We start from the raw sequence: 115,343 nt of genomic DNA, 5'->3' as shown, positions 1-115,343 counted from the left end.
AATTAGCAGAAGAAAAAATGCTATAAATCCTAAAATTTCAGACATTTTTCGAATTTAAAGGATTTATTTTTGTCTTTGTCTTCAATATCGAATAAAATAGTAAGGGAAGATGCGAAGGAGGGTTACATATGTCTGAAGAAATGAACTATGCAGAACAAACGTTTAACGAGGGTGATATCGTCAAAGGTATTGCAGAGCAAGTTGATGAAAAAGCAGTATCTGTATCAATTCCGGGTGCACCATTTGATGGTATTATCCCAATCAGCGAATTATCAAGCTTACACATTGAGAAAGCTTCTGATGTCATCTCTGTTGGGGATGAGTTAGAATTGATGATTACAAAGGTTGAGGAAGAAAATTTTGTCCTATCAAAACGTAAAGTGGATGCTTTAAAAGCATGGGATACACTCGAGCAACAATTTACCGCAGGAGAAATTTTTGAAGCGGAAGTAAAGGATATTGTTAAAGGTGGTCTTGTCGTAGATTTAGGTGTACGTGGCTTTGTACCAGCATCACTTGTAGAAGACTACTTTGTCGATGATTTTGAGGGCTACAAAGGCAAATCATTAAGCTTCAAAATTGTTGAGCTTGATAAAGAAAAGAATCGTCTTATTTTATCTCATCGCGCAGTGGTTGAATCAGAAAAGGCATCACAAAAGAAAGACGTTATAAATCAAATCAAGGCTGGCGACGTTTTAGATGGTAAAGTACAGCGTTTAGCATCATTTGGGGCATTTATTGACCTTGGTGGTATCGATGGTCTTGTCCACATTTCACAAGTGTCTCACGAGCATGTGAGTGATGTAAGTGAAGTTTTATCAGAAGGACAAGGTGTAACTGTAAAAGTTCTATCTGTTGATCCAGAAAATGAACGCATTTCATTATCTATTAAAGAAACGATTCCTGGACCGTGGTCTAATATCGAAGAACGTGCAGCTAAAGGTACGATTTTAGAAGGTAAAGTGAAGCGTCTTACATCATTCGGCGCATTTGTGGAAGTTTTCCCTGGTGTTGAAGGATTAGTGCACATTTCGCAAATTGCTCACAAACACATTAATACACCACATGAGGCATTAAAAGAAGGACAAGAAGTACAAGTAAAAGTCCTTGATGTCAATGCTGAGGACGGTAGATTAGCGCTAAGCATTAAAGAATTACTTGAAAATCCAGAAGCAGAAGAAGTGATCGATTACGAATTACCTGAAGAAAACACAGGCTTCTCATTCGGAGACGTAATTGGCGATCAATTAAAAAATTTTAAATAAGAAGAACGCGAGGATACAAGATTGTATCCTCGCTTTTTTGTTGGAGTAATGGAATTCGAAAGTGACGGATAGAACCTTTGGATTAAATAGTAGATAGGATTCAAAAAGCAAAGGATTTATCCTCAAAAAGCCTTCACACATGCTCTCAAAATACATGAAAAAACCGGGAAAATAAATCGTTTGGATTGTTAAAGCCATACATAGCGTTCTACTTTATGGATATGATATGATATAATGGCATTTTTCGTGTATAATAGCGAAAGACAAGAAGTTGGAAGGATGAAGTACAGATGACGAAACCAGTAGTAGCCATCGTAGGTCGTCCGAACGTAGGTAAGTCGACGATTTTTAACCGTATCGTTGGAGAGCGTGTGTCTATTGTGGAGGATATTCCAGGCGTAACACGTGATCGTATTTATAGTTCGGCAGAGTGGTTAACACATGATTTTAATATTATTGATACAGGTGGGATTGAAATTGGGGACGAGCCGTTTTTAGAGCAAATTCGTCAACAAGCCGAAATCGCCATTGAAGAAGCAGACGTTATTATTTTTATGACAAATGGTCGTGAAGGGGTAACCGCAGCCGATGAGCAAGTAGCTAAAATTTTATACAAAACTAAGAAACCAGTTGTTTTAGCAGTCAATAAGATTGATAATCCTGATATGCGTGAAATGATTTATGATTTTTATGCATTGGGCTTCGGTGAGCCTTGGCCAATTTCTGGCTCTCACGGCTTAGGGTTAGGGGATTTATTAGACGAATGTGCGAAACATTTCCCAAAAGAAGATGAAGAGCAGTACGGAGATGATGTGATTAAATTCTCATTAATCGGTCGTCCAAATGTAGGGAAATCATCTTTAGTGAATGCTTTCTTAGGTCAAGATCGAGTGATTGTAAGTAATATTGCAGGGACAACACGTGATGCAATTGACACACCTTATGCGTATGAAGATCAGGAATATGTCATTATTGATACTGCAGGTATGCGTAAAAAAGGTAAAATTTATGAGACGACAGAGAAATATTCAGTTTTGCGTGCGTTACGTGCGATTGAACGTTCAGACGTTGTGTTAGTGGTACTGAATGCGGAAGAGGGTATTCAGGAGCAAGATAAGAAAATTGCTGGGTATGCACATGAAGCTGGAAAAGCAGTGGTGATTGTTGTCAATAAATGGGATGCTATCGAGAAAGACGAAAAAACGATGAATGTTTTTACGCAGCAAATTCGTGAGCATTTCCTATTTTTAGACTATGCACCGATTATTTTCGTATCGGCGAATACAAAACAGCGTGTTCATCAGATTTTACCAATTATCCAACGTGTCAGTGAGAATCATGCGATGCGTATTCAATCTTCTATTTTAAACGAAGTCATAGAGGATTCTGTAGCACGTAATCCTGCGCCAACCGATAAAGGTCGTCGTTTACGTATTTACTATGCTACGCAGGTTGCGATTAAACCACCAACATTTGTGGTATTTGTCAATGAACCTGAGCTTATGCACTTCTCCTATGAACGTTTCTTAGAAAATCGTATTCGTGAAACATTCGATTTTGAAGGAACACCGATTCGTTTAATTACACGAGCACGAGCTTAAAGTTATAGTCATACACATACAATACGCCAACCCGACATATTTGTTGGGTGGCGTCTTTTTACAAGAAAAAATTAGTGTAGACAACCCACTATAAGGGAGGATTTTTTATGGAAAAAGTTTGTGTGTTAGGAGCAGGCTCTTGGGGGTCTGCGCTGGCAATGGTACTAGCGGAAAATGGCCATGATACGCTTGTATGGACACATCGAGCTGAACAGGCAGAAGAAATCAACCGTATGCATACTAATAAAAAATATTTACCTGAAACGGTATTGCCAACAAATTTACATGCTACGAGTGATATTGCAAAGGCAGCAACACATGCTGAAACAATCGTTGTGGCTGTGCCGACAAAAGCAATTCGTGAGGTTTGTGAAAAATTGACGGCTGAATTAACAAAAAAAGTTTTATTTGTACATGTTTCAAAAGGAATTGAACCAGATTCTTTAAAGCGAATTTCTGAAATATTAGCAGATAGCCTACCTGCTGAAAAAGTGGATGAAATTGTAGTGCTTTCAGGGCCGAGTCATGCGGAGGAAGTAGTTCTTCATCATCCTACAACAGTTACAGCTGCATGTGCAGACATAGACGCTGCTGAAAAAGTACAGGATCTATTTATGAACCAATTCTTCCGTGTTTATACAAATGACGATGTGATCGGTGTAGAAATTGGTGGGGCACTGAAAAATGTTATCGCTTTAGCTGCAGGCATTACAGATGGCTTGAATTATGGTGATAACGCGAAAGCGGCATTAATTACGAGGGGGCTTGCGGAGATTACTCGTTTAGGTGTAAAAATGGGTGGTAATCCATTTACGTTCTCAGGCCTTACGGGCATGGGAGATTTGATTGTAACGTGTACAAGCGTTCACTCAAGGAACTGGCGAGCAGGGAATATGTTAGGGCAGGGCATGAAGTTACAAGAGGTTCTTGATCAAATGGGAATGGTTGTAGAGGGAGTCCGGACTACAAAGGCCGCCTATCAATTAGCAGAGAAGTATGGTGTGGCAATGCCTATTTCTACGGAGCTTTATAGCGTACTCTTTAATGATGTAGAGCCGAAAGTGGCTGTTGATGCACTTATGATGCGCATGAAAAAACGTGAAATTGACGAGATGAAGCATTAATATTATTTTTATGATTAAATTTGTCATGAAACGGACATAAATAAGGTGTCTTAGTGAATCTACTGAGACACCTTATTATGTGCTATTAGTTGAATAGTGAAAGCATTTTAAAAGGTTGTCCATTTCTTGATAGTTATGGGACAACTATTTCTTTTTAACAAAGGCACATAGTATAATATAATTTGATTGTGTCTTGACATAGAAAGAAAGGTGGTTATTTGAAATGGGCCCGTTAGCTCATATGCCTGCTTTAGATGTAATGTGGGTATCGTTTTATTGTATAGGTTTTATGATTATATCAGTCGGCTTAATTTATTTAGCTCGTAACAAGATTTCAAATGTATTTTTACGAACAATCGTAAATTTATGTGCATACATACTGTTTGGACTTGGCACATTTTTAATGGTACTTATAGTTGCCACTTGGCCAGCATAATAAATAACGAGGTGTCAGTAACATGAAAAAACTAAGTGCTTTTCTGTTGGTAATTGCAACCGCCATATTGTTAGTCGGGTGTGCGTACCCAGAAGACGAGAAAAGGGCGAAGGTTACGCCTGATGTGGACCAACTAGCAGCTGTTCAGCGTGCTGTTAATGAATACCGGGAAGCAACTGGTGGGCTAGTACCCATTAAAAATAGCGAATTAGATACAGATTTATATATCAAATATTTAATCGATTTTGAAAAGCTTATGCCGAAGTATTTGTCGACGATCCCTGGAAACGCCTATGAAAAAGGCGGTATATATCAGTATATTATTTGGGATCCAGAACATGATGCGACCGTTAAACTAGTAGATTTAAATGCTGCAGAGCGTATTCGTGAAATAGGTATTCGGAAACTATCTACACAATACTTACCAATAACAGGTTCAACATCTGATAATGTGTACCAAATTAATTATAAGGATTTGGGCTATAAAACAGAGGTTACTGTGAAAAGTCCCTATTCTGGCGTCGAATTGCCGCTCTTTATGACTGGAGACGGTGAATTGCATGTAGATTATTCCATTGATTTAGGGCAACTTCTAAAAGAAGACAAGCCAGATGTCAAACCAGGTGATGATATTCGCCAATTACTTGTCGATAAATTTCCTGTAGTACCTGCCTACTCTGTTCCGTATACAGTGGATGAGAAAGGTGAGCCAGTTTATGATATGGACACTTATAAGGCAGATGTTAAGAAGGCCCAAGAACGACAAAAACAAGAGGCCGAAGCCGCCAAGAAAAAAGAAGAATAATAAAACAAGCTCCTTACATTTGTGAGGGGCTTTTTCATATTTGTCTACAAGCTCGCATATAGTGAAAAAGCGTAGATAAAGGAGGCAGAAACCTTGAGTGAAGCAGTATTTAGAGAAATTGCAGAGCGAACAAATGGCGATGTTTATATTGGTGTTGTCGGTCCAGTACGTGTAGGTAAATCAACATTTGTAAAAAAGGTAATGGAATCCGTCGTGTTACCAAACATTGTGGATGAAACAGAAAGAATGCGAGCACAGGATGAGTTGCCACAAAGTTCTCCAGGGCCAGTCATTATGACCGCTGAGCCGAAGTTTGTGCCTGCTCAAGCAACCCGTATTGTGGTCGGTGATGATGAAATGCCATTTCAAATTCGTTTAGCAGATTGTGTGGGTTATATTATCGAAGGAACAAAAGGCTATGAAGATGAAAATGGTCCGAAATTTGTTCATACTCCTTGGCATACAGAGCCTATTCCGTTCCAGGAAGCAGCGAAAATAGGTACGGATAAAGTAATTCGCGATCATGCGAATATTGGAATAGTAGTGACGACTGATGGAACAGTTAACGGTATTAGTCGTCGAGCTGCAGAGAAGGCAGAAGAAGAGATTGTTGAGCAATTAAAAGAAATTGGCAAGCCTTTTGTCATATTACTTAATTGCCAAATGCCTGCTAGAGAAGAAACTGTTCAACTGCGTAATGAGTTGTTTGAACGTTATAATGTTCCTGTTATCGCCATTTCAATTGATCAAATGAGAGAAGCGGATATTCAGTATATTTTACAAGAGGCACTATTTGAATTCCCAATCCGGACAATTGAAGTGGAGAAGCCAGATTGGTTAGACGTGCTAGATGCCTCACATCCATTAAATGTTGCACTGATTGATTCGATGGAAGAGGTACTTTCTTCTGTTATGAAAATTAGGGATGTGCAACAAGCATCTGACGCTTTTAAAGCTATTGATTTTATAGATCAAAGTGAAGTAGTTCATGTAGATGCGGGTATTGGAACAGCTGTAATTCGTGTGTCCTTACAGGGTGAACTATATAAATCGGTTTGTAATGAATGGTTAGAGGAACCGATTGAAACGAAAAAAGATTGGCTACTATTTATTAAGGAAGCCGCTGAGGCAAAAGAAGCTCAAAAACGCTTTAAAAGTGCCATACATGATGCGGATATGACAGGTTATGGTGTTACATTACCAATGATGCAGGAATTTGAGCCAACAGCTCCAGAATTAATTAAGCAAAATAATTTCTTTGGTGTACGAATGAAAGCGAAGGCGCCATCTTATCATATTATTCGTGTCGATATGGATTCAGAATTTGCCCCATTAATCGGCTCTGAGTTCCATAGTCAGCAACTTTTAAAAGATTTGAACCATGCTTATTTACATGATCGTGATGCACTATGGAATACACAGCTATTTGGAACACCATTACATGAAGTATTAAAAGAAGGTATTCGCTATAAAATGGATGCAGTTCCACCTACTGCCAAAAAACGTATGCGTCAAACGATCGAACGTATGGTAAATGAAGGGGATCGTGGGTTAGTTACCTTTATTTTATAGTGATAAAAATTAAAAAGAAGTGTAAAAAAATAGGTAAAGGGCTTTTCGTTTTTATGCGAAAAGTCCTTTTTTTTGATTTTTTGGGTGAAAAACTGATTTTTTGGTTATAATCATGAATGAATACAGTTGCGTAGCGGTTTTCTATGTGTTACTCTTTTTACAGAATTGGTTCATGACCCTTTGAGAGGAGGTGAATGGTGTGAATAAAACAGAATTAGTAAACTCTGTTGCTGAAGCTGCAGGTCTTTCTAAAAAAGACGCTTCTAAAGCAGTTGAAGCTGTATTTGATACAATTCAAGATGCTCTTGCAAAGGGTGACAAAGTACAATTAATTGGTTTTGGTAACTTCGAAGTACGTGAACGTGCGGCTCGTAAAGGTCGTAACCCACAAACTGGTAAAGAAATCGAAATCGCTGCTAGCAAGGTGCCTGCTTTCAAACCAGGTAAAGCGCTTAAAGACGCGGTAAAATAATACACGTCTAGTAGTTACATAGAGCAGTCTTCATGTTAACGAACATGGAGACTGCTCTTTTTAACGTCAAGTATTAATACATAATCATATAAAAGCTAGATTTGCTAACTTGCAACAAATTTTTTGTGAAACAAGTAAGTCATTTTGCGCTTACCTTTTGGATGTGCTACGATGCATAGGGAAATGTGTAATGTTTTGATATGCAGGAGGTTTTTTTGAATGTCGAATATAGATTTATTAAAAATAGAAGAAGCCGTTAAAATGATTTTAGAGGCGGTAGGTGAAGACGTAAATCGAGAAGGTTTATTAGATACACCAAAACGTGTTGCCAAAATGTATGCTGAGATGTTTAGTGGCTTACATGAGGATGCTAAAGACTATTTTAGAACAGTGTTCCACGAGGATCATGAAGAGTTGGTTCTTGTCAAAGATATTCCTTTTTATTCGATGTGTGAGCATCATCTAGTTCCGTTTTATGGAAAAGCACATGTCGCTTACATACCGAATGACGGCATTGTGGCAGGGCTAAGCAAATTAGGTCGTGCAGTAGAAACAATTGCTCGTCGACCACAGTTGCAAGAGCGTATTACGTCTTCAGTCGCTGATACAATAATGGAAATGCTAGCACCAAAAGGGGTTTATGTGGTGATTGAAGCTGAGCACATGTGTATGACCATGCGCGGGCTGAAAAAACCAGGCTCCAAAACCGTAACATCTGTAGCAAGAGGTGTTTACGAGGAAGATGAAGTGAAACGTAGAGAAGTTCTATCATTTATTCAAATGTCTTAAATTGCTTGTCTAATTATGTTATGATGAACTAAGAATTTGTCGGATTTAAGGAGTGTACAAGAATGTCACAAGATTATATTGTTATTCAAGCTGAAGAAGATGGTGTACATGTCATTGGTTTAACGCGTGGAACAGATACAAAGTTCCATCATTCTGAAAAGTTAGATGCCGGCGAAGTTATGATTGCTCAATTTACAGAACACACTTCTGCGATGAAGATTCGAGGGAAAGCACAGATTCATACAGCACATGGTGTGATTAATAGTGAAGCAAAAAAATAATAAATAGACAAGATATGGTTTCATAATAGTTTTTATCCGTGCCATTTAGGCACATATAAATGAGTTAGATGTGAAAAACTAATTATATGGGCAGTAGCATTCCCACCTCATGGGAAAGCTTTACTGCCTATCCTCTTGAAGTAAGCAAAATTTTTTTATTCCGCATCGTTGCGTATGCTATAATGACTCAGTAAGCAAACGTTAAGACTAAGATAGGATTAACGTATTTGAAAGTGAAATGGAGTAAGGTCTATGAATGCAACATACATTCAAAATTCAATTGCCCAGTTAAAAACAGAGATTTTCATGGATGTTCGTCATAGAACTTTGCAAAAATACACAGGAATGCCTGTGCTAGATGAAAATCAATTGTTTTATTTGTTAGTCCCATTTTTGAATGGTGAAGTGTGGCAACAGGAGCAACAAGAGGCTGCCATTACTGTTGGCATTGTGTATGCGGCATTGGCGGCACACGATCATATAAAAGAATTAGATGCTACTTCTAAAGAACAGCAGCTAACGGTATTAGCTGGGGATTTTTATAGTGGTCGTTATTACGAAATATTAGCAATGTCTGGAAATGTCGAATTGATACGAAAATTGTCACAAGGAATTGTGACACGATGTGAAAACCAGATAAAGGTTTATGAGGCTGAACAAAGAACGATCGAGCAATGGTATGCTTCGATGTGCAATATTGAATCAGGATTAATTGCTCAATTTTTCGAGCTTTATTCTTTTAGTGAATATATACCGTTAATGGAAAAAAGTTTATTGATTTTACGTTTAGAAAAAGAAATGACAGCTTATCAACGTGGACAATCGTCTTTAATAGGTAAGGCACTTGAAGAAAGTGTTCAACGTCATGGTACAACTTTTCATAGCGTCATCAAGCAGAAAATAGTGCATTTAAAAATAGAGCTGTCAAAGATGGTGGAGAGTGCATCATTTTTACAAAATGATGTGAAACGAGCTTTACATGCACATGTAGAGGCTTCTATTGCTTCTACTAACGGATAAGAGAGGTTTTCAAAATGGCTAAAACGAAAGCAGAGCATGTTCATGAAGTATTTGAGAGTATCTCGGATAATTATGACAAAATGAACGGTGTTATTAGTTTCCAAATGCATATTGGTTGGCGTAACGATACCATGAAACACATGGCTGTCAAACCGGGATCAAAGGCATTGGATGTTTGCTGTGGTACAGCAGATTGGACGATCGCATTGGCTGAGGCAGTTGGAGAAAGTGGAGAAGTTAAAGGACTCGACTTTAGTCAAAACATGCTTAAAGTTGGCGAAAAAAAAGTACAACCATATCCGCAAATTGAATTGATTCATGGAAATGCTATGGAATTACCTTTTCCAGATGATACGTTTGATTATGTGACGATTGGTTTTGGTCTACGCAATGTACCAGATTATTTGCAAGTATTAAAGGAAATGCACCGTGTCGTAAAACCAGGTGGTATGGTTGTATGTTTAGAAACATCTCAATCTGAAATTCCTGGTTACCGTCAATTATTCCGTTTTTATTTTAAATATATAATGCCGATATTTGGTAAAATATTTGCGAAAAGTTACAAGGAGTATTCTTGGCTTCAAGAATCTGCGAATGATTTCCCAGGTATGAAAAAGTTAGCGGCATTGTTTGAGCAGGCAGGATTAGAAAAAGTAACGTACAAAGCATACAGTGGCGGGGCTGCGGCAATGCATATAGGCTTTAAAAAGATACGTTAATGGGGGAAGGTTTTCACACGTGGAAAAGATGAAGTTAAAACTACTCTATTCCGATTTGAAATCAGATATCGATATCATTGAACGAGAGTTAGAAAATGCGGTGGACTCATCTTCATATTTGATCAACGATGCTTCTCTCCATTTATTACAAGCTGGTGGCAAACGTATACGACCAATTTTTGTATTACTAGGTGCAAAATTTGGTGAATATGACATTGAGAAGATGAAGGATGTTGCAGTCCCTTTAGAACTCATTCATATGGCATCACTTGTCCATGATGATGTTATTGATGATTCCAATATGCGAAGAGGACGCCCAACTGTCAAAGCGCAATGGAATAACCGAGTAGCAATGTACACGGGCGATTTTATTTTTGCACGTGCTCTCGAATATATTACAAAATTAGAAGACCCACTAGTTCATCAAATTTTAGCACGTACCATGGTTGAGATTTGTAACGGTGAAGTTATTCAAATTGAAGATAAATTTAGACTAGATCAAGGTTTAAAAGATTATTTTAGAAGAATCAAACGCAAAACAGCTTTACTCATTTCCTCAAGTTGTGAGTTAGGGGCTGTGGCGGCAGGCGTTGATGCTAAAACTGTACGTCATTTAAAGCGCTTCGGCTACTTTGTGGGCATGAGCTTCCAAATTATCGACGATGTTTTAGATATAATGGCAACAGATAAGGAGCTAGGAAAGCCAGCGGGTAGTGATTTACTACAAGGCAATATTACCTTACCGATTCTCTTGTTAAAGGATGATCCGGAGATGCAGCCTTATTTAGTAAAAGTATTTGCCGGTACATTAACAGAAGTCGAACGTCAAAATATGTTGCACTATGTGCGTAAATCTCATGCAATTGAGCAAGCTAATCGTATGAGTGATAAATACTTGAAAAAAGCTTTACAAGAAATAGATGCCTTACCAAAACATCCCGTAAAGAAAAAGCTACGTGATGTCGCATTGTTTATGGGTAAGCGCAAATTCTAGCTTTTTGTTGTACAAAGTCGCGTTTTTTGTTAATATTTATCGGTAGGTGTAAAACCTGTTAGAAGAACTTAAGGAGTGTTTTAAACATGGCAATTGAACAAACTTTTTTAATGGTTAAGCCAGATGGCGTTGAGCGTCAAGTAGTTGGAGACATCGTTGATCGTTTTGAACGTCGCGGTTTTGTAATGAAAGGTGCTAAATTAATGGTAATTCCAAAAGAATTAGCAGAAAAGCACTATGCTGAACATGCTGAGCGTCCATTCTTTGGGGAACTAGTTGATTTCATCACTTCTGGTCCTGTATTCGCTATGGTATGGGAAGGCGAAAACGTAATTAAGCTTGCTCGTACAATGATGGGAGCAACTAAACCTGAGGAATCTAACCCAGGTACAATCCGTGGTGACTATGCAACAACGGTTTCTCACAACATCATCCACGGTTCTGACTCTCTTGCTTCTGCAGAGCGCGAAATCGCTTTATTCTTCGGTGAAGATTTAGTTTAATTTCGAATAGATTAGGCAATCTCAATATAATTGGGGTTGCTTTTTTTATTGCTTAAAAAATGGAGATGGATAGTATCGTGGAAATACGATAGTGGTAAAATGCATGCTCCTTCTTATTAGCTAAAATATTAATTTATTTCTAGAACCGTCTAGAATTGTTAAAAACTACTTACTCATGTACAATAAAAGATGTAATATTCTGATAATTAAATTAGGTATATATTAATAGTCTTGTCAATAAACTGTGAAGGATGACGAAGAAAAGGGGTAATGGAGATGAGAGAAGTGGTGATTGTTGCAGCTGTGCGAACGGCTGTGGGGCGAAGGAAGGGAGCATTAAGTCATGTTCGAGCGGATGATCTGGCAGCTGATGTGTTACAGGAGGCTGTACAAAGAGCAGGCATAACTAAAGAACAGGTGGATGATGTTATTTTAGGTTGCGTAACACAAACAGCAGAGCAAGGGGGAAATATTGCACGGACGGCCCTGTTAATGGCTGGATTTCCTGATAGTGTGCCAGGGGTGACCATCGATCGTCAATGTGGTTCGAGCCAGCAAGCTGTGCATTTCGCAGCACAAGCCATTTTAGCAGGAGATATGGATGTAGTTATTGCTGGCGGTGTGGAAAGTATGTCTAGGGTTTCTATGGGGACTAACATGCAAAATGCTCATTTAGGTAATCGCTTACAGGAAAATTATAATATTATACATCAGGGGCTATCAGCAGAAAAAATAGCCGAAAAATGGTCATTATCAAAAGAGCAGCTCAATAGTTATGCCTATGAGAGTCATCAACGCGCACTAGCAGCCATTGAAGCTGGGTATTTCAAAGATGAAATCCTACCAATTGAAGTAATCCAAGAAGATGATACTGTAACAACCGTTGGTAGGGATGAGGGTCCTCGGGCTGAAACTACTGTTGATATTTTAAATAGTTTAAAAACTGTTTTTCAAGAGGATGGCGTGATTACGGCTGGTAATGCGAGTCAGATGAGTGATGGGGCATCAGCAGTAGTGGTTATGGCTTTGGATAGAGCGCAGGAACTCGGTATTCAGCCACTCGCTAAAATTATTACAAGAGTTGTTGTGGGCTCTGACCCGACATTGATGTTAACAGGGCCAATCGAAGCGACTCGAAAGGCGTTAGAACGTTCTGGCCTGAAGATAGAGGATATTGATACCTATGAGGTCAATGAAGCCTTTGCACCTGTGCCACTTGTTTGGTTGCAGGAAATTGGTGGGGACCCAAAGAAACTCAATCCAGATGGAGGAGCGATTGCACTAGGACATCCATTAGGTGCTACCGGAACAAAATTGTTAACGACTTTGCTCTACCGCATGGAGCGAGAGAATTACCGATACGGCTTACTAGCTATTTGTGAAGGTATGGGGATGGCTAATGCTACGATTATTGAAAAAATGTAAGGGGGGATATGGGCAATGAGGAAGCATGATGTAGTAGCAGTAGTAACAGGTGGTGCATCGGGTTTAGGAGAGGCGACTGTTCGCCAAATCGTCGAACAAGGTGGCAAATCCATCATCTTTGATGTGAATGATGAACGTGGACAAGCTATAGTAGAGGAATTAGGGCAACATGCACTCTATGTACGAGTAGATGTTACAAAGGAAGAGGATGTAGCAACAGGTCTTGAGCAAGCCATAGCAGCATTTGGCCCTATTAATGTTGCAGTGAATTGTGCAGGAATTGCGGATGCGAGCAAAATAATTTCCAAGCGAGGTGTTCATGCACTTGGTTTATTCGAAAAAATAATAATGGTTAATTTAATTGGTACATTCAATGTCATCCGTCTAGTTGCTGAGAAAATGCAGCTAAATGAGCCAAATGACGATGGTCAGCGCGGCGTTATCATTAATACGGCATCCGTAGCAGCATTTGATGGCCAAATTGGACAGGCTGCCTATAGTGCATCAAAGGGTGGCGTAGCAGCGATGACACTACCAATTGCACGTGAGCTCGCCGCGTTTGGTGTGCGTGTGATGACTATTGCTCCTGGTTTAATTGAAACACCGATGTTTGCTTCTTTACCAGAACCTGCAAGGATGGCTCTTGCGCAAATGACACCATTCCCTAAACGGCTTGGCAAGCCGTCAGAATATGCACTTCTTGTAGAAAGCATTATCCAAAATGGTTTGTTAAATGGTGAGGTCATTCGCTTGGATGGAGCCATTCGTATGCAGCCTAAGTAAATCTTTTTATCTGTAGTGGCAGTCAGCCTCGGTTGTTTCAAAAATTTGTCAGCGAAGGGGAGCGGTAACATGCATATGATGGATACGCCTTTATTATTAACAAGTTTTTTGAATCGAGCAGAACGATTTTTTCAGTCAAAGAAAATATATTCGCGAACAAGTGCTACGACAATTCATGAATTTACGTATAAAGAATATGTCAAACGAACTCGTCAATTAGCGGATGCTCTCACAAAATTAGGTATGCAGCAGGGCACGAAGGTTGGGACATTTGCTTGGAATCATCATCGTCATTTAGAAGCCTATTTTGCTGTACCTTGTGCAGGAGCAGTTCTTCATATGATCAATATTCGGTTGGCACCTGAGCACATTATCTATGTCATTAATCATGCAGAGGATGAAATATTATTAATTGACGACAATTTAGTACCCCTTATTGCACCATTTGTTTCACAGCTGAAAACGGTTAAACACATTATCATTATGGGTGATGCTGTGGCACTGGAATCTATCCCCATTCCAAATGCTTTGTCCTATGAGGCATTAATTGCAGATGCTAATGAGCATTTCTCATTTCCAGATGATTTAGATGAGAATACACCTGCAGGTATGTGCTATACAAGTGCAACGACTGGTATGCCGAAAGGAGTAGTTTATACACATCGCAGTATTGTCCTTCACAGTTTAACTGCTGGGCTTGCAGATAGTATTGCTATTTGTGAATCAGATGTTGTACTACCTGTTGTACCAATGTTTCATGCTAATGCATGGGGATTCCCCTTTGCTAGTGTAGCCTTTGGTGCCACACAGGTATTACCTGGTCCAATGTTTACGCCACAGCTTTTACTTGAGCTTTTTGATGTGTACAAAGTAACCTTGACGGCAGGTGTACCCACTATTTGGCTGGGCGTTTTACAGGAGCAACGTCTAAACCCTCGTGACCTATCGTCTATGCGGTTAATTGTTTGTGGAGGTTCCGCCTCACCTATTGGTCTTGTAAAGGGCTTTGAGGAAGAGTTGAAGATTCCTTATATGACTGGGTACGGCATGACAGAAACCTCTCCACTTGTAAGCTTATCAACGTATTTAACCCATATGCAGGACTATACGGCTGATGAAAAAATGCATGTTCGCATTACCCAAGGGATGACAATGCCACTTCTTGAGACTCGTGTTGTTAATGAAAATGGAGAGGTGCCATGGGATGGTAAAACGATGGGAGAACTAACGATACGAGGTCCGTGGATTGCAAATGAGTACTATCAGGATGAGCGTACCGATGAAGCTTTTAAGGATGGTTGGCTTTATACAGGGGATATTGCGGTAATGACGCCGGATGGTTATATAAAAATTACGGATCGTACAAAGGATTTAATTAAGAGTGGCGGTGAATGGATTTCGTCAGTTGAGTTAGAAAATGCCTTGATGTCCCATCCAAAAGTCTTTGAAGCCGCTGTTATTGCCATCCCACATGAGAAATGGCTGGAACGCCCTTTGGCGTGCGTAGTGCCAAAGCCAGAATACAAAAATTCTATTTCTAAAGAGGAACTAATCGAAAACTTACAAGCGCAATTCCATAAAACATGGATACCAGATGATATTGTTTTCATTCAGGAGGTACCAAAAACATCTGTAGGTAAGTTTTTGAAGGCGAAATTGCGAGAAGATTTAAAACATTACCGTATACAAGTTTAGTCCTGTAGCTAGAATGAAGGTAGTGAAAAACTACCTTCATTTTTTAAATTGAAATAAATTTCTGGAAAGTGAAACTATTTTTTCTATTTTGCCGTATAATTTTAGAAACGAAAGGATGTGGATATATTGTCAATTGCCATTGTAGCGATTATTGGTGGGGTTATTATTTCTTTAGCAGGAATTTTTACAGATTCCCGTACAAGACAGCAAAAAATAAAATTAAAGGCTATCGAAAAAGAAGTAGAATTAGAAAAGCTGCGATTAGAAACCTATACAATTGAAACGGAAAAAATGCGCCTTGAATTAGAACAGTCGAAGGTGCTACTATTAGAGGAAAAACAAAACTCAAACAAGTAGACGAGTATACATGAGAAAGACTATTTCAGGATTGTCTCTTTTCAGCTATAATGGAACTACGACGCTAGAGGGGAAGATGACCATATGTCTGATTATGAACAGTTTATAGAAGGTATCAAGCGCAAAACAGGAATAGATTTAGCGTTATATAAAGAAGCGCAAATGAAAAGACGATTAACCTCACTTTATGAAAAAAAAGGTTATCGAAATTTTGTTGACTTTCTAAGGGCACTTGAACAAAATCGTGATTTAATGAATGAGTTTTTAGATCGTATGACGATTAATGTTTCTGAATTTTATCGTAATGGCAAGCGTTGGGAAGTATTGCAAAAGAAAATATTACCTAAGCTATTACAAACTAATAAGCGTTTAAAAATTTGGAGTGCTGCTTGTTCAACAGGAGAAGAGCCGTATTCATTAGTAATGGTCTTATCTCAATTAGTGCCTTTATCTCAAATTCAAATTATTGCTACTGATTTAGATGAAAATGTCATTCAAAAAGCGAAATTGGGTGTCTACCCAGAGCGCTCCTTAGCTGAAGTGCCAAATGACATTAAAGCTAAATGTTTTGAACAAGAAGGATCCTTCTACCGCGTGAAAGATGAGATTAAGCGTTGTGTGACCTTTAAAAAACAAAATTTGCTAAATGATACCTATGACAGCAATTATGATTTAATAGTTTGCCGCAATGTAATGATCTATTTTACGGAAGAAGCCAAAGATCAAATTTATAACGATTTTAGTAAAGCATTACGCAAGGATGGCATATTATTTGTAGGATCGACAGAGCAAATTTTTAATCCATCTCGTTACCAATTTGAAGTAGAGGACACATTCTTCTATCGGAAAAACAGTTTATAATATGAATGAAAAGCTTGTACAAATGACTGGTTTCATCATGTACATATAGTAACTAAAGCATTAACATAGATAATTCGTACGCTTTTCGCTTATCCTAAGCAAAGGCGTATTTTTTATAAATTTTAGCACTTCACTTCAGTAGTGTAGTAATGTTTTATGCAAGTCGTTCAGAATATTCGCATATAGGTTGTGTAAATAGTATGAACTTAAAAGACATTTGCAAAAGGACTGTTTTTTTAAAGAATATATGTTATAGTGAAAAATACATACTTTAGCGAGTTGAAGGGAGAAAGCGTTTATGCGTTACTTAACAGCGGGTGAGTCACACGGCCCCCAACTAACAACAATTATTGAAGGTTTACCATCACTCTTACCTATTACTGCAGAAAAAATTAATCACGATTTAAAGCGACGTCAAGGAGGTCATGGACGTGGACGACGCATGCAAATTGAAACAGATACAGTAGAGATTGTCGCAGGCGTTCGTCATGGACAAACACTTGGATCACCTGTCGCTCTAGTTGTAGCCAATGATGATTGGAAGCATTGGACGAAAATTATGGGTGCTGAGCCATTAGCAGAAGATGTAAATCCTGAGGATATCAAACGGCAAATTTCACGACCTCGTCCGGGCCATGCGGATTTAGTTGGAGGCATGAAATACGGACACCGTGATTTGCGAAATGTATTAGAGCGTTCTTCAGCTCGTGAAACAACTGTACGTGTAGCAGTCGGCTCTGTGGCAAAGGCTTTATTAAATGAATTAGGTATTTCTATTGTGGCGCATGTTACGGAGATTGTCGGAATTAAGGCTGATACCTCCTTAGTGGAAGGGAAAACAGTCGATGAAATTCGTGCCATTGTGGAAGCGGACCCTTGCTATTGTGTAGATCCAGTGGCATCTGCAAAGATGGTAGATGCGATTGATGAAGCAAAAAAAGCTGGGGATTCTATCGGTGGAGTTGTTGAAGTCATCGTAGAAGGTATGCCAGCAGGTATAGGGTCTTATGTACACTATGATCGTAAGCTCGATGCTAAGTTAGCGGCGGCAATGCTTTCTATTAATGCATTTAAAGGGGTAGAATTTGGGCTTGGTTTTGAGATGGCTCGTCGCAAAGGCTCTGAAGTTCATGATGAAATTATTTGGACGGAAGAAGAAGGCTATACTCGTGCGACCAATCGACTTGGTGGCTTAGAGGGTGGTATGTCTACGGGCATGCCAATTGTTGTACGAGGTGTAATGAAACCAATTCCAACATTATATAAACCATTACAAAGTGTGGATATTGAAACAAAAGAGCCGTTTAAAGCAAGTGTAGAGCGTTCGGACAGCTGTGCGGTACCAGCTGCATCAGTTGTAGCGGAGCATGTTATTGCCTGGGAAATAGCGACTGTTATTTTGGAACAATTCCATAGTGACCAATTACCACAATTAAAAGCTCAAATTGATGAACATCGTCAATATACGAAGGGGTTCTGATATATGCGTGTTCCAGTTGCAACAAAATCACATCATTATGAGGTTCTACTTGGCCATCGTTTTCTAACTGAAGCTATTCAAACATATGCGGATCAGCTAAATAAAGCAGATAAGTTTTTTGTCTTTACAGATGCTCATGTATGGGAGGCTCAGGGAGACTATTTCAAGGCAAATTTCCCATATGATTTTGAAGTATTTATCTTGCCTGGTGGCGAAGCATGCAAAACCTTTGAGCAATATTATGCAGCTCAAACTTTTTTACTTGAGCAAAAATGTTCTCGGAAATCATTTGTTTTTGCTTTTGGTGGAGGGGCTGTTGGTGATTTAACGGGATTTGTTGCAGCAACCTATATGCGCGGAATTCCGTTTATTCAAATTCCAACAACTATTTTGGCGCATGATTCAGCCGTAGGTGGTAAGACGGCTATTAACCATCCATTAGGAAAAAATATGATTGGCGCATTTTATCAGCCGGAAGGTGTTATTTACGATACAGTTTTTTCTGAAACCCTACCTGTACGCGAAATTCGTTCAGGAACAGCTGAGTTAATCAAACATGCGATGATTTCTGATTCAGCATGGTTAGAGGAATTAATGGCAGCAGATTCCGTGATGCATTTTAATCAGCAGGAATTAGCGATGCAGCTAAAAAAGGGAATTGAGGTTAAAGCAAAAATTGTCGCAGAGGATGAAACAGAGCAATCTGTTCGAAAGTTTTTAAATTTGGGCCATACATATGGACATGCGATTGAAGCGGCTGCAGGCTACGGCAAAGTCGCTCATGGTGAGGCAGTCATGATTGGTCTTGTGTATTGCTTATTATTGAGTGAACGTTATGGGGAGCTCAATCGTCCATTTACTAAAGCATTTTTACAATTTGCAGTTAAAAATGGCTATCCTTTTGAGGCAGTAAATGACTATACATTCGAACAATTAACAAGTTATTTAATGAAAGATAAAAAGACAGAGTATGGAATTTTGCAATTTGTTTTGTTAGAAAAAATCGGTAAACCGTTTGTGCGGGCAATTGATTTAAAAGAATGCAAAGAAGTAGATGCCGAATATAGAGAGTTATTAGCGGAGGTGCTTGTATGATTCGTGGACTTAGAGGAGCAATTACAATTGAATCTGACAAGCCAGAGCTTGTATGGGATGAGACAGCAAGATTAGTGCGTGAGGTTGTGGCAGCAAATAATGTAGAAATAGATGATATTGCTTCCATTTTGATTTCTACTACGCCTGATATTACCTCAGCATTTCCTGCTCGGGCAGTCCGATTGATGGAAGGGTGGCAATATGTTCCAGTGATGTGTACACATGAAATGGATGTACCGAATGCCCTACCATTATGTATTCGAGTATTAATTCATGCGAATATAGAGGTAGCCCAAAAAGATGTTAAGCACTTGTATCTCAATGATGCAGTGAAATTAAGACCAGATTTAGCACAAGCTAAATAAGTAGAGGAGATGTTTTAGATGAAGTGGAAACAACAATTGGACGGTATGCAAGCGTATAAACCAGGAAAACCAATTGAAGAAGTGCAACGTGAATATGGCTTAAAAGAAGTTATTAAATTGGCATCTAATGAAAATCCATTTGGATGCTCACCTAAGGTGACAGCTTATTTACAAAATAATGCAGTGAATCATGCTCTTTATCCAGATGGCTATGCACAAAATTTACGTACAGCTGTTGCAAATCATCTAGGTGTTCAAGAGACACAGCTTCTATTTGGTAACGGCTCTGACGATATCATTGCTATTATTACTCGTGCTTCGTTGTATCCAGGGGTAAATACCATTATGGCTGACCTATCCTTCTCCCAATACTGGCATAATGCTGAAATTGAAGGTGCTGAAATCCGTAAAATTCCTTGTGTGGAGGGTGCACATGATTTAGAGGCGATGGCTGCTGCGATTGATGATCAAACAGCCGTTATATGGGTATGTAGTCCGAATAATCCTACTGGTGTGGTCATTCCAGATACGGCTTTACGTGCCTTCCTTGCCAAAGTACCAAACGATGTACTTGTCGTACTTGATGAAGCGTACATTGAATACGTGACACATCCTGAACATAAGGATACTCTACCAATCATCGACCAATATCCAAATGTTCTTTTATTACGTACATTCTCTAAGGCATATGGTTTAGCATCGTTCCGAGTTGGCTATGCGATTGGCCAACCAACTATTATTGAAAAGCTTGATCCGGTCAGAGGTCCATTTAATAATACAAGTCTAAGCCAAGCCGTAGCTGCTATTGCACTTAGTGATCAGGAATATATAGAAGCATGTCGTGAAGCGAATGAACATGGTAAAAAACAATATGTTGAATTCTGTGAAAAACATAATCTAAAATACTTCCCATCTGATACGAACTTTATTTTCTTTGATACAAAGGCTGATAGTGATGTCATTTTCCAAGAGCTTATGAAAAAGGGCTTTATTGTGCGCAGTGGTAATGCTTTAGGATTACCAGGATTTATCCGTGTCACAATCGGTACCGAAGCCCAAAATGCAGCATTGCTAGTTCAACTTGACAATGTATTAAAAGAGCAAGGAGTATTTGCATGACACGCAATGTGCTCGTTATTGGGCTAGGATTAATCGGTGGTTCTATCGCCCTTGCTTTACAGAAGGCACCAGATACAAAGATTATTGGTTATGACATGGATGCTCAAACACGTGAGCATGCACAAGCATTAAATATTGTACATGACACTGTGACGGATCCACAGGCAATTGCAGCGGATGTCGATATTATTATTTTCGGTACACCAGTTAATGCAACGCTTGAATGGATGGAGCAATTAAAATCATGGCCATTAAAAAATAAAGTCATTGTAACAGATACAGGAAGTACAAAAAAATTAATTATGCAAAAAGCTGGTGAATTACGTGAACTGGGCATTACGTTTATTGGTGGACATCCAATGGCAGGTTCACACAAAAGTGGCGTATTAGCTGCAAAGGCGCATCTTTTTGAAAATGCCTACTATATGCTTACACCGCTCGCTGGTGAAGAAATTGTTCATATGGCACAGCTAGAAAGTCTATTAAAATTTACGCATGCAAAGGTGGTAAGTGTTTCTGCAAGTGAGCATGACCATATGACAGCTGTGGTGAGCCATTTCCCTCATGTTATTGCAGCTTCTCTTGTGCATCAATTAGGAGGAGAGAATGGGGAATATCCTATGACTCGCTCTCTTGCAGCAGGAGGCTTCCGTGATGTGACGCGTATAGCCTCTTCCAACCCGGTTTTATGGCGAGACATCACTTTACAAAATCGTGATGAGTTACTTACTCAGCTAGAAGGCTGGGAAAAAGAAATGGGCCGTATTAAGGATTTGCTGACGAATGGTACCTCTCGAGATATTGAAGACTATTTTTCTATTGCCAAAGAACTGAGAGATGAATTACCAATTAGCGCAGGAGCAATGTATACAGCGTTTGACTTATACGTAGATGTTCCAGACTATCCAGGTGTCATTTCCGAGGTAACAGGTTTGCTAGCTGATGAGGCAATAAGTATTACGAATTTAAGAATTGTCGAATCGAGGGAGGATGTTTTCGGTATTTTGGTCATTAGTTTCCAAAGTGAAAATGACCGCGAACGTGCAGCAGCGTGTATACAAAAACGTGCGAAATTTGAAACATATATTTCATAAAAAAAGAAAGCGTCGGGATTACGGCGCTTTCTGTCTTCATATTGGAGGGAGTAAATTAATGAGTGAAAAAGTTTTACAATACAATAAGCCATCTTTACAGGGATCACTAACTGTTCCAGGCGATAAATCGGTCTCTCACCGTTCTGTGATGTTTGGTTCCATTGCGACTGGAACAACAACAGTAGAAGGTTTTTTACTTGGGGAAGATTGTTTAAGTACCATTGATTGCTTCCAGAAGCTTGGTGTGCATATTGAGGTGGAAGGAACGAGTGTAAAGATAGAGAGTCCAGGGATGGATAGTTGGCAGGAGCCTACAGAGGTGTTGTACACAGGTAACTCTGGTACAACAACGCGCTTAATGCTCGGAATTTTAGCAGGATCTTCAGTTCATTCAGTCATGACGGGGGATGCCTCTATTGGCAAGCGACCAATGCGACGTGTTATTGATCCACTGCGTCAAATGGGAGCCCATATTACGGGACGTGCAGACGGTCAATATACACCATTAGCCATTCAAGGTACAAAACTCCAGGCCATTGAATACAACATGCCAGTAGCTAGTGCACAAGTTAAATCTGCTATATTACTTGCAGGCTTGCGTGCTGAGGGAACAACGATAGTTAGAGAAACAGAAGTGTCAAGAGATCACACTGAACGAATGCTCCGTCAGTTTGGTGCCGATGTCGAAGTGAAGGATGGGGTTGTTTCATTAGAGGGTGGACAAGCTTTAAGTGGGACTCATGTTTCTGTACCAGGGGACATCTCATCTGCAGCCTTTTTCTTAGTGGCGGGGGCAATCTGTCATAATAGTCAATTAACACTTGAAAATGTTGGCGTTAATCCAACACGTGATGGAATTATCGAGGTCCTTTCTAAAATGGGTGCAACCATGACAGTGATGCCAAATGACGATAGTCAAGCTGAACCAACAGCAACTATTCAAATCCAAACATCTACTTTATCTGGTACAACAATCGAGGGAGACATGATTCCTCGTTTAATTGATGAAATACCAATCCTTGCTTTACTTGCTACACAGGCACATGGTCAAACCATTATTAAAGATGCCGAGGAGTTAAAAGTAAAGGAAACAGACCGTATTACAGCGGTTGTAGCTGAATTAAAAAAGCTGGGTGCTAACATCGAAGCAACAAATGATGGTATGATTATTGAAGGGCCAACACCATTAAAGGGTGCAAGTCTCAAAACATATGGCGATCATCGAATTGGAATGATGGGTGCTGTGGCTGCTTTAATGACCGAAGGACCAGTCACTTTAGATGATGCACAGTGTATCGCTGTATCCTATCCATCATTCTTTGAACATATTGAGGCAGTAAGGTAACAATTGAAGATTGACTCTCCAAGCTTTTGGGGAGTTTTTTCTTGTTTCGGTGGTAAATGTTTTGTAGCATAAAGGTATCAAAGAAAGAATAGGTGAATGACTGTGAACAATGCGATGACTGAAATGATGCAAGCACTTGAACAGGGAGACTTAGCATTAATAGATCAGCTACTTGAAACATTTTTAGTGAAGGAGCTACCCGAGGAAATTTACGCACTTTCAGAAATTTTTATGCAATATGGGTACATGAAAGAAGCTGACCGCGTACTGGAGCATTTACAATTCTTATTCCCAGAAGAGGCACAGTTAAAAATAGATCGTGCAAATGTATTAATGGAGCTTGGTGATGAAGATGAGGCATTAAATTTATTGCTTGAAATCGAAGAAGGCTCACCAGAATATCCACAAGCATTATTAGTTTTAGCGGATTATTATCAAATGCAGGGGTTATTTGAGGTAGCAGAAAAACGTATAAATGAAGCACTAGCAATTTTGCCAGACGAGCCATTACTTCATTTTGCCAAAGCCGAACTGTTATTTGAAACAGGTCGTTTTTTGGAAGCCGCAAGATTGTATGAAGAATTAAATGAGCAACAAGAAGAATTTGCTGGTATTCATCTTGTGGAACGATTAGCGGAGGTTTATCGTGCCGGGGCTGCCTACGAAACAGCATTGGATTATTATTTAAAGGCACTTGAAGATGAGGTGAAACCAGATATTTTATTTGGTGCTGCGTATTCAGCCTTCCAATCCCAAAAATACGAGATGGCTATTAAACAATTAGAGGAATTGAAAGAGTTAGATCCTGATTACTTCTCGGCTTACTTATTGCTGGCAGAAAGCTATGCGATGACAGAGGAAAATCAAAAAGCCTATACGGCGATCCAAGAGGGATTAAAACGCGATGAATATGATAAAACGCTCTATTTATTTGCTGGAAAAATGGCCTTGAAAAATAGTTTACCAGTAGAAGCTGAGCAATATTTACGAGAAGCAATAGCATTAGACCCTGAGTATATGGAAGCCGTGTTAGCACTTATTTCTGTTTTAGGACAACAGGAACGGAATGAAGATGTTATCGAATTATTTGAGACTCTACAGCAAAATGATTTTGAATGGAGCACGTTATATCCATTTGCTGCAGAGGCATATGAAAATTTAGAATTGTACGACCGTGCATACGAATTTTACCGTTTGGCATATAATGATTTTAAGGAAGACGCAACATTTTTAGAAAAATATGTGTACTTTTTATTAGAGGAAGGTAAACGTTCAGAAGCGAAAGTGGTTCTTGAACAATTAATTAACATTCAACCAGGTGAACCAGAATGGCAAGAGAAGTTAGAAGCCTTAGAATTTGAGTAAAGGAGGGAGTGGGTATGACTGCTTCTGTATCAGTTGTTGATAAAAAAGCATTTGTTCGATGGTTTTTAAAAAATTATCAATTGAAACGTCGTGAGTGTGTGTGGATTTTAAATTACTTACTTAGTAATGATGACTTATTAAAACGAATCCGATTTGTGGAAGAAGCTCACTATTGTCCTAGAGCAATGGTGATGTCTACGGTTGATTCAACAGGTGTGCCTTTTCGTTTCTATAAAGGCAATGTAATGACAGCAGACGCTGAAAAGTCTTTCCATGATTTACGCTTACACGAGCAAGAAGATATGTATATACAATTGAATTTTCCAAATATACCACCAAGTGCACAATACTTAGCAGTTTTAGAAGAAAACCCTTATATGCCAGAGACACTGTTAGTTAGTGAAAAAGATCGTTTACTGGCAGAAGAACTGCTTTCCAATAGCTTACTCGTATTCCAAGAAGAAAAATTACTTGCACAAATTGATGATGCCCTCGATCAGGGAGATGAAGAACGTTTTTATGAATTGTCTAATTTGTTACAAGCATTAAAGGAAACGGCTAATTTACCTTAGTTATAGGTAAAAATTGAATGTCCTTTACCCACTTCAATATGGTAACATTACTAGTGAATGATTGTTTTCACTTTTAATTGGGTATCCTATTTGAAGAGTGGAAAAGGGCATTTTTATTATGTGATAAAGGAGGTTTGTTGAATGTACTTTAATGCAAACGATGTGACATCATTTTTGGGACAGAAGGATTTCATCGATACTGCGATTGTTCCGCTCATATCCATCGATTTAGCTTCTGAGAAAATGAAACAAAGTGGCGCTGAGGTAGATTTTCTAATGTCTTTAACTTCTTTCATAGAACAACAGTTTAAAGGCCGTTTACTAGTCATGCCACCTTTTTCTTATATGGCTTCTTTAAAAAACGAAGAATTACCGAAGCAATTTGAAACACAATTACATAATGCTGGCTTTAAGCATGTGTTCTTCATTACTTGTGATCACTCTTGGACAAATATTGGAGATATAGTAAATATTATTTGGTTACCAGCAATTCCATTAGAAAGCATGGACGCAGGTGTGAAAAAATCAATTCTCGAAGATCAATTACGGCAAGTGGTTCCGATGCTTTCGACCAAATGGGCACAGATTTAACAATTAGTTTCAATAAATGTTCACATTCTCCAGCTTTCCACAGAATGCTATATTGACCAAGCTATGGACTTGATATATCATATATATGTCCTAGTATTACTATTTGTAAAAGTATGTCCGTTGGACTGACCTTTAAGTTAGAGGGGGGAAAATAATGAGTAATAATCGAGTTTCACGTCGTCAATTTCTAAGTTATACTCTTACTGGTGTAGGTGGATTTATGGCGGCAGGTATGCTAATGCCAATGCTTCGCTTTGCAATTGATCCTGTGCTACAAAAGCATGAGGGTGGAGATTTTGTAAAAACAGAGCATAAAATCGCTGACTTGACTGAAGAGCCTGTAAAAGTTGACTTTTCATATGAACAAGTGGATGCATGGTACAAATCACAGGTTACAGATGTAGCTTGGGTTTATAAAAGTGGCGATCAAATCATTGCCCTTTCACCTGTTTGTAAGCATTTAGGATGTATGGTTGACTGGAATGGAGATTCTGCACACCCAGGTCAATTCTTCTGTCCATGTCACGCAGGACGTTATGAGAAAAACGGGAAAAACGTTGCAGGTACACCGCCTCTAGGTCCGTTGGATGAATTTGAAGTACAAGAACAAGATGGCTATTTAATGATTGGTCCAGCTAAAGCAAATACTCTAGTTAAATAAGTAAGGGGGTACGACAACAGTGCTAAATAAAATTTATGATTGGGTCGATGAACGCCTAGATATTACACCTATTTGGCGTGATATTGCCGACCACGAAGTGCCAGAGCACGTTAACCCTGCACATCATTTTTCAGCATTCGTTTACTGCTTCGGTGGATTAACATTCTTCATCACAGTAATTCAAATTCTATCTGGTATGTTCCTAACAATGTACTATGTACCAGACGTTGTGAATGCCTGGAAATCAGTTTATTATTTACAAAACGAAGTAGCATTTGGTGAAATCGTGCGCGGTATGCACCACTGGGGAGCTTCATTAGTTATCGTAATGATGTTCTTACATACACTTCGTGTGTTCTTCACAGGTTCTTATAAGAAACCTCGTGAGCTAAACTGGATGGTTGGTGTAGGTATTTTTGGTGTAATGATGGGTCTTGGCTTTACAGGATACCTATTACCATGGGATATGAAAGCATTATTCGCTACTAAAGTAGGTATCGAAATTGCAGCATCTGTACCGTTTATCGGTTCGATGATTAAAGTATTATTAGCGGGTGACACTACTATTCTTGGTGCTCAAACGTTAACTCGATTCTTTGCGATTCATGTATTCTTCTTGCCTGCAGTATTGTTTGGGTTACTTGCAGCACACTTTATCATGATTCGTCGTCAAGGAATTTCAGGGCCGTTGTAATTGTCTTGACGGTTCGATGATCTTTAAAAGGAGGGGACACTATGCATCGCGGAAAAGGAATGAAATTTGTCGGCGATTCTCGTATTAAAGCGAATCACAGAATGCCGAATGTTCCAAAGGATTATTCCGAATATCCAGGTAAGACGGAAGCTTTCTGGCCGAACTTCTTACTGAAGGAATGGATGGTAGGTGCTGTATTTTTAATTGGATACTTATTATTAACTGTCGCTCACCCGTCACCACTTGAAGGGCCGGCAGATCCAACTAGAGCATATACACCGCTACCGGACTGGTACTTCTTATTCATGTATCAACTTTTAAAATACTCATTTGCTTCTGGTCCATACAATGTAATCGGAGCAATTGTAATTCCAGGTCTTGCATTTGGAGCGCTATTATTAATGCCATTTTTAGACAAGGGTCCAGAACGTCGTCCATCTAAACGTCCATTACCGACAGCGTTTATGTTATTAACTCTAGCTGCTATGTTCTACCTAACTTGGGAGTCAGTTGTTAACCACGACTGGGAAGCTCAAAAAGCTATGGGTGCAATCGTAGAAACAGTTGAATTCGATAAAGAATCAGAAGGTTATAAACTATACGCTGGTTCAGCATGTATTACATGTCACGGTGAAGGCTTAGAAGGTGGAGCTGGTGCACCATCTCTAATGAACACTGGATTAACAGCTGATGAAATTAAGGACATTGCTCATAATGGTCGTGGTAACATGCCACCAGGATTATGGACAGGTTCAGATGAAGATCTTCAGAAACTTGCTGAATTTATCGAAAGTTTAAAAGCTGAGTAATAGTAAAAGAGTCAGGAAACTGGCTCTTTTTTTTCGACCTTGTTATATATTGGGACTGAAAGCTAGTAGAAAAGGTTCCCTTACCCTCGATTTTTTAGCGAAAAATGTCGAAAAGTAGATAAAAGCGAATGAATTCTATCCATTAGCACATATTGAAGTTGTGAAAATAATTTCACCTACAAAAATCTATACTGTACATAAACAAAGAATTTTAGCAAAGCGCAAGGAGTTGTAATCATGCAGATAACACGTGCAAATCTTTGGTATCTTCTTAACCATAAGTCATTCTTAATAGCGCTGCTTATTATTAATCTATTAGGCACAGTATATGGCTATTATTGGTATGGATGGCAGCTTGCAATCACTAAGCCTATTTTTTATATTTTTGTTCCTGATAGTCCAACAGCTAGCTTATTCTTTTGCTTTGTGTTAATTGCTTGGATTATGGGAAAAAGATGGCCGTTAATGGAAGTATTAGCGCTTGTAACATTAGTGAAATATGGTCTGTGGGCTGATGTCATGAATATTTGGACATTAATTGAAACAGGGTCAATCGGTTGGCAAGGCTGGATGCTAGTTGGCTCACATTTTGCAATGGCCGTTCAAGCAATCTTATATATGAAGAAATATGTATTCACTTACTGGCATGTATTTATAGCGGCTGTCTGGACGCTCCATAATGATGTCATTGACTATGTGTTTGGTCAAATGCCTATGTATGGGGATTTAGTCAAGTACACAAGCTATATTGGCTACTTTACGTTTTGGTTATCAATTGCATGTATTCTTCTTGCGATTTTCTCAATTAGGTGGCGCAAATATTTGCCGAATTAGGGTATAAATTATAGAATTATAGTATAGAGGTAGAAAGGGGTTAGAATATTGTCAACAAGCATGTATATAGTTTATTTTATTATTATTATGCTGCTACCACTTTATGCACAAATGAAAGTAAAAGGCACGTATAATAAATTTGCGAAACAACGTACAATGAAAGGCCAAACAGGTGCAGAGGTAGCGCGTGCGATTTTAGATGCGAACGGCTTATATGATGTACGAGTTGTGCCAACACAAGGTGTGTTGTCTGATCATTATAATCCGGCAACTAAAACAGTTGCTTTATCAGAAAGTAACTTTTATGAAGCGAGTGTTGCAGGTGCTGCGGTAGCTGCCCATGAGGTAGGTCACGCCATCCAACATAAAGAAGCTTACTCTATGCTTACATTACGTAGTAAGCTAGTCCCAGTGGCAAATATTTCTTCGAATGCATCTTGGATTTTTGTAATGATTGGTATTTTTGCAAGTAGTACGAATTTCTTGCTTTTAGGTATCATATTATTAGCAGCAGGTGTTGTTTTCCAATTAGTGACACTTCCAGTGGAGTTTGATGCTTCAAAGCGGGCATTAGTTCAAATGAATTCGCTTGGCATTATTACAAATGAAGAAGAACGACCAGCACGAAAAGTATTAAGTGCTGCAGCATTAACATATGTAGCAGCAGCAGCGGTAGCGGTACTAGAATTATTACGTCTAATTCTAATTTTTACGAATATGCGTAGCGATGACTAAGAAAAAAACTTGTTATGGTGGAACACCACTATAACAAGTTTTTTATCTTCAAACACTTAATGAAGCGGTTGTTTTTGATCATCAAGAGTGAAGCCTTCTCCTGCTACATCGCGTACTTCTATAATAGAAACGAAAGCGTGTGGATCCACTTCATGAACAATGGATTTTAGGCGTACAACTTCGTTGCGACCGATCACACAATAAATAACTTCCTTAGGCTGCTTAGTAAAGTGGCCATGTCCTTCTAAAATAGTGATCCCGCGTTCCATTCGTAAGGCGATTGTTTCGGCAATAACACCGGACTTCTCAGATATAATGAGAGCACCACGCGCTGCATAGGCTCCTTCCTGTACAAAGTCAATAACACGAGCGCCAACAAATACAGCGACTAATGTGTACATCATGGAACGAGCATCTAAAAATGTAAGCCATGAAAGGATGATGACAATGGCGTCGAAGACAAACATCGTTTTACCCATACTCCAGCCAAAATATTTATGTCCAAGTCGTGCCAAAATATCAACGCCGCCGGTAGTGCCACCAAAGCGGAAGACAATTCCTAGGCCAAGTCCGACGAATATACCCGCGAAAAGAGCAACGAGTAACATGTCATCTTCTAAATGAATGGTAAACTGATATTTCTGGAAAATCTTTAGAAAAAGAGAAACAGATAAAGTGCCAACAAGCGTATAAACAAAAGATTTCTTTCCAAGTAATCGATAACCAATTATAAACATGGGAATATTTAATAATAGGTTCATTAAGGCGGGGTCCCATCCTAATGTAAAGTATAGTATGAGTGTAATTCCACTTAGTCCACCTTCACCTAGCTGATTTTGAATATTGAAGTGAACAAACCCGAAGCTAAAAATGGCTGCTCCGAGCATTATTGCGATAATATTACGAATTTTAATCTGTTTTAACATTTGGCCTCCTGTAGTTCCAAACAAATGAAGTAGTGATATCTATTATCTGACATTTTATTGGTTTTGACAACAACGGTGTAAATTATATAGGATGGTAAATAGGAGTGTGATGTAAATGACAGAACAACTAACAATGCAAGCATTACAACAGCGTGTTGATAATTATATAGGACAATTTAAAGAAGGATATTTCCCACCATTCGAACTGCTAGCCCGTTTAACAGAGGAATTAGGAGAGCTATCTCGTGAGGTTCAGGATGTATATGGACAAAAAAAGAAAAAGAATACTGAGGAAATAAACAGTATTGAAGAAGAACTTGGTGACTTTTTCTTTGTTTTAGTATGCTTTGCCAATGCTCAGGGTATTAAATTAGATGAAGCTCTATTAAGAGTCATACATAAATTTGAAACAAGGGATAAGGATCGTTGGACGAGAAAGGATGAAGAATGATGTCGATTCGTGTAGCTATTGCAGGAGCAAGAGGAAAAATGGGGGCTGAGGCTGTACATACGGTCATGAAACATGACAAAATGGAATTAGTAGCTGTACTAGATTATAAGGAAGTAGGAAAAACATTAGCTGATTTAGACATGTTCCCAGCGAGCTATACAGTACCTATATTTACGGAAATGCATGATCTTGTAGAAGCAACTTCTCCAGACGTATTAGTGGATTTAACGAACCCACATTCTGTATACAATCATACTAAAGAAGCGTTGAATTTAAATGTACGACCTGTAATTGGTACAACAGGATTTACTGATGCACAACTAGAGGAATTATCAACCATTGCCAAAGAAAAAGAGTTAGGCTGCATTATTGCACCAAACTTTGCGATTGGCGCTATCCTGATGATGAAATTTGCGAAAGAAGCGGCCAAATACTTACCAGATGTAGAAATTATTGAAATGCATCATGATCAAAAACTTGATGCACCCTCTGGAACAGCTGTGAAAACAGCTCAATTAATAAAAGAGGCACGTACGCAAAAGACTCAGGGGCATCCAGAAGAAAAAGAAACCATTGAAGGTGCAAGAGGTGGAGACTTTGATGGCATGCGCATCCACTCTGTTCGCTTACCTGGTTTAGTGGCACACCAGCAAGTATTATTTGGTGGAGATGGGCAGCTTTTAACAATTCGCCATGATTCATTAAATCGAAATTCATTTATGTCGGGCATTGCCTTTTGTGTAGAAGAGGTTATGAAAATGGATCAACTTGTTTATGGTTTAGAAAACATCATCTAAAGATTGGGATGGAAGCTATATGAAAATCGCATTGATTGCACATGATCGTAAAAAAGATAATTTAGTACAGTTTGCTATTGCTTACAAAGAAATTTTACTTGAACATTCACTTTATGCTACCGGTACAACAGGACAGCGTGTCATTGAAGCCACTGGTTTAGAGGTAACACGATTTCGTTCAGGTCCACTTGGTGGCGACCAACAAATTGGCGCAATGATTGCCAACAATGATATGGATATGGTTATTTTTTTCCGAGATCCATTAACAGCACAGCCACATGAGCCAGATGTTTCTGCACTTATCCGTCTTTGTGATGTTTACCAAGTGCCACTGGCGACAAATATGGGGACAGCAGAAATATTATTAAAAGGCCTACAAGAAGGCTTTGTGGATTGGAGACTGATACAAGAAAGACGTAACTAATAAAAGACGTGATTTAGAAAGGATGATCATCGAATGAAAAAGCTAAAAATCGGCATTACCTGTTATCCAACAGTTGGAGGCTCTGGTGTAATTGCAACAGAATTAGGCAAAATGCTTGCAGAAAGAGGGCATGAAATTCATTTCATTACCTCAAGCGTACCATTTCGATTGAATAAAATTTATCCAACCGTCTTTTTCCATGAAGTCGAAGTTAATAATTATTCAGTGTTTCAATATTCACCATACGATATTGCATTAGCGAGTAAAATGGCAGACGTCATCAAGGATGAAGAGTTGGATGTGTTGCATGTGCATTACGCAATTCCACATGCAGTATGTGCTGTGTTAGCACGTGAAATGAGTGGGCGAGATATTGGCATCGTTACAACACTTCATGGCACAGATATATCAGTGCTTGGGCAGGATTCTACGCTTTCACAGGCCATTAAGTATGGAATTGATAAATCTGATATTGTGACGACCGTGTCACACGCATTAAAAGAACAAACTTATGAATTAATTGATACAGTTAAGCCCATTGAAACCATTTATAACTTTGTGGATGAACGTGAGTACTTCCCTCGTAATTCCAGAAACCTAAAAGAGCAATTTGGTATTCAAGAAGATGAAAAAGTTCTCATCCATGTATCTAACTTCCGCAAAATCAAGAATCTTCCACATATTATTGAAGCCTTTATGAAAATACGTGCTAATGTGAAGGCAAAGCTCTTATTAGTGGGTGATGGGCCCGAAAAGCATCGTGTAATGGACCAAGTAAAGGAAAGTCCATATATGAAGGATGTTCTATTTTTAGGAAAACAAGAAAATTTAGCTGAGCTATATGCTATTAGTGACCTAAAATTGTTACTTTCTCAACAGGAATCGTTTGGACTGGTTTTATTAGAGGCAATGGCTTGTGGAGTACCTTGTATTGGAACAAATGTAGGGGGTATCCCGGAAGTCATTGAACATGGTGTGGATGGCTTTATTGTGGACTTAGGAGATACTGAAACGGTAGCTGAATATGCTGTTCAGTTGTTGCAAGATGAGGAAAAACTGCTGCGTTTCAGAGAGGCAGCCATTCGAGCAGTCGGCGACAAATTCCACTCGTCCAAAATTGTAGAACAATACGAAAATCTGTACGAGAAGGTTGCGGAAAGAAATCATGCAAAACAATAAAGAATGGCAAACAGCCTATTCAGTAATTGAACAATTAGAACAAGCAGGCTTTGAGGCAGTTATTGTAGGTGGAGCTGTTAGGGATGCTTTACTGAATCGCCCTGCGCATGATGTCGATGTTGCGACAAACGCGCTGCCTGAAGAGGTAAAGTCAGTTTTTCAACGGACTGTAGATATTGGAATTCAGCATGGGACGGTACTTGTTATCGTACCTGCTGGGCCAGTTGAGGTAACAACTTATCGTACAGATGGGGAATATACAGACCATCGAAGACCCGATAAAGTGCAATTCGTTCGCTCTCTGCAAGACGATTTACAACGCCGTGATTTTACAATGAATGCCATCGCTATGCGTCAAGATGGCACTTTTGTTGATTATTACGGGGGTCGTCAAGATATTGAACTTCGTGTTATTCGAGCTGTTGGAGATGCTGACAAACGTTTTGCTGAGGATGCCTTGCGCATGTTACGAGCAATTCGTTTTTCAGCACAGCTTGATTTCACAATAGCGAAAGATACTATGACTGCGATACAAAATAGAGCGCCCGATATCGCTTTTATTGCAAAAGAACGAATTAAAGCAGAGCTAGATAAGCTATGGCTTGGAACGTCCGTTTTTAGTGGCCTTCAAAAATTAGAGGAAAGTGGCTTGGCAGCTTATTTACATGGGAATTTTCAGGCTCATCGCTGGTATGATTTTCGGACTGAGGACAAGCATGTAGGCTGGGCTTATTTTGCTTTACTTCAAGGTGCAAATTGGCGAGAGATTCTACGGGATTATCGATTGTCCAATAAAGAAATGGCGTTCGTTAAAGCTGTATTGACAGCCTATGAAGCGTTAAATAGTGGCTGGACAAACATTCATTATTTTACCTACAAAGAACAGGAGTTAGAAGCAGCCATATATTTCGCAAAACTACTCCAACTGGACGTTTGTTTACCTAGCCAGCCTATTCGTGTATTACAGGACCAGCTACCCATTCAACAGAAGCAAGAAGTTGTGGTGAATGGAGCGGATTTACTTAAATGGTCTGGAAAAAAGGGAGGCCCTTGGGTAAAAGAAGTATTAGGTGACATACTGGAAGCCATAATTCATAATGAACTTGAAAATGACCAGGAGCGTATAAAAAATTGGCTAGATTGCCACTACTTCCATGAAGCGTAAGCATATATATTGACAACAAGCCGTCTCAGGAAAATGTGGGACGGCTTGTCATTTTATATCACTGATGGTCATTTCAGTTGATTTACAGTATGATGAAGTATAGTTACATAAAAAGCGGAGTTTACAAAAGGATTGATGTGAACATGACAATTTCCATAAAAGACGAAATTTTAAAAAGAATACTGGCTGCCAATGGAGAAGCAGTTTCAGGTCAAGAATTAGCGGATTCCCTTGGTGTCTCAAGGACGGCTGTCTGGAAACATATGCAGACATTACAAGAAGAAGGCTACACGTTTGAAACGATAAAGAAAAAAGGCTATGTATTAACAGGTGTACCAAATAGTTTAAGTCCCACACAAATTGACCTTTTTTTAAAAACAGAGCATTTTGGAAGAAAAATTCATTATTTCGATGTTGTAGATTCCACACAAACGATTGCCCATAAACTTGCACAAGAGGGTGCACCACATGGCACAGTCATTATTGGTGAAGAGCAAACAGCAGGTCGAGGTCGGATGGCTCGTCCGTGGGAATCAGTGCATGGTAGCGGTATTTGGATGACGATTATCGTTCGACCTGATGTCACACCTCAACAGGCATCCTCTTATACGCTTGTTGTCGCAGTGGCTGTCACAATGGCCATTACAACACTCTATAAAGATATTGAGCCAGCTATCAAATGGCCCAATGATTTATTAATTAATGGAAAAAAATGTACAGGTATTTTGACGGAGATGCAGGCAGAGGCAGATCTGGTACAGGCATTACTAGTTGGCATTGGAATAAACGCTAACCAGGAGGCAGCCGATTTCTCATCAAATATTGCGGAGATTGCTACTTCACTACGATTAGAAGCAGGTGAGGAAATTAATCGTGCAGCACTTGTAGCATTAATTTTACAGTACCTTGAGCAATTTACAGAGCTATATGTCGAAGAAGGATTTGCAAGTATTAAAACCCTATGGGAGCAGCTGTCTTGTACGATTGGTCAGCGTATTGAGGTGACGACAATACGAGAACGCTTTGAAGGGATAGCTAGTGGAATTACAGATGATGGGGTGCTACAGCTTACACAAGATGATGGTTTGGTCCGCACCATTTATGCAGGAGATATCAAAATACTATAAAAAAAGAAGCTGCAAGGTGTGTACCTGCAGCTTTTTTGATGACTTCAATTATTATTATTTGAGTGAAACATTGACATCACCGTGCGATAAAGAAACGTTCAGCTGGTCATCACCCTTGTAAAGCTGAGTGACCTTGCCATTTTCTTCTGTGCCATTAACCGTTATATCCCCAAAACTTGTTTTTACTTCATAACCAAGATCACTTTGTTTATTTTGTAAGTGAAGCGTTGCATCTCCAAAGCTAGATGTAATGGTTGATGTCCCATTTAAAGTTCCAGCAATATGAATATCACCATGCTCACTTTCGATGTTTACACCATTACTAGAATATTGCTTGAACGTTAAATCCCCAAAGTCCTGTGTAATCTCTGTTTTCTCTCCAGTTATGTTGTTGAAGGTAATATCTCCGTAATTTTGCATTAAATTTAGCTGTTGATAATGCAACCCTCGAAGTGTTGTATCCCCGAATTCACTATCTATTACAATCGCCTCTATGCTAGTATTTGCTGGAACATAGATTTTGATAGAGGGAGAAGAAAAGCTAGAGAAGCCAAATGCAAACCCATTTTTTTTCTTTGCCTTTGTTTCAATCTGTAAAGTTCCATCTTCAACATGATACGAGACGTCTTGTTGTTCGAGTACATTCGTTTCCAGTTTATAATTGTCTTCAGTTGAGACAATGGTAATATCCCCATAATCATTCACGATATTTATACTAGTAAACTTATCTAGGTTATATGATTCATGAATTAGTTTATGGCTACCTGGCACGTGAAGGCCATCCCCATCTTTGATAATGAACCATCGACCTCCTGAAAAATAGCCGACCAATGTCAGTAAAATACCTAATGCAATTATGGTTATGGCAACAAGGGAGTTTTTAGAAGTCATTTACAGGCCTCCTTTCTTTGTTTTCGTTATTTTATGGAACAATCTGCCCAATGTTTCTACAGAGACCAGGACGGTTTTCTTAATAAAACGCGCAACGAATGGAAAGAGTAAGACACCCAACCCTGTAATGATTAAGCCAACCCCCATAAATAATAATGCGGTTGGCCAATGCTCCGTTAAAATAAAGAATCCTGAAATAAGGGCAGCCATTCCGCCGATAAAAATACTTAAAATGCCAGCTCCAATCGCAAAAATCAAACTAATAATGACAGCACCAAATGATACAATAAGGGCGATAGCTGTTGCCAGAAGTGGTAAAGAAAGCGGTGCAGAAAGGATAGCTAGAATAATAAGCCATATAGCTGTCATATTCTTTTTAGTCGATTTCTCCGAAGTGTTTTCTAAATCTTTCAAGGCAAAATCTGCCAATATTTGCGAGGCAACATGAGAGGGGGAGCCTAGCTCTGAAATAACCTGTTGCTCATTTTCCTCTCCTGCTTCTTCAAAGTATTCTTCATAATAGGCAAGAGCCGTGTCTAACTCATGCGCAGGAAGTCGCCGTAATTTCCCTCGTAGCTTTTTCAAATAGCTATCTCTATCCATCTATATTCCCTCCTAAAAGTACACAATCAACCTTTTCCTTATACACTCGCCATTCTTTTAAAAGCTCTAATAATCGTATACGGCCATCCTCTGTAATTTGATAATAGCGTCTATTTCTACCTTGATAGGGCTGATCGTAGGTTGTTAAATAATCCGCTTTTTGTAAGCGACGTAATACGGGGTACAGTGTAGACTCTGAAATATCCATGACGGATTGTACTTGCTGAGTTAAGGAATAGCCGTATGCATCTTCTTTGTCCACAATGGCCAATACACAAGCATCTAGTAAAGCTGAGCCAAGCTGAAATGTCATCTTTCCACCTCACATTCATTACTTATACTTCATTTTATATTATATGCCATATAGTATGAGGATAGTATATGACGTATAGCATTGATTGTCAAATTTTATAAATGAAAGTTGTTATTATTAGAAAATAATATTTGAAGATTACAAGTTTTATTGTTATAGTATGTGCTGAAGGGCAGTATCCATTGTGAACGGCACCTTCTAAACGCAAGATCCAATACGAACAAATATCTGCCTTGATCTTTATGACAGGGACGGAAGAAAACAATACGTTCAACAAGTAGCTCACTTTCAAAGTGAAGCTAGCACCTCTTGCCGAGTTATGCAGGGGGCTTTTTGCTAACGAACGAAACACAACCCTTCTGTCCATTTTGGAACCGAGGGGTTTTTCTGTTTTCTTCCCTTAAAAAGGAGGACTACAAAATGAAAACGACAACAGATTTTTTAAAGATGAAAGCGGCAGGCGAGAAAATCGTGATGGTGACTGCCTACGATTATCCAGCCGCTAAATTTGCAGAGGCTGCTAATGTTGACATGATTCTAGTAGGAGATTCACTTGGAATGGTTGTCCTTGGCTACGATTCTACAATGCCAGTGACTGTAGCAGACATGATTCATCATGCAAAAGCAACTCGACGTGGGGCGAAGGATACTTTTGTGGTAGTTGATATGCCATTTGGTTCCTATCATGGTGATGTCAATGAAACATTGAAAACGGCCATTTATATGATGCAAGAAACAGGTGCTGACGCCTTAAAAGTAGAAGGGGCAGGAGATATCATTCCGGTCATTCAAAAACTTACAACTGCAGGTATTCCAGTGGTTGCTCATTTAGGCTTACTGCCACAATCAGCAGGCGTACTTGGTGGATATAAGGTGCAGGGGAAAACGGCTGAACAGGCAACAAAACTTATTGAGGATGCCAAGCAGTGTGAAGAGGCTGGTGCATGTGCAGTCGTCTTGGAATGTATTCCACATCAGCTAACAGAAATTGTGTCAGCTCATCTTATCATTCCTACCATAGGTATTGGTGCAGGTGTAGAAGCAGATGGCCAAGTGTTGGTTTATCATGACATGTTAAGCTATGGCTCACATCATGTGCCAAAGTTTGTTCAACAATTTGCCAATATGGGGAAAGAGGCAAGTGAAGGAATGGTTCGCTATGTGGAAGCTGTCAAAGCAGGTACTTTCCCAGCACAGAAGCATTTCTTCACAATGAAAGAGGATGCATTAGACCAGCTATATGGAGGCGTCCAATCATGAAGGTCATGACAACGATACAAGCATTAACCGCTGAAATTCAAGCAGCTAAACAAGCTCATAAAACGATTGGCCTTGTTCCGACTATGGGATATTTACATGAAGGCCACTTAACATTGGCTCAAACAGCACGTGCAGAAAATGATTTAGTTGTCATGAGTATATTCGTCAACCCAACACAATTTGGACCAAATGAAGATTTTGAAAGTTACCCACGGGATTTGCCAAGAGATATTGCGTTAGCAGAGTCTGTCGGCGTAGACCTTGTATTCGCACCAAGTGTTGAAGAAATGTATCCGCAGGATGGTGGAATTCGTATTCATGCGGGTGAACAGGCAACGATTCTTTGCGGAGCAAGTCGTCCTGGCCATTTTGATGGTGTGCTACAAGTTGTAGCAAAATTATTCCATCTTACACTTCCCACTAGAGCATATTTCGGCCAAAAAGATGCCCAGCAGGTTGCCATTATTACAACAATGGTCCGTGATTTTAATTTTCCTTTAGACATGCGCGTCGTACCTATTGTCCGAGAGGAAGATGGATTAGCAAAGTCTTCTCGCAACATTTATCTAAGCGAATCGGAAAGAGAAGAGGCTCCTGCCATTCATGAAGCACTACAATTGGCTCGGGATAGCTTTTTAGCAACGGGAGATGTTAGGGAAGCATTAGCAAAGGCCAAAGCTCATATTCAAATACAAACTCATGGCCGAATTGACTATATTGAATTATTAGCCTACCCAGATTTAACACCAGTGACTGAAACGACACAACAAGTATTGTTGGCAGCTGCTGTGTATATTGGGAAGACACGCTTAATTGATAATAGTATCTTTACTGTGAAAGAGGGACTATAAATATGTTACGAATGATGATGAATAGTAAAATCCACCGTGCAACAGTGACACAGGCAGATTTAAATTATGTCGGCTCTATAACAATTGATGAGGACATACTAGAGGCAGTTGGTATGCTCCCAAATGAAAAGGTACATGTTGTTAATAATAATAATGGCGCTCGTTTTGAAACGTATATTATTGCTGGTGAGCGTGGTTCAGGTGTAATTTGTGTGAATGGGGCGGCAGCCCGACTCGTACAGCGTGGCGATATTGTCATTATTATTTCCTATGTATATGTGGATAATCATGAGGCTAAGGATCATAAACCGACTGTTGCCATTATGGGAGAAGATAATTCGATTAAAGAAATGATTTCTTATGAACCAGAAGCAACAGTGATGTAAGACAAGAGAACGTTTTAACATGATTCCAGAAACAAATGAGTAAAGTGGCTGGAAATCGATATCAAAAAGGAGGATGGCAAGGCTCATGACTGTAGCCGATTAGCCCATCCTCCTTTTTATGTAATCAAAACCGCTACAAAAGTACTGGTAAAATTTTGTTTTTCTAACTATTAAACTAGTTTGTGAAATTAAAATTTTACAAATGTTCTAGTATTTTATGAGATATTTATGTAGAATTTAGTTGTTAGTACATCATTTTACTAGTGGAGGTATCATTTGTAATGGAAAATAAACGTAACAAATTTTTAACAGCTACTGCAGCAGCATTGGCTATCACAGCGGTAGCAGCAGCACCAGCATCAGCAGCTAGCCCATTTTCGGATGTAAAGGAAAGTCATGCAGATTATAAGGGCATTTCGACACTTTATGCGGCAGGTATTATTAGCGGATTCCCAGATGGTACATTCAAACCTGATACAAATGTCACGCGTGGACAGGCTGCAAAAATGATTGCAGGCGCATTAAAGCTAGACACGAAAGAAGTTGTGAATCCAAACTTTAAGGATATTGATGCAGCTAATCCTTATTACGGCCCAATCGCTGCATTAGTAGGATTAAAAGTTGTTTCAGGCTATGGAGATAATACATTCCGTCCAAACCAAACGATTACACATGGTGATTTGGCAAAAATCTTGTCATCTATTCCTAATTTACCAGAATTAGAGAGTGCTAAAAATCATGAAGCTAGTAAAAGTGTAACACGTGGACAACTCGCAACATTGATTGCAGAAGCTCTAACTAAATTAAACCCAGAAACGCCTGAAAAACCAGAAGATGCATTTACATTATCCATTTTACATGTTAATGATACACATGCTCGTGCAAATGAACTACCGAAATTAGCAACAGCTGTAAAAGAGCAACGTGAAACAAAGAAAAATGTTTTAACTTTACATGCGGGTGATGCATTTAGTGGTACATTATACTTCAATGAGTTCCATGGGCAAGCAGATTTAGCGCTATTAAATGAAATTGGCTTTGACGCTATGGTATTTGGTAACCATGAATTTGATTTAGGTTCATCACCTGAAGGACATCAAGCACTTGCAGACTTTGTTAAAGGTGCTAAATTCCCATTTGTGGATGCCAATACAGACTTTTCAGCAGATGCTAAATTTACAGGTTTATTTACAGATCTTATTTCAAGTGAACCTGAAAACGGTAAAATCTATTCAGGTATTGTAAAAGAAATTGATGGAGAAAAAGTTGGTATCTTTGGTTTAACAACAGAAGAAACTTTGGATATTGCTTCTCCAGGTAAAGTGAAATTCACTAACTATATTGAAGAAGCGAAAAAAGCAGTAGCTGCTTTTGAGGGAATGGGCGTTAATAAAATTATTGCTTTAACACATATTGGCTATAATGATAATCCAAATGTGGATAATGATATTTTACTAGCGAAAAACGTACCAGGCATCGATGTAATTGTTGGTGGACATGACCATACTAAATTAGACGAGCCATTTGTTGTAGATACAAACACTGTAGGCGAAGCAAAAGATGCAACATTAATCGTACAAGCTAATGAGTATGTCAAATTTTTAGGAACATTGGATGTCACATTTGATGGCAAAGGTGTTGTCACTGAGTACGGTGGCGAATTAATCGACCTTGGTAAAGTAGCTGAAGATAAAGCATTAGTAAAATTACTAGCGCCATATAAAGCAAAAATTGATGAAGTTAACAACAAGGAAATCGGTGTGAAAATTTCTGAGGAGTTAGCAAATCCACGTGCAACTGAAACAAACTTAGAAAGTGTACGTAGCAATGAAACAGCGTTAGGTAATATTATTACAGATGGTATGTTGGCAAAAGCACAAAAATATACAGATAAAACAGTTGTCATGGCACTACAAAATGGTGGCGGTATTCGTGCAGCAATTCCAGCAGGCAATATTACGGTTGGACAAGTGATTACAGTATTACCATTTGGTAACACATTAGCATTAATGGATACTACTGGAGCTGAGCTAAAAGCAGCATTTGAAGTTTCCTTAAAAAATGCACCTAAAGAAAATGGTGGTTTCCTACACATTGGTGGAGCGAAATTACAATATGACTCATCAAAAGAAGCTGGCTCACGTGTTGTTTCAATCGAATATTTAGATAAAGCAACTGGCAAGTATGTTGCTTTAGAAGATAATAAAACATATACAGTAGCAACGAATGCCTTCACTGCTAAAGGTGGAGACGGCTTTGATATGTTTGCTAAAGCATATGAAGAAGGTCGAGTAACAGATTTAGGTTTATCTGATTGGGAGAACCTACAAGAGCAATTATTATCATTAAAAGAAGTGAAAACAACTGCTGAAGGTCGTATTGTTGATGTTGCAAAAAAGAAATAATACTTTCTAAAAAATAGCTTGAAAACAACATCATCTTTTAAATTATGTCACAAGGCTATTTCCGCAACCTTAAAGGATTCCCTGAGGTTGCGGTTTTTTAATTTATATGGAGCAAAAGGGATTGCCTATTAGAAGACGTGTAGGGGAGAAAGGATGCTGCTGAACCAAATATATGATAAAATTCTTCTTATCTAATGTGAACTGTGAGTTGAGATGTATGATGGAAAGTCAAAAATATGCCATTGTGGATTTGGAGACAACGGGTCATTCACCAGCGAATGGGGACCGGATGATTCAAATTGCCATTGTTATTATGAAGGATTGGGAAATTGAGCGTACCTATACGAAATTTATTAACCCAGGCAAAGCCATTCCTACTTTTATTCAAGATTTAACGCATATAACAAATGAGGATGTAAAGGATTCATACCCTTTTGAGGAACATGCGGATTACATATATGAGCTACTGGCTGATTGTGTGTTTGTAGCCCATAATGCCGATTTTGACTTATCATTTTTACAGGCGGAGTTTAAACGGGCAGGCCTTCCAAAGTGGCAAGGTAAAAAAATGGATACAGTAGAGCTAGCAAAAATTTTGTTTCCGATGTCACTCGGCTTTAAGCTAGGAGACTTGGCGGCGGATTTAAATATAGAGTTGGCCAATGCACATCGAGCGGATGATGATGCTCGTGCTACAGCAGAGCTGTTCAAATGTTGTTGGAAAGAGCTACTAAGTCTGCCTCAACTAACATTAGAACAAATGCATAAGCGTTCTTTTCGCTTAAAATCGAATATTTCACAGCTTTTTTTCGAGGCACTGCAAATAAAACGTCAGCATAAAACAGGCAATGAAAATGTGCACTATTACCGGAATTTTGCGATTTGTAATGGTCGTAATAAACATGACAATGCGTCAGAGACGATTGATTATCCGCAAACAGTGGCAGATAAAACGGCCTTAATGACAAAGGCTCTACCCAATTTTGAAGAACGTCCAGCACAATTTAAGATGATGGATACGATTTGGCAAGCACTACATGAGCAAAAGGAATGTGTAATTGAAGCTTCCACGGGTATTGGCAAAACGGCAGGTTATTTACTGCCAGCCATTGTATATGCTCGTACTGTCCATAAGAAAATCGCGATTAGTACCTATACATCCTATCTACAAGAACAGCTTGTAGAGGAGGAGCTACCAAAGATAGAGAAAATCCTTGGTACAAAAGTAAACATATGCGTACTAAAGGGGATGCAGCATTATATTGATCTAGATCGTTTTGAACAATGTATGGCATATGGTGACGAATCCTATGATGATACTTTTTCTATTTTACAGATTCTCGTTTGGCTGACGAAAACAGAGACGGGTGTGCTAAGTGAGCTGAATGTATCAGGTGGCGGACAACTGTTTTTAGAGAAAATCCGCAAAATACCAAATGACAAACCATCTAAAGGCTTTGATTTCTATGAACAAGCTCTAAAGAACAGTGCATTTGCTGACTGCATTGTGACAAATCATGCTATGGTTTTAAGCGATTTGGTTCGTCAAACGCCGATATTTACACAAGTAGATGGATGGGTAATTGATGAAGCACATCAATTTATTCAGGCTGCGATGCAACAGGATGAAATAGTCTTCTCCTATACGCAATGGAAATATATTTTCGGTCAAATTGGCACAATGGAGGACACAGCACTATATCACCTTTTTTGTGAAGCGGCAAAGAAAAAACAACGCGTATCGATGCAAAGTTTACAGCGACTGGATGCTCAGTTTATCCGGTTACAGCGTGCATTTGATGAGACCATTCAACGAACAGTTCAAAGCATGCAGCAGCATATGAAAGGGAAGCGAGCTAGCAGCAAATGTACCTTGTTTATAGAGGATGTTACTCTTGCCAAAGAGTCATTTTTACATGTAAGCAAACTAACTCAGCAATGGCTTGATCTTGCGACTGAAGCAGCCCAAGGATTTGAAAATAATATTGAGCAATTAGATAAAAATGATCTTTATGTTGTATCCGAATGGCATTATTGGATTCGAGAAGTAAAAATAAAAATTGCGGAATGGGAAGACATATTCCTGTCACCACAGGACGGAAGTTCAGTTTGGCTAGAATTTGATGTTCGAAGTGTTCCTGGCAGTTTACATGTTTTTAAAAAACCAGCCAATGTAACACCCATTATTGAACAAGTATTAGCACCTCTTCGCAAGCAAGCGAGCATTATATGGACATCAGGCACATTAACGGTACCAGGCAATGAGCGTTTTGTTACACGACAATTAGGAATTTCTGATAGCGTTGAAGTAATAAAATTACAAGCACCGCCAGCCTATTATGCGGGTGCAAAGGCATATATTGTCACTGATATGCCAGACATTCAGCATGTTAGTCAGGAAGAATATATTGAGGCAGTTGCTCATGCGATTACGAGAACTGTTAGAATGACAGAAGGTCGTTGTTTTGTGCTTTTCACAGCCCAGGATATGCTACGGAAAACAGTCGAGCTCATTCAAGATAGTGAACTTTTAGATGATTATATGCTTTTTGCGCAAGGTGTTACAGGTGGTAGCCGTATGCGTATTCTGAAATCATTTCAAAAATTTAGCCATGCTGTTCTTTTTGGAACAAACAGTTTTTGGGAAGGTGTAGATGTTCCTGGAGATGCCCTTGCCTCTGTTATTGTCGTGCGGCTGCCATTTTCTTCACCAGAAGAGCCTATCTTTAAGGCAAGAGCTCAGCATCTTACAGCGCAAGGACGCAATTCCTTCACGGAGTTGTCATTGCCTGAGGCTATTATGCGCTTTAAGCAAGGCTTTGGTCGCTTAATTCGTTCCTCTCAAGATAAAGGTGCTTTTATTGTCCTCGACCGTCGAATAACAAGCAAATCCTATGGCAAAGAATTTATAAAAGCACTACCGCCAATCGACGTAAAGAAATTGCAGCTACCCGAATTATTAAAAGAACTGAACCATTGGCAAAAATAGAATGAACCCCTTTTAGCATGAGCTAGAAGGGGTTTTTAAATGGCTTAGACGTTTCATCCTATTGTAAGGGTTGTTTGTTGTTAGTTTGACCCTCAAAAAGGTTAGCGTTTTGAACAATTTTAGTAATATAGCTCATAACGATTTCCGTTGCTTGTTGAGCATCATAGCTTTTTCGATTATTTAAAAGGTTGGTAAACATACCTTGCCAAATTAAGAGTGTGATTTCATTAATAGCATCCACGTTACCCTCTGTTAAGTAGCCCTCCTTTAAAGCAATTTCTAACATAGAACGACCTCGTTTTGTCAGGCTGTGCTGAAACAATATAGTCTTTAAATCATCTGGAATATTAATTAAATCATTGGGGTAAAAGTTATAATAATTTTCCAATAATTTTTCTGGTGTTTCTCCTAAATCCATAATAAAGACGGCATGAAAAATCTGTGGCTGTTTGAAGGAGTATTGGCAAAAACATTCCCAAGCTAATAAATATTTATCAATAGGATCTTTGCCTCTTTCTATGTAACGCGCAACTTCGTTCGTATAGTCTTGCATACATCTCATTGATGCAAAAAAGAGGAGATGAGAGATTTCTGAAAAATAATTGTAAATGGTTGCACTGTTATAACCAGCCTTATCGGCAACCTTTCTAATCGTCACATTCTCCAATCCTTCTTCTTCTATAATTTCTGCTGTGGCGTCTACAAAGTATTTCCACATACGACTCCTTTGTATTTCCTTTTTTTTCATAGTAATGTCCCCCCGACGTACACTGTCCATGTAAAATTATTAGTTAAATTCATATATTTACCATTTATTAGTTAAATTCATATATTTACCATTTATAAGTTAATTTAAACTTATTATAGCATAACAATTTTGCTTTACATCTTCCATTATAGCATCAGCTTTTAGCATTTTCAGTGTTGTACATTGGAATTTCAGATGATATACTAATCACAATTATTTTATAATCATGATTAGTAAATAATTAAGATTCTGAATAATTAGATAAAAAGGGATGCTAGAGCAATGAGTTTAAACACAAGAGGAGGATTTATTCAATGAGTAAAAAAATTGTGACACAATTTGAGTGTACATATGAAACAATCGAAAACACATGGATTGAATTAGCAGACGGCACAAAACTTTCTAGTCGAATTTGGTTACCGACAGTAGAAGCAGGACAAAAAGTACCAGCTATTCTGGAGTATATTCCTTATCGCAAAACAGATGGTACAAGAGCAAGAGATGAGCCAATGCACGGGTATTTTGCGGGACATGGATACGCCGTTGTTCGAGTAGATATGCGAGGGTCAGGTGAGTCAGATGGCTTATTAAAAGATGAGTATTTAAAGCAAGAGCAGGATGATGCACTTGAAGTAATTGAATGGATGGCTAGCCAAAGCTGGTGTAATGGCAATATTGGGATGATGGGGAAATCATGGGGTGGATTTAATTCTCTGCAAGTAGCTGCTAGAAGACCAAAAGCGTTAAAGGCGATTATTACAGTAGGCTTCACGGATGATCGCTATAACAATGACATTCACTATAAGGGTGGTTGTTTGTTAAATGATAACTTCTGGTGGGGCGCCATTATGTTAGCGTACCAGCTACGTCCGATTGATCCTCATATTGTTGGCGATAGCTGGCGTGAAAAATGGATCCAACGTTTAGAAAATATGCCTTTATGGATGGCACAGTGGATGGAGCATCAAACAAGAGATGACTACTGGAAGCATGGTTCAGTTTGTGAGAATTATGATGACATCGAAATTCCTGTTTTTGCACTTGATGGTTGGGAAGATTCCTATACGAACACAGTTTTAAGTTTAATGGAAGGGCTTTCTGTTCCTAGAAAGGGCATTATTGGCCCATGGGCACATGTTTACCCACATGATGGAGTTCCAGGTCCAGCAATGGGCTTTTTACAAGAGGCCGTGAAATGGTGGGATCATTGGTTAAAAGGAATTGACAATGATGTAATGGACGGACCAATGGTGAATGTTTGGGTTGAAGAAAGCATGGAACCATCTGTTAAGAAACCAGTCAGCCATGGCTATTGGGTTGGACTCGAATCATGGCCAACAGTGGCAGAGGTACAAACGAAGGCGTATCAACTGACACATGGAAAATTAGTAGAGCATCGTAGTGATCACCAAGAACAGGTACAATTAAAAACACCACAAAATCATGGTCTATTATCGGGAGAATGGATGGGTGCTGGAGTACTAGGCGAAAGTCCAGCAGATCAACGAGTTGATGACGGAATGGCCATGATATTTGAAACAGACATGCTAGAGAACCCACTAGAGATTGTGGGTTATCCGAAGTTTGAAGTGGAATTAATGAGTGATAAACCACATGCGATGCTGTTTGCGCAGTTGTCAGACGTTGCACCAAATGGAGCTGTTACTCGTGTGTCCTATGGCGTGATGAATTTAACACATTTGAATGGTCATGATCATGTAGAATTATTAATTCCTGGTAAAAAAGTGAAAGCCTTTGTGCAATTAGATTGCTGTGGACATCAATTTAAAGCGGGGCACCGTTTACGCTTATCATTAGCAACAACGTTTTGGCCAATGTTTTGGCCGATGCCAGAAGACGCTACATTGACATTAAATCTTGAAACAGCTACTTTCACATTGCCAACCTTCCATGGACATCAAATAGCTGGACCAAATATGAATCCTGAAAGTGCAACATTAACACCTATAACAACGCTCCAAGAAGGAAGAGTGGATCGTTCTATTTCATACGACATTTTAACAGATACATGGACATGTATTACTGATGGGGTTGGAGGCGTTTTTGGTGAAGGGATATATCGCTTTGATGATATTGATATCACGGTTGAACATAATTTGAAACGAGAATTAACCTTATCGAATGCTGATCCATTGTCAGCTCACTATACAATCTATCAAAAAATGAAAATAGGTCGTGAGGGTTGGTGGATAGATGCTGATATTACGGTTACTAAAACATCTACTCTAGAAAACTTCCAAATTATTGGGGAGATGGCGATCAAAGAAAATGACAAACAGGTCTTCCATAAGGAATGGGATCAAAAAATTAAACGTCATGGCTTGTAAATAACATATAAGGGGTAAACATATGGAAGCTAAGTTAAAAAAGAATACAGCTACTTTAGTTATTTTAGCTGTTTCAGGTGCATTAATTTATGCATTACCTTATTTTAGAAATTACTATTATGATGTCTTTCTCGATGCATTTCATTTGACGAATACTCAAATGGGGACTCTTGGTAGTGCGTATGGTGTTTGTTGTTTAATTTCCTATATATTTGGAGGTTTTTGTGCAGATCGTTGGAAAACGAAATATTTATTAACCATTTCTCTAGTTGCCACAGGGTTATTAGGTTTTACATTATTACTGTATCCACCATATCCAGTGCTTCTCCTCATACATGCTGCTTGGGGAATCACATCCATCATGACGTTTTGGGGAGCATTAGTAAAAGCAGTACGTTCTTTAGGTTCTGAAAATGAGCAAGGAAAAGCTTTTGGTTTTTTTGAGGGTGGTCGTGGTGTAACCAATATCATTCAATCTGCTGTGATTTTAGGGATATTTGCTTTTTTTGCGAAGCATATGAGTGATAAAATGGCACTCTCAGCGGTTATTACGGTATATTCGGTTATTTGTCTTTTGTTGGGATTCATGATTATGATGCTTTATAAAGACCCTGATCAAGGAACCATCAGTCGTGAGGACAGGGATGGGAGTAAATCATTTGACTGGGCAGTCCTATGGAAAGTGTTAAAGATGCCAACTACTTGGCTTGCGACTATTCTTATTTTTACGTCTTATGCGATGATTATTAGTTACTATTACATCACACCTTATGCAACAGCTGCATTTGGTGCATCTACGTTAATCGCTGCGGCTTTGGGCTACTTCTCTCAGTATTGTAGACCAATTGGCAGTTTTAGTGCAGGCATTATCGGTGACCGGATAGGTGTGTCTAATATGGTGTTAATTGGCTATATATTATTAGTACTAGGCTTAGTAGGGCTCATTTTACTGCCCGGCAAGGCTTCCTTTATCCTTATGCTTTTAATATTTATAGGGATTATTTATACATCAATGTATGCTTTACAGGCAATGCATTTTGCTATTTTAGTAGAAGGAGATTATCCTGTAGAATCAACAGGTACAGTGTCCATGCCGCTAATGATTATTGGCTATAGTGGGGAAATCTTCATGCCGATTATTGCAGGGGCTTGTTTAGATTATTGGGGTGGCACAGCAGGCTATAAAGTATTTTTTGGTATTTTATTAGGTTTAGCTATTGTTGGCTTCGTTACAGTAGTCATTTGGCAACGTGTGACGAAAGAAAAACGCAAGGAAATTGCATTGCAACGAAAGCTTGCAAAGGACCAGGTGCTTACCTAGTTTAGCCAAAAATAAATAATAGAATGGCTCCATTGAGGCAAAAAGATGACTTTGGTAAAAACCGAAGTCATCTTTGTCGTTTAGAGGAGGCTATGCAGTACTTACAGAAGGAAAAGAGCCATCATAATAGGGGGGATGCCTCTTGGTTAGTCTCCCAATTTATATCGTCTTGAAAATATTCTACACGGTTTCTACCATGTTCCTTTGCTTTATATAATGCTTTATCACATCTTGATAATAAAGAATGAATGGTATCGCCCATGACAAAGCTTGTCACACCAAAGCTACTCGTTTTGTGATGAACAACTGGAAATGAATGTTGTTCTAGTTGCTGTCTTAGATTTTCTGAGAGATGCACAGCATCCTTTAAGGGAGTGCGTGGACAAACAACTAAAAACTCCTCGCCACCCCATCTACCAACCGTGTCTTCTACTCGTACATAATTTTTCAAAAGGTCTGCTGCATGACGTAACACAAGATCACCCACTTGATGTCCGAATTCATCGTTCACAGCTTTAAAATGATCAATATCTAACAAAATAATCGAAAGTGGTGTGCCACTTCCTGTAGCTTGCTCAAATTCTTTTTCTAATACGTCATCTAAGCGGACACGATTTGGTATTTGAGTGAGACGGTCCGTATTTGCCAATGCTTCAAGCTCAAGCTTGGCTGATTCAAGCTCTTTTGTGCGTTCCTGAACTTTATATTCTAATGTTTCATTTAATGTTTCTTGCATGATTTGATGTTCTTTCTTAATGATGTTGATTTTATCACCCAATGCTAATGATAAAAAAATGGATTCGAAAATAGCTCCAATAGCTGGTACTTCCTCAAAAATTCGTGGATGGAATGGGATAATACTTAAAAAGGCCAGCGCTTGAACAATGATAGAGCTTAGTAAAACTGTCCAACCAATGATATAGTATCGAGCCATCTTTTGACCTTTTCTGAAAACAAAAATGCCAGACAGCCATAGAAAGATAAAGACTACTACTGCAAAGGTAGTTGTGAAATTATTGATGAGTGCGACGTCTGGGAGAATAAATGACGCCATTAAAGAACTAATTGTTATCCACAATAGTAATTTTCCGATTTTATGGAAAGACGGTAGAAATGTCTTTAACTCCAGAAACTGAAGACAAAATAGAAGCATAAATAAAAGCAGCAAATTGCCACTAATTGTTAATGATTTAATAAAAAATTCCTTCGACACCCATGTGCCCAATAACTCAATGTCTAGCGAATTTAAAGTTGCTTGATAGAAAATAAAGCTCAGCATATATAAAACATAGAAAAAGTAAGCTTTTTCCTTCAATGAAAAAAATAAAAATAAGTTATAAATTAATAGAGCAGATAAAAAACCATAGAAAATGCCAGTTAAAAATTTATAGTCACTGATTTTATTCGTAAAACTTAATTCCGTATATAAATAGGAGGTAATACTTAGGGGTAATGCTCCATCTAACTTGATAAAAATTTCTTGAGTAGAAGGGTCTTGGATGTGAAATAAATTAGACCTAGATGGAAGAGATTGTTCCCCTAGATTATCAATTCCCCTACGTTGCACATCATAGGATCCATCCGCTTTGACCAAGAACAACTCAATACTATCTAATTTATCGGTCACCTCTAGCCAATAGGGTTCCTCTTTATCCAATAAAATATCTTCCATAGATAAGCGCAACCAAATGGTATCTTTAGTATGCCAAAAGAAGGGATAGGGTTGATTGCTCGCAACAAAGAGATGATCATAATTGCCGTTTAATATTTCTTCAATAGAGACCTTTTTAGATGTATCTCGAAAAATTTTATAATGTTCTCCTAATATTATAGGGTCTACTAGCTCATCTGTTGGACTCATTGCACTAACAGGTGGTATAAGGATGACCAAAGATAGGGTAAAACAAATCAATAACATGATTTTTCTAATCATTTTGTTTTTCATCAAAAATTCATTGCTCCCATTCTATAGTTACTAGGTGAAATTGACTAGCTGCAATATTTGTTTAATTTTCTCTTTTTAGAAATTTAAGTTAATTCATACCTCCTTATTATAGACCATAACAGCAAGATTGAGGACGAAATAATGGGGACTTCCTGATAATATGAGGCCTAGTAAACGATATGGAAGCTTTTCATATGTCAAAAATACAGATTTTTAATGATTTACATTTCTTACAGGAGCTTTTATTTTTAGGGAGCGCTTGGGATGGTTTATCGGCACTCCTATTAGAAAAAGCAGGTTTTCAGGCGATTGGCACTACTAGCAGGGGGGATTGCGAATTTACTTGGCTATGCAGATGGTGAACGGATTGATTATCAGCGTCATTAAGCTATTATTCAAGCTATCGCAGAGCGAGTAAACATCCCAGTAACAGGGGATATTGAAGCGGGATATGGACATGATGAACAAAGCATTATTAACAATGTATGAAGGACAGCAGATGTCGGAGTAGCCGGAATTAATATTAAAGATTCATTCAAACATCAAGCAAAATTAAGAAGTCTGACTGATTACTGTCATTTATTCACAAATATGAGGGCCATATTAGATAATCGTGGTTATCCAAATTTTTTTATGAATGCTAGAACAGATACGTATTTCAGTTAGAGCAGCCATTTCACGAAACGATGACTTGAGCCATCGCTTATGTAGAGAGTGGAGCAAGTGGTATCTTTATCCCAGGCTTAACAAATGGCCAAACTTTAAAAGAATTAGGGGTAAGGCGGATAGTTTTGGCAATGCATTTTCAGATAAAATCATTGCCTATTTAACACAGCATGCTGCACAATAAGTAAAAAATCAAGATACATCTTCTTTAGTATGTATAATCTATGAAAATGAGGGGAGCTATTCGTGGACAATCCAATTAATTTCTCCTTTGAGGAGAAGTGGGAGAAGATTATAGCTTGTGATCAAACTTATGATGGGCTATTTTATACGGCGGTTAAAACGACTAAAATTTATTGCCGTCCTTCCTGTAAATCAAGAAAACCCAAAAAGATGAATGTTGAATTTTTTCAATCTATTCAAGAAGTCGAGGCGGCAGGCTATCGAGCATGTAAACGATGTCAGCCTGAAATTGAATGTTCACCGCAAACACAATTGATTCAACAGGTAACGTCTTTTATCATCAATGCGTATAAGCAAAAGGTAACCTTGCAGGATATGGCAGACCATGTTGGTATTAGTCCATTTTATCTTGAACGGCTATTTAAACAAGTGAAGGCGGAAACTCCTCGAGCTTATCTTGAAAAAATAAGAATTGATAAGGCGGCTCACCTATTAAAGCATACAGACTATACAAGTTTGGAAATTTGCTATGAAGCTGGATTTCAAAGTCCCTCTAATTTTTATAAAGTGTTTCGACGATTAAAAAATTGCTCGCCCACAGAATATCGAAATCTTTGAAGGAGATAGACTATGAACTGGATAAATCACACTGATTATTTAGAAATCGAACTTCCGGCGGAATTTAGTTTTACAGAGTGTTTGATTTTTTTAAAGCGATCCAATCAAGAAATTCTCCATCAAATAAAAGAAGGTGTCCTCTTAAAAGTATTAAAGATAGAGGATCAGCTCATTTTATGTAGAATAAGTGAGCAAGCTTATAAAATGAAAGTAGAATTTCCGATGATTCAGCCATCGGTTAATGAAAGAGAAAGAGTGGTCCACTATCTTAAAGAATGGTTTGATTTAAATACTGACTTGGCTTGTTTTTATCAGATGGCTAACAAGAATAACATTTTACAGCCCTTGATAGAAAAATATAGCGGATTACGCTTATTAGGAATACCTGACTTATTCGAGGCACTTGTGTGGGCCATTATTGGACAGCAAATTAATTTAACGTTTGCCTATACACTTAAAAAGCGATTTGTTGAACATTTTGGAGAAAACGTACACTTTGAAGAGGAGAATCACTGGTTATTTCCAACACCGGAAAAAATAGCGTGTATTCAGGTGGAGGAATTGAGAATGCTCCAGTTTACGCAGAAAAAATCAGAGTACATCATTGATATTGCGAAAATTATAGCGAATGGTCAATTGGCAAAAGAAAGGCTACATCAAAAAAAAGATTATGAGGACAAGAAAAAAAGTTTAATGGCTATTCGAGGCATTGGGGCCTGGACAGCCGATTATGTGCTAATGAAATCTTTACAAGAGCTATCTGCATTTCCTATAGCAGATGTGGGTCTACATAATGCACTAAAAATGCAATTAGGTTTGGAACGAAAACCTTCAATGGAGGAAATTTTCCATTATTCACAACATTGGCTAGGATGGCAGGCTTATGCCACCTTTTACTTATGGAGGTCACTATATGAAACGGTTTAAGTTAGATTATCAATCACCGATTGGCATGATTGAAATTGAAGGAAATACAGAAGCAATTGAGGGCATTAATTTTGCAGAACGAGAAGAGCTCATCCATGCTCCTCAACAAGACACACCTACAGTGTTGCTGGAATGTTTAAAGCAAATACATGAATATTTTATCGGTGAACGTCGTGAATTTTCTTTTTCTTATGTTTTTAAAGGAACGGACTTCCAACAAGCTGTTTGGCATGCATTACCTAATATAGGCTACGGTGAAACAGCCTCTTATAAAGATATTGCAGTGGCTATTCACAATGAAAAAGCGGTGAGAGCTGTTGGTAGTGCCAATGGTAAAAATACTATTAGTATCGTTGTTCCATGTCATCGAATTATTGGCTCTAATGGATCTTTGACTGGATATGGTGGTGGGATTTGGCGTAAAAAATGGCTTCTTCAACATGAACAATCCCATCATTTAACGAGCAATACTAAATAAGGTTAAATGCTCTTAGTCCAATTGGACACCTCGCCACTTCTGCCTGTATAAAAAAGTGGTTATTGCAAAAAATAAGACCGTCAAAACGGCGGTTTTAATGACTAGTCTTTATCATTTTATCGCTTCTTATGACACCTCTCTGCTAAAAAAATTAGCGTGGAGTAAAAATGATAAAGGAGGTGTACTCATGAGCGTGCTCTATAGAATCGCATTAGTGTTAGTCATTATTGGTGCAATCAACTGGGGACTCATTGGATTCTTTAGATTTGATTTAGTGGCTTATTTGTTTGGCGGCCAAACAGCGGTTTTATCGCGATGGATTTACGCACTAGTCGGCATCGCTGGTTTAATTACCTTACCAATTCTGGTGAAGCGATTTGAAGACGAAGAAGACGTAGATACTTATACACGTATCGATAGAAATCCTAGCTATGGCATGGAGGCTGGGGAAGAAGCGGATTTCACTGAAGTGAAGAAGACAACAGAAGTGAAAAAAGTGGAGAAAAAAGATAATAAGTAAGCTTATGACAAAAACTGGTGGCCATTATTGGTTCGTCAGTTTTTTTCAAATAGGGAAAAACTCGCGTAGTCTGTTCAACGACTACGCAAGTTTTCATTATTCTTGATTGCTTGGAAAGGCAAAGGAGGATGTAGTGTCACCACCCTGTGCAATCCATTTCTCTGAAATGGTCTTTGTTTTCGTAAAGAAGCGTACTTGATCGGGTCCAAACATATGCCCCTCACCAAATCTTGAGCGTTTCCAGCCACCAAAATTATGATAGCCTACTGGAATGGGAATAGGTACGTTCACGCCAACCATCCCTACTTCAATTTCAGTAGTGAATTTACGAGCAGCTGCTCCATCATTCGTAAAGATTGTCACGCCATTACCCAATTCATGTGCATTTATTAAGGCAATCGCTTCATCTAATGAACCTACACGGACAATATTACGGGCTGGTCCAAAAACCTCCTGCTCATAAATTTCCATACCTGGTTTAACATGATCGAGGAGCGTAGGACCGAGATAAAACCCTTGTGATTGCTTGGAAATTTCCGGATGTCGTCCATCACAAACGATGGTTGCGCCTTCCTCTAAGCTACGATCAATATAACCAATAATCGTTTCCTTCGAATGCTGTGTAATAACTGGACCAAAATCAACGTCGGAATCTGTATAAGGCCCCACTTTAAATTTGGCAATTTTTTCAGCCAGGATCGTGACTAATTTATTCGCTGTATCCTCTCCTACAGGAATAATGGTAGAAATAGCCATGCAACGCTGAGAAGCCGCACCATAGGCTGCACCTAAAAAGGCATTTGCGACATGCTCTAAATCCGCATCTGGCATGACAACCATATTATTTTTCCCACCGCCTAGCGCAGTCACCCGTTTCCCAAATTTAGAAGCCGTCGCGTATATAGTTTCTGCAACTGGAGTCGACCCTACAAAGGATACAGCTTCAACTTTTGGGTTTGATAAGAGCTCATTGACGGCATCTTTATCACCGTTAATGACAGTCCATACGCCATCCGGTAAACCTGCCTTTGTCCATAGCTCTGATAAATATAATACAGAACAGGGGACGCGTTCAGACGGTTTTAAAATGACGCAGTTTCCAACGGCTACAGCCATACTTGTGATGGCTAGTGGGACCATAACAGGGAAATTAAATGGTGAAATGGCAGCCACTACGCCTAATGGAGCTTTGGAAGAATAAGCGTTGATTTGACCACCTACATTAACCGAATACTCACCCTTTAGTAAGTGTGGGGCATTGATGGCTAAATCAACCGATTCTAAACCACGTGCAATTTCACCTTTCGCATCTTCTTTGGTTTTGCCACTTTCCTTACAGATTATATCGATGAGCTCATCCATATTGTCTGTCAATAATTGGCGAAACCTGAGCATGATTTCTGCACGTTTTCCAACGGATAATGCGCGCCATGCTGGGAAGGCTTTTTTGGCAGCAGTGATTGCTTCTTTTACCTCATCTTGTGTTGCTAGAGAAACCCGCGCAATGACGGAACCCGTACTTGGATTGTATACATCAGAAAAATATCCGCTTTTTCCCAAAACAGTTTGTCCATTGATAAAATGGCCTAATTCTTGAATATCTGTATTTGTTACCATTGAGCTGTCCTCCTACAATTTTATAGAATGTAAGGCTTGAGTGAATTTTTCCACAAGGAAGTCGATCTCCTCTGAGGAGACAATTAGTGGAGGAGAAAGCGTTAAAACATTATTGTAACCTGCCACAGTTACACCGTTTTTTCCAATAATTAGCCCATGTTCTTTACAGTGCGCAATGACTTTATTAACAAGTGTGACATCTAGTGGAATTTTGCTCTTTTTGTCTTGTACAAGCTCTATACCTATCAAAAGTCCTTTTCCACGAATATCCCCAACAAACGGGTTCTCCTTTAATTCCTCTCGTAAAGTTTTCAGGAGAGTATCACCTAACGTAGCCGAATAGTTAAATAAATTTTCCTCTTCCATAATTTCAATGTTTTTCAATGCCACGGCACAAGCGGCTGGCGAGCCACCAAATGTGTTAACATGGCGGAAGAAATCGTAATCGTCATTCCCTGCAAAAGCCTCATAAATTTCACGTCGAACAGCAGTAGCAGATAGTGGCATATAAGCGCTTGTTAAGCCCTTTGCCATTGTCACAATATCAGGCTGGACACCATAGTTTTGGAAACCAAAAGCTTTACCCGTACGCCCAAAGCCACAAATCACTTCATCCACAATTAATAATGCACCATGTTTTTCACAAACTGCTTGCACCCCTTGTAAGTAATTCTCATGGGGCATGATCACACCGCCGCCCGTAATGATAGGCTCCATGATGACAGCAGCAATGGACTCTGACATTTCCCATGTCATCACATGGTCGATCGCTTGCACAGATGGCAATGCACATGGATCCTTACTTTGAATATGGTCTTCATTGGCGCGATATGAGTCAGGTGGCGTGACATGGATAAAACCAGGTGCTAATGGCTCATATTTGTATTTTCGCTGAGCTTGTCCAGTTGCCGCTAAGGCTCCCATCGAGCTACCATGATAGGCACGATAGCGGGAAATAATCTTCGTTCGATTGAGCTGTCCTTTTTGTTGGTGATATTGTCGAGCAATTTTGAAGGCAGCTTCGTTTGCTTCAGAGCCACTGTTCGAGAAAAAGACGACATAATCATCTCCTAAAAGCTCACTAATCTTTTCACTTAATTGAATAGCTGGGATATGTCCGACAGATAACGGTGTATACGTATTTTCTAGTAATTGATCATAGGCAACTTTAGCAATTGCCTCTCGACCATAGCCAACATTTACACACCATAAGCCCGCCATAGCATCTAAATAGCGTTTTCCTTCTATATCGGTAATCCATGCGCCCTTAGAAGATTGGACAATCAACGTTGCTTTAGGGTTATATGGCTTCATGGCGTGCCAAACAAATTGTTCGTCTTTGACTTGCCAATTCGGTCTTGTTACATTGGTCACTACACTCACTCCTTCTATACAGGTAATGGCTGAGCATGCATACGTTTTGAGTCTAATGTGGACAACAAAAATGCAAAGTCGACCCCATTTGTACTTTATATGTATGCCTTAAGTGTTTTAGAAGGAATATTTTATGAAAGAAAAGTCGGATATTTAATCTATTGATGTGTTAATACGTCCTCAATTAAAAAGGCAATATATAGATTGGTCTTTGTAAAGGGATTACTTAAGTCCATATCTAATAGCCATTCAATTTTTTTTATTTTATAAAGAACGGTGTTGCGATGAATAAACTGTCGTTCACTAATCCTACTTGTACTGCCATTTTCCTCAAGAAAGATGCGTAAAAATGGCACATAATCTGTGTTGTGCACATCATCATAGTGATAAAGTTGACCTAGTATATCGTGGCTGAAGGATTTCATGAGTGATTGATTTTGCACAGCCATAATAATTTTATAGGCACCTATTTCCTTATATTTGTATAAAAAACGATTGTTGTGGAGCTGAGCTAAATGAATGACCGTTAATGATTCATCATAACTTTTACGGACATTTTCAAGCTCTTTATGGTAGTTTCCTTTTCCAATAATAATATCCAAGTAACCATTTTTTAACGTGATTTTTTCATAGATTTCTTCAACGATTTTTGAGAAGGGTATATTCGGTGTATTGATCTGTGTTTTATCAATTAAAAAGATGAGGTAGTTTTTATGTTTTAATTTTAAGAAGCGTTGATAGTGATTTTGAAAAGCGAACTGCACCAAGACCTCATATCGATCGATGGAGGCTTGAGTGCCGACCGTTGTACAAGTAATGATGGCTAATTCTCTCCCTTGGGGAAAACCTAGCTGTGCTAGTTGATCTTTCATTGCATTAGCGTTTTGTTTGTAATGGAATAATAAATTGAACAGAACCTTTTCTTCGATGGATAGCTCCTGATGGTGGTTGGCAATAAACTGAAAGGTCGTTTTTAATAGATCAGCTATTCTATAATTCCATGGCATTTGAAAAATAGGGAAATCATTTTGATTGGCAAAAGAGATGACAGCTTCTGGAATATCAGGAATGAATGGACCTGTATTAATAATAAAACCAGCTACTTTTTTAGCGTAGGCTTGTTTCACAAGTTGTTCTAATGAATCTTCGTCTGCATCTAAATTAATACCAGTTGTGACGACTAATTCATTGGGTCTACAAAACATGATTAAATCATTGCTTTCAACAACATTAATACCCGTAACTCTTCGATACGTACCACTATGTCCAGCGACTAATGTGAGCATTGGGAATTGAACTCCCTCCACAATTTTACGAATCGTCCCCATATTTCCCCCCCTTAATTATGAACATAACTTACCATATATGATGTGCAGTTGCACATATTTTTTTAGTTTTCTATCCATATCTCTCAAATTATATCTATTTTAAAATGTTTAATAACTACTGTGAAAGAGAGGACTTGCATATGTATAAATGTAATAGTAGACGATTGCAAGAGTTAATTGAACAATTTAGTCAATTTGGGGCTACTGATAAGGGTGGCGTCACACGTTTGTCTCTTTCGGATGAGGATGTATTAGCAAGAAACTATTTTTGTGAGTGTTGCGAAGCTTTAGGTATGGACATTCATGTGGATGATATGGGAAATATTTATGCGACTCTTCCTGGGAAAAAGGATATGCCACCAATCGTGATGGGTTCTCATTTAGATTCGGTGGAAAAGGGCGGAAAATTCGATGGTGTATTAGGCGTCTTAACAGCTATTGAGGCCATTCGAACTATCAAGGAAAATGAAATTGAAGTAGATATTCCGCTTATGATTGTCAATTTCACGAATGAAGAAGGGGCTCGTTTTGACCCAGCAATGATGAGCTCAGGGGTTATCACCTCAAAATTTGACAAAGAAAAGATGCTACAATCCACAGATAAAAATGGTGTTCGTTTCCATGAAGCGTTACAAGCGAGTGGATATGAGGGAGAGCAAGGCAATCGTCTGAAGGAAGCCCTCGCTTATATCGAATTGCATATTGAGCAAGGGCCAGTGTTAGAAGCCAAACAACGAGAAATTGGAGTTGTAGAAGGTGTGCTTGGTATGGTTTGCTACGAAATTACAATTACAGGGCAATCGAATCATGCTGGTACGACACCAATGGCAATGCGGAAAGACCCTATGATTGTTGCATCAACGATTATAACTGAATTACATGAGCAGCTAGGAAAGATTGATGAGCAATTAGTGTTTACATTTGGTCGTATGAACGTGGTTCCTAATATTCACACAGTCATCCCTAATAGGGTGACATTTACGATTGATTCACGTCATCAAGATCCTGAGGTGATGGAACAGGTTGAGGATATTCTTAATGCGCTACCAGAAACCGCAGGAGGGTGTAATATCCACCCTGTAAAGCTGTGGGGGAGAGAAACCGTACATTTTGATGGAGCCATTTGTAATGAAATAGAAAGAGCCTGCCAGAGCTTCGGTTATACTGCTCATCGCATGTTTAGTGGGGCAGGGCATGATGCCCAGTATATGGCAAGTATGGTTCCGTCGGCCATGATTTTTGTTCCAAGTATTCAGGGGAAGAGTCATTGTGAGGAAGAGGAAACAACCTTTGAGGATTGTGCAAAGGGAGCAGATATCTTACTAGAAACGGTTCTAACGCTACAAACAAAATTTAGTATGGGCGAAACTTATACATTGCATTAAACATGAAGTATTCTCGAATTTTGTGATGAAGGGTGAGGGGCACAGTGAAAAAAATTATTAAAGGTGGAAGAGTAGCTACTGCTGCGGATGCATTTGAGGCAGATATTTTAATTGATAATGGAAAAATTGTGCAAATCGGACGGAATTTAAGTGAGGATGGCGCTGAAATCATTGATGCAACTGGTAAATATGTATTGCCAGGGGGGATTGATCCTCATACACATTTAGATATGCCATTTAATAATACGGTAACAGATGATGATTGGAAGTCTGGTACGATTGCGGCGGCTTTTGGTGGGACAACTACTATTTTAGATTTCTGTCTAACAGCTGGTGAAGAAAAATTATCAGCAGCTATAGAAAAGTGGCATGACAAGGCCAAGGGAAAGTCTGCTATTGATTATGGATTTCATTTAATGATTGGCGATTTAACGCCTGAAACCGAAGCCGAATTACCTCAAATTTTAGAGCAAGAAGGAATTACCTCTGTCAAAGTCTTTATGGCCTATGCTAAAGAATTCCAAGCCTCAGATCGAACACTCTTTAAGGCGTTTAAAATTGCCAAAGACCTTGGAGCGTTGGTGATGGTCCATTGTGAAAATGGCTCTGTGATTGATGAGCTTGTTGAGGAAGCAAGACGTGCAGGTCATAAGGAGCCGATTTATCATGCTTTAACTCGTCCGGCCGAATTAGAGGGAGAGGCAACAAAACGTGCCATCGAGTTAGCACACATTGCTGGAGCAAAGCTATATGTAGTGCATGTAACATGTAAAGAGGCGGTGGATGAAATTATTACCGCTCGTGAAAAGGGCTATGACGTCTATGGTGAAACATGTCCACCCTATTTAACACTCGATCAATCAGCTCTTGCACAGCCAGGCTTTGAAGGAGCTAAGTATGTTTGGTCACCACCCCTTCGTCCAAAATATCATCAAGAACATTTATGGAATGCCCTGAAGGCGAAACAGCTTCAGACAATTGGCTCTGACCAATGCTCCTTTAGCTTTAAGGGGAAAAAACAATTAGGCCTAAATGATTTCTCAAAAATCCCAAATGGTGGACCTTTCATTGAGGATCGTTTCAGTATTTTATATTCTGAAGGTGTTGCAAAAGATAGAATTACGATTCATGAATTTGTTGATATGATTTCTACAAGTGCTGCAAAAATATTTGGTTTATTCCCTCAAAAGGGAACAATCGCCATTGGCTCTGATGCAGATATTGTTATTTTTGATCCAGAGGCAAAACGCCAAATTTCGGCTAAAACACACCATATGAACGTCGACTATAACCCATATGAGGGATGGGAAGTGACTGGCGAGCCTGTTAGTGTGCTAGTACGTGGCGAGTATGTCATTAAAAATAAAGAATTTGTTGGTGTACTAGGTAGCGGACAATATATTAAACGTCCATTAAAAGCAGTAGCTGCGGAAGCCTTGAAGATCTAGCTTCCTTCCGTTTAGAACCGATTGTTTTGGCTGGAGAACAAACAATCGGTCTAGTAATTGGGTGCACGGAAAAAATGAACACATGAGGGGGATGTGGAATGGTTCCGATTCAAGAAAATGCGATGACCGTACAGCTAAAACGTAATTTTGTGGAATTAAAAAACAAGATGACAAAGAATGAGGCTATTGAGGAAGCCAATCGTTGTCTCTATTGCTATGACGCACCATGTATTAAAGCGTGTCCGACAAGTATTCAAATCCCAAATTTTATAAAAAAAATCGCATCTGGTAATATGAAGGGTTCTGCTACGACTATATTAGAAGCAAATCCTATTGGTGCTAGCTGTGCAAGGGTTTGTCCAACAGAAGAACTATGCGAAGGAGCGTGTGTTTTAAACTCTTCAACAAAGCCAATCAAAATTGGGGAGTTACAGCGGTATGCAACAGATTGGGCAATGGATACGAATGTCCAGCTATTTAAACAGGGGCAAAGTAATGGACAGAAGGTAGCCATTATTGGAGCAGGCCCTGCTGGTTTATCGGCAGCCAGAGAACTCAGCCGTTTCGGTTATCAAGTAACCATCTATGAGACCGAAGAGAAGGCAGGTGGCTTAGGGAGTTATGGGATTGTAGCTTTCCGATTACCAAACGATGTTGTAGATTGGGAAGTGGAGCAAATAGAACAGCTTGGAGTGGATATTCAAACAAATACGACGGTTGGTGTCGACATTACTGCGGATGAAATTTTGGCAGAATATGACCATGTTATTTTAGCTGTTGGTATGGGGGCTGTTCCAAATCTAGGCATTGAGGGTGAAGATTTAGAGGGTGTCCACGATGCTATTGAGTTTGTCAGAAAAACAAAAATGGGACCGCTTACAAATGATATCGTAGGAAAACGTGTAGCTGTTATTGGTGCAGGAAATACAGCCATTGACGGTGCTACAAGTGCGGTGCGTTTAGGTGCAGACAATGTCCAAATACTTTATCGAAGAACGCAAAAGGAAATGACTGCCTATAAATTTGAGTATGAATTTGCTAAGCAGGATGGTGTGGAATTTAAATGGCTCACAGCACCAAAGAAAATTATTGGTAATGAGGCTGGTAGGGTGACAGGCATTGAATGCGTGAAAATGAAGCTTGGGGAGCCAGGACCTGATGGTCGACAAAGACCAGAGGAAGTGAAGGGCTCTAATTTTATCCTTGAAGTGGATGCTGTTATTAAAGCTATTGGGCAAACCCGTTTTGTTTCATTAATTGAAGCATTCGGTTTAGCGCATACAAATGGGGTTGTTGATATAAATGAGACAACGATGCAAACGTCTAATGACAAAGTATTTGCATGTGGAGACGTTGTCTTTGGCAATGGACAGGGAGAGGCGATGGTGGTGACTGCTGTACAGCAAGGAAAAGATGCAGCATACAAGATTCATGAACGTTTAAGAAAACCAAGTGAGATTGCATAAGGGGGGAACTTACATGGCAGACTTACGCATTAACTTAGCAGGCATCCAATCGCCGAATCCATTTTGGTTGGCATCCGCACCACCTACGAATTCAGGTTATCAAGTACAACGCGCATTTGAAGCTGGTTGGGGTGGTGCCGTGTGGAAAACATTGGGGGAGCCCATTTTAAATGTATCTTCACGTTTTGCGGCTGTTAGCTATAACGGTCAACGTGTAGCGGGCTTCAATAATATTGAATTGATTACGGATCGACCGTTAGAAGTGAATTTACAAGAAATATATGAGACAAAAAAGAAATTTCCTCATCACGCGATTATAGCCTCTTTAATGGTGGAGCCAAAGCAAGAAAAGTGGCATGAAATCGTAAAACGTGTAGAAGATGTGGGGGTTGATGGTCTTGAGCTTAACTTTGGTTGTCCACATGGGATGGCAGAGCGAGGGATGGGCTCTGCCTCTGGTCAAGTCCCTGAACTGGTGGAAAAGCAAACATACTGGGTAAAGGAAGCAGCACGTACACCGGTCATTGTGAAATTAACACCAAATATTACGGATATTACAGTTACGGCAGAGGCGGCTACTAGAGGTGGAGCAGATGCCGTAAGTATGATAAACACGATAAATAGTTTAGCAGGTGTAGATTTAGATACTTGGAATACAGTTCCTCATGTTGCTGGTAAAGGAGCACATGGTGGCTATTGTGGCCCAGCTGTAAAGCCAATTGCCCTTAATATGGTGGCAGAATGTGCTCGCAATCCATTAGTCAATGTACCGATTTCGGGCATTGGCGGAATTTCTAATTGGCAGGATGCCGCAGAATTTATTTTAATGGGTGCTACAGGCGTTCAAGTTTGTACAGCAGCAATGCACCATGGCTTTAGTATTGTGGAGGATATGATTGATGGGTTGAACAATTATTTAGACGATAAAGGCTTAGCTTCCGTCATGGATTTAGTAGGTCGCTCCGTTTCAAGATATTCAAACTGGGGTGATTTAGACTTAAATTATAAAATTGTCGCAGAAATTAATAATGATGTTTGTATAAATTGTAACAAGTGTCATATTGCTTGCGAGGATACATCACATCAATGTATTGATCTTTATACTGAAAATGGACGTCCATTGCTAAAGGTTCGTGAAGAAGACTGTGTAGGTTGTAATTTATGCTCTATTGTTTGTCCAGTGGATGGTGCAATTTCTATGGTTGAACGAAAATCAACCGTTCCACCAATGACATGGAATGAACGCCAAACGCTCATTAGTAGTCTCTCAAAATAAAGACTTTTCATCTTTATTCAGTAGTAGACATTTATAGGGGGAAGCTCTAGCCTTTCGAACACCAACTGAATGAAGATAATGAAGAAAATCGAAATTCCACCTTCCTTCATTAATTGGCGATGGAGGAAGGAAAAACTTCAAGTAGTTGTCACGGAAATTAAAAAAAAGGAGAGAAACTTTATGGAACGTGACGGGAATTATTTAAAATCCCCAGATTTACTTCCAGTGACACATCAACAAAGAAATATTGGAACATTTGGTTTTGCGGTGATTTGGATAGGAATGGCGATTGTTTTAGCGGCTTTTGCAATCGGCGGTTCAGCAATTACCAATTTATCCTTACCAATGGTTATTTTAGCTACGTTGGTAGGTTCCTGTTTGATCGGTATCTTTATGACGTTAATTGGTGATATAGGTATTGAGCATGGATTATCATTCCCTGTTTATATGCGTGCACCATTTGGCACATTTGGAACTCATATTCCTTCACTTGTAAGGGGCATAACAGCCGCATGTTGGTTTGGTCTTAATACGTATTTTGGAGCATTAGCCATAAACGGCATTTTAAATTTATTGTTTGATTTTGATAATTGGTTTATTTGTTTCCTTGTATTTGCGGCGCTTCAACTCTTTAATACCTCATTAGGCATTAAGTCTATTGAGCGCTTCGCTGATTTAGCAGCGCCTGTCATTATTTTGATTTCTTGCTGGATGTATTACACATTGGCGGATCATGCCACATCACAAGGGAAAAATATTTGGACGTGGGTGGAAACGCCAACAACGGGCTTTGCCGCCTTTACAGCTTTTATGGTAGTGGTCATGGCAAACATGGGCTTTTGGTCAACGCTGGCAGCAGATATGCCATCATTATCTCGTTTTTTTAAAGCACCTAAAAATGAACGGAATTGGTTCAAGCGGAATAAAACACAGCTTGTAGGCTCCTTGATTGTTATGCCAATAACGAACACATTTATTGTTACAATTGGTGCAGTTTGTTATATGGCAGTAGCATCTGCTGATCCCATCAATGCTTTACAACAAAGTGCAAGTGGTTTTATTTTAGGTATCCTTTTGCTGATGATTGTGTTGGCACAATGGTCAACGAATACATCTGCTAATGTTGTGCCGGCTGCTACTATTTTCTCGAATATTGGTGGTCCAAAAGTACCGTTTTGGGTAGGGGTTGTTATTGCGGGGATTATTGGTATTCTTGCACAGCCCTGGAGTTTATTTAATGTGATGGTCAATGTTCTATTGATTATAGGTGGAATATTAACAGCGATTGTAGGGATTTTATTTGCGGATTATTATCTCATTCGCAAACGACGTGTACATGTCAAAGAACTGTATGAATTAGATGGGCAATTTAAATACTATAAAGGTTTTAATTTCGCTGGGTTAGTGGCCTGGGTAATCGGTGGTGCCGTTGCCAATATTTTTTCCGCTTATTCTTCTTTAGTAGGTTTTTTTGTAGGTGCAATTGTCTATTATGTGTTAGCAAAGTATTGGTGGTTTAAAAAGTATCCTCAAGCTGAGCTAGAAGATCCAAGTGATGCGAAGTATTTAGGTATTACGGTCGGACATAATTTGGATGAACTATTTGGTCAACAAGTCCCTGCGTTGACAGACCAAGAGGAAGAAGAGCTTGTGGAGCAACCAGACCCTCTGTTAGAAATAAAAGGTGCCGAATAACTGAGACTACATCAAGACATTTTCAAAAGAAGGTGAGGTGATGGCATGTCTGAATTCCAACAAAGCACAGAGGAAATCGAAAAAGTAGATCATTATTTAGATAGTGGCTTTAAAATCAAATATGTCTACGAAAATTTAAGTGGGATGTTTGTAGAATTCGCTCGTCAGGAAGAAGTGACATTACTACAAATTCTAACGGCAGATGCACGAAAGTATTTCACAGCAAAATTACAGGAACAAACCCTATTATAATAACAAAGTAGCCTCTATTTCATTGGCCGATGGTGGAATAGAGGTTTTTATGTTTGCGGGTTTGCTATGCAACAACAGTAAGCCTTTATGGGAAGGCAAAAAGGTGTCTCTAAGAATTTGTAAGAGACACCTTTTTTTATCGTTTATTCATTTCGCTATTCTTTCGACCATAAGCCAAATAAACAATCAAGCCGATGATGAACCAAATACCACATGCAATCCATGTAAGAATAGAAAGCTGTGAAATTAAAAAGAGACATAATAAAAATGATAAAATCGGTAGTACTGGGAAAAATGGTACTTTAAAGCCTCCAGAAGGAATATTTTTATTTTTTCGTAAATACACCACACCGATGGATACAATGGTAAACGCCACTAATGTACCCATATTGACTAATTCAGCAAGCTTAGAAAGTGGCACAAAACCTGCACAAAAAGCTACTAGTAATGCAAATATCCATGTGTTTTTGACAGGAGTTTTAAATTTGGGACTTAGCTCAGCCATGCTTTTGGGCAGTAAACCATCACGGCCTAAGGCATATAAGAGTCGCGTTCCTCCATAAGACATAACTAATATAACGGTCATCATTCCTACTACGGCACCAAGGGAGATAATTCCCGCAATCCAATCGTGGTGGACAAGCTGCATCACATAGCTAACGGGGTCACTTACATTTAAGGCATGATAGGGAACAATCCCCGTTAATACCATTGATACGGCAACATAAAGCACGGTACAAATGAATAAAGAGCCGATAATGCCAATGGGCATGTTCCGTTGGGGATTTTTTACTTCCTCAGCAGCCGAAGATACCGCATCAAAACCTAAATAAGCAAAAAATACAAGTGCCGCCCCACTGAAGACGCCGCTTATGCCAAATGGTAGAAAGGGCTCCCAATTAGTAGGCTTTACATAAAATACCCCTACGCCAATAAATAGTAAGATGACAGCTACCTTCAAGAAAACCATCCAGGAATTGAATCGAGTGGATTCTTTAATACCAAGCGTTAATAAAAATGCCGTAGCAAAAATAATAAAGATTGCTGGTACATTTATATATGTGCCAGCAGCAGGATTAAAGGCTCCTGAAATTGCTTGAGGTAGAACGATATGAAAGCCGGCAAGAAGTGAGTTTAAGTAAGATGACCATCCTGTCGCAACAGCAGCTACAGCCAATCCATATTCCAAAAGCAAAGCCCATCCTACTAACCACGCGACAATTTCGCCAAAGACAATATAGCCATACGTATAGGCGCTTCCAGTTACGGGGACACTTGATGCAAATTCGGAATAACACATGCCTGCAAAAGCACAAACAATGGCGGCAATAATAAAGGAAAAAACGATCCCAGGTCCCGCATGCGTTGCTGCCACCGTTCCGGGCAAGATGAAAATACCCGTGCCCACGATGGCACCAACTCCTAATAATAGAAGATCAAAGGCACCTAACGTTTTCTTTAGTTGAATAGTCCCTTCGTTTTGTAATAGTTCCTCGATTTCCTTTTTTCTAAATAATAGTTTACTCACAGTTACTCCTCTTTTTCTTAGAAATATGTGAAAATATTATACTTTTTTGATAATTGGGTCAATCTTTTTGCCGAAATAAAGCGAAAAAACTAAAATATTTAGAAATTTTAGAATAGGAATATTGGAAGCTGTTCAGTATGCCAAATCTATCAAAAAAACATTATTTTTTGTTTTTCCTAAAAATACAATTGTCTTTTTAAGAAAAATTGATTATGATTTTAAAGTATATTCAACGTAGATAGAACAACAGGAAAAGAGGCGTTATGGAGTGGCCAACAAAGAATTACAAAGAGGATTAGAGGCACGTCACATCCAAATGATCGCGCTTGGCGGTACGATTGGTGTGGGCTTATTTATGGGTTCGGCAAGTGCCATTCAATGGACAGGACCTTCTGTACTCCTTGCCTATGGAATTGCAGGTATTTTTATATTTTTCATTATGAGAGCAATGGGTGAGATGCTTTATATGGAGCCAAGTACAGGCTCTTTTGCAACATTTGGCTATAAATATATACACCCTCTAGCAGGCTATTTAACGGCATGGAGCAACTGGTTCCAATGGGTAATTGTTGGTATGTCAGAAATTATAGCTGTGGGAACATATATGCAGTATTGGTATCCTGATTTACCAGCATGGATACCGGGTCTCATTGCGATGATCATATTAGGTGTGGCAAACTTTATCTCGGTTAAATCTTTTGGTGAATTTGAATTTTGGTTCGCCATGATTAAAATCGTAACGATTATTTTAATGATTGTAGCAGGCGTTGGCCTGATTTTCTTTGGCTTTGGTAATGATGGTATTGCGATTGGCTTATCGAATCTATGGAGTCATGGTGGCTTCTTTACTGGCGGCTGGACAGGCTTCTTCTTTGCATTATCGTTAGTAGTCGCAGCATACCAAGGGGTAGAGCTTATTGGGATTACAGCAGGGGAAGCAAAAAATCCACAAAAGACAATTACGAATGCCATTCAAAGTATTATTTGGCGTATTTTAATTTTCTATATCGGAGCCATCTTTGTCATTGTGACAGTGTATCCGTGGGATGAATTGGGTACGATCGGTAGTCCTTTTGTTGCGACATTTGCCAAGGTAGGTATTACTGCGGCGGCAGGTATTATTAATTTTGTCGTTATTACAGCTGCTATGTCTGGCTGTAATAGTGGTATTTATAGTGCAGGACGTATGTTATATACTCTTGCGATGAATGGACAAGCACCTAAATTTTTCGCGAAGCTTTCCAAAAATGGAGTACCTTTATTTGGTACAGCTGGCGTGTTAATTGGTTTAGTGGTTGGTGTCATTTTAAGCTATATTGCACCACAGAATTTATTCGTCTATGTGTATAGTGCAAGTGTTTTACCCGGTATGATACCATGGTTTATTATATTAATTAGTCAAATGAAATTTAGAAAAGTGAAAGGTGAACAATTAGCGAATCACCCTTTCAAAATGCCATTAGCGCCTATTACGAATTACTTAACGATTATCTTTTTAATCATGGTACTGGTTGGCATGTGGATTAATGACGATACGCGTATTTCTCTAATTGTAGGAATTATTTTTTTAATAATAGTAACAATTAGTTATTATGCATTTGGTATTGGCAAAAATCGATACAGTACAGATCAAGGTAAATAGCAAAAAAGATGTTTCTCTTAAAATAAGAGGAGCATCTTTTTTTTTGTCTATTTTTGCTAGCATATTTTTTACATAAATGTTCGTAAACGTGCCAAACTATAAAAAACTCTATGTGAACTGGTATTCGTCGGAATAAAAGGGGTTGAACGGAATGAACGAAATGCCTGAACAGCTTGTTGCTAAATTAAAGAAGGAAATTAATGATGTAGATGATGTAAAACTAAATATGATTGCTACAGAAGAAGGGGATGTTACCCTTATCTATTTTTCCTCTCTTATAGAAAAAATGACCTTACAAACAATGGTATCTATTCCGTTAACCAATAATATGAAACAAATTCATCAAATGGCTCAATATGTGGACCCTAAGGACATACAAGAAGTTATCAAAAAACTGAATTCTGGGCAAACACTGCTGTTTTTTCATGAAACCAATGCGCTATTAAGTATGGATACGTATAGTGCTCCTACAAGGGCCATTACGAATACTGAAACGGAATCAACCGTTATAGGGCCTCAGGATGCATTTACAGAATCTTTGGAGACCAACATTTCTCTAGTGAGAAGACGAATTCAAAGTGCTCAGCTAAAAAATGAAAATCGTATTGTTGGTTCAGAGGCTAATATTAAAATTTCCATTATGTATATGGACAATATTGTGAATCATAAAAACTTGGATGATCTTAGAAATCGTATTGATCAGGTGGTATTTCCTTTATTTACGGATATATCGGTGTTGAAGCAATTAATTGAGGATAATCCATTATCACCATTTCCTCAATATTATATGACGGTACGCCCCGATAGTATTTGTCGCTACCTTATTGACGGCCGAATTGTCATGTTTATGGATAATAGCCAATTAGCAATTGTCTGTCCGACCTCTTTTTTTGAAATGTTCGTGTCGATTGAGGATTATTATAACCGATGGACAACAGCCTCTTTACTAAGAATGCTACGTTTCTTTGGTTTTTTCTTAACGATTATGATTACGCCCATGTATATTTCTGCCTTAACCTTCCATCCAGAAATATTGCCATATGAGCTTTTATTAAATCTTCAAGAATCAAGAAGTAAAGTTCCTTTTCCACCTCTCATTGAAGTGTTATTTATCGAACTTATTGTAGAGGTATTACGGGAAGCCGGTTCTCGAATGCCTGCCAAAGTCGGACAAACAATCGGTATCGTAGGCGGTATTGTCATAGGGACTGCGGCTGTGCAGGCAGGGCTACTTAGTAATATTCTTATTGTGTTGGTGGCCACTTCTGCACTATTATCTTTCCTACCACCGATTTTCTTGATGAGTAATGCTAGCCGATTTGTGCGATATATTTTCATTTTATCAGCTGGGTTATTTGGTCTATTTGGGCAAATGCTTGCCTTTGCTTGGTTAATCCATCATTTACTAAGTTTAAAATCATTAGGAACTCATTATATGACGCCAGGTATACCGAGAAATCCAACAGATTTGTTAGATAATGTCATCAGATTTCCTATCAACTATTTAACGAAAAAATCCGGCATTTCAAGGGCTCAGAAAAAAACGACAGAGGAGAAATGAGGTAAAAGACTTGAGCGCAGCTAACGTAAAGATGTTAAATCGCTATCACGTCATTTTTTTGGCCCAGAGCATTATGGTAGGGACCGGCATACTATCATTGCCACAAAAATTAAGTGCTATGGGCTATACCGAGTGGTTTATGCCCGTATTATTCGGTATTATCGCTACCTTAACTCTTTGGCCGATGATTTGGCTTTGCTCTAAATACCCGAATGAACATTTATTTCGTATCAATGAAATTCTTTTCGGGAAAGTCTTAGGGAAAAGCTTTAATCTCTTGTTTGTCATTCAATTTATTATCTTTAGTGCAGGAATTATTAGCAACTATATGCATCTCATACAAAGTACAGCGTTACAAGAGCAAACCATTACATTGCCTGTGCTGTGTTTCTTACTGTTGCTGATATATATTGTAAGTGGTGGTATCAAATCTATTGCCAGATTTTGCATGATTAGTTTTTTTATTACAATCGGCATGTTCTATTTTACACAGTGGGCTATTGAAAAAGGGGAGGTAAGTCATTTACTCCCTTTATTCAATTTTAGTGGGCTAGATTTCTTTAATGCATTTAAAGAAGGGTATTTATCAGTCCTTGGCTATGAATTAATTATGTTTTACTTTCCATATATAATCGATCAAAAAAAAGCCTTTCGTCATTCATTGATTGGTATTTGGATTAGTATTCTCCTTTGTTTTTTCACGACAGTAGTAAGCGTCATCTATTATTCTGAATGGCAGTTGAAAAACGTAGAGTTTTCCGTTTTAAATTTATTTAAAGCCGGCGAACTTACCTTTGTGGAACGAATCGATATTATTGGTATAACGTTATGGGTATTTTTAATATTATCCACGGCCACTGCCTATGTGTGGTGTGCCAAATTAGGCGTGGATACGTTGTTTAAAAAGAAAAATAGTTATCAATTATATGTGATTGCCGCTATCATTTTTTTGATTATTAGAATGCCATTTTCTCGAGAATTCCAAGAGAAACTTTTTACAGCAAGTAATTATATTGGGTATATGCTAATTATTTGGCCAATCTTCTTAAGCATGATTTATATAGTTCGAAAAAAGAAGGTGCAACAATGAATAGAAAGCTTCTACTAAGCATCACACTTGCGCTTTTATTATTATTAGCTGGTTGTTCAAGAAAAGAGTTGAAGGTACCTTTAGAGGATATTGGTATGGTTGGGATAATGGCTTTCGACTATATGGATGAAGATCAAATGAAATTAACGGTCGCTATTCCTCAATATTCCCCAGAGGCACAACAAAAAACACAAATTTTTTCGGTGTCTACAGATCTTGTATCGAATGGCATCGTAGAAATCGAAAAGCTTTCGGATAAAAAAATTGTCTTTAACCAATTACGAGTTGTGCTGGTTAATGAAGATTTTGCACGAAAAGGTGAGATACAAAATGTCATTCAGCATCTATACAGGAATGCTGAGGTGGGCAATAAAGTCCTCATTGCTATTGTGAAGGACAAAGCAGAAGCCATTATAAAGGGAAATTACCCGGATAAACCAAACATTAATATTTACATTAATGATTTATTGGAACCCAGTATAAATACAGCATTTAATCCGAATACGAATATTCATGATTTTATGTATACAATAACGAATCCTGTGACGGATACAATCATCCCATATCTTGAAAAACGCGATGATAAAATTGAAATTAAAGGTGTTGCTGTTTTTAAGGGGAACCATATGCATGAAGTAATTAAGCCTGAGGAAGCGTTGATTGTTCAAGCATTACTAGGAAGAAAAAGTCTCGCACCTCTCCATTTAGATCTACATGAGGGATATGGGGAGGAAAAATTGATGATTGATTTAATTGAGAGCTCTATTAAAATGCAAAGTAATAAGAATGTTGACTCACCAAAGCTCATCATTCGCCTAAAGATTAAAGGAACGTTAAGCGAATACAAAGGGTCGAGAGAATACGAGTTGAATACGATTGAAAGCATTAGTCGGTTAGAGAAGGATGTAAATAAGCAGCTAGAAGAGGATATTACCAAGTTTTTAGATAAACTAAAAAATATGGATGTCGATCCTAGTGGGCTAAGTGAAAAATTTAGAATGTACTATCATGGCAAGTGGACGACCAAAAAAACGAGGGAAGTCATTAGCAAATTACAAACAGAGGTACATGTTGAGACGTCGATTATTAGTACTGGTACGTTAAAATAAGCAGGACAATCCTTATGCTGAAGTGGATTGTCCTTTTCGTTTGTTTAAGATTTTCGCATAATAAAGCTTAAATGTCTGCCTGCCTGTTTGTCCTGACGATAGGAGAAGCCATCAGGGCTAAGGAATGTACAAGTGGCATCAACTTGGATTTGCTCAGATGGAATACCAGCAAGTTCACATTGCTTTTTCACAGTTTTTTGATTATCAATATGATATTTCTGCGTTGCTGCATTAAAATACATAAAATCGTCTGCATAACCAAGACTGCGGAACTTCTCATACACATCAGCATCTACCTCGAATTTTTGCTGGCTTAAAGCCATACCGATTTGAACGTGAAAATCCTCAGGTCGGCATTGTTCTTGTTCCAACAAATGCTGGAACAGTTTAGGTGTAATTTCTTTGGTAGTACCTTGCCAGCCTGAATGAATGACGCCCACTAAACCATTGACAGCATTATAAAAAATCACAGGAACGCAATCGGCTGTAAAACTGCATAATAATAAATTAGGCTCAAACGTATAAAGAGCATCCGTGTTTTTCACTGCTGTATCCATTTGCTCAGCGCCACGTCCTTTATCGGCAAATGTTACTCGATGAAAGTTGGCGCTATGTGTTTGCTCCGTACAAATAAAATCTTGCAGATTGCAGTTCAAAGTTGTGGCTAATTGTTGACGATTGTCAATGACATCATGGATATTATCGCAAGTATGCAAAGCCATATTATTATGCTCTAATTCCATTGGATCCTTTAAGGTAGTTCCAGCGATAAATTGATCATTATCTACATATATTTTTGATTTCATTCAATCACCCCGCTTTACTATATAAGATTCCACTATGAATGTATAGGTTCCACTCCCTTGAATATTTGTTACTACTTTCCCTTACCCTACTAGCGAACTTTTAGACATAATGAATAGATTTCTTCACATATAGTATGGGGAATCCTATGTGGAAGGAGAGAATAAAAAGATGCCTCAACTAGATATTTTATTAATTTGTCAATTAGGCATGGGTCTTTTCTGGATCATTACATATATTTTAGTTATTTATAAAGGATGGAAGGATAAAAAATACGGTATGCCTATGGTTGCTATTTGTGCCAATATTGCATGGGAATTTATCTTTACATTTCTTTACCCACAAAATGACCTTCAACGATTGATTACGCTCACATGGCTCGTTTTAGATGTCGTGATACTGATGCAATTTTTACGATTTGCGCCACCCGAATATCGAAGAATTCTCTCTAAAAAATTATTGTATGCCTCTTTTTTAGTCACTTTAATGTTCAGCATGTTGATGATTTTTGGGATTATTCATCAATTTCAGGATTATGAAGGGAAGTATGCAGCATTTTTGCAAAATCTCATGATGTCTGGGTTATTTATCGGATTATTATTACGAAGAGGGAATTTAGATGGTCAATCTATGGGCATTGCAGTCTGTAAGATGATTGGAACTTTGTTTGCTGCGATTGGCTTTTATCTCTATTTCCGTACACCGTTCATGACCATTATTTCTATGGCTACTCTTTTTTATGACTGTCTCTATATTTTACTAATTTACAAAATGAAGAGGAAATTATCGACGAAGTAGTGATTATTAGGTAACTATTGGTGGTTTATATAATTGGTAATATTTGTTGATTACAATGATATTGCAACTTGATGACAAGGTGCATCTTCATAAAGGTTGTTAAAAAGGGATTCGTCAAATTTTGTAGTTCATCTGTCATGTAGTTGTAAAAATCCTTCCAAATATTTTGTGATGATTATTGCTCTGAAACTATTTACGATATTAGAAGAGCAAACAGGAAGGATGATAGACATGTTGAAAAAAATAAAAAAAGCAGCACTTGCTTCAGTTATTGCAGCTTCATTATTACTACCAGTGGGGGCAATGGCGGCTGAATCCTATACAGTCTCATCTGGTGACACTCTTTGGAAAATCGCTTTGAAAACGGAAACAGGAGTACAAGAATTAATTGATGCAAACCCACAACTTGCCAATCCAAATCAAATTTATCCTGGTCAAAAAATAATGGTCCCTGTAAAGGAACAAGCAAGCGTTGAACAAGAGGTCGTTAAACGGGTTAATGCAGAACGTGCGAAAGCAGGTCTTTCGGCATTACAAGACGATTGGGAGTTATCAAGAGTAGCTAAATACAAGTCGCAGGATATGCATGATAAAAATTATTTTGACCATACAAGCCCAACGTATGGTACGCCATTTACGATGATGAAAAACTTCGGTATTTCTTATCAATCAGCTGGTGAAAATATCGCCAAGGGTCAACGCTCGGCACAGGAAGTCGTTACAGCATGGATGAACAGTGAAGGTCACCGTGCTAATATTCTCAGCAAAAACTATACACATATCGGTATAGGGTATGTAGCGGATGGCAACTACTGGACGCAAATGTTTATACAAAAATAAAAGAAGAACTGCCCAAATCAGACGGATTTTGGGCAGTTTTTTGTTACTTCACAATTGATTGCTCCTAGAAGCTAGTATAAAAGCAATGCATTATTAACATATATCAGAGTGAAGAACTATTTAGAACGTACCTACTCTGAATAATAAAATCGACAATAGAGTAAAAGTTATGAGTATACTACAGCAACAATTAAAAAAGTCGAATCAAATTAATAATTTTATTAATTTTAACTGTAAAAGGCATCAGTACCAGTCAATGATGCCTTTTATGAGCTTCAATGATTTTTGAGGGCAATCGCCTTAGCGCGTGAGTTGACCCCAAGCTTACTATAAATGGTAGATAAATAAACACGAACAGTTCCTTCTGATAAATGCAGGCGCTTAGCTATTTCACGATTAGATATACCATCTACTAGTAAGCCATAAATATCCTTTTCTCGTTGTGTTAGCATTACTGGGGCTTTTGAATGGAATGTAGTACCTTCTTTCAGATAATTAAAATAAACAGTAGGGACGGAATCCCAACGTTGATGAAGCTGCTCGAAATAAATGGCTAATAGGGGTTCTAAATCCTTTTCATCTAAAAATGATCGAACATAATAGTAGGGTGCTGCAAGTACGAAAGCCTCGTGTAAAGTTTCTAAGGCAAGTTCTTGGTGACCTATATGATATTGGCAAATTGCTTCTAGTATTGTGGCTTCAATAATTGTAGCAATTTGCTCCTCCTGCTGTGCTTTTATTTTTACTTGGATCAAGCTCGTTAAGGCTTCGTTCGGCAGTTCCTTCAATAATAGTAAACGGGCGTATACGATGAGCCAGAAGGGTTGTTTCGTTTTCGTAGCCTGTAAGATTATCTCAGCATGATGACTATCACCAGCGTTAATATGACAGTAGGCTAGCATAATTTGTATAGATGTACGCCAATGCTTTTCAGTGACATCCTCTAATAGATGGGTCAGCATAGCAAGAGCTGAACTTATCTGATTTTGCTGTATATAGATTTTTGCTTTAAGAAGATACATCGGAATACATAATCCAAGATCTTGTAATTGATGGCCTAACTTAAGCGCCATCTCAATTTCTTTATGAGTAAACGTTATTAGGTTGCGTTCATATAAAGATTCGGCGGCAACACCATAGCTAAAAGCGGTGACATTAGCAGTTTGTAAAGACGTTTCTCGAAAAAGCTCACTTATTACAGCTCCTTGCTCCATTGTTTGAAGCTTTCCTTTCGACCCAATGCTCGTTCGTAAAAGTTTATATTCAAAACTATTGTAGGGGATAGGCACATGATCCCATCTAGAGGGGATGTGTCCTTTTGCGAGCTGTTTTTTCATAATTTCTTCAACCATCTGTAAATCACCACCAGAGGCAACGATGGCAAAAGCCTTAGCGCTTTCGTAAATATAGGTCATGGCCGCATGTTCCTCTTGCTCCATCCATTGTTCTGTCAGTTGGCGTAATTCAAGTTCCTCCATAAGAGATGACGCAGTTTCAACTTCCGTAGTTGAAATCGAGGTTAAAAAGCCGATGACTAGCATTTCATAGGAGACTTTATATTGATCACGACGAAGCCGGTGCAACCACCGCATAAAGGTTGCTGTCTGACCTGATAAAAAAAGTTGAACAAGATGCTCAGTCATCCATGGCGTCGCTAGTTCGTATTGTCCATGTTTAAGTGCTAATTCAATGGCAGAAATATAATCCCCTTGACCATAAATGAATTGAGATGTTTCTAGAACAAGATTATGTCTGTCCTGCTTCGAAAATTGTCTTGTTAATTCCATTTGCAAAGCTTCCGCTAATAAATGATGGTACCGGAAAATAGGTTGTTTTGATTGCAGCCGAATGGTGAAAAGTCCTTTAGCTTCCAAATGCTCCAATTGTTCAAGACTATTTGTCTGCGTTGTCAATTGATCACAAATAGCAGGATCCAACTCCTGTAATAGGGAAGTGCGCAGCAAAAATTGTTGTGTTTTAGATGGTAGGTTATGAATAATTTCTTGCCATAGAAATTCTGAAATAAAGGGCTGTGCAGTTTCTTCAAACGATCCAATTTCATGGTCATTCGCAAAGCTAGTTAACAATAATCCAGCTACCCAACCTTCTGTTTTATCTAAAATAGCTTGCAGCTGTTGGTGATTGAAGGTAGGGACATGTTTGCAGGAGAAAAATCGCTTCACCTCCTGTAAAGTAAAGCGTAAATGTCCAGAATGGATTTCATGTGTCCATTGCTTAACCCGCCACTTAGGTATTGGTAGTGAGGGGACAGAACGAGAGGACATATAAATATGGGCGTGACTAGGTAAATACTCTACGAATTGTATCATGAGTTGATGAATAACTGGATTCTCTATGACATGATAATCATCTAGTACAATCGAAATGGGCTGTTGAAGGACATTTATTTCTTCTACTAGAGAATAGATAAAAAATTCAAGCGTTGCAGAGTCCTGGGAGTTTAGAAGTGGTGTAAGAATTTGATGCATGTTACTTTTAGATGACCTAGCAATAGCATGTAAAATATATGTCCAGAAACGTATAGGATCATTATCAGCAGCATCTAGAGAGACCCATGCAGTGGTTTCTTTTTTATTTTTAAGCCAGCTACTTAGTATACTGGTTTTTCCATAACCCGCAGGAGCACGTAAAATGGTTAATTTCACATGTATATGTTGATCTAATAAATCGAATAATTGTGTTCTTTCAATTAAAGTGGGTGATTGATGTGGCATTGTTATTTTAGAAGATAATAATGTTTGAGGCATCTTAACTTCCTCCTTTAGTTCAGAAAAGTTCCACAATTTACATTGTACTAAACTATTATCACTTTTTCGTATGTTAATAGTCCTATCCTTTCCTTCTTAAATTATTTTAATGGGGTGGACATTTCAAAACTAAGTCAAACGTTCTTCCTCTTTTTATCTTCAAATTTCAGCATGGTGTAGCGCATATCTTCCCCAAAAAACTAGCATTTAAAAGTAAAGCAACTAATTACAACTAGTTAGATTAGGTGAATGTACAAGAAACCTATTTCTGTGGGCATATAGTAGCCATATATGTCAGGGAGGTAGTTCAGTGTGAGAAAAGAACCGAAATTTTTTAGAATCAAGTTGAAATCAAATCCAGGTTGTCATTGCCATTGCTGCGGTTTTTGTTGCCCTTGTCGTTGTAATCACCCTTTTTTACCGGTACCACCAAGCTGTAACTATCTTGTCTATGTAACAGACGCTGGACAATTAGAAACTCCTGATAACAGAGTCTCAGTAATAGATACAGCAACCAATATGATAGTTGCCACCATTCCAGTAGGGACTGCTCCACTAGAAGTAGCGATTACACCAAATGGTGCGTTTGGGTATGTGCCAGCGCTTTTCTCCGATAATGTAACTGTGTTTAATACAGCAACCAATACGGTAGTCACTACGATTCCGGTAGGAGATGAGCCTCTTGGTGTAGCGATTTCACCAAATGGAGCACTTGCCTATGTTTCAAACCATGGTCCAGCAGCTAATTCTGTATCCGTTATAGATACAGCAACTAATACTGTAACTGCCACTATTCCAGTAGGGCTCCAACCTCAAGGTATTGCTTTTACGCCGAATAGTGCATTTGCTTATGTGGCAAATGAAAATTCAGGGAATGTATCTGTTATAAATACAGCAACCAATATGGTAGTTGCTACTATCCCTGTTGGAATCCGCCCAAGATCCATTGTTTTCACACCGAGTGGGCAATTTGCGTATGTGACAAATGAAAATAGCAATAATGTATCTATCATTAATGTTGCAATCAATACAGTAGTGGGTACAATCCCTGTAGGAACCGGACCTGTAGGAGCAGCCATTACACCTGATGGTACATTTTTGTACGTCGTCAATAAAGGTAGTAATACTGTATCTGTCATCAGTACAGTGACCAATATGGTGATAGCTACAATCCCTGTTGGATCTTCACCTGACCAAGTAACGATCCTGCCGAATGGTACTTTTGCATATGTCACAAATCAAACTGACAATACAGTGTCTGTCATAGATATAGCTACCAATATGGTAGTGGATACAATCCCAGGGTTTAATGGACCGACTGGTATAGATACAGGGGTAATTTGTCTATAGGATGGAAAAAGCAAGTTATTTTCATTCACGATTATGTGCTTGTGACTTAATTGTTTCAAAAAACTGTAACTTTTTATACTCGTAGCGCTTCATCCCTTGGCAGGACGTGCCAGTTGAACCAAAATTGGGTTAAGAACTGGAAAGAATACGTTATGAAAAATTTACACATAATCGAAGAGCGTAAAATGGGGGTAGCGGTCGTTTACTTCTAACTATTGGTGCCATGCTACCCTAGTGTTACATAACTTATCAACTGTAATCCTCAATCGTAAACAAATCCTGATTGTGAGTGAAGTTTTATTTGAACAGAACAAATAAATATCTACAAAAGCCACACACTATAGGCAATATATGAATAAGATGTCTCTGTAGTATGACATAGAGGTAGGTGTTTGTGTTGAAAAAAAAGTGGGTTTCCGCGTTCTGTGTTTTATGTATAGTTGGACTTGTAGGTTGCCAAAAAAATTCGAACAATGACCCAAGGATAGAGGAAGAAAATCAACAAGTAAAACAGCAAATCGAAGAATTGAAAAAAACAGTTACCTATGAGCAAGTGCCACAAAAGGAATCGGCTCTTATAGAGATTGTAGATCCTAAGACAAAGAAGATTATTGAAACTATTTCACCGAAGGATAGTGGCTATGAGACAGAGCTGCAAGCCTATCAGCGGAATATTGAGCAGTTAGCAAAGGAACTAGCAAGAGGGACTAGTGAGAAGGAAGGCTATGACCAGCGCATGATGCTCGATCGATTGGATGAAGCAGGAAAGGTTATTAAGGGAAGGCCGCAAATGATTTTAAAGGAAAGTGAATTAGTGGAGAAAATTCTAGAAGCCTCTGCTACTGGTGGTCAAGTGGAGGTACCTCTTTATTTGACTCAAAGTGGCTACTCATTAGAGGACATTCCTTATTTAGAAGAGGTCGTTGTGGCATCCTATACGACGTATTTTAATAGCGCTGACGTAGGAAGAAATAAAAATATTGAGCTTTCTGCGGAGGCTATTAATAATGTCATCGTTGGTAGTGGGGACCATTTTTCATTTAATACGATGGTCGGACCTCGAGATGAAGCAAATGGCTATCAGCCTGCACCAGAAATTATTAATAAAAAAGTGGTTATGGGCATTGGTGGGGGCGTTTGTCAAACTTCTTCAACCCTGTTTAATGCAGTGGATCAACTACGAGTTAAATATGTAGAACGTCACCATCATTCCTTGGATATAGGATATGTGCCAAAGGGAAGGGATGCGACTGTTTCCTATGGGAGCTTGGATTTTAGGTTTCAGAACACGAGTGATGTTCCTTTTTTAATTCAAACAACCTATGAAGAAAATTTTTTGACGATTGACATACGAACAGCTGAAAAATATGTAGAAATATTGACAAAGGAATAATGCTGTGAAAAGACACCATAGGACGTTGGTGTCTTTTTAACTGGCATGATATAGTTAAAATTGGATATATAGTAAACATTAGGGGGAGGAATAGATAATGCATCAAAACTACTGGCTGTTATAGAAGCGATGGGCTTTATTGACACTGTATTCACCTCAAAACCTACATAGCTTCAATGTTCCCCCGAATTATATTTTCTTGTTTATTTTTTATCCTTTGTGCTGTTACAGCTGCTTCAATTTCTCCGATTGCCCAATGTGTTGAAGGTGAGTCTTTAAATGAAGGTGCTGTAATTCTATCTAGAGCTGGTCTTTCGAATAGTTGGTTGAGCACTTTTCTGCCTGTTCACGTGTTAACGTATCATTCAGATTAAACGTATTGGTACTTGTTCCCATAATTCCTATAGCAGTTACCTTTTCAATTGAAAGTTTAAACATCTGTAAATGTTTTGCCGTTGCCTGATGCCTGAAAATTTTGGTGTGTCTTTGTGTACATACAGTTTCAATACTGCCACTACACCTGCTATTTGTGCTCTTGTAATCGTCCCATTTGGATTAAATATTGTATCCCATTATAACGTTAAAACTGGATTACTGGCTGTGGTACCGATGCTGTTTCCACTTTAGACATATTAAGTTTTTTAATTATTAAGTTATAATGTATAAAAAGAGGATATAATTAACAAATGAGTATTATGGAGAGTAGGCAAATAAAGTACTTAAGAAGTATCGCTTTATTATCAAGATTTTAATAATAAATAGAATGGAGTGATATTGTAATGACATGGTTAACAATTGTTGGATTTTTTTTACTCTTTACAATATTTATAACTTGCGGTACTTACTTATTACTTAAAAATAAAAAGGAAAAAAATGTGCATAATAATATATTAGGTTTTATTTTTTTATTAGTAGGGATAATCCTATTAGTATTAAATTTATTATTTTTGCTCGATTAATAACTTGAAAATAATACCTAATACTATATATAAAAAAATTTATGGTTAAATTCCAAATTTCGCTCCAATTCTTGCAAATGCTAAAGAAATGGAAAAGAACAACTTCCTAGCTACATCCAAACAAATAATTGATAATTCGGACTTCAATTCAGAATTAGGTATGGTTGATAAGGAAGCAATTGAATACCTTGATAGCCTTCAAATAAATGTAATTGAAGATAATGAAAATTAGAGTCAATTGAAAATGGTAAACCGATGGTCGCAACATTTGATAAGAATTCTAATATTCTAACAACTCAAATTAAGGGCGATGATTCATCTAAATTAGTAATAGATTTGAATGAACTTGCAGCTTTAGAAGAGTCCATGAAAGAACAGACATCTGGTGATATTAGCACTTTCGCATCTTCGATGAAACAAAATATTTTCACAAACTATGAATATACTATTGAATTTACTTCACCTGAATCATGGCAATTACATAGACCGAATCCTGATAATCCAATAAATTGATAGTGAGGTCAATGACATAGCTGAACAAAGTGCAGAGGAAAGTATTGATTGGCAGGCGATATTGAACAAATGAATGTGATTGTTCAATTGGTAAAAGATTTAGCGATGAAATCCATAAATCTTGGTTTAAATGCTTCGATAGAAGCAGCTCGTTCGGGTGAGCATGGACGTGGTTTTGCAGTTGTCGCATCTGAAATACAAAAAATGTTCCAGAGCAATACAGAAAGTGCGAATAGTATTACGAAACAATTAGAAAGCATTAAACAATCCATTAATCAGGTGAATGCTTCTGCTAATCAAATTGCTGCCTTTACACAGCAATTTGCGACGAGTATGCATGAATTAAGCGATCCTTATAAAGGGGTAAATAATTCTGCTGACAAGTTAATGCAGATTAGGCGAAATCAAAGACAAGAAATTTAAAGGATAATAGCCGAGTGAAGGGCTATTATCCTGCTATAAAATAATCTCTAAAATTTCATCGGGTGTCGCTACTTTGTATTCTGGCTCTTCGTTTTGTATGACTTCAATTGCGTCATAGCCCCATTCTACCCATATAATAGGTATGCCTGCTTTTTTACACGCGACAATATCCCTCTGTTCATCACCTATATATACCACTTCAGATGATGAAACATTTGATTCCTTCAAAAACTTTTTCATGACTTTATCTTTGCTAAAAATACGATTGGAGCAAAGGACATCTGTAACACAGTGAATGCCATTTATTTTGAGAAATTCTACAATATTGTCCTTTGAATTAGAAGAGATAATCAAAATCTTATATCCTCTATTATCGAGTTCGAGTAATACTTCCTTCATCCCTGCAAAAAGATGAACATCGTTTAATGATTGGCGATATAGCTTGTAAAATTGCGGTAAAATCATAGGTAATTTATACATTGGAAAGTCAAATAACTTACTACGTTCTGAAATCGATAATTTTTTTAATGTATCAATTTCCTTCAATTCAATTCCTTTAAATTTATATTTTTGTGCTAATGTATTCCATGCTGATGCAAACACAGCAGTTGAATCTGCCAACGTTCCATCAAAATCAAAAATTATAGTTTTCATTGCAAACTTTCTCCTTTATTATCTAGTTGTATTGACGTTTTATGCTTAAAAATGTTACATGGAATGGGCGACCAATTGTTAGGTCATGAAACATGGACAACAGTCATTTTAAAAGCTACGTAATCATCTTATGGTAAATATTATCAGAAAATGCTGGGTTTGCAATGGAAAAGATGCAACAAAGGAGGGTGTCTCAAAACTCTTATGAGACACCCTCTATAGCTACCTAATTCTTTTTGTGTTTTATGTTAGGGCTAATACAAATTTGCATACCATTTTAGGTGTGTTGTACGTTTCAAACCATAAAGGCAAAGAGGTACTCACTTTATCTCCAGTACTTATGTGATAGTTCTGTTTTTATGGGAGAGAGCTATTCTTTTTTTGTCGTGTTTTTACTAAATAATAAGCATTGACGGAGGAGGCAATAGGAATAATTAGTGCAATGCCGATGCCTGCGCAAAAAATTGTCATCATTTCCGCACTAAAGACTTTGGAATTGACGATTTCGCCAATCGAATAAGAGAGATCCTTAAACCATATCAATAAACTTAAATAGCCACCAAAGAAAGCAAAAAATAAAGTATTTGTATCGGTTCCTAAAATGTCTCTCCCAATACTTATTCCAGATGTAAAAAGTGTCTTTCTACTGATTGAAGGATTGCGATAAAAAATCTCATGCATAGAGGTAGCAATGGAAATGGCAACATCCATAATGGCACCTATCGTACTCATAATAATGACCGATGCACCAATCTGCACGAAATTAACACCGATATAGAGAGAAAAGATACTTATTTCTTCTGTTGATTCTTCGCCAAATCCTTGAATCATGGCCTTTTTCGTTATAAACGTAATAAAAAGCAATAAAACAACAATCGTTACCATTGTCGAAATAAATGCAGTAATGGTTTTACTATTTGTTTTATTAATATAAAACAAACTAATGCAACTGATGACAGTACAAGCAATAAACGTTAGAATAATAGGGCTGTTTTTAGGGTTTGTCATGAGGAAAATGGTCACGAAGAGAACAGCAAAATTTAAAAATAAAGAAAGAAACGAGCGTAGGCCTTGCTTACCTCCAACTACCACCATCAATAAACATAAAATAATTGCCAAAACAACGATAACATTCATTCTTTAACCCTCTTTCGATTAATAAAAAAAATAGCTGTATATTGACTGATAGGTATTGTCAGGACTACTCCAATACCCCCTGCAAGGGCACGAGCTAGCTCTAATGAAAGATTCAAGGATAGAGTGAGTCCTAATGTAGATGAATTTTTCAAATAGAGGATGACCATTGGTATGGAGCCACAAATATACGCGAAGAATAGAATGCTTGTAATGGTACCCATAATGTCTTTTCCAATCTCCTGACCAGATGCCTTTAAAGCTTGTAAAGAAATACGAGAGTCTTGTTCATATAGGGCGTAAATAGAAGAGGACATAGTAATCGCGACATCCATAACAGCCCCAAGTGAACCAATGAATAAACCAGCCATAAAAACAGTTCGGTAGGGACGTGTTAAAAATTGCATTTCCTCATAGCGTAGGCCGCTTTCTCCCGTCAACCACATCACAGCAGAGCTAATACTAAGGGCTATGATTGTCCCTAAAAGAGTAGCTACAATGGCTGCATATGTTTTCGTATTCAATCCACTAATCAGTAACAATGAAATAACAGTAAATAATAGGACACACACACCACTGATGAATAATAAATTGAGGCTGCCATGCTTTACGTAAAGGTCTAATGCAAATGTTAAAATACTGGCATTTACGACTAAGCTAATAATGGCAAATAAACCTTGTCTTTTTCCGATGATGAGTAGCGCAAAGATAAAAGTCCAAGTGATAATCATGATTGTTTGATCTCGTTTCAAATCGAGAATGGTCCCCGTTAAATCTGACTGTGTCGAATGTGCATCTATTGCGACAAAAATTTCATTGCCGACAAAGTATTCTTGATCAAAGGCTCCAGACGAAGAGTAGTCATTCATCAAATCAATTATTTGTCCTTTGTGCTGCCCATTTTTAAGTACAGCCTTAATTTGCTGCGTATACAAAGTATCGTCATTGTCGTACATATCTGTTAGAGGCTCTGATTCTACCACTTTGACATTCAATATTTCAGCAATCGGTCGATCATAAAATTGTTCATTATGATGAACGAAAAAGATCGATATTCCGCAGCCGAGTATTAATAGGGCAGAGAAAATACGTTGTTTAATTGTTAAGTTTCTTAAAAATTGCAAGGGAATGACCTCCTAGTGGACTGAATAGTCACTTGTACAGGAACGATTTTAACAATAGTAAGTTCCGATATATTATTAAGTGTAACGATAGGCGTGCCATATTCCAAGGCATATAAGAATAAGAACGTGAGAGGACATTTGTAATCTAGAAAGATTTATGGTAGATTAGTGGATACTATAAAATCGAAGGGAGGACGAAGTAATGGGAACTGTTTGTGCAAAAGGTTTAACTGAAATAGTGGTGAAATCTTACAATCTTTGTGGAGGTTTGCTGGCAAAGGGAGAAGTATGCCCTTTTTTAAGCAAATTTCATATCGATGCAGGTTCCGGTTGCTTCTAGCCTTCTTTAAAACTGATAGTATCCAATCAAATGAGATGTATAGATACAAAAACGCCGGTTCTTAACGGCGTTTTTTTGTTTAATAGTAAAATTTAACATGCCCTCTTGTTCATAGGAGGGGTGGAAGGTGCCGTTTTATGACGGCACCTTTTTTGTGTTTGAAAGGAGTGAAAAGTGATGTGTAACCTTATATGTCCATTTATTTCTTGAGCGATTAGCTTATTAGTAATGGATAAAATAAATAAGGAGATGGAAAAAATGATACTTCAATTAAATGGAATTAGTAAGAGCTACTTGGGAGAGCCCATTCTTTCTAACATAACGATGAAAATGGAACGTGGCGATCGGATTGGACTTATAGGTGTAAATGGAGCTGGAAAATCCACGCTACTAAAGATGATTGTAGGGGATATTCCTTATGATGAAGGCGATATTTATAGGGGGAAAGGAATTAAACTAGGTTATTTGCAACAGGATAGTGGATTGCAGCCAGACCATACGATTTGGACTGAAATGCTTGGGGCATTTACGGAGCTTCTAGAGGTTGAAAAGGAACTTCGAGAGTTGGAAATGCAGATGAGTGAGTCTTCTTATCTAAATGCCCCTGAAAAGCTGGAACAAGTGATGCAGAGATATGCTAGCAAATCCGATTGGTTTTCACAACAGGGAGGCTATGACATCGAGGCAAAAATAAATAGTATGTTAAATGGGATGGGCTTTAGTAGTACACCGACAGACACACTTATCGAATCATTAAGTGGTGGTCAGAAAACTAGACTGGCACTTGCTAAAATTTTATTAACGCAGCCGGATTTGTTACTGTTAGATGAACCGACCAACCATTTGGATTTTGCGACTTTAAATTGGCTGGAAAGTTATTTACGTGGCTATCAAGGGGCCATTCTTGTTATTTCACATGATCGTTACTTTTTAGATGCCCTTGTCCATGAGATTTATGAGATTGAACGTACTCATGGAACAAAATACAGCGGTAACTATTCTAAGTATGTGGAAAGCAAGACTAAAGATCGTGAACTGCTGGAGAAGAAATATACGATGCAGCAGCAGCAAATCACAAAAATGGAGGATTATATTCAACGGAATATTGCTATGGCTACTTCCTCAAAAAGTGCCAAGAACAAAAGGAAACAGCTTGAACGGATAGAACGTCTTGAAAAGCCGCACAAGAATCAAAAACATGCACAAATGACATTTGCTACTGATAAGAATTCACATAAAGAAGTACTGAAGGTAAAGGACCTAGTACTCTCCTATCAGTTACATGCGGGCAGAAAAATATTAATGGAAGATATTGAATTTTCATTATATAGAGGCGAACGGGTCGCATTAATAGGCCCAAATGGTGTTGGAAAATCAACGTTATTGAAGGCATTGTTACATGAATTAACTCCGGATCGTGGCGTTATTGCATGGGGAAATGGTGTGACAATAGGTTATTATGATCAGGAGCAAGAGTCATTACATCCTAATCATACAATATTACAAGAGGTATGGGGTACCTTCCCTTCGATGGAAGAGGCAAGAATACGGACAGTGCTTGGTAATTTTTTATTTACGGGAGAAGATGTCTTTAAAAAGATAGCCTCCCTTAGCGGTGGAGAAAAAGCGCGTGTAGCCTTAGCAAAGCTAATTTTGCAAAAAGCAAATGTACTTATAATGGACGAACCGACCAATCATCTTGATTTATTTAGCAAGGAAGTATTGGAGAAGGCGCTTTTGCAATTTGATGGCACATTATTATGCATTTCTCATGATCGTTATTTTCTTAATAAGCTAGCAAATAAATTACTAGCATTATCTCCAACTGGTGTGACCGCCTTTTCAGGAAATTATAATGATTATGTTCAAAAGTTAAGTCATTAAAGGACTAAGAAGCCACCTCTATAGTAATAGGTGGCTCAGACTGTAGACAAACTCAAAAAAATTTGAGAGTTTGACTACAGTCTTTTTTCTTTTACAATAAAATAAAGTAAAGCCGTTGATTTTCACTACAGGCGGACGCTTTCCGCGGGCGGGGTCGAGCTGCTTCCCTCGCTTCGCTCAGTCCAGGATCTCGACTTTCCCGCTTTTCCCGCAGGAGTCGCCGCCCTTCGTTCCCATCAACTTCTACATAGGGTATTGAAAAGTAAATTCTCCATGTAGACTATATATTTATTTGTTAGAGAATCAAATGTTGCCTGTTCTTCCATATACACGTCCTAAAATGAAAGATGGATTCTTCCGAAAGCATGAGTATATATGACGGGCATTATTATTGTTATCTTTGAAACAAGGGCAAATATTGAAGTATGCGACAACGACGAAGGAAGGATATCGCCAATATAAATCGAATCCTTTGATTTGTGCGAAGTGTCCAAGCCTTTCCCAATGTACAGAAAGTAAGCATCATCAAAAACTCATTCAACGTCATATTTGGGCGTCGTATGTGGAGCTATAGTAAGGGGTGGCACCTTTTTTAAAAAATACAGACAGAAGTATAGATAATATAATTAAATAGTGTTATCGTAAGAACTAGCTAAATAAAATGATCCTTCGGGGTAGGGTGAAATTCCCAATCGGCGGTGATGAAGTCATTCAAAGTCCGTGAGCGCAAGCTGATTTGGTGCAAATCCAAAACCGACAGTAACAGTCTGGATGGGAGAAGGGTATAAGTGTGAGCTTTTTAAATTCAATGTAATTTAAAAGGTCTATTTGATTATGCATTTATTACACTACTTCCCGCAAACTTGTAGGGAAGTTTTTTATTTAGCCAATCAATTGAATAGAAGATGTTCTTCGGGGTAGGGTGAAATTCCCAATCGGCGGTGATGAAGTTATTCAAAGTCCGTGAGCGCAAGCTGATTTGGTGCAAATCCAAAACCGACAGTGATAGTCTGGATGGGAGAAGAACAAATAAGATACTAGTCTATGGAAAAAATGTATATCCAAGTAGGCTTATTTATTGATGTCTTATACTCCCAAAACCCCTTTGTGAAAGGGGTTTTTCTTTTTATAGAAGCTTCAGAAGGGAGACGGATAGAAAAGAAAGAGTGACGGATAAAAGCTACGTAAATGAGTGAAAGCAGGTGAAGAAATGTTTACAGGTATTGTAGAGGATATTGGCACTATTAAAGCCTTGCAAAGCAATAAGAACAGTATGAAAATCACTGTTCACTCTTCAAAAGTTACAGAAGATGTAAGGCTAGGGGACAGTATAGCCGTCAATGGAGTTTGTTTAACGGTGACCCATTTTACGGATCAAGAGCTGACGATGGATGTCATGCCTGAAACCGTCAAAGCTACAAATTTACATCAGCTTGCAGTAGGCGATCCGGTTAATTTGGAGCGTGCGATGCCTGCGAACGGGCGATTTGGTGGTCATTTTGTTGCTGGCCATGTTGATGCAGTTGGGAAAATTTTACGAAAGCGTCCAGTCGCTAACGCGGTCTATATTGATATCGAATTGTCTGAGGAACTAACAAGTTTCTGTATTCCAAAGGGCTCCATAACGATTGATGGCACAAGCTTAACAATCTTTCATGTTGAATCGAATTATGTCACTATTTCACTGATTCCTCATACTTACAAGGAAACAATTTTAGGCATGAAAAAAATTGGCGCATTCGTCAATATTGAAACAGATTTAGTAGGTAAGTATATTGTAAACCAATTGAAGAACGGGCAAGACAAGTCTATGATAACAAGAGATTATTTGGCACGGCATGGTTTTTAAGATCACATAATAAGGAGATGACAAGAGTGCTACATGCAATTGAAGATGCCATAGAGGATTTAAAACAAGGGAAAGTGATTGTCGTGGTGGATGATGAAGATCGGGAAAATGAGGGGGATCTTCTTGCACTTGCTGAATATATCACTCCTGAAACGATTAACTTTATGGCGACTTATGGGAGAGGTTTAATTTGTACGCCGATTTCGCAGGAGCTAGCACATAAGCTAGAACTGCACCCAATGGTTCAGCATAATACGGATAACCATCAAACAGCATTTACCGTAAGTATCGACCATATAGACACAACAACAGGGATTAGTGCCTTTGAGCGGGCTTTCACTATACAAAAGATGCTGAAGTCTCAAGCAAAAAACACTGATTTTCGTCGGCCAGGACATATTTTTCCATTAATCGCAAAGGATAACGGTGTCTTAGAGCGAAGAGGCCATACGGAGGCGACCATTGATTTAGCTAAGCTTTGTCATAGTATTCCTGCTGGGGTGATTTGTGAAATCATGGGAGACGATGGTCACATGATGCGCTTTGAAGAACTGACAAAGTATGCAGCACATCATGGTTTAAAAATGATTTCCATTGAGGCGTTAGCCGCTTATCGTAGCCAAACATTAACAACAAACTACTAACAAAGGAGTTATAAAAAATGGGTCAAACATTTGAAGCACAATTAATAGGAACGGATTTAAAAATTGCAGTAGTTGTAGGTCGATTCAATGAGTTTATTACAAGCAAATTATTAGATGGAGCAATGGATGGGTTAAAGCGACATGGTGTTGATGAAGCATCTATTGATGTTGCATGGGTGCCTGGAGCTTTTGAGGTGCCTTTTATTGCGAAACAATTAGCAGAGACAAAAAAATATGATGCGATTATTGGTTTAGGAACGGTTATTCGCGGTTCTACAACACATTATGATTATGTATGTAATGAGTCGGCAAAAGGTATAGCAAATGTATCGTTAACGACCAATGTGCCAGTTATTTTCGGTATTGTTACAACAGAAAATATTGAACAGGCGATTGAACGTGCGGGGACAAAATCAGGTAATAAAGGGTATGATTCGGCAATATCGGCAATTGAGATGGCGAATCTACAAAAAATGATTGGCTAAGAACATACTGAATAGGTTATCACCGTACTGGTTGCTTGAATAATTTTTATATCCATGGGAAAAATATGCCTAAGTATATTTATTAAACGTCCAAGTTTTCATAAATGTACTAAATTTGAGCAGGCTCAGTAGGAGATGAGAAGTATTTCAATGGAACAAATGATGAATTTGAAAATGTTGAAATCACTATTTCAACGCTCTGCTGATGTGATATTCCAACAGTATAAATTTCAGCAACATACCGTCCATATGATAACCTGTGACGCCATGATAGACGAAGAACTTCTTCAAACCGTTGTAGTCGAACGTGTCCAATCCTTATTTAATAGTGGTTCTGATGAAACGTTAGAAGAACTAATTGAACAGCATCTTCATGTTCCTTATTTACAAAAGGTCATGAAGAAAGAGGATATTATTACAAGAGTCTATAAAGGCCACGTCTTATTATATTTTGAGGAAGATCACTTGATTTATTCCAGTGATATTTCAAATAGACCTAATCGTGAGCCTGGGGAAACAACGCTTGAATTAGTTGTGAAAGGGCCAAGAGATGATTTTATTGAAGATGTATTTATTAATATAGCTTTACTACGAAAACGTTTACCTACAAATTCATTTAGTGTAGAAACATTAGAGATTGGTCAACGCTCTAAAACAACGGTAGCTGTGTTATATATGGAAGACATTGTGAATTTGAATATGCTAGAACAAATCCGTTTACAATTACAAAAAATTGATACAGATATTGTCGTTAATGGCGATTTGCTGATGGAGGCAATTGAACAAACGGCTAAAGTTCTCCCTAGACATGATTATACGGGAAGACCAGATTTTGCTCTTCAGGCATTAATGAGAGGACGAATACTAATAATGATCGATGGCGTTTCGTATGCCATGATTATTCCGGCCAATATTATGCTGCTCTTTAAAACATCTGAGGACAATGAATATCCCATCATCGTTAGTTCAATGGAACGGGTGCTCCGAATATTTGGAATACTGATCAGTATGTTACTTCCTGGTTTTTGGCTTGCCGTAACCACCTATCATCAAGAACAGCTTCCATATCTTCTTCTTGCGACAGTGGTCGAGTCAAGAACCGGATTACCATTTCCGACAATACTTGAAATAATGATGATGCTATTTATGTTTGAAATGTTTCGCGAGGCCAATTTGCGTTTGCCTAGTGCGATTAGTGGTTCAATCAGTGTGGTGGGAGGATTAATCATTGGAGATGCTGCGATTAAAGCTGGTGTGACAAGCCCTTCGATGATTGTTATCATTGCGATTTCAAGTATTGCTGCATTTACACTAGTCAATCAAGCCTTTGTGACAGCAATGAGTATTTTCCGATTAATCATCATTTTATTTTCAGCTTTTTTGGGTCTGTTTGGATTTTTTATTTCAGTCTTTTTTATTATCCTTTATGCAGCAAATATGCGTGTTTTAGGTGTGCCCTATATAAATTTTAGTGCTGATTACGATAAGGGGGATATCGGCAAGTCCTTGCTACGTCTATCGCCAAAGAGCTATAGTCTACGACCACCATTCTTAAAACCACAAGATCGGACACGAACAGCTACTAATAAGGCAAAAAAAAATCAGGGTGTCTGACCGTTGACTAATATTTGGCTGTAGACAAGCTCAAAAAGTTTTTTTTCTTTCTTTTTCATGGAAATAACATGAGGCCGTTGGTTTTCATTACGGAAGGGGTCTAGCCGCATCTCTTGCTCTTTCCGAAAAAGTTGTTATGCCGTGCTGTACTTCTATTACTATGCGTACGAGGATGAGAAAAAACAAAGGCCATTGAGAATCATTTTCTCAATGGCCTTTGTCTAATGGTCTCTACACTTTGTAGCTATTTGAACGGAATATGGACGATGGCAGTCGTTTCAAGATGTTTCGATGATTCAATCGAAATATCTCCATGATATTTATGGACAATTTCTTTCACGATAAATAAACCTTGCCCTCGAATTTTACCATTTTCATGCTTTTTCGTAGAGAATCCTTGTTTAAAGATTTGATTCTCATCTACAATATTCGGTCCTGTATTCGTAATTTTAAATTCATATTGTGTTTCATTTGCTTGACAACAAATCATAATTTTACGTTGCCCCTCAGGCAATTCATTGGCAGCATCAATCGCATTGTCAATTAAGTTCGATAGAATCTTGATTAAATCTGTCGTTTTAATTTTATTAAAGTCGCCCTGAGAGATGGTAAAATCCATATCAATATTATGATTCTGTGCAGTTAGCTTTTTTGTTTGTAATAATATGGATAAACCTGGATGATCAATATTTAATTTTAAAGATTTAATCGCTTGCACTTCTTTAGACAGTGATGCTAAATATTGTTTTGCTTGATCTGTTTTTTCTAATTGTAAAAGGCCATGTAAAACTTGAATATGGTTCGTGAAATCATGACGTAACGAAGACACCGAGGTAATCAACGTTTTGATTTCTGCTTGGTAAGTATCTTCTGTAGCGCCTACTTCCTTCGCTACCTCTTTTTGGTACCATCTTTGTAAAAATAAAAAAGAACCAGCAACAATTAAAATAAAGACACCATTGAAAATAAAAATAAATAGGTTATCTTCAATGACTTTTCCTTTAATACCATTTAAAGTATCTGCGCTTATATCAATACCTAGATAACCAATTATTTTGCCTGTATCATCTTTAATGGGCGCACCAACAGATAAATAAGAACCGTGGACTGAATCATGGATTACCTCTGTAACATAGGTTTCACCATGATAGGCTTTTTCTACTTGTTGAGCAGGAACAGTACAAACCTCACCTATTTCAAATCCTTTTTTTAGTTCACTCGGCATACCCATTACCATTGCTTTTGATACTTTTGGGTTATCCACCTGTAATGTATAAACAAATAATGCACCTAGCTTTACCCTTGCATCATTTAAGTAACTTCTTACTTCCCAATAATAATCATTCTTGTGCGGATTATCTAAAAATTGCTGATAGGCAATGGTATCGATGGAAGATGCAATGGTAGTGGCAGCCTCTAGACTTTGATTAGCAATTGATTCTTCAACGGTCTTTTTAATTTTTACATAGGATGTAATGATGTTTAAACTTGTAAACAAACATAATAAAATTGTTGATAGAATTAATATAAGCTTTATTTTTGGATTTTTCATATAACTCGGGACTTCCTCATCTATTAATATTCTAGAATATTAATTAACTCTATTTTTTGTTTGTAAACCAAACAATGCTTGTTTATCCTACATAAAATAAAACACAAAATCAATATGACTTTAAAATTACACACCGTAAACACTAGTTTAATAATCCTTTACAAGAAAGTAAACTAAAAAGGTGAAATAGCACATTTTATGTCTCAGTTCCTATACTCAAGGAAAGTTCATAAAATTCCTGAAACAAAGGTCGCATAAAAAAATCCCTTGCCTGTCATACATCATCTGTTCCATATTTTTGGTAGATAAAGTACTTTATCGAAAAATTAATTGGAACGAGGGAATGCGACTCCTGCTGAGAGCGTCTGCCAGAAGTGGAGATCGACAGCGTTACTTTATTTCCCTGTAAAAGAAAGAAGTTTCCTAAAAAATAGGGAGCTTTTTTCTATTTGTAAGACATACATTACAAAGAATAAAGTGATAAAATGAAGGGGATGAAAGAATTGGAAAAGGATCTCCTGCAATTATTAAAAGAAGGAGGACTTATTTTATATGCAAGGCATGGGACTGCAACAGTAGGTGTAGATCAAGCGAATGCTCTATTTCAAAGTTGTCAGTATCAAAGAAATTTATCAGAACAAGGTCGTCATGAGGCTGTATATTATGGCCAGATGCTACGTTATTGGCAAATCCCCATCCTTGCGCCTATCACAGCTAGTCCTTTCTGTCGAACGATTGAAACAGCTCAGTTGGCTTTTCCAAATGTTCAGGTACAGATTGACCCTTTTTTGTTTGAGATCTTTATGTTAGGTGGAAATTTGTCGACTGTTCAACAAAATACAATTTTAATGGCTTTTCAATCTATGATGGAAATGCAACCACCGAAGGGAATCAATAGAGTCATGATTGGCCATAGTTTTCCGAAAGATATGGGGCTAGGGGATATTTCGAGTATGGGCACCGTTATTGTAAAACCTAAGGGCTTAGGTCATGGGTATGAAATTTTGGGAAAACTGACATTAGAAGATTTAGCAAAATTAGATACAATTTGAGATGAGGGAAATGATGAATATCAAAACAGTTTCTCAATGTACATTTGAGGAAGTATTGCGGGCGTGGAACAAAGGCTTTGAAGGATACTTTGTGCCAATTGACATGTCGACAGAAATGTTTTTGCAGCGACTTGTTGGGGAGGGGCTGTCAGCTGAGCACTCCATTGTCGTTTTTGACCATGATGAACCGATTGGTATTGTTATGAACGGCTTTCGCATTATTAATGGTAAGAAAGTGGCTTGGAATGGCGGCACAGGCATTTCACCCTTTTATCGTGGGAAAGGCGTTTCACGATTACTAATGGAGGAAACACTAGCAATCTATGAACGTGAAAATGTTGAAATTGCTGTACTGGAAGCAATAAAGGAAAATTCAGTAGCGATTGCTTTGTATGAGAAATATGGCTATGCTATAACCGATCAACTTCAATTTTTAAGTGGGGAATATGCAGCGAGAGTAGAACAAACATCAGCTATTCGAGCAGAAATAATTCGTCCAGAGCAATTACCTCACGTGCCATTTTATCAGGAAGATGTCCCTTGGCAATGTAGCTGGCATAGCGTTAAGCAAGGAGAAGCTCGGGTTTTCTATAACGAAGCAAATGATGTGCTGGGCTATATGTTATATAAAATAGTTTGGGGTAAACAGGGTGAGTTGGAGCGGGTTATTCTTTATCAATTAGAAGTATTAGACGTGAGTAATGTCAAATTACTGCCGCATTTTTTAGCCAGTTTGACAGCTCAGAAGGTGAATATATCAGCTGTTAATTTCTTAGCAAGTAATCCAGCAACAAGCTATTTAGTGGCAAATGGACTAAAGGTGACGACAGAGCAGGTACAGATGAAAAAGCAATGCTACCCATTGTTGTCAACCTAATGAAAATCCAGTATACTAATGCGATAATGAATGGGAATAGAGGATGAAGACATGACGTTTGAAGAAATATTACCACGCTTAAAAGCAGGAGAAAAAGTAATTCGTAAAGGCTGGGGCGGGGCTGAACTATATGTGAAGCTAGTCGGCCAAAGTCAACACGATGGAGAGACTTTGAATCCTTATTTTTTGATTAATGTACGTGGAGAAGGCTATACAATGTTCACGCCTACAGTATGTGATTTATTAGCGGAAGATTGGATAGTAGTTGAATAATAATAGGAGAAGTCATCTCAATTTTGAGGTGGCTTCTTGTTGTAAGGAGACATGTTATGAGATTCGAAGAATATACAAATAAAACGATTTTTATTACGGGGGCTGCATCAGGAATTGGATATGCTCAAGCACTTGCTTTTTTAGAAAATGGCGCGAATGTATTTGGTTTTGATATAGAAGCGCAAGGGTTAGTCCAATTACAGCAGCAATATCCAGAGCATTTTGCCTATATGGTTGGTAGTGTTTGTAGCCAACAAGATGTGGAACAGTCGTACGAAGCTGCTATTTCTTCATTTACACAAATTGATATTTTATGTAATACAGCAGGTATTTTAGATGGCTTTGCAAAGACGCTGGATACGGACGAAGCATTATGGGATAAAATTATGAACACCAATGTTAAAGGAACGTTTTTTGTGACGAATAAAATCTTGTCTCATATGGTTGCAAGAGGAGCTGGTACGATTGTCAATATGGCTTCTATTGCTGGACTTGTTGCTGGTGGTGGTGGAGCGGCCTACACAGCCTCTAAGCATGCCATTGTTGGCTATACAAAGCAGTTAGATTTAGATTATTGTAGAGCGGGAATACGAGCAAATGCAATTGCACCTGGAGCCATTCAAACTCCGATGAATCAGGCAGATTTTGAGGGTGACGGAGAAATGGCGAAATGGGTAGCACAGGAAACGCCGGCTGGTCGCTGGGCACAGCCTCAGGAGGTTGCAAATTTAACCTTATTTTTAGCAAGCTCAGCAGCAGATTATATGCATGGTACTGTATTACCAATCGATGGTGGCTGGTTGACTAAGTAGGATTGTTCATCAAGTTATTCTTCTGCTATAATACGCAAGTAAGCAAAATTGCTTGCACTACGGCACTTCAGATAGGGCGCTAAGCTCTCTTCCTTTGGTCGTAGTTATTACTAAAATAGCGATTAGCTATTTTACAAAGGAGAATAAAATTGCATACATCGATTGTAAAAGATTCAAGCCGTATGTCAGTGAGTGAACTGACAAAGACGGCTCTTGTTGCAGCACTATATGTTGCTGTAACGGTTTTATTGTCAGTCATTAGCTTTGGCGCTGTTCAACTACGATTGTCAGAAATGTTTAATTATCTGGCCTTGTACAATAAGCGTTATGTATACGCAGTGACATTAGGCGTCATACTAGCAAATTTTATGTCGCCCACATGGATAGTAGATGTGCCAATTGGCGGGATTGCCACCTTCCTAGTACTAGTACTTTGTAGAAGCATTACAAAGCATATCGCCAATGATATCGTAAAAATGGTAGTGACAGCATTGATTTTTGCTGTATCCATGTTTACGGTTGCAGGGCAATTAACCATTCTTTATGACCTTCCTTTTTGGGCTACATGGTTCACAGTGGGGGTTGGAGAATTATTGTCTATGACAGTTGGTGGACTATCAATATATTTATTAAATAAAAAAATAGATTTGTCCAAATAATTTATTATAGCATGATCCATACAGCAAGAAGGGACTCCCATTGGTCGATGAAGACCATTGGGAGTCCCTTCTTTATAAACTATTTGTCTTATGGGTTAATTTGAGCGTCTTGGGACGCCGCACCACTAGTATTATCAGGCTTTTCCAGAAGCATCACTGAATTGGACGTAGTTGATAGATAATTTCCTTTGCCCACAGCTAAAACCTTAGCCACATATTCTATGGATGCTGTGAGTGGTTTTCCAAATGCATCTAAATCTATATTTAGACTTTGACTTACATTGGGGAGACCATTCTGATAAATTCTAGTACTATAATTATTGTTAATGGCATCACTATCTTTGAAACCATCTGCGGCATCTTTAGGTAGCATAAACACTCTATATTCCGTTACGTTTTGTCCGTTTTTGACATCGAAGCTAATGGTAATATCGGAATATCTATTTTGTTGACCTTGAATACTCAGTTGTACATTCTCTACCGCTACAGGTGCTGAATGATCCACTAAAGTAATAGAAGAAGATGGGTAGGATAAGTTATACATTGCCTTTGACGTGCCATTACCTACGGACAATATATAGATGCGATATTCTTCGCCATTCGTTATCAGTCTTCCTTCTGTATCTTTACTACCAGTTCCCAAACTTATACTAGATTGACCTTTATTTATATCCATAAAATTAGTGGCTTTAATAGCTGCGTTCACATCAAATCCATTTGCTTTTGATGCGGGTACGACAAGTATACGGTAGCTACCAATATTGGATTCATCAGAAGGCTTCGAGAACGATATTTGTAAATCTCGACCATCTCCATAATCACCAACATCGCTTACATTAATATTACTTACCGCCTGAACAGCTTTACTTTTACTAAGTGTAATGACAGGCGAAGCAGAGGATAGAGCATAGGTATTTGGAGAATTTCCATTGGATACAGTCAGTACATAGACGCGGTAGCTAGTTCCTTCCGTAATAAAATTACCACGTACATCCCTAATCCCATCCAACGTTCTCGTTGTAGTTATATTCCCACCTTTGCTTTCAGTGATGTAATAATTACTACTATTGGCTTGTGAAAGATTAAAGCTACTGTAATAAGCTGTCGGTACAATTAGAATTCGATAATGATTGACATTTGATTCATTCGAAGGCTTTGTAAACGTTACTTGCACATCACGGCCATCTCCATTATCGTCTATATCTGCCACATTTAGATTGGATACAGCTTGCACATTAAAGTTCTTATTTAGCGTAATCGTAGATGTCGGCGCAGATAGTGCATTGCTTCCTATTCCATTCGCTACAGTTAAAACATAAATGCGGTAGCTAGTACCTTCTTTGATTGTATTACCGCGCACATCTCGAGTATTTTCAGATAACGTTTGCTCGTATATGGATTTTCCAGATTTGTATACAGTTGTATAATTGCTGCTGGATATATTATTTGCTTCCGTCAGACTTAAGCTATTGTAATAAGCTGTTGGTACAACTAGAATCCGATAGTGACTAATAATGGACTCGTCTACAGCTTTATTGAAAGAGACAAAGAGGTCACGTCCGTTGCCATAATCACTTACATCGTTAGCATATAGATTCGATACTGCACCCGCATTGCTGCTATATAGCGTAATCGTATTCGAGGCTGAAGATAGCGTATTATTCGCTGAGTTATTTGTTACAGCCATAACGAACACACGATAGCTAACGCCATTCTGAATGGGATATCCGTCAGTATCTCTTGCTCCTGAAGAGAGTACCTGAGTAATATTGTAGCCTGTTTTGTTTACTTGTGTGTAATAAGTGCTAGATAAGCTGTTTGCCTTTGTCAATGTAAAATTTGAATAGTTGTTAGCTCTTACTACAAAAATTCTGTAAGCGCTAAGAGTAGATTCATCGGACACTTTATTGAAGCTAACTCTTAAATCACGCCCATCCCCAAAGTCATTGATATCACTCACTTGTGTAATAATCGGAGTAGACATTGTATTTTGACTAAGTGTTACGGATGATGAGCCCGATGACAGTTTATTTCCTAATGAATTCGTGTTACTTACAGACATAACGAACGCTGTATAAGGTACGTTATTCTTAATGAGATCACCGGCAGTATCACGTGCTGTGGAAGATAAAGTTCCTGTCAAAATACTGCCGTTATTTCCCGATTTATTCACGGTTGTATAGTAGCTGCTTGATAAATTATTGGCAGTAGTAAGACTAAAATTGCTAGCATCCCTAGACTTTACGATATACATACGATAATTGGAAATATTGTTATCATTTTGCGGACGAGTGAAGCTAACTGAGATATCGCGTCCATCGCCAAAATCGTTAATATCATTCATTTTCACATTTGTTACCTCTGTAACAGACGACAAATTCGTTAAGGTAATCTTTGCGGAAGAACTCGATAAAACGCTAGAATAAGAACCTTTCCCAACCGCAAGTATACGAACTACATAAGGCTGATCATTTCTAATGAAGTCTCCATCCACATCCCTTGAATTCTGCGATAAAGTAACAGCACGATTCGAATTTGATGTAGATACTACTGTATAATTAGAAGGGGAGACCTTCAAGGCAGATGCTAAATTGAAGCTTTTGGATGCCTTCAAAACCATTACCCGATAATGATCGACGTATGATTCTGTAGACGATCTGGAAAAGCTAATCTCCATGTCACGCCCATCTCCCTGATCATTAACATCGCGTACAGATACATTGCTCGCAGGAGAAATACTGATATAGCTTGGAGTGTCAGATATAATAGTGACAGTCTGATTTTTTGAGTTCCAGTCAACCTCCTGACCAAGCGCTTCACTAACGAAGCGAACTGGTACCATAGTTCTGCCTCTTAAAATTTGTGCTGGTACATCAAGCGTAACTGACTGGCCATCAATAGTAGCTACCTTCGATTTCATTTTGAGAACTACTGTAGTATCTCCTTTATACCCTGTTACAGTTTGACTCCTTGAATCCCAATTTACATTGGCACCCAATGCCTCAAAGATTGCTCTAAGTGGCAGCATAACACGCCCTTGAATCATCGCTGGCGGCTGATCGGTCTTCAATTGAACCCCGTCCACAGTAATTGTGATGGCTTTTGCCGCTTGTGCGGTTGCCGGTTGCAGCAATAGCGGTACAATAAGCATTGCTGCAAAAAATAAAGTCCATATTTTTTTCATATATTCCACCCTTCTTCATGCCATATAACTGACGCAGCATGACAACTTATTTAACGTATCAAAGGCCTAAAAGTTTCACCATTTTACCTCTAAAAGAAAATTTAACCATCAGTTGCTATGTCGCAGTATTTCCTTGTCTACATATCGTAGAAGCTGTAAGAGAATTTTAAGAGGGAAGGTGGTAGGAGGATTAGCAAAAATAGTGGATGACACTGGCTTTATACAATAAAGAAGGCAACTCTCTCACCCATAGTCACTTCCACTGAATGAGAGGTTGGTGACTATAGATAAAAGAATTGCCGAGAAATTAGAATGGCTTACTTTTTGGTGTTATTCCACTGTTACAGATAGTTCATTTACAAGTAGCGATGAGGAGCCATATCCTCCTGGTAGGAAGTAAAGCTCAGAGCTAGTTTCTTTAATATCCTGTAAAAACTCGAAAAAATTACCTGCTATCGTCATTTGCTTAACAGGGGAGGAAATTTTACCATTTTGAATTTGAAATCCTTTAGCAGCGACTGAAAAATCACCTGAAACCGTATTCGTACCAGAATGAAGCCCAGATAATTCAGTAATCAATACACCGTTACCAACCGACTGAATTAATTCATCTAGAGATTTCTCACCAGTTGAAATATATAAAATTTGGGGCGCAATCGTTAAGGCTCCTTTATAGGAATCTTTATGGGCATGCCCTGTTGTTTCACAGTTATCTTTTTTGGCCGTTTTTCTATTATGCAGAAGTGTTTGGAGTGTCCCCTCTAAAATAATTTCCTGCTCTTTTGTTGCAACACCCTCACCATCAAAGCTTGCTCCAGACAATGCGGCAGGATGGAATGGAGTACTTAGTAGGGAAACTGCCCCTGATGCCACCTTTTGTCCCACCTTTCCCTTTAATAGAGATTGATCTTTTTGAGCATTTTCAGCTGACAGTATCGGCATAAATGTTTCTAATAATGATGCTGATGCATCAGAGCGAAGTATGATTGGATACTTTCCACTAGGAATCGATTTTTCACCTAAATTCGCAAGAGCTTCCTCAGCTGCTTCCTTGGCAATATCATCAGCATGCAGAGAAGGAAAATCACGTGTCATTTTCAAATAACGTCCTGTTTTCATCTCTTCACCCTCTTTTACAACGGTGGAGAGGAAAATCACGAGGCCGTTCTCCTTATGTGATAAGGCAAGATTTTTACTATTCACTAATGAGCGTTCAGTCGTATATTCTTGCAGGAAACAATAATCAAGAGCAATGATACGTGAATCGTATGCGCGAATTTTTTCTTCGATGGAACGAAGGAGCTCTATTTTTTCTGGAATTCCGATAGTCTCTAATTCTTCATTGTAATATTCATAGGATGGGTATTTAGCGCTGCCATGAAAAATGGCTACGCCCTCATCTTCATCAAGTATGTTTGCATTTGCTTTTGCGCTATTAATTAAAAAGGAAATCGAATCATCGTCTAGTTTTTCTGTATAGGAATAGCCCATTTTTCCGTTGTAAAGCCCTCGTAGACTTAGCCCTCCGTCCTCAGACGTTTCGTAGCTATCTATCTCGCCCTTGTAGAGCATGCATCGAATTGATTTATTTTGTTCATAATAAACCTCCGCTTCTATAAATCCCGCTTCTTGTGCCTTGTCTAATAGTCTTTCCTGGTATTTAGCAATGTTCATTCATCATTCCCCCTTCGTTCCACCAACTGTTATTTCGCTTACCCGAATCATTGGCTGACCAACATTGACAGGAAGACTTCCGCTTAGAGAACCACACATACCTGCTCCATGAGCGAGATTATTACCTACTCGATCAACGAGCTGCAATGTTTTTGCGCCATTGCCAATGAGTGTTGCGCCCCGTACAGGGCGGTCAATTTTTCCATTTTTAACGATATAGGCCTCCATTACGGCAAAATTATAATCGCCAGTAGAAGGGGAAACTTGTCCACCTCCCATATACTTTGCGTAAATACCATACTCGGTCGATGCAATAATATCGGCTGGCGTAGATGTGCCTGGGGCAATATACGTATTTGTCATACGTGATGTGGGGTTAAATCGATAGGATTGTCGACGAGAAGAGCCAGTTGGCTGTGCATCCATACGGCGAGCATTAAATTTATCAATTAAATAGCCCTTTAAAATCCCATTTTCAATTAAAATGTTCTTTCTAGTTTTTTCTCCCTCGTCATCAATATTTAATGATCCCCACTCGTTCGGAAGTGTACCATCATCAATATATGTAACAATTTCAGGAGCGACTTGTTCACCGATACGATTGGCAAATACTGAATTATTTTTAGCAACAGCAGTTGCCTCTAAGCCATGTCCACAAGCCTCATGGAAAATGACACCACCAAATTCATTATCAATAATGACAGGGAATTTACCGCTTGGACATTCATCTGCATGAAGCATTGTGACTGCGATACGTGCAGCTTCTCCTGCATAATGGTTTAGGTCTAGCTTTTCAATAAATTCAAAGCCTGCATGTGCACCTGGGCCATAGAAGCCCGTTTGTACCTCAGTACCCTCTGTAGCTGTCGCTTGCATACTAAGTCTACTGTGAACGCGTGTATCCTCAACAAGCTTACCCTCTGAATTTGCAATCAGTACGTTTTGTTGTTCATCAAAATATCGAACTTTTACCTGATGAATTCGGGGATCATAATGTCTGGCAATAGAGTCTGCTTGTCGCATAATAGCTGTTTTTCTTGCGTGTTCCACTGTATGAGGCATGCGGAGAATTTGATGAATAGGAGTGATGATTTCTTTATGCAAAGGGTGAATGGTACCCGATTTACCGCCTTTGATGGCCAGGGCTGCACGCTCTGCCGCTGCTAATAAACCTGCCTCAGAAAAATCATTGGTGTAAGTATAGATGCTTTGAAGTCCTGAAAAAATGCGGATACCAATTCCAAAATCACGCCCAGTAATACTTTGTTCAATTTTGCCGCTTTGTAAGACAAAGTCATTGACATATTTATCTTCAATAAAAATTTCTGAAAAATCCCCACCAGTTGCTAGCGCTGCTTCAAGGACATTTTCAATAATGGATTGTTTGATCATATATCTTCCTCCTTTTCTTGATTATACCAAATAATTAAAAAATTCTGCATTATTCTATTTTCCTAGATTTGAAGATAGCTTCACATAAATTTATGTATATTACGTAAAAAATTTTTTTATGACATATTTCTCTAACCATTTCACCACACTAACAGAAAGACAGAGGAAGGTGAAAAGATGCAACAACCATATAATGTCGGTGATATCGTTTATATTTTTTATCGGAATCCTCATATTCAGGATGTAGCGAATATACAGGAAGCCGCGGTGGTTAATCATCCAGAGCAACCAGAGGAGCTAGCCGTATTCCTATTTGAAACCTATTATCCGATAACGAATGATATGTTAATTTTTTCAAGTGAAATGGCGGCTGAGCAAGCCTACCACCAGTATTTTCATTGAGGGAGGATAACGATGAATAAACCATTTATCCCTCAGCTCGTCTATTTTGAGCCTGATGCGCTCTACTATCCGTTAGGTCAGGAGTTAAAAGAAAAGTTTGAGCAGATGGGAATCGAAATACGCTATACAACTTCGCATAACCAAGTAAGAAATCTCCCTGGAGACAATGATTTTCAAAAGTATCGAGTAGCCAAATCTACTTTGGTAGTGGGCATCCGGAAAACGTTAAAGTTTGATACATCCAAGCCTTCCGCTGAATATGCCATTCCATTTGCCACTGGCTGTATGGGTCATTGCCATTATTGTTATTTACAAACAACGATGGGTAGCAAGCCTTATATTCGTACGTATGTTAATGTGGATGAAATATTGGAGCAGGCTGATCATTATATGGCTGAACGTGCTCCTGACATTACACGTTTTGAGGCATCCTGTACGTCCGATATTGTAGGGATTGACCATCTCACACATACATTGAAACGTGCTATTGAGCATTTTGGACAAAGTGAATTAGGTCAATTACGATTTGTGACGAAGTTCCATCATGTGGATCACCTATTGGATGCTAAACATAATGGTAAAACAAGATTCCGTTTTAGCGTCAATGCGGATTATGTGATTAAGCATTTTGAGCCTGGAACTTCTCCATTAGCAAAAAGAATTGAGGCGGCTGGGAAAGTGGCAAGGGCTGGCTATCCGCTCGGTTTCATCGTTGCCCCCATTTATCTACATGATGGATGGCAGGAGGGGTATTATCAGATGTTTGAGCGATTAGATGCTGAATTACCAAAGGATGTGCGTGAGGATATTACGTTTGAGTTTATCCAGCATCGCTTTACGAAGCCAGCTAAACGTGTGATTGAAAAAAATTATCCGATGACAAAGCTAGAACTTGACGAAACCGTGAGACGATATAAATGGGGGAAATATGGAATAGGTAAATACATTTATCAAAAAGATGAGGAAGAAGATATTAAAGAACATTTATATGGCTATATGAAAAAGTTCTTCCCGCAAGCGAAATTAGAATATTTTACGTAATGAGAGAGAGCCTTTGTCGTTCTCTCTAAATTTTTATTTATGCTACATATAGTTCATGACATTGTTTGTGACTGTTCCTATTGTATAATCTCCCTTTCAATGGTAACGCTAACAGAGAACGACAAGCAGAAGAGGAGAACAAAGATGGACTCATTTCAAGTAAATTGTTGGTCGGAGCATGAGGAACTAAAGGTGGTCATGCTTTGTGCACCTTCGATAGTAGATGTAACTGATTCAAAAATAGCTGAGCAGGTTGGGTGGAGTGAGCCTGTCAACCATCATAAAGCTATGGAAAATTTCCTGGCATTGAAGACAACGCTTGAAAACGCTGGGGTAAGAGTAATCGATTATGCCAAAGAATTAACAAAAGAACAGCAGCTGTTAAGTGAACAGCTCATTAATCGTTATTTTGTGCGCGATTTAGCCTGTGTTGTGGGGCAGCAGCTTTTACCTGGTAACGCTGGAAGCTCGTTAAGACGCCCTGAGTATCCATATGCTCATGCTATTTTAGCCAAGTGGTTTCCCGAACAATTTATAAGCAATGCACAGCCTTCTCAATCCCTTGAATGTGGGGATGTCATGCTATTAAATAAGGATGCAATCCTCATGAATCTAGGGATGAGAACTTCATTAGAGGCTGTTGAAAGCTTGAAGGAGCGCTTCTTTCAACAAGGATTTTCAGAAATTGCGGTTATTGATTTACCGAAAGGCAATGATACGCTTCATTTAGATATGAATTGTAATGTTGTGAATCATAACTTAATGATTGCTAAAAGCTTTGTGCGTTATTTTCCTGTACAGGTGTTTACAGCCCAGGGAAGTTATTTTGATATGCCCGCACCATTTTTACAGCGTCATGGTTTTGATGTTTACTGGCTGGAAACCTATAAAACCATTCCGGACATTAACTTAATTAATCTTGATCCAGAAACGTTAGTAATCAGTAAGCAGGCATCTAAGCAGCAGTTATTGAAGCATCCAATATTAAGTAAAAAGAAATTACTGGAAGTGGACATCACAGAGCTTGAAAAAGGTGGTGGAGGCATTCGATGTATGACATTGCCTTTAGTAAGAAAGTAGTGAAGGGTTGATTACATGACATCAAATACAAGTAAGGGCAGGTTGTCCTGGTGGCAGCTTTCGCTTATCGGTATAGGCTGTACGCTAGGAACAGGTTTTTTTCTTGGAACAAGTATGGCCATTCATAAAAGTGGTCCGGCTGTTTTAATTCCTTTTTTATTAGCGGCTATTTGTACGTATATTGTTTATGATGCACTTGTTAAAATGTCTGTTGAGAATCCTGATAAAGGTTCATTTCGTACTTATGCTAAACAAGCATTTGGCAGGTGGGCTGGATTTAGTAATGGTTGGGTCTATTTAATCTCTGAAATTCTTATTATGGGGAGCCAGCTTATGGCGCTCGGAATTTTTACAAAGTTTTGGTTTCCCGCATTGCCATTATGGGTTGCAGCCTCTATCTATGCTGCTATAGGGTTAGTTGTGATTCTCACAGGGATGAAGGGTTTTGAAAACTTCCAAAACATATTTGGAGCTTTAAAGGCGGCAGCGATTGTGATGTTTATTATCGTAGCCATTGTCATCATCACGAAAGGGTCACAAGCCTCTACATTGGATTCACTCTATGCGAATTATGAAGAATTTTTCTCACAAGGTATAAAAGGAATTTGGCTCGGGCTATTGTATGCCTTTTACGCCTATGGAGGCATTGAAGTAATGGGGTTAATGGTCATTGATTTAAAAAATCCAAAAGAAGCACCAAAAGCAGGCAGAATAATGTTAGTAGTTATTACGATCATTTTTTTAATGGCCATTGCACTTGCGTTAGCGCTTGTCTCTTGGAAGGACTTTACGATTGATGAGAGTCCCTTTATTACAGCCCTTCAAGGTTATCACATTCCCTTTGTGGCAGATATTTTTAATGGTGTTTTAATCATTGCTGGATTTTCAACAATGGTAGCTTCTCTCTATGCGGTGATTACGATTCTTATTACACTGGCAGAGGATCATGATGCACCCAAAATACTAGCGAAGAAAGGGAAAAGAAAAGTTCCTATGCCTGCCTTTATATTTTTAACTGGTGGCTTAGTCATAACAATCGTTATTGGCTTTCTCATGCCTGAAAAAATCTTTGAATATTTGATGACAGCAGCAGGTTTAATGTTGATTTATAACTGGCTCTTTATTTTAATAACCTATATGAAGCTTATGGAGTTATCTAAGTGGGAGCATGTGAAAAATGGGTTGGGGATGCTGCTCATAGCGGTTACAGTATCGGGTACGCTAGGAGAAAAAACAAGCAGACTCGGCTTTTTCGTGAGCCTGCTCTTTCTTGTCCTTATAGGGATAGCAACCTGGATTGTTGTGAAAAGGCAAAGTCATAAGGAAGCCTAATGGTTTGGACGTTATTTTTGCGACCTTCGTAAGAACGGACATTTGGACGGACTTTGATGATCATCACTTAAAAAATATTGCTTCCATTCATAACTATCTTCTTGACCGTACCATTTTAAATCGGGATGTCCAGGGAGTGCATCATAATGGGCTATGCGTTGACGGATGAGCTTCTTTAATTTTCGCCCAAATGCAGTAGAGTCGTTTATTTCTTCAAAAATCCAGCGTGGCTGAATGGCCATGAGCAAAGTAGAGAAATGGCGACTCCTGCGCATTTTATGTGCGGGTGTTGCGCAGGAGATAAAATAGGGCTCACCGTTAAAACAAAACTCCCATTCATTGTGTGCGGGGTCGGTTGGTATTTGTTCAGGCCAATCGAGATCGTCGATGTTAGTTAATTGGTTAAGTATGGTCCAAAACAATTGCTGATAATCCTCGACTTTATAATTACCGAGCATATCTTGAGGGGTATGAAAGAATACAGTGAGTGTTGTATATTTACCAAAAGTTTGCGAGGATTTTGTGAATTCCTTTAAACAGTGTGCTAGCTCATGAATGGATTGCTCCTTCCGTGGATCTCCAATAAAACTATAGCGCAGATGATTCGATAAAAACCCCATTCTGGCAGGTACACACGGAAAGGTATTTTCTTCATCAGCAATCGTGTTGGCAAAATCCATGTAGGCAGACTGTTGCCAAATTGGAAGTGTATCCAAATTTTCCTCAATCCACTTCCTGTCAAATATTCCTACGTCCACTTGAGTCTCCTCCTTCTATACACCTTTATTCTATTAATGAAAAAGCCAATAGGTTACGAAATTATGATGAATATGTAAGGACATATGGATCAATTATAAATTACTCAATGGATGGCATGAAGAGTAGAGTCTTGCTTAATTTAGATTGTTTTGAGCATGGGAGGAGCGGCATATAAACTAAAGATATTTGTTTTGAAAAATAGTGCAGCTTCAATGGCTGACTGATAAGAACATTGAAGCTGCACATATTATTCTTTTCGTTGAAAGACCTTTTGTTCCAGGATAGTTAGGGCATGTTGAATATCCTTTATATCCTCCTGTGAAGCATGTTGAATAAGCTGTAAAAAGCGCTCCTCAATGCATGCAAAGGCCTCCTCCATCATTTTATCTCCCTCAATGGACAAGCGAATGTACTGCTTTCTTCGGTCCTCCGTGTCGTTGTATTTTTCAATGAGGTTTTGGTCTTGTAATTTTCGCAATTCACGACTTGTGTTGGGTAAAGACATATGCTGACATTCGCTTATTTCGGTAGGCGTTACGGGCTGGCTTACTTTAATATATTCAAGAATTTTATATTGAAGCGGTGTTATATTGGCAACGGTCACGTTTTGTGACAGCTCGTGTGTCACTTGATGGACACTTGCTGTAAACGTTACGAATTGATGAAATAAACTGCTTTTATCCATTTGGATCACCTCTTATTGTCAAGATAACAAATAACTTATCTTAAAACAATTATCATTTGACAATAAAAAATGAATCGATTATTATTTAGTTATCAAATGATAAGTAATGGAGGCGTAGTATGAAAACATTAATTGTCTATACATATCCAAACCACAAGAGCTTAAATTATGCATTTTTACAGGAAGTGATGAAGGGTTGTCAAGAGAATCCTGCCATTGATGAGATACAGCTACTAGATTTATATAAAGAAGAATTCGATCCGCGTTTAATTTTCCATGAGCATAAACGGCGTCGGGATATGTATCGTGATCCGCAATTGGAAAAGTATCGTCAACAGCTGATTTGGGCAGATCAGATTGTATTTGTCTATCCAATATGGTGGGGGAGACCACCTGCTATGCTGTTAGGCTATTTCGATCAATTGTTTGCATCGAATTTTGCGTATCGAGATACTAAAGGATTATTCCCAGAAGGACTCTTGAAAGGGAAGTCGGTTGTATGTGTGTCCACGATGAAGGGACCAACCAATTATCCGCTGCTATGGCTGAATAATGCGCATAAAATTTTGATGAAAAGAGCGCTATTTAGTTTTGTGGGAATGAAGAAAGTGAAGTTTTTTGAGTTTGGTAACATGGAAAGTAAAAAAGGGAAGCACCAGCAAAAGCTGAACAAAGTGTATCAATATTTTAGAAAGGTGGCTTACTAATAAAAAAACTCGTGCAGACATCTCTAGTCGTTTGCACGAGTTTTTGTAGTATCAATGGGCAATGTAATCAAAAAGGCTGTAAATTCACCAAGCTTGCTTTCAACGGTGATGGTCCCGTGATGCATATCAATAATTTTTTTAACGATGGCTAAACCAAGCCCACTCCCACCATTTGTAGCTGTCCGTGATTGGTCGGCCTTATAAAATCGTTCAAATATATGCATTTGCTGTTCTTCGGATAGGCCTATGCCAGTATCTTGGACAATGATGGTAATGGTATTGTCATGCTGCGTCATAGACAAAGTGATTATTCCATTGTCGGGTGTGAATTTAATACTATTCGTTAGCAAATTCATCCAAACCTGATTCATTAAATCCTCATCTGCGGTAATAGTTATATTGTCTAGCTGGAGATCAAAGTCCAGTTGTTTAGCTACCCAATTAGGTTCAAGAGCCAGAATGACATTTCGCAATTGTTTATCCAGTCGATAGGTTGTTGTTTCAAATGGATGATGCTGTGATTCTAACGAAGTCAGCTTCAGTAAATTATCACTAATCTTGGACAACCGATTACTTTCCAATTCTATAATGTCTAAGTAATGTAGCCGCTTTTCTTCCGGTAGATGTATGTTCTTAAGAGCCTTCGCAAAGCCATTAATAGACGTTAAAGGTGATTGGATTTCGTGGGAGACGTTTGAAATAAATTCTTGTCGCATTCTTTCAAGCTCTCCTAATTCAATAGCCATATGATTGATGCCATGGATTAATTGACCGAATTGGTCTTCCTCATTGCCTTTTACATCTAATTGGATATTAAAATCTCCTTTCGCCATCTGTCTTAATGCTTCCACAATAGCGTCCCAGTAGTTCCGTTGTCGATTGAGCCCAATTAGGAAGATAATAGCGGCCGAACAGGCAAAGAGTACGAAAACACCGAGGACGGTGCCTAATTGCTGCCAAAAATCATGGGGTTCTGTACCTAACTGACCATACAGCCATTCCATTACATGATAAGAAATAAAAGCAAATAGAGTATTGGTAATGAGAAAGAGGAATAGAACAAATAGAACTCTGACAAGAAATTTTCGTTTTCTCATGAGGCTAGTTCCAAGCGATAGCCAAGACCGCGAAGAGTGCGGATGGCAAAGCCGCTGATCTCCTGAGGAAAACGCTCACGTATTCTTTTTATATGGACATCTATTGTGCGTTCGTCTCCTTCATAATCATAGCCCCAAATTTCTTCAATCAATTGTTCGCGTGAAAATGTTTTGCCCACATAGCTCGCTAATGTAAATAGTAGTTCGAATTCCTTTAAACGAAGGACAATGATTTCTCCATTCAGATCCACTTCATGTGTATGACGATTGAGTTTAACGTTGCCAGCTTCTACTACTTGAGAGAGCGCAATACGATAGCGTTTTAATATCGATTTTACACGTACAATTAGCTCGGCAGGCTCAAAGGGTTTTACTAAATAGTCATCTGTCCCTAAATGGAAACCCTTGACCTTTTGGGCGGTTTCTCCTTTTGCAGTGAGCATGAGAATAGGGAGGTCTGTATGATATGAACGAATTTCCTCACATAAAGCCCAACCATCCATTTTTGGCATCATAATATCCATGATAACCATATCAACCTTTTCAGAGGCTAGCTTGGACAGTGCATCGACACCGTCCGTTGCTTCAATCACCTCGAGACCTTCATTTTGAAGAAATACTCTTACTAATTCTCGAATATGGGCATCATCATCTACCATTAATAGTTTGGTCATTTAAATAATTCCCTTCGTTAGTTCTCTTTAATTCGTAATTGCTGCATGGCAAACTCACGATACATGGCATGCGTCTCAAAGAGTGTTTCATGTGTGCCACACCCTGTAATCTGTCCTTTTTCTACAAATAGTATTTGATCGGCATCTACTACCGTTGATAGGCGGTGAGCAATGACTAATGTTGTGCGACCTTGCATTAAATTATCTAACGCTTTTTGTACATATATTTCAGATTTACTATCTAAACTTGATGTAGCTTCATCCAGCATTAAAATTTGCGGGTTCCGTAATAGCGCTCTCGCAATAGAAATGCGCTGACGTTGCCCTCCTGAAAGCTTGATGCCTCTTTCGCCTACTTCTGTATCAAACTTATCGGGAAGATCGTTAATAAATTGATCAGCATAAGCCATTTTGGCCACTCTTTCTAGCTCATCATCCTGTACTTCACGGTCAACACCATAACAAATATTTTCTCGAATCGTTCCAGACAACAGGGCACTTTCTTGAGCTACATAGCCAATTTGACTACGCCAGGAGTGAAGTGAAAATGTCTCGAAGGGCGTTTTTCCTAGCGTAATAGTACCGCTAGTTGGTTGGTAATACCGTTCTAATAGAGAGAATGTAGTTGTTTTACCCCCACCACTTGGACCTACAATGGCCGTTACTTTGCCAGGCTCTATTGTGAAGGTTATATTGGATAAAATCGGATCCTCACCGTATGAAAAGTCAACATTGTTAACATAAATAGGCTGATCTATTTTATTAACTGTGATGCCTTCTTCGATATGCTCCTCTTCATGCTCCAATAAAGCACTTATACGTTCAGTGGCACCCATTGCTTTTTGAAGTTGAGTAAAGAACATGGTCAATTGTGTCATGGGCATGATGATTTGGATTAAATATAAAATAAAAGCCACCATATCACCAGCAGTCAGTTCACCAGAGGAAACACGAACGCCTCCATAGCCAATAATAGCAACTAGAACCGACATCAGAACGAATGAAATTAATGGTGAAATAAGTGCATGGATTTTAGCTTCTTTTAAACCAAAGTTAAAGAGATTCGTAATGCCCTTTTTCCCACGCTCATATTCTACTTGCTCCGCATTAGAAGCTTTAACTAAGCGTGTTTCAGGTAAAACTTGATTTAATACCGAAGTAAACTTAGCAGTTTCGTCTTGCATCCCTTTCGAAATCACAAACATACGTTTTCCTAGTAGCATTAAAATAACCATCGCTAGGGGCACAGCGATTAACATCACTAATGTCATTTTCCAATCTAAAAATAAAAGAATGATAATGGAGCCGATGATGGAAATAACACCCGATAAACAGTTTGCTAGATGCTCTGTAATGAGCTCTTTAACGACTGCTGTATCATTTGTTACACGACTTAATGTTTCACCTGTATCGTTTTCGTCATAATAGGGGATAGGTAAATGCAGCAGCTTGCGCCAAAGTTGATCACGTAATTTTGCCACTACATGATGACCTACACGATTCAAATAATAGATCGATAATCCACTTGCAATGGCTTGAGCGATAAAAGCAATACCAAGCAAAATGATTTGCCAATAATTAAGCGATTCTAATGAAAAGCCGTCCACTAATTGTTTTGTAAATAATGGGACGATAAAACCTACGCCCGTAGTCGCTAAACTCATAATTAAAGCGATAACTAGGAGCCAAATAGGTGGTTCAGCTCGTTTTACTAATTGTATAAATCGTCGCCAATCTGGTTTTTTTGTAGTTTCTTTTGATGTTTCTTGCAAAGCAATAAGCCTCCTTCAATGTCTTCAAACAACGTAAATCGTTCCTATGGCTTTTACTATAGCACGCGTTTATGAACTGAATGTGAAATGAAATAAAAGGTGATGTTCAAATCATCATCACCTTCAACATAGGGCTAGTGAGCGAGGCATAGATGTTTTAGAAGAAGCGGTTTTAAGATCAGCTTCAAACAACTAGCATTATACGGGACTAAGTTTTATCAGGAAGTTTAAAATATAAAAGAGTGTTTTGCAATAGGGGGAGCCTGATATAAAAATTATTGGTGGAAAAATAGTGGCTATGCCTAGTAATTAAAGGTGTTTTCTCTTGTGTATCCGATCAAGGAGATTAAGATATATTTCAAGAGGTGAATATCAGAAATCTATTAAACAAGATAATACCATTTATAGAAGTCTAACCTTCATTGTTCAGTTAGACTTCCTTTTTTTCATACTATGCTTGATCGGCAAGGGGCCAAGTTTGCGGGTTATATTTATCGGAATGAAACAGGCAACAAAATAACGTTTCCTGTTTTAGAAATTATTCACTTGCTTATATAGAGTAGGTTTATCGAATGAAACAATATCAATTATATGGTCTAAACAAACAATCTGATAATGGAATAGCTCTTTATAGGAGTATATATCTAAAGCTATAGTCCCTTTGCTTATAAAATCTAAATAAGCTGATTTTGTAAATAAACGTACGGAATTACCTATGAATTCATCCTCCTGACTTACAAAATGAAATGACTCATCATAAATAGAATAGGATACATAAGAATCGAATTCTATATCTATGACTGGGAGGGTCGTATCAATTTCAATAGAATAGACATCGTTAAATGTAAATTCATCAAAGCTTACATCATCACTTTTAGAACTAATGGCAGCTCGTTTAATAGATATTCTCAAAGAGTTTGTCCCTGGCTCTACTAAATTATCTAAAAACAAATAACCTTTCCATTGCATTAAATCTTCATAGCTCATAAA

General features: G+C 38.4%; 104 protein-coding genes, 4 pseudogenes and 2 riboswitches (1 of these 110 only partly in view). Of the genes and pseudogenes, 83 read left to right on the top strand and 25 right to left on the bottom strand.

Annotation, left to right across the window (positions count from 1 at the left end):
- From cmk to AC3CH7_RS03120, 33 genes are all read left to right on the top strand, one after another.
- Positions 1 to 26: the final stretch of a (d)CMP kinase gene (gene cmk / locus AC3CH7_RS03280; protein WP_012293605.1), read on the top strand. Its footprint begins 649 nt before the window's first position; the window shows 26 of its 675 coding nt (coding positions 650-675); its start codon lies off the left edge, out of view; it ends in the stop codon at positions 24 to 26.
- Between the two features lie 102 nt (positions 27 to 128).
- Positions 129 to 1,265, top strand: a complete 1,137-nt coding sequence (gene rpsA, locus AC3CH7_RS03275) for a 30S ribosomal protein S1 (RefSeq protein ID WP_031417967.1) — start codon at positions 129 to 131, stop codon at positions 1,263 to 1,265.
- 290 nt (positions 1,266 to 1,555) lie between these two features.
- The gene (der, locus tag AC3CH7_RS03270) at positions 1,556 to 2,866 is read left to right on the top strand and encodes a ribosome biogenesis GTPase Der (protein ID WP_031417969.1); all 1,311 of its coding nucleotides are present in this window, start codon (positions 1,556 to 1,558) and stop codon (positions 2,864 to 2,866) included.
- A 107-nt stretch (positions 2,867 to 2,973) separates the two neighbouring features.
- A complete protein-coding gene (locus tag AC3CH7_RS03265; protein WP_447402782.1) occupies positions 2,974 to 3,990 on the top strand; it encodes an NAD(P)H-dependent glycerol-3-phosphate dehydrogenase in 1,017 nt (338 codons plus the stop codon).
- A 223-nt stretch (positions 3,991 to 4,213) separates the two neighbouring features.
- The gene (locus AC3CH7_RS03260) at positions 4,214 to 4,426 is read left to right on the top strand and encodes a DUF2768 domain-containing protein (protein WP_008180416.1); all 213 of its coding nucleotides are present in this window, start codon (positions 4,214 to 4,216) and stop codon (positions 4,424 to 4,426) included.
- Positions 4,427 to 4,448: 22 nt separating this feature from the next.
- Positions 4,449 to 5,231 (top strand): hypothetical protein, encoded by a 783-nt coding sequence (locus AC3CH7_RS03255; RefSeq protein ID WP_031417970.1) that lies wholly within the window; start codon positions 4,449 to 4,451, stop codon positions 5,229 to 5,231.
- 93 nt (positions 5,232 to 5,324) lie between these two features.
- Positions 5,325 to 6,803 (top strand): stage IV sporulation protein A, encoded by a 1,479-nt coding sequence (gene spoIVA, locus AC3CH7_RS03250; protein WP_031417971.1) that lies wholly within the window; start codon positions 5,325 to 5,327, stop codon positions 6,801 to 6,803.
- 199 nt (positions 6,804 to 7,002) lie between these two features.
- A complete protein-coding gene (locus AC3CH7_RS03245; RefSeq protein ID WP_004232618.1) occupies positions 7,003 to 7,275 on the top strand; it encodes an HU family DNA-binding protein in 273 nt (90 codons plus the stop codon).
- A 219-nt stretch (positions 7,276 to 7,494) separates the two neighbouring features.
- Positions 7,495 to 8,064 carry a GTP cyclohydrolase I FolE gene (gene folE, locus AC3CH7_RS03240; RefSeq protein WP_012293615.1) on the top strand — a complete coding sequence of 190 codons (570 nt, stop codon included), beginning with the start codon at positions 7,495 to 7,497 and terminating at the stop codon, positions 8,062 to 8,064.
- 62 nt (positions 8,065 to 8,126) lie between these two features.
- The gene (gene mtrB, locus AC3CH7_RS03235) at positions 8,127 to 8,345 is read left to right on the top strand and encodes a trp RNA-binding attenuation protein MtrB (RefSeq protein ID WP_004232621.1); all 219 of its coding nucleotides are present in this window, start codon (positions 8,127 to 8,129) and stop codon (positions 8,343 to 8,345) included.
- 252 nt (positions 8,346 to 8,597) lie between these two features.
- The gene (locus AC3CH7_RS03230) at positions 8,598 to 9,365 is read left to right on the top strand and encodes a heptaprenyl diphosphate synthase component 1 (RefSeq protein ID WP_012293617.1); all 768 of its coding nucleotides are present in this window, start codon (positions 8,598 to 8,600) and stop codon (positions 9,363 to 9,365) included.
- 14 nt (positions 9,366 to 9,379) lie between these two features.
- The gene (locus tag AC3CH7_RS03225; protein ID WP_012293618.1) at positions 9,380 to 10,084 is read left to right on the top strand and encodes a demethylmenaquinone methyltransferase; all 705 of its coding nucleotides are present in this window, start codon (positions 9,380 to 9,382) and stop codon (positions 10,082 to 10,084) included.
- Between the two features lie 19 nt (positions 10,085 to 10,103).
- Positions 10,104 to 11,078, top strand: a complete 975-nt coding sequence (hepT, locus tag AC3CH7_RS03220; protein ID WP_012293619.1) for a heptaprenyl diphosphate synthase component II — start codon at positions 10,104 to 10,106, stop codon at positions 11,076 to 11,078.
- Between the two features lie 86 nt (positions 11,079 to 11,164).
- Positions 11,165 to 11,581, top strand: a complete 417-nt coding sequence (gene ndk, locus AC3CH7_RS03215) for a nucleoside-diphosphate kinase (protein ID WP_012293620.1) — start codon at positions 11,165 to 11,167, stop codon at positions 11,579 to 11,581.
- Positions 11,582 to 11,857: 276 nt separating this feature from the next.
- The gene (locus AC3CH7_RS03210; RefSeq protein ID WP_036161172.1) at positions 11,858 to 13,006 is read left to right on the top strand and encodes a thiolase family protein; all 1,149 of its coding nucleotides are present in this window, start codon (positions 11,858 to 11,860) and stop codon (positions 13,004 to 13,006) included.
- A 15-nt stretch (positions 13,007 to 13,021) separates the two neighbouring features.
- The gene (locus tag AC3CH7_RS03205) at positions 13,022 to 13,789 is read left to right on the top strand and encodes a 3-hydroxyacyl-CoA dehydrogenase (RefSeq protein ID WP_012293640.1); all 768 of its coding nucleotides are present in this window, start codon (positions 13,022 to 13,024) and stop codon (positions 13,787 to 13,789) included.
- A 69-nt stretch (positions 13,790 to 13,858) separates the two neighbouring features.
- Complete coding sequence (locus AC3CH7_RS03200) at positions 13,859 to 15,484, top strand: long-chain fatty acid--CoA ligase (RefSeq protein WP_012293641.1); 1,626 nt, start codon at positions 13,859 to 13,861, stop codon at positions 15,482 to 15,484.
- Positions 15,485 to 15,610: 126 nt separating this feature from the next.
- Positions 15,611 to 15,841 carry a hypothetical protein gene (locus AC3CH7_RS03195; RefSeq protein ID WP_031417976.1) on the top strand — a complete coding sequence of 77 codons (231 nt, stop codon included), beginning with the start codon at positions 15,611 to 15,613 and terminating at the stop codon, positions 15,839 to 15,841.
- Positions 15,842 to 15,925: 84 nt separating this feature from the next.
- Positions 15,926 to 16,702 (top strand): CheR family methyltransferase, encoded by a 777-nt coding sequence (locus AC3CH7_RS03190; RefSeq protein WP_031417978.1) that lies wholly within the window; start codon positions 15,926 to 15,928, stop codon positions 16,700 to 16,702.
- A 298-nt stretch (positions 16,703 to 17,000) separates the two neighbouring features.
- On the top strand, positions 17,001 to 18,182 hold the full coding sequence (gene aroC / locus AC3CH7_RS03185) for a chorismate synthase (RefSeq protein WP_012293643.1): 1,182 nt from the start codon (positions 17,001 to 17,003) through the stop codon (positions 18,180 to 18,182).
- A 3-nt stretch (positions 18,183 to 18,185) separates the two neighbouring features.
- A complete protein-coding gene (gene aroB / locus AC3CH7_RS03180) occupies positions 18,186 to 19,277 on the top strand; it encodes a 3-dehydroquinate synthase (RefSeq protein WP_012293644.1) in 1,092 nt (363 codons plus the stop codon).
- Positions 19,274 to 19,642, top strand: coding sequence for a chorismate mutase (aroH, locus tag AC3CH7_RS03175; RefSeq protein ID WP_012293645.1), 369 nt, complete (start codon positions 19,274 to 19,276; stop codon positions 19,640 to 19,642). The genes aroB and aroH overlap by 4 nt, the downstream gene beginning before the upstream one ends.
- Before the next feature lie 18 nt (positions 19,643 to 19,660).
- Entirely contained in the window at positions 19,661 to 20,761 is a 1,101-nt protein-coding gene (gene hisC, locus AC3CH7_RS03170) for a histidinol-phosphate transaminase (RefSeq protein ID WP_207889761.1), read from the top strand.
- Positions 20,758 to 21,855 carry a prephenate dehydrogenase gene (locus AC3CH7_RS03165; RefSeq protein ID WP_012293647.1) on the top strand — a complete coding sequence of 366 codons (1,098 nt, stop codon included), beginning with the start codon at positions 20,758 to 20,760 and terminating at the stop codon, positions 21,853 to 21,855. Before hisC ends, AC3CH7_RS03165 begins: the two co-directional genes overlap by 4 nt.
- A 58-nt stretch (positions 21,856 to 21,913) precedes the next feature.
- Positions 21,914 to 23,200, top strand: a complete 1,287-nt coding sequence (gene aroA / locus AC3CH7_RS03160) for a 3-phosphoshikimate 1-carboxyvinyltransferase (protein ID WP_031417983.1) — start codon at positions 21,914 to 21,916, stop codon at positions 23,198 to 23,200.
- Between the two features lie 96 nt (positions 23,201 to 23,296).
- Positions 23,297 to 24,565 (top strand): tetratricopeptide repeat protein, encoded by a 1,269-nt coding sequence (locus AC3CH7_RS03155; RefSeq protein ID WP_031417984.1) that lies wholly within the window; start codon positions 23,297 to 23,299, stop codon positions 24,563 to 24,565.
- A gap of 14 nt (positions 24,566 to 24,579) precedes the next feature.
- Positions 24,580 to 25,137, top strand: coding sequence for a ReoY family proteolytic degradation factor (locus AC3CH7_RS03150; protein ID WP_031417985.1), 558 nt, complete (start codon positions 24,580 to 24,582; stop codon positions 25,135 to 25,137).
- Between the two features lie 141 nt (positions 25,138 to 25,278).
- The gene (locus AC3CH7_RS03145; protein ID WP_031417986.1) at positions 25,279 to 25,728 is read left to right on the top strand and encodes a DUF2487 family protein; all 450 of its coding nucleotides are present in this window, start codon (positions 25,279 to 25,281) and stop codon (positions 25,726 to 25,728) included.
- A gap of 154 nt (positions 25,729 to 25,882) precedes the next feature.
- Positions 25,883 to 26,389 (top strand): QcrA and Rieske domain-containing protein, encoded by a 507-nt coding sequence (locus AC3CH7_RS03140; protein ID WP_031417987.1) that lies wholly within the window; start codon positions 25,883 to 25,885, stop codon positions 26,387 to 26,389.
- A gap of 19 nt (positions 26,390 to 26,408) precedes the next feature.
- Positions 26,409 to 27,083: a menaquinol-cytochrome c reductase cytochrome b subunit gene (qcrB, locus tag AC3CH7_RS03135; protein ID WP_008181573.1), complete on the top strand. Its 675-nt coding sequence runs from the start codon at positions 26,409 to 26,411 to the stop codon at positions 27,081 to 27,083.
- Between the two features lie 41 nt (positions 27,084 to 27,124).
- Positions 27,125 to 27,892, top strand: a complete 768-nt coding sequence (locus AC3CH7_RS03130; protein WP_004232669.1) for a menaquinol-cytochrome c reductase cytochrome b/c subunit — start codon at positions 27,125 to 27,127, stop codon at positions 27,890 to 27,892.
- Positions 27,893 to 28,129: 237 nt separating this feature from the next.
- A complete protein-coding gene (gene lhaT, locus AC3CH7_RS03125) occupies positions 28,130 to 28,726 on the top strand; it encodes a lipoprotein heptaprenylglyceryl N-acetyltransferase LhaT (protein ID WP_031417988.1) in 597 nt (198 codons plus the stop codon).
- A 60-nt stretch (positions 28,727 to 28,786) separates the two neighbouring features.
- On the top strand, positions 28,787 to 29,461 hold the full coding sequence (locus tag AC3CH7_RS03120) for a zinc metallopeptidase (RefSeq protein WP_008181566.1): 675 nt from the start codon (positions 28,787 to 28,789) through the stop codon (positions 29,459 to 29,461).
- Positions 29,462 to 29,517: 56 nt separating this feature from the next.
- Here AC3CH7_RS03120 and AC3CH7_RS03115 read toward each other — a convergent pair whose 3' ends face one another.
- Positions 29,518 to 30,387: a YitT family protein gene (locus tag AC3CH7_RS03115; RefSeq protein WP_008181565.1), complete on the bottom strand. Its 870-nt coding sequence runs from the start codon at positions 30,385 to 30,387 to the stop codon at positions 29,518 to 29,520.
- Positions 30,388 to 30,502: 115 nt separating this feature from the next.
- Between AC3CH7_RS03115 and AC3CH7_RS03110 the strand changes: the two genes are divergently transcribed.
- The 6 genes from AC3CH7_RS03110 (at position 30,503) to AC3CH7_RS03085 (ending at position 35,530) form a co-directional block, all read left to right on the top strand.
- Entirely contained in the window at positions 30,503 to 30,838 is a 336-nt protein-coding gene (locus AC3CH7_RS03110) for a nucleotide pyrophosphohydrolase (RefSeq protein WP_031417989.1), read from the top strand.
- Complete coding sequence (dapB, locus tag AC3CH7_RS03105; protein WP_488381565.1) at positions 30,838 to 31,635, top strand: 4-hydroxy-tetrahydrodipicolinate reductase; 798 nt, start codon at positions 30,838 to 30,840, stop codon at positions 31,633 to 31,635. The genes AC3CH7_RS03110 and dapB overlap by 1 nt, the downstream gene beginning before the upstream one ends.
- A gap of 19 nt (positions 31,636 to 31,654) precedes the next feature.
- Positions 31,655 to 32,059, top strand: a complete 405-nt coding sequence (gene mgsA, locus AC3CH7_RS03100; protein WP_008181558.1) for a methylglyoxal synthase — start codon at positions 31,655 to 31,657, stop codon at positions 32,057 to 32,059.
- A gap of 33 nt (positions 32,060 to 32,092) precedes the next feature.
- A complete protein-coding gene (bshA, locus tag AC3CH7_RS03095; RefSeq protein WP_012293660.1) occupies positions 32,093 to 33,238 on the top strand; it encodes an N-acetyl-alpha-D-glucosaminyl L-malate synthase BshA in 1,146 nt (381 codons plus the stop codon).
- Positions 33,225 to 34,403 carry a CCA tRNA nucleotidyltransferase gene (locus tag AC3CH7_RS03090; RefSeq protein ID WP_197223760.1) on the top strand — a complete coding sequence of 393 codons (1,179 nt, stop codon included), beginning with the start codon at positions 33,225 to 33,227 and terminating at the stop codon, positions 34,401 to 34,403. The genes bshA and AC3CH7_RS03090 overlap by 14 nt, the downstream gene beginning before the upstream one ends.
- 143 nt (positions 34,404 to 34,546) lie before the next feature.
- Positions 34,547 to 35,530, top strand: coding sequence for a biotin--[acetyl-CoA-carboxylase] ligase (locus AC3CH7_RS03085; RefSeq protein ID WP_012293662.1), 984 nt, complete (start codon positions 34,547 to 34,549; stop codon positions 35,528 to 35,530).
- Between the two features lie 54 nt (positions 35,531 to 35,584).
- Here AC3CH7_RS03085 and AC3CH7_RS03080 read toward each other — a convergent pair whose 3' ends face one another.
- Genes AC3CH7_RS03080 through AC3CH7_RS03070 form a run of 3 tightly spaced genes read right to left on the bottom strand, consistent with a single transcriptional unit; the run spans position 35,585 to position 37,337 of the window.
- Positions 35,585 to 36,421 (bottom strand): DUF4097 family beta strand repeat-containing protein, encoded by an 837-nt coding sequence (locus AC3CH7_RS03080; protein ID WP_031417992.1) that lies wholly within the window; start codon positions 36,419 to 36,421, stop codon positions 35,585 to 35,587.
- Positions 36,422 to 37,024, bottom strand: coding sequence for a DUF1700 domain-containing protein (locus AC3CH7_RS03075; RefSeq protein WP_012293664.1), 603 nt, complete (start codon positions 37,022 to 37,024; stop codon positions 36,422 to 36,424).
- Positions 37,017 to 37,337, bottom strand: coding sequence for a PadR family transcriptional regulator (locus AC3CH7_RS03070; RefSeq protein ID WP_012293665.1), 321 nt, complete (start codon positions 37,335 to 37,337; stop codon positions 37,017 to 37,019). The genes AC3CH7_RS03075 and AC3CH7_RS03070 overlap by 8 nt, the downstream gene beginning before the upstream one ends.
- A 420-nt stretch (positions 37,338 to 37,757) precedes the next feature.
- On the opposite strand from AC3CH7_RS03070, the gene panB reads away from it, so the two are divergent.
- From panB to dinG, 5 genes are all read left to right on the top strand, one after another.
- A complete protein-coding gene (panB, locus tag AC3CH7_RS03065) occupies positions 37,758 to 38,597 on the top strand; it encodes a 3-methyl-2-oxobutanoate hydroxymethyltransferase (protein WP_012293666.1) in 840 nt (279 codons plus the stop codon).
- Positions 38,594 to 39,448, top strand: coding sequence for a pantoate--beta-alanine ligase (gene panC / locus AC3CH7_RS03060; RefSeq protein WP_012293667.1), 855 nt, complete (start codon positions 38,594 to 38,596; stop codon positions 39,446 to 39,448). The genes panB and panC overlap by 4 nt, the downstream gene beginning before the upstream one ends.
- Before the next feature lie 2 nt (positions 39,449 to 39,450).
- Complete coding sequence (panD, locus tag AC3CH7_RS03055; protein WP_031417997.1) at positions 39,451 to 39,834, top strand: aspartate 1-decarboxylase; 384 nt, start codon at positions 39,451 to 39,453, stop codon at positions 39,832 to 39,834.
- A 281-nt stretch (positions 39,835 to 40,115) separates the two neighbouring features.
- Positions 40,116 to 42,239 carry a 5'-nucleotidase C-terminal domain-containing protein gene (locus AC3CH7_RS03050; protein WP_031417999.1) on the top strand — a complete coding sequence of 708 codons (2,124 nt, stop codon included), beginning with the start codon at positions 40,116 to 40,118 and terminating at the stop codon, positions 42,237 to 42,239.
- Positions 42,240 to 42,456: 217 nt separating this feature from the next.
- Positions 42,457 to 45,228 carry an ATP-dependent DNA helicase DinG gene (gene dinG / locus AC3CH7_RS03045; protein ID WP_012293670.1) on the top strand — a complete coding sequence of 924 codons (2,772 nt, stop codon included), beginning with the start codon at positions 42,457 to 42,459 and terminating at the stop codon, positions 45,226 to 45,228.
- A gap of 58 nt (positions 45,229 to 45,286) precedes the next feature.
- Here the strand turns inward: dinG and AC3CH7_RS03040 are convergent, their stop codons facing one another.
- Entirely contained in the window at positions 45,287 to 45,976 is a 690-nt protein-coding gene (locus AC3CH7_RS03040) for a TetR/AcrR family transcriptional regulator (RefSeq protein WP_031418001.1), read from the bottom strand.
- Positions 45,977 to 46,290: 314 nt separating this feature from the next.
- Here AC3CH7_RS03040 and AC3CH7_RS03035 point away from each other — a divergent pair, with 314 nt between their 5' ends.
- Entirely contained in the window at positions 46,291 to 48,324 is a 2,034-nt protein-coding gene (locus AC3CH7_RS03035; RefSeq protein ID WP_036215346.1) for a CocE/NonD family hydrolase, read from the top strand.
- A 22-nt stretch (positions 48,325 to 48,346) separates the two neighbouring features.
- Positions 48,347 to 49,645: an MFS transporter gene (locus tag AC3CH7_RS03030; RefSeq protein WP_200991066.1), complete on the top strand. Its 1,299-nt coding sequence runs from the start codon at positions 48,347 to 48,349 to the stop codon at positions 49,643 to 49,645.
- A 121-nt stretch (positions 49,646 to 49,766) separates the two neighbouring features.
- Here AC3CH7_RS03030 and AC3CH7_RS03025 read toward each other — a convergent pair whose 3' ends face one another.
- Positions 49,767 to 51,590 carry a sensor domain-containing diguanylate cyclase gene (locus tag AC3CH7_RS03025; protein ID WP_230584362.1) on the bottom strand — a complete coding sequence of 608 codons (1,824 nt, stop codon included), beginning with the start codon at positions 51,588 to 51,590 and terminating at the stop codon, positions 49,767 to 49,769.
- Positions 51,591 to 51,784: 194 nt separating this feature from the next.
- On the opposite strand from AC3CH7_RS03025, the pseudogene AC3CH7_RS03020 reads away from it, so the two are divergent.
- The 5 genes and pseudogenes from AC3CH7_RS03020 to AC3CH7_RS03000 all read left to right on the top strand — a co-directional run bounded on the left by AC3CH7_RS03020 (position 51,785) and on the right by AC3CH7_RS03000 (position 54,982).
- Positions 51,785 to 52,440 (top strand): annotated as a pseudogene (locus AC3CH7_RS03020) (isocitrate lyase/PEP mutase family protein).
- A gap of 62 nt (positions 52,441 to 52,502) precedes the next feature.
- A complete protein-coding gene (locus AC3CH7_RS03015) occupies positions 52,503 to 53,057 on the top strand; it encodes a bifunctional transcriptional activator/DNA repair enzyme AdaA (RefSeq protein WP_099806172.1) in 555 nt (184 codons plus the stop codon).
- Positions 53,058 to 53,069: 12 nt separating this feature from the next.
- Positions 53,070 to 53,984, top strand: a complete 915-nt coding sequence (locus tag AC3CH7_RS03010) for a DNA-3-methyladenine glycosylase family protein (protein WP_488381564.1) — start codon at positions 53,070 to 53,072, stop codon at positions 53,982 to 53,984.
- Positions 53,971 to 54,462 (top strand): methylated-DNA--[protein]-cysteine S-methyltransferase, encoded by a 492-nt coding sequence (locus AC3CH7_RS03005; protein WP_036165996.1) that lies wholly within the window; start codon positions 53,971 to 53,973, stop codon positions 54,460 to 54,462. The genes AC3CH7_RS03010 and AC3CH7_RS03005 overlap by 14 nt, the downstream gene beginning before the upstream one ends.
- 187 nt (positions 54,463 to 54,649) lie before the next feature.
- Positions 54,650 to 54,982: a DUF378 domain-containing protein gene (locus AC3CH7_RS03000; RefSeq protein WP_031418010.1), complete on the top strand. Its 333-nt coding sequence runs from the start codon at positions 54,650 to 54,652 to the stop codon at positions 54,980 to 54,982.
- 96 nt (positions 54,983 to 55,078) lie between these two features.
- Here the strand turns inward: AC3CH7_RS03000 and AC3CH7_RS02995 are convergent, their stop codons facing one another.
- The 3 genes from AC3CH7_RS02995 to AC3CH7_RS02985 form a co-directional block, all read right to left on the bottom strand.
- Positions 55,079 to 56,599 (bottom strand): CoA-acylating methylmalonate-semialdehyde dehydrogenase, encoded by a 1,521-nt coding sequence (locus tag AC3CH7_RS02995; RefSeq protein WP_488381563.1) that lies wholly within the window; start codon positions 56,597 to 56,599, stop codon positions 55,079 to 55,081.
- A gap of 12 nt (positions 56,600 to 56,611) precedes the next feature.
- Positions 56,612 to 57,973 (bottom strand): aspartate aminotransferase family protein, encoded by a 1,362-nt coding sequence (locus AC3CH7_RS02990; protein WP_036161186.1) that lies wholly within the window; start codon positions 57,971 to 57,973, stop codon positions 56,612 to 56,614.
- Positions 57,974 to 58,131: 158 nt separating this feature from the next.
- Positions 58,132 to 59,301 carry a PucR family transcriptional regulator gene (locus tag AC3CH7_RS02985; protein ID WP_012293681.1) on the bottom strand — a complete coding sequence of 390 codons (1,170 nt, stop codon included), beginning with the start codon at positions 59,299 to 59,301 and terminating at the stop codon, positions 58,132 to 58,134.
- A gap of 140 nt (positions 59,302 to 59,441) precedes the next feature.
- Here AC3CH7_RS02985 and AC3CH7_RS02980 point away from each other — a divergent pair, with 140 nt between their 5' ends.
- The 6 genes from AC3CH7_RS02980 (at position 59,442) to AC3CH7_RS02955 (ending at position 66,823) form a co-directional block, all read left to right on the top strand.
- Positions 59,442 to 60,686 carry a Zn-dependent hydrolase gene (locus AC3CH7_RS02980; RefSeq protein WP_036166005.1) on the top strand — a complete coding sequence of 415 codons (1,245 nt, stop codon included), beginning with the start codon at positions 59,442 to 59,444 and terminating at the stop codon, positions 60,684 to 60,686.
- 44 nt (positions 60,687 to 60,730) lie between these two features.
- Positions 60,731 to 62,134, top strand: coding sequence for a dihydropyrimidinase (gene hydA / locus AC3CH7_RS02975; protein ID WP_207974125.1), 1,404 nt, complete (start codon positions 60,731 to 60,733; stop codon positions 62,132 to 62,134).
- A gap of 98 nt (positions 62,135 to 62,232) precedes the next feature.
- Entirely contained in the window at positions 62,233 to 63,600 is a 1,368-nt protein-coding gene (locus AC3CH7_RS02970; RefSeq protein WP_488381562.1) for an NAD(P)-dependent oxidoreductase, read from the top strand.
- A 13-nt stretch (positions 63,601 to 63,613) separates the two neighbouring features.
- The gene (gene preA, locus AC3CH7_RS02965) at positions 63,614 to 64,876 is read left to right on the top strand and encodes an NAD-dependent dihydropyrimidine dehydrogenase subunit PreA (protein ID WP_012293684.1); all 1,263 of its coding nucleotides are present in this window, start codon (positions 63,614 to 63,616) and stop codon (positions 64,874 to 64,876) included.
- 180 nt (positions 64,877 to 65,056) lie between these two features.
- A complete protein-coding gene (locus AC3CH7_RS02960) occupies positions 65,057 to 66,571 on the top strand; it encodes an NCS1 family transporter (protein ID WP_036162646.1) in 1,515 nt (504 codons plus the stop codon).
- A 45-nt stretch (positions 66,572 to 66,616) separates the two neighbouring features.
- Positions 66,617 to 66,823, top strand: a complete 207-nt coding sequence (locus tag AC3CH7_RS02955; protein WP_012293686.1) for a hypothetical protein — start codon at positions 66,617 to 66,619, stop codon at positions 66,821 to 66,823.
- A 136-nt stretch (positions 66,824 to 66,959) separates the two neighbouring features.
- Here AC3CH7_RS02955 and bcaP read toward each other — a convergent pair whose 3' ends face one another.
- The gene (gene bcaP, locus AC3CH7_RS02950) at positions 66,960 to 68,351 is read right to left on the bottom strand and encodes a branched-chain amino acid transporter BcaP (RefSeq protein WP_488381561.1); all 1,392 of its coding nucleotides are present in this window, start codon (positions 68,349 to 68,351) and stop codon (positions 66,960 to 66,962) included.
- 268 nt (positions 68,352 to 68,619) lie between these two features.
- Here bcaP and AC3CH7_RS02945 point away from each other — a divergent pair, with 268 nt between their 5' ends.
- The 4 genes from AC3CH7_RS02945 (at position 68,620) to AC3CH7_RS02930 (ending at position 73,753) form a co-directional block, all read left to right on the top strand.
- Entirely contained in the window at positions 68,620 to 69,993 is a 1,374-nt protein-coding gene (locus AC3CH7_RS02945; protein ID WP_012293688.1) for an amino acid permease, read from the top strand.
- A 151-nt stretch (positions 69,994 to 70,144) separates the two neighbouring features.
- Positions 70,145 to 71,554, top strand: coding sequence for a spore germination protein (locus AC3CH7_RS02940; RefSeq protein WP_012293689.1), 1,410 nt, complete (start codon positions 70,145 to 70,147; stop codon positions 71,552 to 71,554).
- A gap of 10 nt (positions 71,555 to 71,564) precedes the next feature.
- Positions 71,565 to 72,644 (top strand): GerAB/ArcD/ProY family transporter, encoded by a 1,080-nt coding sequence (locus AC3CH7_RS02935; protein WP_488381560.1) that lies wholly within the window; start codon positions 71,565 to 71,567, stop codon positions 72,642 to 72,644.
- Complete coding sequence (locus AC3CH7_RS02930; RefSeq protein WP_012293691.1) at positions 72,641 to 73,753, top strand: Ger(x)C family spore germination protein; 1,113 nt, start codon at positions 72,641 to 72,643, stop codon at positions 73,751 to 73,753. The genes AC3CH7_RS02935 and AC3CH7_RS02930 overlap by 4 nt, the downstream gene beginning before the upstream one ends.
- A 44-nt stretch (positions 73,754 to 73,797) precedes the next feature.
- On the opposite strand, the gene pgeF is transcribed toward AC3CH7_RS02930, so the two are convergent.
- Positions 73,798 to 74,559: a peptidoglycan editing factor PgeF gene (gene pgeF, locus AC3CH7_RS02925; RefSeq protein ID WP_012293692.1), complete on the bottom strand. Its 762-nt coding sequence runs from the start codon at positions 74,557 to 74,559 to the stop codon at positions 73,798 to 73,800.
- A 169-nt stretch (positions 74,560 to 74,728) separates the two neighbouring features.
- Here pgeF and AC3CH7_RS02920 point away from each other — a divergent pair, with 169 nt between their 5' ends.
- Together AC3CH7_RS02920 and safA are read left to right on the top strand one after the other, a co-directional pair.
- Positions 74,729 to 75,355 carry a transmembrane-type terpene cyclase gene (locus AC3CH7_RS02920; RefSeq protein WP_031418021.1) on the top strand — a complete coding sequence of 209 codons (627 nt, stop codon included), beginning with the start codon at positions 74,729 to 74,731 and terminating at the stop codon, positions 75,353 to 75,355.
- 231 nt (positions 75,356 to 75,586) lie between these two features.
- Positions 75,587 to 76,195, top strand: coding sequence for a SafA/ExsA family spore coat assembly protein (gene safA, locus AC3CH7_RS02915; protein ID WP_031418022.1), 609 nt, complete (start codon positions 75,587 to 75,589; stop codon positions 76,193 to 76,195).
- Between the two features lie 275 nt (positions 76,196 to 76,470).
- Here safA and AC3CH7_RS02910 read toward each other — a convergent pair whose 3' ends face one another.
- On the bottom strand, positions 76,471 to 78,963 hold the full coding sequence (locus AC3CH7_RS02910) for a winged helix-turn-helix domain-containing protein (protein WP_488381559.1): 2,493 nt from the start codon (positions 78,961 to 78,963) through the stop codon (positions 76,471 to 76,473).
- 411 nt (positions 78,964 to 79,374) lie between these two features.
- On the opposite strand from AC3CH7_RS02910, the pseudogene AC3CH7_RS02905 reads away from it, so the two are divergent.
- The 4 genes and pseudogenes from AC3CH7_RS02905 to AC3CH7_RS02890 form a co-directional block, all read left to right on the top strand.
- Positions 79,375 to 80,313 (top strand): annotated as a pseudogene (locus tag AC3CH7_RS02905) (beta-propeller fold lactonase family protein); the annotation flags it as partial.
- A 397-nt stretch (positions 80,314 to 80,710) separates the two neighbouring features.
- The gene (locus AC3CH7_RS02900) at positions 80,711 to 81,706 is read left to right on the top strand and encodes a VanW family protein (RefSeq protein WP_426389719.1); all 996 of its coding nucleotides are present in this window, start codon (positions 80,711 to 80,713) and stop codon (positions 81,704 to 81,706) included.
- Positions 81,707 to 82,902: 1,196 nt separating this feature from the next.
- On the top strand, positions 82,903 to 83,178 hold the full coding sequence (locus AC3CH7_RS02895) for a geobacillin-26 family protein (protein WP_258858676.1): 276 nt from the start codon (positions 82,903 to 82,905) through the stop codon (positions 83,176 to 83,178).
- 48 nt (positions 83,179 to 83,226) lie between these two features.
- Positions 83,227 to 83,601, top strand: coding sequence for a methyl-accepting chemotaxis protein (locus AC3CH7_RS02890; protein WP_426389722.1), 375 nt, complete (start codon positions 83,227 to 83,229; stop codon positions 83,599 to 83,601).
- Between the two features lie 33 nt (positions 83,602 to 83,634).
- Here AC3CH7_RS02890 and AC3CH7_RS02885 read toward each other — a convergent pair whose 3' ends face one another.
- The 3 genes from AC3CH7_RS02885 to AC3CH7_RS02875 all read right to left on the bottom strand — a co-directional run bounded on the left by AC3CH7_RS02885 (position 83,635) and on the right by AC3CH7_RS02875 (position 86,513).
- Positions 83,635 to 84,255: an HAD-IA family hydrolase gene (locus AC3CH7_RS02885; RefSeq protein WP_012293705.1), complete on the bottom strand. Its 621-nt coding sequence runs from the start codon at positions 84,253 to 84,255 to the stop codon at positions 83,635 to 83,637.
- 357 nt (positions 84,256 to 84,612) lie between these two features.
- A complete protein-coding gene (locus tag AC3CH7_RS02880) occupies positions 84,613 to 85,392 on the bottom strand; it encodes a YibE/F family protein (protein ID WP_036166016.1) in 780 nt (259 codons plus the stop codon).
- Positions 85,389 to 86,513: a YibE/F family protein gene (locus AC3CH7_RS02875; RefSeq protein WP_012293707.1), complete on the bottom strand. Its 1,125-nt coding sequence runs from the start codon at positions 86,511 to 86,513 to the stop codon at positions 85,389 to 85,391. The genes AC3CH7_RS02880 and AC3CH7_RS02875 overlap by 4 nt, the downstream gene beginning before the upstream one ends.
- Before the next feature lie 598 nt (positions 86,514 to 87,111).
- Between AC3CH7_RS02875 and AC3CH7_RS02870 the strand changes: the two genes are divergently transcribed.
- From AC3CH7_RS02870 to AC3CH7_RS02845, 6 genes and pseudogenes are all read left to right on the top strand, one after another.
- Positions 87,112 to 88,737, top strand: coding sequence for an ABC-F family ATP-binding cassette domain-containing protein (locus tag AC3CH7_RS02870; protein ID WP_036161200.1), 1,626 nt, complete (start codon positions 87,112 to 87,114; stop codon positions 88,735 to 88,737).
- Positions 88,738 to 89,026: 289 nt separating this feature from the next.
- Positions 89,027 to 89,305, top strand: a pseudogene (locus AC3CH7_RS02865) (transposase); the annotation flags it as partial.
- Between the two features lie 93 nt (positions 89,306 to 89,398).
- A riboswitch (FMN riboswitch) is annotated at positions 89,399 to 89,524 on the top strand.
- Positions 89,525 to 89,641: 117 nt separating this feature from the next.
- A riboswitch (FMN riboswitch) is annotated at positions 89,642 to 89,767 on the top strand.
- A 180-nt stretch (positions 89,768 to 89,947) separates the two neighbouring features.
- Entirely contained in the window at positions 89,948 to 90,586 is a 639-nt protein-coding gene (ribE, locus tag AC3CH7_RS02860; protein ID WP_036162654.1) for a riboflavin synthase, read from the top strand.
- Between the two features lie 26 nt (positions 90,587 to 90,612).
- Positions 90,613 to 91,221, top strand: a pseudogene (gene ribB, locus AC3CH7_RS02855) (3,4-dihydroxy-2-butanone-4-phosphate synthase); the annotation flags it as partial.
- Between the two features lie 26 nt (positions 91,222 to 91,247).
- Positions 91,248 to 91,715, top strand: coding sequence for a 6,7-dimethyl-8-ribityllumazine synthase (gene ribH, locus AC3CH7_RS02850; protein WP_008176574.1), 468 nt, complete (start codon positions 91,248 to 91,250; stop codon positions 91,713 to 91,715).
- 150 nt (positions 91,716 to 91,865) lie between these two features.
- Positions 91,866 to 93,329, top strand: coding sequence for a spore germination protein (locus AC3CH7_RS02845; protein WP_036215392.1), 1,464 nt, complete (start codon positions 91,866 to 91,868; stop codon positions 93,327 to 93,329).
- 244 nt (positions 93,330 to 93,573) lie between these two features.
- Here AC3CH7_RS02845 and AC3CH7_RS02840 read toward each other — a convergent pair whose 3' ends face one another.
- On the bottom strand, positions 93,574 to 94,881 hold the full coding sequence (locus AC3CH7_RS02840; protein ID WP_012293715.1) for an ATP-binding protein: 1,308 nt from the start codon (positions 94,879 to 94,881) through the stop codon (positions 93,574 to 93,576).
- A 485-nt stretch (positions 94,882 to 95,366) separates the two neighbouring features.
- Between AC3CH7_RS02840 and AC3CH7_RS02835 the strand changes: the two genes are divergently transcribed.
- From AC3CH7_RS02835 to AC3CH7_RS02815, 5 genes are all read left to right on the top strand, one after another.
- Positions 95,367 to 95,933, top strand: coding sequence for a histidine phosphatase family protein (locus tag AC3CH7_RS02835; protein WP_012293716.1), 567 nt, complete (start codon positions 95,367 to 95,369; stop codon positions 95,931 to 95,933).
- Between the two features lie 13 nt (positions 95,934 to 95,946).
- Complete coding sequence (locus AC3CH7_RS02830; RefSeq protein ID WP_488381558.1) at positions 95,947 to 96,810, top strand: GNAT family N-acetyltransferase; 864 nt, start codon at positions 95,947 to 95,949, stop codon at positions 96,808 to 96,810.
- Between the two features lie 51 nt (positions 96,811 to 96,861).
- A complete protein-coding gene (locus tag AC3CH7_RS02825; protein WP_012293718.1) occupies positions 96,862 to 97,083 on the top strand; it encodes a DUF2829 domain-containing protein in 222 nt (73 codons plus the stop codon).
- Positions 97,084 to 97,139: 56 nt separating this feature from the next.
- The gene (locus AC3CH7_RS02820; protein ID WP_099806418.1) at positions 97,140 to 97,895 is read left to right on the top strand and encodes a 3-oxoacyl-ACP reductase; all 756 of its coding nucleotides are present in this window, start codon (positions 97,140 to 97,142) and stop codon (positions 97,893 to 97,895) included.
- A gap of 149 nt (positions 97,896 to 98,044) precedes the next feature.
- The gene (locus AC3CH7_RS02815; RefSeq protein ID WP_227256869.1) at positions 98,045 to 98,554 is read left to right on the top strand and encodes a QueT transporter family protein; all 510 of its coding nucleotides are present in this window, start codon (positions 98,045 to 98,047) and stop codon (positions 98,552 to 98,554) included.
- Between the two features lie 88 nt (positions 98,555 to 98,642).
- Here the strand turns inward: AC3CH7_RS02815 and AC3CH7_RS02810 are convergent, their stop codons facing one another.
- From AC3CH7_RS02810 to AC3CH7_RS02800, 3 genes are all read right to left on the bottom strand, one after another.
- On the bottom strand, positions 98,643 to 101,738 hold the full coding sequence (locus AC3CH7_RS02810; protein ID WP_488381557.1) for a copper amine oxidase N-terminal domain-containing protein: 3,096 nt from the start codon (positions 101,736 to 101,738) through the stop codon (positions 98,643 to 98,645).
- A 330-nt stretch (positions 101,739 to 102,068) separates the two neighbouring features.
- Positions 102,069 to 103,412: a TldD/PmbA family protein gene (locus AC3CH7_RS02805; protein ID WP_031417192.1), complete on the bottom strand. Its 1,344-nt coding sequence runs from the start codon at positions 103,410 to 103,412 to the stop codon at positions 102,069 to 102,071.
- A 3-nt stretch (positions 103,413 to 103,415) separates the two neighbouring features.
- Positions 103,416 to 104,804, bottom strand: coding sequence for a TldD/PmbA family protein (locus tag AC3CH7_RS02800; RefSeq protein ID WP_012293723.1), 1,389 nt, complete (start codon positions 104,802 to 104,804; stop codon positions 103,416 to 103,418).
- A 177-nt stretch (positions 104,805 to 104,981) separates the two neighbouring features.
- On the opposite strand from AC3CH7_RS02800, the gene AC3CH7_RS02795 reads away from it, so the two are divergent.
- The 4 genes from AC3CH7_RS02795 (at position 104,982) to AC3CH7_RS02780 (ending at position 108,659) form a co-directional block, all read left to right on the top strand.
- Positions 104,982 to 105,206, top strand: coding sequence for a transcriptional regulator SplA domain-containing protein (locus AC3CH7_RS02795; protein ID WP_012293724.1), 225 nt, complete (start codon positions 104,982 to 104,984; stop codon positions 105,204 to 105,206).
- Positions 105,207 to 105,218: 12 nt separating this feature from the next.
- A complete protein-coding gene (splB, locus tag AC3CH7_RS02790) occupies positions 105,219 to 106,247 on the top strand; it encodes a spore photoproduct lyase (protein WP_488381556.1) in 1,029 nt (342 codons plus the stop codon).
- A 144-nt stretch (positions 106,248 to 106,391) separates the two neighbouring features.
- Positions 106,392 to 107,327: an arginine deiminase family protein gene (locus tag AC3CH7_RS02785; protein WP_036161210.1), complete on the top strand. Its 936-nt coding sequence runs from the start codon at positions 106,392 to 106,394 to the stop codon at positions 107,325 to 107,327.
- A gap of 15 nt (positions 107,328 to 107,342) precedes the next feature.
- Positions 107,343 to 108,659: an amino acid permease gene (locus AC3CH7_RS02780; protein ID WP_012293727.1), complete on the top strand. Its 1,317-nt coding sequence runs from the start codon at positions 107,343 to 107,345 to the stop codon at positions 108,657 to 108,659.
- Between the two features lie 11 nt (positions 108,660 to 108,670).
- Here AC3CH7_RS02780 and AC3CH7_RS02775 read toward each other — a convergent pair whose 3' ends face one another.
- Positions 108,671 to 109,417, bottom strand: a complete 747-nt coding sequence (locus AC3CH7_RS02775) for a YqcI/YcgG family protein (RefSeq protein ID WP_031417189.1) — start codon at positions 109,415 to 109,417, stop codon at positions 108,671 to 108,673.
- Positions 109,418 to 109,665: 248 nt separating this feature from the next.
- Positions 109,666 to 110,103, bottom strand: coding sequence for a MarR family winged helix-turn-helix transcriptional regulator (locus tag AC3CH7_RS02770; RefSeq protein WP_036166027.1), 438 nt, complete (start codon positions 110,101 to 110,103; stop codon positions 109,666 to 109,668).
- A 119-nt stretch (positions 110,104 to 110,222) separates the two neighbouring features.
- Between AC3CH7_RS02770 and AC3CH7_RS02765 the strand changes: the two genes are divergently transcribed.
- On the top strand, positions 110,223 to 110,810 hold the full coding sequence (locus tag AC3CH7_RS02765) for an NAD(P)H-dependent oxidoreductase (protein WP_012293730.1): 588 nt from the start codon (positions 110,223 to 110,225) through the stop codon (positions 110,808 to 110,810).
- 23 nt (positions 110,811 to 110,833) lie between these two features.
- Here AC3CH7_RS02765 and AC3CH7_RS02760 read toward each other — a convergent pair whose 3' ends face one another.
- The 4 genes from AC3CH7_RS02760 to AC3CH7_RS02745 all read right to left on the bottom strand — a co-directional run bounded on the left by AC3CH7_RS02760 (position 110,834) and on the right by AC3CH7_RS02745 (position 115,340).
- Positions 110,834 to 111,907: a sensor histidine kinase gene (locus tag AC3CH7_RS02760; protein WP_036161214.1), complete on the bottom strand. Its 1,074-nt coding sequence runs from the start codon at positions 111,905 to 111,907 to the stop codon at positions 110,834 to 110,836.
- Positions 111,904 to 112,581 (bottom strand): response regulator transcription factor, encoded by a 678-nt coding sequence (locus AC3CH7_RS02755; protein ID WP_198696023.1) that lies wholly within the window; start codon positions 112,579 to 112,581, stop codon positions 111,904 to 111,906. The genes AC3CH7_RS02760 and AC3CH7_RS02755 overlap by 4 nt, the downstream gene beginning before the upstream one ends.
- Before the next feature lie 17 nt (positions 112,582 to 112,598).
- Complete coding sequence (locus tag AC3CH7_RS02750) at positions 112,599 to 114,353, bottom strand: ABC transporter ATP-binding protein (RefSeq protein WP_488381555.1); 1,755 nt, start codon at positions 114,351 to 114,353, stop codon at positions 112,599 to 112,601.
- Between the two features lie 531 nt (positions 114,354 to 114,884).
- Entirely contained in the window at positions 114,885 to 115,340 is a 456-nt protein-coding gene (locus AC3CH7_RS02745; RefSeq protein ID WP_332291564.1) for a hypothetical protein, read from the bottom strand.
- Positions 115,341 to 115,343 lie beyond the last annotated feature (3 nt).

The sequence above is a fragment of the Lysinibacillus sp. F12 genome, assembly GCF_057773605.1.
Note: the sequence above shows the minus strand (reverse complement) of the source record. Positions and strands in the feature narration are given on the sequence as shown.

What these genes read in the sequence shown, in the direction of transcription:
- AC3CH7_RS03190 (WP_031417978.1), top strand. Translation starts at nt 15,926, where the DNA reads ATGTCTGATTATGAACAGTTTATAGAAGGTATCAAGCGCAAAACAGGA.
- AC3CH7_RS03230 (WP_012293617.1), top strand. Translation starts at nt 8,598, where the DNA reads ATGAATGCAACATACATTCAAAATTCAATTGCCCAGTTAAAAACAGAG.
- AC3CH7_RS02885 (WP_012293705.1), bottom strand. Translation starts at nt 84,255, where the DNA reads ATGAAAACTATAATTTTTGATTTTGATGGAACGTTGGCAGATTCAACT.
- AC3CH7_RS03075 (WP_012293664.1), bottom strand. Translation starts at nt 37,024, where the DNA reads ATGGATAGAGATAGCTATTTGAAAAAGCTACGAGGGAAATTACGGCGA.
- AC3CH7_RS03040 (WP_031418001.1), bottom strand. Translation starts at nt 45,976, where the DNA reads ATGAAAAAAAAGGAAATACAAAGGAGTCGTATGTGGAAATACTTTGTA.
- AC3CH7_RS03130 (WP_004232669.1), top strand. Translation starts at nt 27,125, where the DNA reads ATGCATCGCGGAAAAGGAATGAAATTTGTCGGCGATTCTCGTATTAAA.
- splB (WP_488381556.1), top strand. Translation starts at nt 105,219, where the DNA reads ATGAATAAACCATTTATCCCTCAGCTCGTCTATTTTGAGCCTGATGCG.
- AC3CH7_RS03150 (WP_031417985.1), top strand. Translation starts at nt 24,580, where the DNA reads ATGACTGCTTCTGTATCAGTTGTTGATAAAAAAGCATTTGTTCGATGG.
- AC3CH7_RS02880 (WP_036166016.1), bottom strand. Translation starts at nt 85,392, where the DNA reads ATGAATGTTATCGTTGTTTTGGCAATTATTTTATGTTTATTGATGGTG.
- AC3CH7_RS02820 (WP_099806418.1), top strand. Translation starts at nt 97,140, where the DNA reads ATGAGATTCGAAGAATATACAAATAAAACGATTTTTATTACGGGGGCT.
- ribE (WP_036162654.1), top strand. Translation starts at nt 89,948, where the DNA reads ATGTTTACAGGTATTGTAGAGGATATTGGCACTATTAAAGCCTTGCAA.
- AC3CH7_RS02980 (WP_036166005.1), top strand. Translation starts at nt 59,442, where the DNA reads ATGTATAAATGTAATAGTAGACGATTGCAAGAGTTAATTGAACAATTT.
- AC3CH7_RS02830 (WP_488381558.1), top strand. Translation starts at nt 95,947, where the DNA reads ATGAATATCAAAACAGTTTCTCAATGTACATTTGAGGAAGTATTGCGG.
- hisC (WP_207889761.1), top strand. Translation starts at nt 19,661, where the DNA reads ATGAAGTGGAAACAACAATTGGACGGTATGCAAGCGTATAAACCAGGA.
- AC3CH7_RS02955 (WP_012293686.1), top strand. Translation starts at nt 66,617, where the DNA reads ATGTCTGAATTCCAACAAAGCACAGAGGAAATCGAAAAAGTAGATCAT.
- AC3CH7_RS03205 (WP_012293640.1), top strand. Translation starts at nt 13,022, where the DNA reads ATGAGGAAGCATGATGTAGTAGCAGTAGTAACAGGTGGTGCATCGGGT.
- AC3CH7_RS02920 (WP_031418021.1), top strand. Translation starts at nt 74,729, where the DNA reads ATGCCTCAACTAGATATTTTATTAATTTGTCAATTAGGCATGGGTCTT.
- AC3CH7_RS02960 (WP_036162646.1), top strand. Translation starts at nt 65,057, where the DNA reads ATGGAACGTGACGGGAATTATTTAAAATCCCCAGATTTACTTCCAGTG.
- AC3CH7_RS03210 (WP_036161172.1), top strand. Translation starts at nt 11,858, where the DNA reads ATGAGAGAAGTGGTGATTGTTGCAGCTGTGCGAACGGCTGTGGGGCGA.
- AC3CH7_RS02770 (WP_036166027.1), bottom strand. Translation starts at nt 110,103, where the DNA reads ATGGATAAAAGCAGTTTATTTCATCAATTCGTAACGTTTACAGCAAGT.
- AC3CH7_RS03025 (WP_230584362.1), bottom strand. Translation starts at nt 51,590, where the DNA reads ATGAAAAACAAAATGATTAGAAAAATCATGTTATTGATTTGTTTTACC.
- AC3CH7_RS03165 (WP_012293647.1), top strand. Translation starts at nt 20,758, where the DNA reads ATGACACGCAATGTGCTCGTTATTGGGCTAGGATTAATCGGTGGTTCT.
- AC3CH7_RS03030 (WP_200991066.1), top strand. Translation starts at nt 48,347, where the DNA reads ATGGAAGCTAAGTTAAAAAAGAATACAGCTACTTTAGTTATTTTAGCT.
- AC3CH7_RS02825 (WP_012293718.1), top strand. Translation starts at nt 96,862, where the DNA reads ATGACGTTTGAAGAAATATTACCACGCTTAAAAGCAGGAGAAAAAGTA.
- aroC (WP_012293643.1), top strand. Translation starts at nt 17,001, where the DNA reads ATGCGTTACTTAACAGCGGGTGAGTCACACGGCCCCCAACTAACAACA.
- AC3CH7_RS02845 (WP_036215392.1), top strand. Translation starts at nt 91,866, where the DNA reads ATGGAACAAATGATGAATTTGAAAATGTTGAAATCACTATTTCAACGC.
- AC3CH7_RS03010 (WP_488381564.1), top strand. Translation starts at nt 53,070, where the DNA reads ATGAACTGGATAAATCACACTGATTATTTAGAAATCGAACTTCCGGCG.
- AC3CH7_RS03140 (WP_031417987.1), top strand. Translation starts at nt 25,883, where the DNA reads ATGAGTAATAATCGAGTTTCACGTCGTCAATTTCTAAGTTATACTCTT.
- AC3CH7_RS03225 (WP_012293618.1), top strand. Translation starts at nt 9,380, where the DNA reads ATGGCTAAAACGAAAGCAGAGCATGTTCATGAAGTATTTGAGAGTATC.
- rpsA (WP_031417967.1), top strand. Translation starts at nt 129, where the DNA reads ATGTCTGAAGAAATGAACTATGCAGAACAAACGTTTAACGAGGGTGAT.
- AC3CH7_RS03110 (WP_031417989.1), top strand. Translation starts at nt 30,503, where the DNA reads ATGACAGAACAACTAACAATGCAAGCATTACAACAGCGTGTTGATAAT.
- AC3CH7_RS02870 (WP_036161200.1), top strand. Translation starts at nt 87,112, where the DNA reads ATGATACTTCAATTAAATGGAATTAGTAAGAGCTACTTGGGAGAGCCC.
- mtrB (WP_004232621.1), top strand. Translation starts at nt 8,127, where the DNA reads ATGTCACAAGATTATATTGTTATTCAAGCTGAAGAAGATGGTGTACAT.
- AC3CH7_RS03115 (WP_008181565.1), bottom strand. Translation starts at nt 30,387, where the DNA reads ATGTTAAAACAGATTAAAATTCGTAATATTATCGCAATAATGCTCGGA.
- AC3CH7_RS02765 (WP_012293730.1), top strand. Translation starts at nt 110,223, where the DNA reads ATGAAAACATTAATTGTCTATACATATCCAAACCACAAGAGCTTAAAT.
- AC3CH7_RS03120 (WP_008181566.1), top strand. Translation starts at nt 28,787, where the DNA reads ATGTATATAGTTTATTTTATTATTATTATGCTGCTACCACTTTATGCA.
- AC3CH7_RS02805 (WP_031417192.1), bottom strand. Translation starts at nt 103,412, where the DNA reads ATGAACATTGCTAAATACCAGGAAAGACTATTAGACAAGGCACAAGAA.
- AC3CH7_RS03145 (WP_031417986.1), top strand. Translation starts at nt 25,279, where the DNA reads ATGTACTTTAATGCAAACGATGTGACATCATTTTTGGGACAGAAGGAT.
- panD (WP_031417997.1), top strand. Translation starts at nt 39,451, where the DNA reads ATGTTACGAATGATGATGAATAGTAAAATCCACCGTGCAACAGTGACA.
- pgeF (WP_012293692.1), bottom strand. Translation starts at nt 74,559, where the DNA reads ATGAAATCAAAAATATATGTAGATAATGATCAATTTATCGCTGGAACT.
- safA (WP_031418022.1), top strand. Translation starts at nt 75,587, where the DNA reads ATGTTGAAAAAAATAAAAAAAGCAGCACTTGCTTCAGTTATTGCAGCT.
- AC3CH7_RS03255 (WP_031417970.1), top strand. Translation starts at nt 4,449, where the DNA reads ATGAAAAAACTAAGTGCTTTTCTGTTGGTAATTGCAACCGCCATATTG.
- AC3CH7_RS02810 (WP_488381557.1), bottom strand. Translation starts at nt 101,738, where the DNA reads ATGAAAAAAATATGGACTTTATTTTTTGCAGCAATGCTTATTGTACCG.
- mgsA (WP_008181558.1), top strand. Translation starts at nt 31,655, where the DNA reads ATGAAAATCGCATTGATTGCACATGATCGTAAAAAAGATAATTTAGTA.
- ribH (WP_008176574.1), top strand. Translation starts at nt 91,248, where the DNA reads ATGGGTCAAACATTTGAAGCACAATTAATAGGAACGGATTTAAAAATT.
- AC3CH7_RS03050 (WP_031417999.1), top strand. Translation starts at nt 40,116, where the DNA reads ATGGAAAATAAACGTAACAAATTTTTAACAGCTACTGCAGCAGCATTG.
- folE (WP_012293615.1), top strand. Translation starts at nt 7,495, where the DNA reads ATGTCGAATATAGATTTATTAAAAATAGAAGAAGCCGTTAAAATGATT.
- aroH (WP_012293645.1), top strand. Translation starts at nt 19,274, where the DNA reads ATGATTCGTGGACTTAGAGGAGCAATTACAATTGAATCTGACAAGCCA.
- ndk (WP_012293620.1), top strand. Translation starts at nt 11,165, where the DNA reads ATGGCAATTGAACAAACTTTTTTAATGGTTAAGCCAGATGGCGTTGAG.
- AC3CH7_RS03035 (WP_036215346.1), top strand. Translation starts at nt 46,291, where the DNA reads ATGAGTAAAAAAATTGTGACACAATTTGAGTGTACATATGAAACAATC.
- dapB (WP_488381565.1), top strand. Translation starts at nt 30,838, where the DNA reads ATGTCGATTCGTGTAGCTATTGCAGGAGCAAGAGGAAAAATGGGGGCT.
- AC3CH7_RS03155 (WP_031417984.1), top strand. Translation starts at nt 23,297, where the DNA reads ATGACTGTGAACAATGCGATGACTGAAATGATGCAAGCACTTGAACAG.
- AC3CH7_RS03090 (WP_197223760.1), top strand. Translation starts at nt 33,225, where the DNA reads ATGCAAAACAATAAAGAATGGCAAACAGCCTATTCAGTAATTGAACAA.
- preA (WP_012293684.1), top strand. Translation starts at nt 63,614, where the DNA reads ATGGCAGACTTACGCATTAACTTAGCAGGCATCCAATCGCCGAATCCA.
- AC3CH7_RS02995 (WP_488381563.1), bottom strand. Translation starts at nt 56,599, where the DNA reads ATGGTAACAAATACAGATATTCAAGAATTAGGCCATTTTATCAATGGA.
- AC3CH7_RS02985 (WP_012293681.1), bottom strand. Translation starts at nt 59,301, where the DNA reads ATGGGGACGATTCGTAAAATTGTGGAGGGAGTTCAATTCCCAATGCTC.
- AC3CH7_RS03080 (WP_031417992.1), bottom strand. Translation starts at nt 36,421, where the DNA reads ATGACTTCTAAAAACTCCCTTGTTGCCATAACCATAATTGCATTAGGT.
- AC3CH7_RS03265 (WP_447402782.1), top strand. Translation starts at nt 2,974, where the DNA reads ATGGAAAAAGTTTGTGTGTTAGGAGCAGGCTCTTGGGGGTCTGCGCTG.
- bshA (WP_012293660.1), top strand. Translation starts at nt 32,093, where the DNA reads ATGAAAAAGCTAAAAATCGGCATTACCTGTTATCCAACAGTTGGAGGC.
- AC3CH7_RS02760 (WP_036161214.1), bottom strand. Translation starts at nt 111,907, where the DNA reads ATGAGAAAACGAAAATTTCTTGTCAGAGTTCTATTTGTTCTATTCCTC.
- AC3CH7_RS02745 (WP_332291564.1), bottom strand. Translation starts at nt 115,340, where the DNA reads ATGAGCTATGAAGATTTAATGCAATGGAAAGGTTATTTGTTTTTAGAT.
- AC3CH7_RS02800 (WP_012293723.1), bottom strand. Translation starts at nt 104,804, where the DNA reads ATGATCAAACAATCCATTATTGAAAATGTCCTTGAAGCAGCGCTAGCA.
- AC3CH7_RS03005 (WP_036165996.1), top strand. Translation starts at nt 53,971, where the DNA reads ATGAAACGGTTTAAGTTAGATTATCAATCACCGATTGGCATGATTGAA.
- dinG (WP_012293670.1), top strand. Translation starts at nt 42,457, where the DNA reads ATGATGGAAAGTCAAAAATATGCCATTGTGGATTTGGAGACAACGGGT.
- AC3CH7_RS03085 (WP_012293662.1), top strand. Translation starts at nt 34,547, where the DNA reads ATGACAATTTCCATAAAAGACGAAATTTTAAAAAGAATACTGGCTGCC.
- AC3CH7_RS02835 (WP_012293716.1), top strand. Translation starts at nt 95,367, where the DNA reads ATGAAGGGGATGAAAGAATTGGAAAAGGATCTCCTGCAATTATTAAAA.
- AC3CH7_RS02970 (WP_488381562.1), top strand. Translation starts at nt 62,233, where the DNA reads ATGGTTCCGATTCAAGAAAATGCGATGACCGTACAGCTAAAACGTAAT.
- panB (WP_012293666.1), top strand. Translation starts at nt 37,758, where the DNA reads ATGAAAACGACAACAGATTTTTTAAAGATGAAAGCGGCAGGCGAGAAA.
- AC3CH7_RS02930 (WP_012293691.1), top strand. Translation starts at nt 72,641, where the DNA reads ATGAATAGAAAGCTTCTACTAAGCATCACACTTGCGCTTTTATTATTA.
- der (WP_031417969.1), top strand. Translation starts at nt 1,556, where the DNA reads ATGACGAAACCAGTAGTAGCCATCGTAGGTCGTCCGAACGTAGGTAAG.
- aroB (WP_012293644.1), top strand. Translation starts at nt 18,186, where the DNA reads ATGCGTGTTCCAGTTGCAACAAAATCACATCATTATGAGGTTCTACTT.
- AC3CH7_RS02755 (WP_198696023.1), bottom strand. Translation starts at nt 112,581, where the DNA reads ATGACCAAACTATTAATGGTAGATGATGATGCCCATATTCGAGAATTA.
- AC3CH7_RS03000 (WP_031418010.1), top strand. Translation starts at nt 54,650, where the DNA reads ATGAGCGTGCTCTATAGAATCGCATTAGTGTTAGTCATTATTGGTGCA.
- AC3CH7_RS02940 (WP_012293689.1), top strand. Translation starts at nt 70,145, where the DNA reads ATGAACGAAATGCCTGAACAGCTTGTTGCTAAATTAAAGAAGGAAATT.
- AC3CH7_RS02780 (WP_012293727.1), top strand. Translation starts at nt 107,343, where the DNA reads ATGACATCAAATACAAGTAAGGGCAGGTTGTCCTGGTGGCAGCTTTCG.
- aroA (WP_031417983.1), top strand. Translation starts at nt 21,914, where the DNA reads ATGAGTGAAAAAGTTTTACAATACAATAAGCCATCTTTACAGGGATCA.
- AC3CH7_RS03200 (WP_012293641.1), top strand. Translation starts at nt 13,859, where the DNA reads ATGCATATGATGGATACGCCTTTATTATTAACAAGTTTTTTGAATCGA.
- panC (WP_012293667.1), top strand. Translation starts at nt 38,594, where the DNA reads ATGAAGGTCATGACAACGATACAAGCATTAACCGCTGAAATTCAAGCA.
- AC3CH7_RS03260 (WP_008180416.1), top strand. Translation starts at nt 4,214, where the DNA reads ATGGGCCCGTTAGCTCATATGCCTGCTTTAGATGTAATGTGGGTATCG.
- AC3CH7_RS02840 (WP_012293715.1), bottom strand. Translation starts at nt 94,881, where the DNA reads ATGAAAAATCCAAAAATAAAGCTTATATTAATTCTATCAACAATTTTA.
- AC3CH7_RS02795 (WP_012293724.1), top strand. Translation starts at nt 104,982, where the DNA reads ATGCAACAACCATATAATGTCGGTGATATCGTTTATATTTTTTATCGG.
- lhaT (WP_031417988.1), top strand. Translation starts at nt 28,130, where the DNA reads ATGCAGATAACACGTGCAAATCTTTGGTATCTTCTTAACCATAAGTCA.
- AC3CH7_RS03070 (WP_012293665.1), bottom strand. Translation starts at nt 37,337, where the DNA reads ATGACATTTCAGCTTGGCTCAGCTTTACTAGATGCTTGTGTATTGGCC.
- AC3CH7_RS02910 (WP_488381559.1), bottom strand. Translation starts at nt 78,963, where the DNA reads ATGCCTCAAACATTATTATCTTCTAAAATAACAATGCCACATCAATCA.
- AC3CH7_RS02785 (WP_036161210.1), top strand. Translation starts at nt 106,392, where the DNA reads ATGGACTCATTTCAAGTAAATTGTTGGTCGGAGCATGAGGAACTAAAG.